Here is a 113829-nt window from a genome sequence, read left to right as displayed (position 1 = left end):
CATGGGAGAGGTAATGCAGCAGCTGAACGAGCTGACCTCCGGGGAGGCGATTGTAGTATCGGATGTGGGGCAGCACCAGATGGTGGCCTGCCGCTATGCCAAGCTGAACCATACCCGCAGCAATATCACCAGCGGTGGCCTGGGCACCATGGGCTTTGCCCTGCCGGCTGCCATTGGCGCCAAATTCGGCGCACCGGAAAGAACGGTGGTGGCTGTGATCGGCGATGGTGGTTTTCAGATGACCCTGCAGGAGCTGGGCACCATCATGCAGAGCGGTGCCGAGGTGAAGATCTTGATCCTCAACAACCGGTTCCTGGGCATGGTGCGGCAGTGGCAGGAGCTGTTTCACGAGCGCCGCTACTCTTTTGTAGACATCACCAGCCCGGACTTTGTAAAGGTGGCCAGCGGCTACGGCATCAGCGGCAAGAGCATCAACAGAAGAGAGGAGCTACGAACGGCGCTGCAGGAGATGCTGTCGCACAAGGGATCTTTCCTGTTAGAAGTGATGGTAACCAAGGAAAACAACGTGTTTCCGATGGTGCCGCAGGGCTGTAGTGTAAGCGAAATCAGGCTTAAATAGTAGCCGCATAAACAAGTATAAGTATGCGTAACGAGACCCAAACCGACAAGCAGGAGTTCAACATCACGGTTTACACCGAGAACCACATCGGGCTCCTGACCCGCGTTTCCATCATCTTCTCCCGGAGAAAAATCAACGTGGAAAGCCTCAACACCTCACCTTCCGAGATCGAAGGCATTCACCGCTTCAATATTGTGATCAATGAGACAGCTGAAGTGGTGCGTAAGATAGCCGGGCAGATAGAGAAGCAGGTGGGCGTGCTGAAAGTATACTTCAACACCAACCAGGACGTGATTTGGCAGGAGATGGCACTCTACAAAGTGCCTACCGATGTGATTGCCGAGCGTGCCGTCGTGGAGCGCCTGCTGCGGGAGAACGGTGCCCGCGCCGTGGTGATCCGCAAGGACTATACTGTCTTCGAGACCACCGGCCAGCGCGAAGAGACAGACAAGCTGATCAAAGTGCTGGAGCCTTACGGGCTGATCGAGTTTGTGCGCAGCGCCCGCATCGCTATCATCAAAGACAGCGACGGCTTCCACCGCAAACTGCAGGAGTTCGAGCAAAGCGAGCCTGGCGACGAGGTGGTGGAGAACGAGTACCTGAGCAGCCGCGAGAAAGTTTTTACCATGTAGTTTTTTAGACAATAGACAAAGGATTTTATGATAAAAGACAATACAATCGGGAAGTATAAAGCACCGGTCTCTACTAGTCTTTTGTCCTTTGTCAAGCAGTCTTTCATCAAAAGTATAAACCAACCTTAAAACAAATTAAACCAATGGCAACTATCAATTTTGGAGGAGTAGACGAAACCGTTATCACCCGCGACGAATTTCCGCTAGCAAAGGCACGCGAAGTGCTGAAAGACGAGGTGATCGCCGTGATCGGTTATGGCGTGCAGGGCCCGGGCCAGGCACTGAACCTGAGAGACAACGGCTTTAACGTGATTGTGGGCCAGCGCCAGGATTCGGCCTCCTGGGAGAAAGCAAAAAGCGACGGATGGGTAGAGGGCGAAACCCTTTTCTCGATCGAGGAAGCGGCTGAGCGCGGCACCATCATCGCCAACCTGCTGTCGGATGCCGGCCAGATTGCCGTGTGGCCAACCCTGAAGGAAAGGCTGAAGCCAGGCAAAGCGCTCTACTTCTCACACGGCTTCGGCATCACGTTTAAGGAGCACACGAGCATAGTGCCGCCTGCCGACGTGGATGTGATTCTGGCGGCCCCGAAAGGCAGCGGCACGAGCCTGCGCAGGCTATTCCTGAGCGGTGGCGGCCTTAACTCTTCTTTCGCTGTGTACCAGGATGCCACCGGCAAAGCCTATGAGAAGGCTGTGGCGATGGGCATCGGCATTGGTTCGGGTTACCTGTTCGAGACAGACTTTAAAAAAGAAGTATACAGCGACCTGACAGGCGAGCGTGGCGTGTTGATGGGTGCCCTGGCCGGTATCATTGAGGCACAGTACCAGGTGCTGCGTCAGCGTGGCCACTCGCCGTCAGAGGCTTTCAACGAAACCGTGGAAGAGCTAACCCAAAGCCTAGTGCCGCTGGTAGGCGAAAACGGCATGGACTGGATGTTCTCCAACTGCTCGGTAACGGCCCAGCGTGGTGCCCTGGATTGGAAAGGCAAGTTCAGAGAAGCCACACTGCCGGTGCTCAACGAGCTGTACGACAGCGTGGCCTCCGGCAAAGAGGCGGAGCGCACCATTCAGCGCGGCTCTACACCGGGATACCGCCAGGAACTGGAGGCAGAACTGGCAGAGATACGCGAATCAGAATTATGGCAAACAGGAGCAACGGTGCGTAAGCTCCGCTCCAAGTAATCAGTAGTATGGATAAAGATGTAGCTTTAGAGAATACCGTCGTAGCCCTGGAGAGGGTGCAGCGGGCGGCGATGAATTTGAGGGGGGTGATCTACAAGACGCCCCTGTTGCAGAACCACTGGCTTTCTCAGACCTATGGTGCCGACATTTACCTGAAACGCGAGGACCTGCAGATCGTGCGCTCCTACAAGATCAGGGGGGCATACAACAAGATTTCTACGCTTTCTGCCCAGCAGGTAGAGCGGGAGATAGTGTGCGCCAGCGCCGGCAACCATGCTCAGGGAGTGGCCTATGCCTGCCAGCTGCTCGGTATTAAAGGCTACATCTTTATGCCTGCCAACACACCCGCCCAAAAGGTGGGCAAGGTGCGGCTTTTCGGAAAGGATAAGGTGGAGGTGGTGCTTACCGGCAACACGTACGACGAGGCTTATGCCGCCGCCAAGGATTTATGCGATAGCCACGGCGCCACCTTTATTCACCCCTTCGACGACATGGCCATTGTAGAGGGGCAGGCAACGGTGGGCTTGGAGGTGCTGCAGGACGCTACCTTCGACATCGATTACTGCTTTGTGCCGATAGGCGGGGGCGGTTTGGCATCCGGAGTGGCCAGCGTGTTCAAGCAATTGAGCCCGAAAACAAAGATCGTGGGCGTGCAGCCCATGGGGGCGCCCTCCATGTATACCTCTATCCGGGAGGACAGGCGGCAGGCGCTGGAAAGCATAGATAGCTTCGTGGATGGGGCCGCGGTGAAATGCCCGGGTGAGCTGACCTATGAGCTGTGTCGGGAACTGCTGGACGACATTGTGCTGGTGCCGGAAGGTCAGGTTTGCGAAGACCTCCTGAAGATGTACAACGAGGAGGGAATCGTATTGGAGCCGGCGGGTACGCTTACGGTGTCGGTACTGAAAACGTATGCTGATAAAATCGCCGGAAAGAACGTGGTCTGCGTGATCAGTGGCAGCAACAACGATATCACCCGCATGGAGGATATCAAGGAGCGGGCCATGCAGCACCAGGGTTTGAAACACTACTTCATGGTGACCTTCAACCAGAAGCCCGGTGCCCTCCGTACATTCATGAACCAGGTGCTAGACCCTGGCGACGACATCATCCATTTCCAGTACATCAAGAAGAACAACAAGGAAAAAGGCCCTGTTTTTATCGGCATCGAGGTAAAACAGCCGCACGATGTGGAGAACATCAAGCACCGCATGGCCGAAGAGGGTTTTGCCTACGAATACCTGAACGGTAAGCAGGACTTCCTGAATCTGCTGGTGTAAACCAACCACTACCTGAAAATATAAGTCTCCGCCGGATGCATGTCGGGCGGGGATTTTTATTTTACAGGAGAAGGCATTGCCTTATTCGGAGAGAATATCTACTGAAAAAAGCCTAATCAACAACAGGAAGTATAACAGCTATACTTCAGAAAGCTAAACTGCCTGACCAGGAAAATTAGCCTCTTGGTCTTAAGCGCACCCAGTCCAGTTATGCAGCAAGTTGCTCGTAAGACTCAGGGTGAACCGCAACTACGGCAGCAAAAGCAAAAAGACACTCATTATGCCCACATCACCTATTATTCTTAGCCTCGACAGCATCACCGTTCGCTATTTAAACCAGCAGCTATTCCAAAACCTGAGCTTTGCGGTTAACAAAGGCGAGCATTGGGCCTTAACAGGGGAGGGGGCAACAGATTTGTTGCAAACCATTGCCGGTAAGTATAATGTAACACAGGGAAGCGTGCGGCAAGCGTATTACGAGGACTATCTGAAGGAGAATCCTCAACAGAAGTTGCCCTTCACATATTCCGATCTGGTGGCAGAGGTTATGCAGAAGCACAACTTCCGGAACCTATCATCTAATGCCACCGAGTTTTACTACCAGCAACGCTATCATGCCCGTGACTCCGAGGATGCCCCGCAAGTTAAAACGTATCTAGCGGAGATAAAGCCGGCCACCACTACTCCGGCTGTCTGGACCTACGACCAGGTTATTCATACCTTCAGGTTGGGAGATCTGCTGGAGAAAGAGTTGATCAAGCTGTCGAATGGGGAAACCAAGCGGTTACTTGTTGCTGCTGCACTGCTGCGGAACCCCAGCCTGCTGCTCCTCGACTATCCGCTAACGGGGCTGGATGTGGAGTCGCGCGCTTCTTTCAGCGACGTCATTAACCAAGTCATTGCCTCAGGTATAACAGTGGTCATGACAACTTCCGCAACGGAGATACCGGGAGGCATAACGCATGTGGCGGTGGTGGAAGAAAGGCAAATCGCGGCGGCTGTACTGCAAGAAGCCTACATGCCCCTGCAGGCAAAAATCTTTCCTGTAGTTACCATAGCCAAGCAGGAGCTGCAGGAGCTGTTTTCTCCCGATCCGTCCGTACAATGCGGTACAGTGGTGCAGCTGACAGATGTGTCGATCAAGTATGGCGATAAGCTGGTGTTGGATAGTATAAACTGGCGGATAAGGCAAGGCGACCGCTGGGCACTGCTGGGGCATAACGGCGCCGGTAAGTCTACGCTACTTAGCCTTATTACGGGTGATAACCCGCAGGCCTACGCTAAGAAAATCATACTATTCGACCGCCAAAGGGGTAGCGGTGAAAGCATCTGGGACATTAAGAAAAGAATTGGGTTTGTGTCTCCGGAGCTGTTCCAGTACTTTCCTGACAACTGTACGTGCCTGGAGGTGGTGGAGTCAGGCTTCTATGATACACTGGGCCTCGTTCGCCCGGGCGAGGCTGCTAATGCCGAAAAAGCCCGACGCTGGATGAAACTTTTGGGCATGGAGCAGGAATCAGACAAGCTCCTGAAACATGTTCCTGTGAGTGTGCAGCGGGTGTGCCTGCTGGCCAGGGCCCTTGTCAAAAATCCGCCGCTGCTGATTTTGGATGAGCCTTGCCAGGGGATGGACCAGCACCAGAAGTTATACTTTAAACAGCTGCTGGAGGCTATCTGCACGCACAGCAGCACAACACTGGTGTACGTCACCCACTACCAGGAAGAAATTCCTGAATCGGTGGACAAGGTGCTGCAGCTAAAAGAAGGGAAGATCATAAGCAAGGGAGTAGTGGAACCTGTGGAGGAGTGAGTTCAGAAGGTGTAAGGTGTCATTTGAGCACGACCTGTTCGAGGTTTGCACAGGGAGATTTTAAGAGAACCTCTAGCGCTGTTTGAGATAATACTTCATTCTTTTTCAAAACCTGAAGTATAAAGCTGATAAAACAACAAAGGCGGCACCCTGTATCAGGAGCCGCCTTTGTTTATACTTATACTTTTATGAACTGCACGACAGCATCGAGCAGCCGGCCTTCTGCGTAGCCCATCCCGGCCTTGTCTCAAAGAACTCGTCGAACTTATCGGAGTATGGCTCCCGAAGCGCTTGCTGCAGTTTCTCGAAGAGCGCCGTTTCGCCTTTCTCCAGCTCCTCTATGGCTTGGTGCAGCAGGTAGTTGCGAAGGATGAAGCGCGGGTTATTTTTGCGCATCAACTCCTGCGAGGCCTGGCGCGTGATCGCATTCGTGTTGAGGCGCTCCAGGTATTTCTCAATTAAAGTATACAGCGCCTGCTGCTGCTCTTCGCTAAGCTCATCGTAGAGGCTCTCTTTAAAGTATGCCGCCACTTCCTGGGCACTGCCCATAAAGAGCGGCAGGTCTATGAGGAGTTGGAAGAAGATCGTCATGTCGGGTTTGAGGGCGGCTAGCGTCTGCTCAAACTGCGTGATCAGGTCCGTATCGCCGCTCTTAAGCTTATCCAGGCCCAGCTTGTTGCCCATCATGGCATAGTACTTCCGCCAATATACTTCCTTGTAGCTTTCCAGGGCGGGCAGCAGCTGATCTTTATCCACCAAAGGCAGCAACGCTGCCGCCAGGCAACCCAGGTTCCAGTAAGCGATGCTGGGCTGTTTGCCAAAGGCATACCTTCTGCCCGGCAGGTCGGTGGTGTTCGGGGTAAAGTCAGGGTCGTAATCGTCCAGGAAGGAGTAGGGGCCATAGTCTATCGTGAGGCCAAGTATGGACATGTTATCCGTGTTCATCACGCCATGCACAAAACCTACCCGCTGCCACTCCACCATCAGGCTGGCGGTGCGCTCCACTACCTCCTTAAACCAGGTAATCACCTTGTCCTCCCCCTGGATGTGGGGGTAATAGCGGCTGATGGTCCAGTCCACGAGCTGGCGCAGATGCTCGTGCTCCTTGCGGGCGTTCAGCAGCTCAAAGTTGCCGAAACGCAGAAAGCTCGGAGCCACGCGCAGCACGATGGCGCCGGGCTCGTAGGCGGCGTTGCCGTTGTAGAACATGTCGCGCAGCACGGGCTCGCCGGTAGCCACCAGGCTCAGGGCGCGGGTGGTCGGGATGCCCAGGTAGTGCATGGCTTCGCTCATCAGGTACTCGCGCACTGAAGAGCGCAGCACCGCCCGGCCATCGGCGCGGCGGGAGTAGGCCGTAGGGCCACCGCCTTTCAGTTGCAGCTCGAAGATCTTTCCTTCCGGGGCTTGCCATTCGCCCAGGGTAATGGCCCTGCCGTCGCCCAACTGTCCGGCCCAGCCGCCAAACTGGTGGCCGGCGTAGCAGGCGGCGTAGGGATACATGGCATCGGCCACATGGTTGCCGCCCAGTATATCCAGCTCCTGCTGCTCTTCCGGCTTCTTGATCCCCAGCTCTGCGGCCAATTCATCAGACCAGGCCAGCAGGGTTGCTTTCTCCACGGGCGTGGGGATGGCTTTGCTGTAGAGCACGCCCGGCGTCTGGCGGGGCGTCAGGTCGCCGCTCTCGTCGCCGGGAAAGGTAGTCACAAATTCTTTCTTATAGTTGTCGGAGCGGAGGCTCTTCATGCAGTATCGGTTTTTTGAGGTTTAATATTTTGCCCCCTATGAAAGCGCGGGGCTCTGAAGGTAACAAGTATAGGGCGGAATTAGTTAACTTTTGGTTGTTTAATTACGGGTAAGCGTAGGGCTTTGCCATTTGGCAGCGGTAGGAGCCGCTCCAAGCATATCTAATACACACCTGCTCCCGTATCTACTAGCAAACAGATAAAACAGCAACAAAACCATGGACAACTCTCTCTCAAATACCTCTCTGCGAAGCCTTGTACAGGACCCGTCTCAGCTGGCAGATATCATCAAAGACCCGACCAAAGGACTGGACTTCTACAAGGGGCTGTCGGTGAAAGAGCAGCAGTACCTTCTTTTTGCCGCCGCCGCCGGGCTGATCGGCTATGCTATTTACCTGGGCAGGAGTCACAAACCGGATACCACGGCATAACATCGCGTAAAATGCTGCGTATAAAGAGTATACATCTTTTTAATTCGACAGACAGGTGACAAGCCTGAATAAAGCTTGCAGAAGCTTTGCTTAGAAACTGTAACGTTTGTTCGAAAAGCAAAGAGAAAGGCCTGCCTTAAGTTTGATCTTAAGGCAGGCTCTTTTCTTTTGTCCCCGTTAAGCGGTAGCGGTGTGCTTTAAACTTGTCGCAGCCAGTTTTTGAACGGCACATGCCGGTGTTTCGTGGTATAGGTTGTAACTTAGAGGCACTAGCGGCTAGAGATGTGTTGCCGCTGAAATCTTACCTAACGTATGCCTATATCCATTATTAGCCAGGGGAGGAACATAAGCCCCTGGGTGAAAGCGCTTAAAGAAAACAGACCGGACCTGGACCTGCGCGTTTATCCGGAAGATCACCCCCGCGAAGAAATCACGTTTGCCTTGGCCTGGGGCCACCCGCCTGGGGTGTTGCAGGAGTACCCCAACCTGATCTGCGTCTCCTCGCTGGGTGCCGGCGTGGACCATATTCTGAAAGACCCGGATATTCCGGAGCAGGCGCAGGTAGTGCGCATCAAGGATGAAAATCTAACCAGTGACATGGCCAACTTCACCATGGCCCTGGTGCTGAACCACCTGCGTAACCTGCACCAGCATAAAGCCGCCGAGAGTACCCAAACCTGGCAACCCCTGAAGTATAAGCGAAACGAAGAAGTGACGGTGGGCGTGATGGGGATTGGTGCGCTGGGCCTTGCAGTGGCGCAGCGCCTGAACAGCATTGGCCTTCGGGTAACAGGCTGGGCCAACTCCTCCAAGCAACTGGAGAACATACAGGTGCATGCAGGTCCTGAGGAACTGGACGCTTTCCTGGCCACCGCCGAAGTTCTGATCTGCCTGCTGCCCCTAACTCCGGAAACGGCTAACATCCTGAACAAGGAAAACCTGCTGAAGCTGCCGCAGGGTGCCTACGTGATTAACGTGGCGCGGGGCGAGCACCTGGTGGAGGAGGACCTGCTGGAGCTGCTGGATAACGGCCACCTGTCCGGGGCCAGCCTGGATGTGTTCCGGGAGGAGCCACTGCCGGAGGGGCATCCGTTCTGGTCCCATCCGAAGATCAACGTGACACCGCACATTGCCAGTGTCACCAACCCGGCGTCGGCGGTAGGGCTGATCCTTGAAAACTACGACCGGCTCCAGAACGGCGAACCGCTTCTCAACCTTGTTTCACGAACCAAAGGATACTAAACATGAACCCATTTCACTACGCTTTCAAAATAAAAGACATCGCCTCCACCCGTAAATTTTACGTGGACATCCTGGGTTGCCAGGAGGGGCGCAGCACCGAGCACTGGATCGACTTCGACTTCTTCGGCCATCAGCTCTCCGGCCACGTAAGTGCCAACATTCCGGAGCTGGACTATTGCGGCAAGGTGGACGGCGTTAGCGTGCCGGTGCCGCACTTTGGCTGCATCATCACCTACGAGCAGTTCGATCAGCTGCAGGAGAGGCTGCAGCAGCACGACATTAAGTTTGTGGTGAAGGCGCACACGCGTTACGAGGGGCAGGTGGGGGAGCAGCGCACCATGTTCGTGCTCGACCTGAGCGGCAACCCGTTGGAGTTTAAGGCTTTCAAGAACCCGGAAGAGGTATTTGCTTCTTAACCCGGAGTACAAAGTATAAAAACAGCCCCTGCCCCGGCTATCAAGTATGATCGGTGCAGAGGCTGTTCTTTTTAGAAACAAAGGTTAAATTACCGGCCCTTCTTGCCACGCCCTTTCTGCTGCTGTTTCTTCTGCTTGATGTGCGCCGCCTTCAGCTCCTTAAACTCCTCATTCGATACTGTCACGGTATAGTATAAGGAGGAAAGGATCGTCACATCCGCGTCAAAATCATACTCTATACTTAAAGATAGCTGTTTATCGGGGTTGAGCGTGTACTCTTCGCCTTCCTTGTCATACACCTCGAACTCATACTCGCCTTCCGCCAGCAGCTTGTTCTGGATGCGGACCAGGCGGTCACCAGTGATGATCACAGGCTCGTCCAGCTCCACCTCCAGGTCGAAGGGCTGGAAAAAGCGCCCGTCCTTTTTATGCGTAATGTACTCCACCCTGCTGATGTGCAGGGCGATATCCTGGTTCTTGTTCTCGCGGGTATACTTTATATCGTTGATGTTTCCGATCAGCTTCATAGGCTCTAGTGTTGGGCAGGTACAAAGGTAGTAAATCGCAGGCTCATAGTTCTCCTGCCTCTAGTTTCAAAACGTAACAACCTCCACAGCAAGGCAGCAGAGTCACTCTGTTTTGCCGGGGTGAGCCAGTGCACCACAAGTTTCCCCGCCTCCTACGTCAACAATAACAAAAGCGGGAGCGTAAACCCTAGTCTGTGCTGAAAAGCGCGCACCTGTACCCAATAATTACGCCTTCAAGATCTTTAATCATACTTGTACCCATGGAAAACAACGGCTCTGCCTTACCCCCCAAACAACCCGTCACGCTCCGCATCAATGGTGCTGAAAAGCAGCTGGAGCTGGCGCCCTGGACCTCCCTGCTCGACGCGCTGCGGGAGCACCTGCACCTAACCGGCACTAAAAAAGGCTGCGACCACGGCCAGTGCGGCGCCTGCACCGTGCTGGTGGACGGGAAGCGCATCAACTCCTGCCTGACCCTGGCTGTGATGCAGGAAGAAAAGGAAATCACCACCATCGAAGGGTTGGCCAAAGACGGGGAGCTGCACCCGGTGCAGCAGGCCTTCATCGACCACGATGCTTTCCAGTGCGGCTACTGTACGCCGGGGCAGATCTGTTCGGTGATCGGACTGGTGAACGAGGGGAAAGCCAAAACGCTGGATGATATCCGGGACCTGATGAGCGGGAACATCTGCCGCTGCGGAGCCTATGTAAACATTGTAAAAGTAGTGCAGGAAGCACTGGAAAGGAGCGAAGCCCGATGAGACCATTTACCTATACCCGGGCCACGGACGTGCGTAGCGCTGTGACAGAGGTTACCTCCCATACAAAGGCGAAGTTCGTTGCCGGTGGCACCAACCTGCTCGACCTGATGAAGATCGACGTAATGGCGCCGCAGCACCTGGTGGACATCACCCGCATCGCCCTCAAAACTGTAGAGGAGACCGAAGACGGCGGCCTGCGGCTGGGGGCGCTGGTGACCAACGCCGATACCGCCTACCACGAGCAGGTGGAGCAGCGCTACCCACTGCTCTCGCATGCCATACTGGCGGGGGCAACCGGTCAGTTGCGCAACATGGCCACCGACGGAGGCAACCTGCTGCAACGCACCCGCTGCTACTACTTCTACGACACCGACACACCCTGCAACAAGCGCGAACCCGGCTCCGGCTGCTCCGCCATCAAAGGCTATAACCGCGACCTGGCCATACTGGGAACCAGCGAGTATTGTATCGCCACCCACCCATCGGACATGTGCGTGGCCCTGGCGGCGCTGGATGCGAAGGTGAACGTAACAGGCAAGGACGGCGACCGCACGATACCTTTTGCAGATTTCCACCGGCTGCCGGGCGATACCCCGCACATCGACACCAACCTAAAGGAGGATGAAATTATCACCTCCATCGACCTGCCTGCCAATGGCTTTGCCAACCATTATACGTACCTGAAGCTCCGCGACCGCGCCTCCTATGCCTTTGCCTTGGTATCAGTGGCGGCGGCACTGGAGCTGGACGGCGGCACGATCAAAGAGGCGCGCATTGCCTTGGGTGGCGTGGCGCACAAGCCTTGGCGTAAGCCGGAAGCCGAAGCCCTGCTGCAGGGGCAGCAGCCCAACCGGGAAAACTTTCAGAAAGTGGCAGAGGCCTACCTGGAGGGTGCCAAAGGGTACGGCGACAATGATTTCAAAATAGAGCTGGCCAAGCGTGCCATTGTGCGGGCGCTGGAGCAGGCTTATAAAATGGAGGCAGCAGCATGAAAACTGAACAGATAGGAAAAGCGACCAACCGCGTGGACGGCCGCAAAAAGGTAACAGGCGAGGCAAAGTATGCTGCCGAGTTCCAGGCACCGAACCTGGCCTACGGTTTTGTGGTGAGCAGCGCCATCGCCAGGGGCAAGATCAAAAGCATTGACACCAGCCGTGCATTGGCGCTGGAGGGGGTGCTGCAGGTTTTTACCCACGAGAACAGGCCCGGCTATGTATGGGGAGACAAGAACTACCAGGACCAGGACTCACCCCCGGGTTCCCCGTTCCGCCCGCTGTACAAGGGCGAGGTGCAGTTCAGCATGCAGCCTATCGCACTGGTGGTAGCCGAAACCTTTGAGCTGGCCCGCTACGCCGCCATGCTGGTGGAGGTGACGTATGAGCCGGCTGATTTTGAAACTGATTTTGAGGCGAACCAGGAGCAGGCCTACGAACCGAAGGAGTATAAATCCACAGAACCGCCAAAGCCGTGGGGCAAGCCGGAGGAGGCGCTCGAGAAGGCCGCCCTGAAAGTGGAGACGGAGTACACTCACCCCAGTGAGCACCACAACCCCATGGAGATGCACGCCTCCACAGCCGTTTGGGAAGCGGGGGGGAGCATTACGGTGTACGACAAAATCCAGGGGGTGCAGAACAGCCAAAAGTACATCGCCAACGCCTTCGGCATGTCGAAGGAGGAGGTACGGGTGATCTCTCCGTTTGTGGGCGGCGCCTTCGGCTCGGGCCTGCGGCCGCAGTACCAGCTGTTTCTGGCAGTACTGGCGGCGCGGGAGCTGCAGCGGTCGGTGCGGGTGGTGCTGACGCGGCAACAGATGTTCTCCTTCGGCCACCGTCCTAAAACCCTGCAACGCTTTGCCGTAGGGGCCACGGCAGACGGAAAGGTTGAGGCCATAAAGCAGGATGTTTTTGCGGAGACTTCAAAGTTCGAAGACTACACCGAGGACGTCATCATCTGGTCGGGCGTGCTCTATAACAGCGAGCATGCCAGGCTGAGCCACAAACTGGTGAGCCTGGACGTGTACACGCCGCTCGACATGCGCGCGCCCGGAGGCACCACGGGAATCTATGCCTTGGAGTGCACCATGGACGAGCTGGCGTATAAGGCAGGTATGGATCCCCTGGAGTTCAGGCGGAAGAACTACTCAGAGAAGGACCAGATCCAGGACAAGCCTTTTTCGAGCAAAGAGCTGAAAGAATGCTACCGGCAAGGTGCTGAGAAGTTTGGCTGGAGCAAACGCAACCCCGAGCCACGTTCGATGAAGGAAGGCTACAACCTGATAGGCTGGGGAATGGCGCAGGGGGCCTGGGAGGCCACGCAAAAGGAGGCATCTGCCAAGGCGGTGCTAAGCCCTGACGGCAAGTTGACGGTGAGTTCGGCCACGGCCGATATCGGCACGGGTACTTATACCGTGATGACCCAGATCGCGGCCGAAACGGTGGGGCTGCCGTTGGAGGACGTTACGTTCCTGCTCGGGGACTCCTCCCTGCCAAAGTCGCCACTGGAAGGTGGCTCCTGGACGGTTTCCTCCATTGGTTCTGCCGTTAAGGCTGTCTGCGACAAGGTACGCCAGAAACTGCTGGAGCTGGCGCAGCAGGTTTCGGGCTCGCCGCTCATGGGTGCTACCTTAGAGGATGTGGTTTTCTCTGATGGGAAGATCAGCCTGAAAAGCGACGCCTCCAAAAGTATAACCATAGCCGCAGCCTTGGAACAAAACCAGGGCGAAGCGATAGAGGAGGAGGTGACAAACAAGCCCGATAAGAAGCAGCAGGACTATGCCCCTTATGCCCATTCTGCCACGTTTGTGGAGGTGAAGGTGGATGAGGACCTGGGAACGGTAAAAGTAACCCGCGTGGTGAGCGCCATTGCCGGCGGCCGGATCATCAACCCGAAAACAGCCAGAAGCCAGATTCTGGGCGGCATGGTTTGGGGCATCGGCGCAGCTCTGGAGGAGCACACGGTGATGGATAATAACCTGGGCCGCTTCATGAACCACGATCTGGATAAGTACCACGTGCCCGTAAATGCGGATGTGCATGAGATGGAGGTGATCTTTGTGGAGGAGAAAGATGACATCGTCAACCCGATCGGCGCGAAAGGTTTAGGGGAGATAGGCATTGTGAGCGTGGCACCCGCCATTGTTAATGCCATTTACCATGCTACCGGCAAGCGGGTACGGGAGCTGCCGATTACCCTGGATAAGCTGCTGTAACTAGAATAAAAGGAACAGGTGAATAACCCCGGATGAAGTGGAGGATTTCATCTGGGGTTCTGTTTTTGTAACTTGTACCCATCAAAAGCTAAAACGCTTTAAGTAAACTCTCATGAAAGAACTGCGGGATATTGTGCAGGCTTACGAACTGGCGCAACAAAAAGGGCAGCAGGCGGCGCTGGCGACAGTGGTGCAGGTGCAGGGGTCTTCTTACCGGAGGCCGGGCGCACGCATGCTGGTGACGGCGGATGGGCAGCTGACCGGTGCTATCAGCGGCGGCTGCCTGGAAGGTGACGCCCTGCGCAAGGCGCGCCTGGTGATGCTGGAGCAGAAGGCCATGCTCATCACCTATGACACCACTGACGAAGACGATACGCAACTGGGGGTTGGCCTGGGCTGCAACGGCATTATTCAGATACTCATTGAGCCTATTAACCCGGATGACTCCGCAAACCCGATCACTTTTTTCCAGTCTTTTTTGAGCAGCCGCCAAGCGGGGGTGGTCGTGACCCTTTTTTCGCTTGAGAATAGAAAAGCGCAGCAGCCGGGTACCTGCTTTTTCCTGCCAGAAAATGGGGCCAGCCTGGGTGCTTGTCCGTATGCCGCGGTACAGGATGCCATCCTGGCGGATGCGCAGCAGGTGCTCCGATCTGGCACTTCCAATACCCGTACTTATACTTCAACGGAAGGTGAGTTAACAGGCTTTGTGGAGTTGTTGCATCCTGCCGTATCGCTGGTGATAGCAGGCGCCGGAAACGATGCCCTTCCGCTGACACAGATGGCCGCACTGCTGGGCTGGCAGGTGACGGTGGTGGACGGACGTGGCAACTATGCTACGGCGGCACGCTTTCCTGCCGCGCAGCAGGTGCTTGTGGCAAAGCCGGAGCAGGCCTTGGCCCAGCTGACACCCGACTCCCGCACGGTGTTCGTGCTCATGACGCACAACTATAATTACGATCTGGCCATGCTGCGGCAGCTGTTGCCTTTGCCGCTACCTTACATTGGCTCGCTTGGGCCTAAGAAAAAGCTGGAGCGCATGCTGGGCGAGCTGCGCTCGGAAGGCATGGCCATCACCGATGAGATGCTGCAGCGGGTGTATGGGCCTACCGGGCTGGACATCGGCGCAGAAACATCCGAAGAGATCGCTCTTTCCATAGTTGCGGAGATCAAGGCGGTGCTGATGGGCAAGCCAGGCACATCGCTGCGCGAGAAGAGCGGGACCATACATGCACGTGCGGAAGAAAGCGCGGAAATCGGGCATCAGGTGCGTGTTTCGGGCTGTTCCCTATGACGGCGGGCCTTGTTATACTTGCGGCGGGCGCTTCCTCCCGGCTGGGGGAGCCCAAGCAGCAGCTGCAGTTCCAGGGCCAAAGCCTGCTGCAGCGGGCCGTACAGGCGGGGCTGGAGGCTGGTTTCGCTCCCCTTGTGGTGGTGCTGGGGGCAAATGCCGCAAAGTTTTTGCCGGAGCTAAGGGAGGCCGAAGTTACGGTTGTCCGGAATCCGGAGTGGCAGGAGGGGATGAGTGCCTCCATCCGTTGCGGGCTGGAGGAGTTGCTCCGCCTGCACCCAGAAACCTCAGGGGCTGTCTTTATGGTATGCGATCAGCCTTATGCCACTGCTGCCGTCCTAAAGGGGCTGCTGCAGGCAAAGCAGGGGAAGCGCGGCGACATTGTAGCCAGCGCCTACCAAAACACGCTGGGCACCCCTGTATTGTTCGATAAAGCATACTTCCCGGAGCTGCTGGCGCTGCGGGGGCAGGAGGGAGCCAAAAAAGTCATTCTCAAACATAAGGAAGCCGTAATTGCCTACCCCTTCCCGGCAGGGGCGATCGATATTGACACAGCGGCAGATTACGCGGCCTTGCTTCGGGCTGGCCTTACCGGTTAAATTAAGGATCACCTATACTTATACTTGTTCTAGGAACGGGATTATTTCTTAACTTGGAGTGTAAACTTATTTAAGGAGAAAGATGGCAACATACAAGCTGCAAATCAACGGCCGAAGCTATGAGGTCGATGTAGAGCCGGATACCCCGCTGCTGTGGGTGCTGCGCGACAACCTGGGACTGGTAGGCACCAAGTATGGCTGCGGCATTGCGCAGTGCGGCGCCTGTACCGTGCACGTGAACGGCAACGCCATGCGCTCTTGTGTATACCCTGTTTCAGCCGCCGCCAATGCCAGGGTCACCACCATAGAAGGCCTGTCGGAGGCAGGCGACCATCCGGTGCAGCTGGCCTGGGACGAAGTGGATGTGGCACAGTGCGGCTACTGCCAGGCCGGCCAGATCATGACGGCCACGGCGCTGCTGAACAAGAACCCCAAGCCAAGCGCCGAGGACATCGACAATGCCATGAACGGGAATATTTGCCGTTGCGGTACCTACCACCGCATCCGCGAAGCAGTTGCATTAGCCGCCACTAAACTCAAATAAGCCATGCCGAACAAGACACAGGAAAGCAGACGCAGTTTTATGAAGCTGTTCGCGGTGGCGGGCGGTGGCCTTGTGCTGGGCTTTAACTCCACCAGCTCCGTCGCGTCGGCGCTGGGCCTGATCGATGCGTCGAACCTTTCGGCGGCAGCCATCGATTTCAACAGCTACCTCTCCATATCGCCGGAAAATATCATCACCATTCTTTCGCCTAACCCGGAGCTGGGGCAGAACATCAAAACCTCTTTCCCGATGATCGTGGCAGAGGAGCTGGATGCCGACTGGACCAAGGTGAAAGTGGTGCAGGCGCCACTGGATACCACTAAGTTTGAACGCCAGGTGACCGGCGGCAGTGGTGCCGTGCCGCACTCCTGGGAACGCCTGCGCAAGGCAGGTGCCACGGCCCGCCAAATGCTGCTGGAGGCTGCAGCCAAGCGTTGGAATGTAGCAGAAAGCTCCCTCACGACGGAAAACGGCATGGTGGTGCATATGGCTAGCGGCCGCAAGCTGAGCTACGGCGAGTTGGCTACCGAGGCCTCCAAACTGCCTGTGCCAACGGAGGTGAAGCTGAAGGAGACCAAAGACTTCAGGCTGATTGGAACCGCCGTGCGTAACGTGGATAACCACGAGATGATCACCGGTAAGCCGCTGTACGGCCTGGACCTTTACAAAGAAGGGATGCTGTTTGCCATGATTCAGCGGCCGGAGGCGTTCGGCATGAAGCTGAAGTCGGTGGACGCGGCCGCTGCCAAGGCCATGCCGGGTATCGTGGATGTGGTTACGTTCAAGAACAATGTAGCCGTGGTGGGCAAATCAACCTGGCAGGTGATGAAAGCCCGCAAGGCACTGAAGATAGCCTATGAAAAGGACGGCGCACTGGAAAGCACTGCCGACCATGACCGCCTGTTCAAGGAGTTGCTGGATAGCCCGGAGGCCAACGTGCGCCGCAAGGATGGGGATGTGGAGGCCGCTTTTAAGAAGGCTGCGAAAGTCATTAAAAGCGAATACCAGTGCCCGTTCCTGTCGCACAGCCCAATGGAGCCGATGAACTTCTTTGCGCATGTGCGCCCGGATGGCGTGGAACTGGCGGGACCTACTCAGACACCGGAAAGGGCCCGCGACCAGGTAGCGAAGCTGCTGGATATTGCCCCCGAAAAGATCACGCTGGAGCTCACGCGCCTGGGTGGAGGCTTCGGACGCCGGCTGAGCAACGATTATGCGTTGGAGGCGGCAGAGCTGTCGAACATCGTTAAGGCACCGGTAAAAGTGATCTGGAGCCGCGAAGACGACATGACCGGCGGCACGTACCGCCCGGCCGTGCGTTACCGTTTTGAGGCGGCCCTGGATGCCAAAGGCAATATGATCGGCTATAAGCTGCGTGGCGTGGGCATCAACTCCGGTAACCCGACCAGAGAAGACAACTTCCCATCCGGCGCGGTAGAAAACCTGTTGATCGACTCGGTAGAGCATAAATCCCCCATCACGACGGGGCCTTGGCGTGCGCCAATCACCAATTTCCTGGCCTTCGCGGAGCAGGCCTTTCTGGACGAGGTGGCGCAGGCGGCGAAGAAAGACCCGGTGCAGTTCCGCCTGGAGCTGCTGGAGAAAGCCAAGAAAGCCCCTGTAGGGGAGATCAAGTATGACATCGACCGTATGCGGGGGGTGATCGAGCTGGCGGCCGAAAAATCAAACTGGGGCAAGAAGAAAGGCGTGCACCAAGGCTTCAGCGTATACTTCTCCCACCGCTCTTATGTGGCCCAGGTGGCAGAGGTGAAAGTCAAAAGCTCGGTACCGGTAGTGGAAAAAATATACGCTGCCGCCGACTGTGGCATAGTGGTGAACCTAAGCGGCGCTTACCAGCAGGTGCGCGGCGGCATTGTGGATGGCCTGGGCCACGCCATGTACAGCAAGCTCTCCTTTAAAGATGGCGCAGCCGAGCAAAAGAACTTTAACAACTACCGCCTGATCCGCCTGAAAGAGGTGCCGGAAATCGACGTGCACTTTGTGAACAACGGCATTGACCCGACCGGCTTGGGCGAGCCGGCGCTGCCGCCAACGGGTGGGGCCGTAGCAAATGCTATCTTCAAGGCTACGGGCAAGCGCCTGCGCAACCAGCCTTTTATGGAACAGGCGGAGCTGAAGAACGTAATAGGGTAATCTGATGGGGCGGGCAAGAGTGCCCGCCCCATCAGATATAAAGCAGGTATAGTATAAGCTACCTGCAGTATGAAACAGAGGCGCATGTTGGTAGACAGACACGGAAGGAGAATCAATTATTTGCGACTGGCGGTAACCGACAGGTGCAACCTGCGCTGCTTTTACTGTATGCCCGAAGAGGGGCTCGACTGGCTCTCCCGAAGCGAGGTGATGACCTACGAGGAGATGCTGCACATCAGCTCGGTGCTCCTAAAGATGGGGATAGAGAAAATCCGTATCACCGGCGGAGAGCCCTTTGTGCGCAAAGACTTCATGCCCTTTCTCACCAGGCTCTCACAACTGCAGGGGCTGCAGCAGCTAACCCTAACCACTAACGGGGTGCTTACGGCACCTTTTGTGCCCGAACTTAAAAAGATCGGCGTAGCTGCCGTTAACCTCAGCCTGGACACCCTCGATCCTGACCGCTTTCTGGCCATCACCCGGCGTAACGTGCTCCCGAGTGTGCTGGAAACCTTGGATGCTTTGCTGAAGCACGGAATTGAGGTAAAAATCAATGCCGTGGTGATGGAGGGGAAGAACACAGCCGATATCCTACCGCTGGTGGCGCTCACTAAGGAGGCACCTGTTAGCGTGCGCTTTATTGAGGAGATGCCTTTTAACGGGGCAGGAGGCCATTCTGCTAGCTTGAACTGGGACCACTGGCGCATCCTGGAGGCCATCAAAGCAAAGTATTCAAACATTCAGAAGGTGGTGGACCCGCCGCATTCCACGTCCTACAACTACCGAATTCCCGGCCACAAAGGCAGTGTGGGCATCATTGCCGCCTATACACGCTCATTCTGCGGCACCTGCAACCGCATCAGGCTCACGCCGCAGGGCGATCTGAAGACCTGCCTTTACGGCAACAGCATGCTGAATGTAAAGGACCTTCTGCGGGCCAGTGTGCCGGAGCAGGGTTTGCAGGAAGCGCTTCTGGGAGCCATCAGCCGGAAGGAGAAAGACGGCTGGGAGGCAGAAAAGAACAGTACCTTATACACCCTCCACGCCTCTATGGCCACGATAGGGGGCTAACCATCAAAATAACCACAGCATGATCCGGGTTGAGGAAGCCGAAGCGATTGTACAGGTACAGGTAAGAGACTTTGGTGCTGCGCGGGTGCCGTTTGAGGAGGCGCTGGGAAGGGTTCTGGCCACAGACCTACGGACAGACAGAGACTTGCCGCCCTTTAACCGCGTCGCCATGGACGGTATCGCGATCAGGTATGCTGACTTCGCCGCCGGTACCCGCACCTTCCAGATCAGGGGAACCCAGGCGGCCGGGGAGCCTGCCGTGGAGACAATGGCTGCAGGTGAATGCGTAGAGATCATGACCGGGGCGGCTTTGCCTGCCTCCACCGACACCATTATCCGCTACGAAGACCTGGACTTACAGGAAGGCTTGGCGACCGTGAAATTAGATGCTGTGCAGCCAGGGCAAAACATCCACCCACAAGGCAAAGACCGAAAGGAGGGGGATGTGGTAGCCGCCGCAAACCAGGTGGTGACAGCTACCTTGGTGGGCATGGCGGCAGCGGTAGGGGCTACCGAACTGGAAGTGAGAAAGCTGCCCCGCACGGTGGTCATCTCAACCGGCAATGAACTGGTGGGGGTGGAGGAGACCCCGCTGCCGTACCAGATCAGGCGCTCGAACAGCTACATGGTAAAAGCGGCGTTGCAGCAGTATGATTTACAGGCCGACCTGTTGCACCTGCCGGATGAAGTGGCGCAGACAAAGGAGCAGCTCATGCGCTGCCTGCACGTTTACGATGTGATCATACTTAGCGGAGGCATCTCCATGGGCAAGTATGATTTTGTGCCGCAGGTGCTGGAGGAGCTGGCTGTGGAGAAGCTTTTTCACAAGGTGCAGCAGCGTCCCGGAAAACCATTCTGGTTTGGAGTTCATCCACAGGGAGCCGTTGTCTTTGCTTTACCGGGCAACCCGGCCTCCACCTTTATGTGCCTGCACCGCTACTTCCTCCCTTGGCTTAGGGCCAGCCTGGGGGTAAATCCGCAGCCTGCCCTTTATGCAGCTTTGCATGCAGATATTATCTTTCAGCCACAGCTACAGTACTTCCTGCAGGTAAAACTAAGTATAAGCGAGAGCGGACAGCTGCTGGCTACGCCGCTGCAGGGCAACGGCTCCGGCGACTTTGCCAACCTGGTGGAGGCAGATGCCTTCCTGGAGCTCCCGTTGGAAAGAAGCACCTTTAAGGCTGGCGAAGTATACCGCGTGTGGCCGTTTAATTAAGCCGCAGGGTTAGCCGCCGATCAAGTGCGCGATGTCTTCGGCACATCCCCAGGCTAAAGTAAAGCCACTGCCCCCATGCCCGTAGTTGTGGATGATGTTCTGCCCCGGCTCCTGCTCTAACCGGATTATTTTTCGAAAGGGCCTCAGGCCAGCCCAGCTTCCAACCATAGGCTGCTCAGACAGCTCCGGAAATAGCCTTACTGCTTGCTGGTAGAGGCGCTGGAGCGTGGCCGGCTCTGGTGTGGTGTCCCATACATTTTCCTCAAAAGTGCCGCCGACCACGGTGGCATCCTGCCTGGGAACGATGTAAAACGGCTGCTCCTCGTACAAAAAAATCGGCATGCCTTGCTGGGGAGGCAGCAGCACGACCTGCCCTCTAATGGGGTAAATCTCCTGATCGTGGCACAGTACTCTGGAACCCAGGCCGGTGCAGTTGATCACCCATTCATGGGAAGCTGTAAGCTCACCCAGGGCTTTTACCTCACGCCTGATGAATTGCACACCCTTACGACTCAGATCGTCCAGTAGCCAGGGGAGGAAGCGTTGCGTCTCCACCAGGGGCACCTGCAGGGCATACCCTTCCTGAAAATCTGCCGGAAAGGCTGTTACCTTCAGGGTGCTGCACGAGTTTGCCGGAATAAAGTCTTTCCAATAGTTAGCGGGGGCATCGGTGCTTTTCGAGACTTTGTGCAGCTGCCGCATGCTTATACCTGTAGCCGTGTCATCCATCAGGGCAACGTACCGCTGGTAGCTCGCCTGGCTCCAGCGGATGCACCGCAGGTCGTTTTCGATGTGGTAAGGAAACCAGAACGCCGCGGCTCTGTTAGAAGTTGTTTCGGGCGGGAAATTCTTGGCGTATACTGTCACATGATGCCCTCTTTCCACCAACGTATAAGCCGTCGCTAAACCACAGATTCCTGAACCTACAATCGCAATGTTTTTCATGATGTTGCGTAAGTGTTATACCCACCTGCAAAGTGTGCCGTTTACTAGAGGTTTTCCGGCATCTGAAAGATAAGCAAAAGTGGGTTTGCATGAGCGGGTTACAAAAGCTTCTCCCTGATTTGACAAGTATAAAAGGTAAAACCGGCAGGCCGGGGAGGAATTTGAGTTGCGCCCATTTAGCCTTACATTTGAAGTAAGACACAGCAAGAAGTAGAACACATGAGCGATTTTTCACACCTGAATGACAAAGGACAGGCCACCATGGTGGACGTTAGCGGGAAGCAGGCTACCCACCGCACCGCCACAGCGAGGAGCATTGTGGCCTTGCCGCCGGCGGTGCTGGAGAAATTTGCTGCAGACGACATTCAGACCAAAAAAGGATCAGTGTTTCAGACAGCCATCATAGCGGGCATCATGGCGGCCAAGAAAACCGGAGAGTTGATTCCGCTTTGCCACCCGATCGGGATGGACAACTGTAACATTACTATACAGCTTAATGAGCAGCAGGAGGTGGTGATCGAATGCACAGCCAGCATCACGGCCAAAACAGGGATAGAAATGGAGGCACTCGTAGGCGCCTCCGTTGCCGCCCTGACGGTGTACGATATGTGCAAGGCGCTGAGCCATGATATTGTGATAAAGGAAACCAGGCTGATCGAAAAGACAGGAGGAAAGCGTGACTTTAAAAGAGCATAAAAAACACAGCCTGATTGCCAGGCCCGCCTATGGCAATTTCGGGCGCAACGAGTGGGCGATAGTGGGCACACCCTGCGGCGCCATCAAAGCCTTGGCGGATGCAGTGGTAAAAGCCCTGTCTGCCAAGTATAGATGTGCCTACATAGATGCCTCTCATGCACAGGCAGACGCCGAAGAACCGTTGCCGGGCCGCTTGGCGGCAGGTGCCGTGGTGGAGTATACCGATCAGATACACTACCATCAGCTGGAGCTTAACAAGGAGCTGAACCCGTTTCAGTTCCGGGAGCTGCTGTCAGATATGGACCTGGTACTGGTAAACGGCAACCACGAGCAGGCAAAGGCGCAGGTGGTGGTGATCGATCCTGCTAAAAAAGCCTCGCTGCAGAAGAGGCTGCCGCAGCTCACGCAGGTGTCGCTGTTCCTGCTGACCAACGATGCGGAGGAGGTGTTTGACTTTGTGCAGGAGGCCATCCCAGACTGGCGCACGATTCCTGTTTATCGTTTGGGCGAAACAGAAAAGATCATCGCTTTTTTCAGAGAGCAGCTGCAGCAGGCAACGCCGAAGCTGAACGGCCTGGTGCTGGCAGGTGGGCAGAGCCTGCGCATGGGACAGGACAAGGGCGCGATGAACTGGCACGGGAAGGAGCAGCGGTACCATGCTGCCGATCTGCTGAAAACGCTGTGCCAGGAGGTGTTTATCTCCTGCCGGCCGGAGCAGCAGGCAGCGCTGGACAGCACCTATAGCGCCTTGCCTGATACCTTCACCGGCTTAGGGCCTTACGGTGCTATTTTATCTGCCTTTCGGGAGCAGCCGGACGCTGCCTGGCTGGTACTTGCCTGCGACCTGCCTCTGCTTGATCTTGCCACACTCCGGCACCTGAAGGAAAACCGGAACAGCGCCTGCCTGGCAACCACCTTTGCGAGTCCGCACGATGGGTTCCCAGAGCCGCTAATCACGATCTGGGAGCCGAAAAGCTATCCTGTGCTGCTGTCATTTCTGGCGCAGGGGTACACTTGCCCGCGCAAAGTGCTGCGCAACAGCGATACTCACCTGCTGGCGCCGCCACGAGCCGAGGCGCTCCTGAACGTGAACACGCCGGAGGAATCGGAGAAAGTAAAGAAAATCTTATACCAGAGAACCACCACCTGATGCAACAGCCAGAGAACTTGCGTTACACTTGCCAAATTACCTTGCCGGGCTTCGGGGAAGTCGGCCAGGAAAAACTGCAAAAGGCGCGTGTGCTCATAGTTGGTGCCGGCGGCCTGGGCTGCCCTGCCGCCCAATACCTGGCGGCGGCGGGTGTCGGCACGTTAGGCATCGCTGATTTTGATACTGTGTCTATAGGCAACTTGCACCGGCAAGTGCTGTTTACGCCGGAGGAGGTAGGGCAGAAGAAAGCCGCGGTGGCTTGCGGCAAGCTGCAGCAGCAGAACCCAGGTGTACGGCTGGTGGTGCATGAGGTAAAGGTAACCGATGCCAATGTGTTGGACCTGCTGCAGAACTACGATATGGTGTTGGATGGCAGCGACAATTTCGACACTAAGTACCTGCTGAATGATGCCTGCGTGCTGGCCGGAAAACCGCTGGTGTATGGCGCCATTTACCAGTACGAGGGGCAGGTGGCCGTATGGAATGTGCTGAACGGGGACGGTAGCCGGAGCCCCCATTACCGGGACGTGTTCCCCGAAGTGGACGCCTCGCAGGTACCCAACTGCGCCGAAGGGGGCGTGATCCCGACGCTGGCCGGCATGATCGGCTGCATGCAGGCGAACGAGGTACTCAAGCTGATCACACAGACGGGGGAGGTACTGGCCGGAAAGCTGCTGCTGCTGGATGCGCTCTCCATGCAAAGCCGGATCATCAAAATAGGTAAGGTCTCGAAAGTAAGGGTGGAGAAGTTGCCGGTGGCAGAGGAAGTGCCGGAAATAAAGGTGCCTGAACTAAAGCAAGGGATGGCGGAGGGCAGCTATGAGTTGATAGACGTCAGAAGTGCCGAGGAGCGCGCCGTCTTCCACATAGGCGGAAAGCACGTGCCGCTCGACCAAATAGGGCTGGAGGACTTACTACAGCAGGCTGATAGGGCGCTTGTGGTTTACTGCGCCTCTGGCAAGCGGAGCGGAGAGGCGGTGAAGCGTATCCGGAAGCAGTACCCGCACCTGCAGGTGTACTCCCTGGAAGGAGGGCTGAAAGCCTGGAAGGAGCAGCCATAGCTAAGGGTGCGCCGCCACCCATACTTCCCCGTCTTCAAAAATCTCTTTTTTCCAGATCGGCACTGTCTGCTTCAGCGTATCGATGATGTAGCGGCAGGCATCAAAAGCAGCGGCGCGATGCGCGGCAGCAACGGCTATCACCACCGGTACTTCGCCAACCTCCAGCACCCCGGTCCGGTGGTGCACGAGTACTTTCTGCACAGGCCACTGCGCCAGTGCCTGCTCCGCAATTTTCCGCATTTCCTTCAGGGCCATACTTTGGTAGGCTTCAAACTCCAGCCGCAGCACCGTTTTGCCCTTGGTGGCGTTGCGCACTGTCCCGATAAACACGTCAATGCCACCGCATTGCGGCGACATCACCCAATCGATGCAGGCCGGTATATTCAGCGGAGCTTCTGAAAGCTGTATATCTATCATGCATTTTATACTTAGCCTCCGCTTACGGGAGGGATAAGGGCTATTTCATCGTGCTGTTGCACTGTATCGCCGGGCGTTGTGTAGGTGTCATTCACTGCGACCATGTAGGATGCCAATTGCTTTAAGCGCGGGTACTGCTCCTCCAGCTCCGCGCGCAGGTTGGCCACGGTGGCCTCACCAGGCAGCTCCACCGCTACGGAAGAGCCGCCCACGATCTCTTTGGCAATACCGAATGCCAGAACATTTACTTTCATAAGCTATATTAATTGAACCAGGGAAGGTGCTTATAAAGTACCTCCAGCCCTGCTACAAAAATAAGAACTGCCGTTATCCGACGGATGACCATGGGGTTGAACCGGGCGATCGCGATGCGGGAGCCCAATTGCCCACCGGCCAGCACGGCCACAGCCAGCAGTAGTATACGGGTAAAGTTAACAGAGGAAGGAAGCTGCGCCAACTGCCCTGCTATACCTGCCACGGAGTTTACGAGTATGAAGAGGCTGGCCGTAGCAGCGATCCGCTTCGCATTGTCCCACTTCATGAGGTTGAGCAGGGGAGAAAGAAAAATGCCCCCGCCTATGCCTACCATGCCCGAGAGTAGGCCCAAGCTGCCGCCCAACAATCCGTCGCGGGTGTAGTTAGGCTGGTAAACGATGCTTTCCTTCTTCAGTGCTGCAGATCGCTTTTGCGCCCACAGCAGCACAGCCGCTCCCAGCAGGCTAACGCCGAGGAGCACGTAGAAAGTATCCTGCTCAAGCCTCAGGCTGGCGCCCAGATAAGCCATGGGCACACTGACCAGGATAAGCGGAACGATTTTCTTCCAGATCACCTGCCCGTTCCGGACGAACAGGATCGTACCCCCTGTCACGACCACGATGTTACACAGCAGGGCGATCAACCGAATCTCCTGAAAAGCCAGCGGGTAAAGTGCCAGCACCGCCAGGTAACTGGAGCCCCCGCCGAAGCCCACCGAAGCATACACAAAGGCAATAACAAAAAAGAAAAACAGTAACTCCCAGTGCTGCATGCCGGTGTAATCGGTTGTTAGGGTGAAGGTGTACATCCGCTACGCCTCGCCTGAGCGCAAAGCGCAGGACCGGAGGCTGAAGAAGGAAAAGGTTATCCTCCTGCTCCATTCGCACCAAGACCACAAGCCTAAGTATAGCCTCTGATTCGGCGGAGAAGTTTCGCGTACCTGAGTTACTTCTTTCGCTCCGCCTTTACTTGGGCAGGCGTAACGGCTTTGGCTTTGTTGCCCCAGCTGTTCTGGATATAGTTCAGCACGTCAGCTACTTCCTGGTCTGTCAGGTAGTCCATCGCTGGCATATCCATGTTGTATTGCGCCCCGTTTACCGTTATCTCGCCGCTAACGCCATGGAGGATCGTGCCTACGGCTCTTTTCTGATCTTTCAGCAGGTAGTCAGATTTTGCGAGTGGCGGAAATGTGCCGGGGATACCTTCTCCCTCCGGCATATGGCAGCTCTGGCAATTAGCGGCGTAAACCTTTTCGCCCCGAAGCATACTTTCCTTCAGCACATCGGCTTTTTTTGTGTCAGCAGGCTGGTCCGTAGGTAGCGCGGTCCAGAGACCTGTGGTGAGTAAAGCAGCAGCTAGTAAGCTTTTAAACATGTTTCAGAATTTTAGAAGACCAATATAGGCATTAATCTTTTTACCTGAGGCATGAACGGCATATTGACCGCGTGGGATACGGCCGGCACCCTGTTTTTGCCCTTCTTACTTGTCGTGTACCAGGTGTTTTAGAGAGTCCTGTCAGGAAGGTTGGACGCTGAAAAATTGCGAAAGCGAAGGACAAAGGCCGTTCCCTCTCCCTCCGCCGACTGCACCTGGATGGAACCGTTGTGGAGCATGACGATCTGCTTGCACAGGCTCAGGCCGATGCCGGTGCCGTTCTTGCGGGTGCTGAAAAAAGGTATAAAGATCTTCTCCTGCACCTCCCGCGACATCCCAATGCCATTGTCTGCCACCTTGATGAACGTACTCTCACCCGATGTGTAAGCTGACAACACAATGGCCGGCTCCGGCTGTACTTTTACCGCCTCCATGGCATTCACCAGCAGGTTGATGAGCACCTGGTCGAGCAGGTTTTTATCGGCCTGCAGGCGCAGGGAAGGGTCCTCTAAGGATATATCCAGTGCAATGTTTTTCTGGGCCATGGTCGGCTGCATCAGGTGCTTTAGGTTGGCGAACACCTCTTTTACGGCCACTTCCGCCAGGTTCAGCTTCGTGATGCGGTTCAGGTTGCGGTATACTTCGGCAAAGCGCAGCAGGCCGACACTCCGGTTCTTTATGGTGCTCACGCTCAGCTCAAAGTCCTCCAGGTCGTGCGGCGATGGGCCGGTGGTGGCGGTTTCGTGCAGGCGGGTCTTCAGCGTATCGGCCAGGGAGGCGATAGGCGCCACCGAGTTCATGATCTCGTGCGTCATCACGTTCAGCAGCTTCTGCCAAGCCCGGGACTCCGTCTCATCCAGGGCCTCGCTCACGTTCTGAAAGGCCACCAGTTTAAAGGTGTGCCCCTCGCTCCGGAATGCTGTGGCCGAGAGCAGTACTTTCAGAGTGCTTTTCTCGAAATTGGAAGTATAGGCCGTGGCGATTTTGGAGCGCCCGGGCTGCAGCTCCTGCACCGCCTGGTATAGCTCCTGGTCCCGCTTCTCCAGGTGGTGGATCGTCTTCATGAAAGGCAGGTGCAGCAGCTTCTTCAGCGAGTCGTTCATCAGCACCACCTCACCGCTTTCGGTGTCGTAGGAGAGGATGCCGGTCTCGACCAGCTCCATGATCTTCTGCAGGTGCAGGTGCTGGCTTTCCTTTTCCTTGTTTATACTTTTAAGGGTGGAGTTGATCTCGTTAAAACCCTTGTGCAGCAGTTGCAGCCGGGCGCTGGGGTACTCCTCATTGTAATACCGGGAGAAATCGCGGTAATGGACCGACTCGATAAACTGATTCAGCTCATCCTGAGACTTCCTTACAAACCGGATCAGGTCGGCCACCTGGTAGGCTATAACCGGAAGTATAAACACAAGTGCCTCCGACCAGCCGTTTAGGATGGCGATTGCCGGTGTGCTCAGGGTGAGGAGAAGAAAAAGCACCCGCAGCAGCACATCCCATTCAAAATTTTTATAGCCCATACTTGCCTAATCTTCTGTACAGGGCGGTGCGGGTAATACCCAGTTCTTTGGAGGCCCTGGTCAGGTTGCCGCCATGCTTTTGCAGCACCCGGTTGATGGTGGTCCGCTCCAACTCCTCCAGGTTGCTTTCCTCTGTCAGCTTTTCCTCCATGGGCGCCGCTTCAATGGGAGAGAAGAGGATGTCGTCGGCTTGCAGCACGGGGCTATCCGCCATGATGACGGCGCGCTCTATGGCATATTGCAGTTCCCGCACGTTGCCTGGGTAGTGGTACTGCAGCAGCTTTTCCAGGGCGGGTTTGCTGATCTCGGGGGCTGGCTTCATGTATTTATCGGCATACACAGCGGCAAAATGTCTGGCCAGCAGTAGGATGTCATTGCCTCTTTTCCGCAAGGGCGGAATAGTGATCTCCACGGTGTTAATGCGGTAGATCAGGTCTTTACGGAAGCGGGATTCATTCGCCAGCTCGGCCAGGGGCACGTTGGTGGCGCAAAGCAGGCGCACGTCAACATGCACCGGCTCGTTGGCGCCCAGGCGGATAACCTGACGGTTCTGCAGCACGCTGAGCAGCTTGGCCTGCTGGTGCAGCGAGATGTTGCCGATCTCATCCAGGAAGATCGTGCCGCCGTTGGCTGCCTCGAACCTGCCGGCGCGGTCTTCGCGGGCATCGGTGAAGGCGCCTTTTTTGTGGCCAAACAGCTCGCTCTCGAACAGCGATTCGGTCAGGGCGCCCACATCCACTTTCACATAGGGCTTCGTTGCCCGTAGGGAATAATGGTGTATCGCTTTGGCCACCAACTCCTTGCCGGTGCCGTTCTCACCCAGTATCAGGATATTGGCATCGGTGGGAGCTACTTTTCGGATCTTCAGGAAGATGTCCTGCATGGCCTCCGATGTTCCCAAAAGCTCTGTGCCAAAGAAGTCCTGGGTGTCGCTGTCGGCCGCACTGGTAGTGGTACCTTTGCTTTTCTTGCCCACAGCATCGGCCAGAATCGTGAGCAGCTTATCGTTATGCCATGGCTTTACCACAAAATCTGCCGCGCCTTCTTTCAGAGAGCGTATCGCCAGGTCAATGTCGCCATAAGCGGTGATCATGATCACAGCCACCTCTGGCCTCAGTTCCTTTACTTTCCGGAGCCAAAACAAACCTTCGTTGCCTGTGTTCAGGGCACTCTTGAAATTCATGTCCAGCAGGATCAGGTCGAAGGGTTGTTGCCGGAGCAGGGCGGGAAGCGCATCCGGGTTTTTCTCCACGGTGATGTCGCGCACGTGTGGCCGAAGCAACAGTCGCACCGCGGTCAGCACATCAGTGTCATCATCTACTACCAGTACGGAGGCCTTTTTTAACTGCATACACTTACATTTACAGCACCTAAAGAAACTATAATTATGCCATTGATACAACTGCCTCAACCAGAGCCCCTAGGGCAATGGTAGCCAGGGAGTGAGCGTGCGAATTCGCACACCTGCTGCGCGATACTGCACGCTCTAAAAGTATACATACGCGGTAATGGCCTGATAAACAGGGGTATTTTGTTTTGGCACTGCGTGTGCAAGCCAGCTTTGTGGCAGATGGGCGCAAACAGGCCGCGCTTACACTGCTGTTACAGTCAAAGCTCTTATTTCGTAAAACTATGCTAAGGAACTACCTCAAAACCGCCTACCGAAACCTTGTACGGCACAAGGCCTTTTCCATGATCAACATTGCCGGCCTGGCCCTGGGGCTTACCACCTGCCTGCTCATCGGGCTGTTTGTGTACGATGAACTGCAGTATGATAAGTTCCTGCCAGAAGGGGATAGGGTGTACCGTATCTATAACGACATGTCGGCAAGAGAGGCTGGCTCCACGGTTGCCCCGGTGCCCCCCATGTTCGGCACCACCCTGGAGCAGGAGTTCCCGCAGGTAGAGCAGGTAGCCCGTATCCTGATGCTGCAGTTTGACGCCAACAACCTGGTGGAGGTAGGGGAGAAGCACCTGTACGAAAATGGCCGAACCTTTACCGATCCTACCTTTTTTGAGGTGTTCCAGCTGCCCTTCAAGTATGGCTCGCCTGAAAAGGCCCTGGCCGACCCATCTTCCATTGTGCTGTCGGATAAGATGGCCGCGCGCGTGTTTGGCGACAGAGACCCGGTGGGGGAGAAGATAAGCGTGAACAAGGAGCCCTACATTGTGCGGGGCGTGTTTTACAGCAACGACCGCTTTCACCTGCCCGTGAACTTTATTCAGCCGATGGAGGCTGCCGAGATTCCGGCCGAGCGCATGAAGAAGTGGAGCTGGCAGCAGTTTTATACCTATGTGAAGTTGCGTCAAGGGACTGATGTGCAGGGAGTAGAGGCGCAGTTTCGGGATATTGTGGGCAAGCAGATCGACCCCGATCAGAACAGGCCGTATGATTACGTGCCCCACTTTCAGCCGCTGCACGACGTCTACCTACACTCTGCCGATTTTAAGTATGACCAGGCTATAAGAGGAAACATCACCTACGTGAAGGCCCTTAGCATTGTGGCTGTATTTATACTGCTGATCGCCTGCTTTAACTTTGTGAACCTGGCAACGGCTAAATCGGTGCAGCGGGCCAAAGAGGTGGGCGTGAGAAAAGCCGTGGGCGCCAGCCGCAGCCAGTTGGTGGTGCAGTTCATTGCCGAAACCCTGCTGCTCACGCTCATCAGCGTTATTTTTGCTGCCGCGCTTACCTCGTTGCTGCTGCCTTCGCTCAACGCCTTCACCGGCAAACAAATGGCTTTTAACATCTTTGCCAATCCCTGGCTGCTCCTGTTGCTGCTCGGCTTAACCGTGGTGGTAGGCGTTTTGGCAGGCTTTTATCCGGCCCTTGTCTTATCCGGTTTTCAGCCGGTAAAAGTCCTGAAGAGCGCCGTGGTGGTAGATAGCAGGGTAGGCCGGATACAGTGGCTGCGCCATGGGTTGATCGTGGTACAGTTCGCGTTGTCCATTTTTCTGATCATCAGCGCCTTTGTGGTATACCGGCAGGTGTCTTACCTGCACGACAAAGACTTGGGCTTTAACAGGGAACAGGTGATGTTCTTCCAGATGCGGGGGGAGCAGATGTTTGAAAACTATGAGACGTTTAAGAACGAGCTGAAGAAAGTACCCGGTATCAAAAATGTGTCGATAGGCTACGGGTTTCCGGGCGACGCAACGGCTGGCGATGGGATCACCACAATCAAGGACGGGGAGCAAACGAACCACAGCGTGACCCAACTCATGGTGGACTATGATTACGTGAATACCCTGGACGTGAAACTGCGGGCGGGCAGGGCCTTTTCGAAAGAGTTCCGGACAGATGCCGATCAGGCGTTCATGATCAACGAGACAGCGGTAAGGGAACTGGGCTTCGGCACTCCGGAGAAAGCCATTGGCCAGCCGCTGCGCTGGAACATCTGGAACGATGTAAACGCGGACTCTGTCAAAGAAGGAAAGATCATCGGGGTGGTAAAAGACTTTCACTTCAAGAGCCTCTACGAGCGGGTGGAGCCGACGGTGCTCCAGATCTTCCCGAGCGCTTACTGGAAAGTGGCCGTAAAGATGGATGCGGCAGATGTGGCCGGCACGATAGAGCAGGTAAAGCAAGTATGGAGCAAGTTCTCGCCGGATTACCCGATCGAGTACGTGTTCATGGATGAGAACTTTGCCAAAATGTACAAGGCCGAGGACAAGCTGAAAACACTGCTCTGGATCTTCACCGGGATAGCCATTTTTGTGGCCTGCCTGGGCTTATTTGGCCTGGCAGCCTATGCCGCGGAGCGCCGGAAAAAGGAAATCGGCATCCGGAAAGTACTGGGAGCAGAGAACGCAACCATTGTGGCGCTGCTCTCCAAGGAGTTCCTGGCGCTCATTATCGTGGCCGCGCTTATCGCCTTCCCGCTGGCTTGGTTTGCCATGAGCGTGTGGCTGCAGAACTTTGCTTACCGCATTGATATCCCGGTGTGGGCGTTCTTTGCGGCAGGAATAACCGCAGCGCTGGTGGCCTTCCTGACGGTGAGTTACCAGGCGCTGAAAGCCGCTTCTACCAACCCTGTCGCCAACCTCCGGTTTGACTGATCATAGCCGCCGTGCCGATTGCCAGAAAGGCAACTGGCACGGCGGCTATATTTCTTTTATAGTTGCAGTCCCGCCAAAAATAAATCGCTCCGGCAGCTGTAACCTTTCCGAAAACCAAAGTTTACCTAATTGAGCACCGGCCAGGCTGGTAAGTATACCCTTGCGGTGCAGCAACCCTTAGCGTCTTTAGCGGTGCCTGACGAGGTACTTTGAAGATGCCGGCAGCCAGTTTGGAGCAAGCAGTTGTTGCCAGGCTGCATCTGTTGGATTTGGCAACATAGATTAAATTTTAAAGGAATTCTGGTGGGCATGCAACTGTAGCTTACAGCTTTTGTCTTTACGCTATACCTGAACCAAGTTATCACCTTCACACCTTAACTACTGAACTATGAAAAAAAGAAGACGCTTCTTGCTGGGATACCTATGCCTTTTCCTCAGCCTGCTTAGCTTCTCGGGCCTGGCACAGGATGGTGCGCAGCAAGCTGGGGCTAACGGCACTATTACCGGCACTTTAACCGACTCGCTTACCGGCAAACCCCTGGAGTATGCCACCGTGGCTTTGCTGCAGCAAGGTTCTGCACAGGCGGTGGGGGGTACCCTTACCGATGGGAAAGGGCAATTTAAGCTCGAAAATATCGGTTTTGGAACGTATGACCTTGCCTTTAGCTTTATCGGCTATTCTTCTAAAACTATACGGCAGGTGCGTGTAACGGCGGACAGGCCGCAGGTAAGCATAGGCAAGGTTGCTCTGGGCACCTCCTCGGCCACCACCCTGCAGGAGGTGCAAGTACAGGCGCTGCGGCCCACCATTACGCAGGAGGCAGACCGCTTGGTGGTAAGTATAGAGGGTACTGCCTTGGCCGCCGGTAAAACGGCCTATGATGTGCTGGCTACCTCTCCGGGTGTGTTTGTGGACCAGGAAGGCAACATACAACTAAACGGCAGGAGCGGGGTCACTGTGATGCTGGACGGCAAGCTTACCTATCTCTCGGCCCGCGACCTGCGCTCCTTGCTGGAAGGCATGCCGGCAGAGAACATCCGCAACATCGAGATCATCACCAACCCCTCCGCCAAGTATGACGCCCAGGGATCCTCCGGCATCCTTAACATCAACTTGAAAAAGAATACCCAGCAGGGCGTGAACGGCAGCGTGTACGCCGGAACCATCTATAACGGCAAGCAGGTGGGGTATTCAGGCGGTGCCACGGTCAACTATAAAACGGGTAACTGGAACTCTTTCCTGAACCTGGACGCGGCCCGCCGTGTGGGAGGCCGCGACGCTACGTTCAACCGGGTGTTCAGGGGAGCGGAAGAATCTGTATACTTTGACCAGGAGGCGACCGAGGACTATGAGGTACAGGGGCCGCCAGCAGTGCGCCTGGGCACCGACTATTCCTTAAACGACCGCCACAGCGTGGGGGTGATGGGCTACTTTGTGACGAACAAGTTCAATGCCGACTTCCTGACAGAGACTTACCTGGGCAATGCGCCGGGCCAGCCAACGCAGTTTATAGATGCCGATAACTTCAGGGAGAACCGCTTCACGAACTACACCGGCAACCTGCACTACGTGGGCAAGTTCGACACGCTGGGTACGCAGCTGAGCGCGGACCTGGACCTGGTAAAGATCCGAAACAAGGGAGACGCCAACTTTTATAACTACTTCTACGACCTGACGGGGGAGGGGGCCGACAGGCAGGATTTCCTCTATACCAACACGCCTTCGGGCTTTGATATTTACTCGGGAAAAGTAGACTTCACCAAAGCGCTCTCCAGGGGCCGAAAATTGGAGCTAGGCGTGAAGGCCAGCCGGGTTTCCTCGGACGCGGACTCCCGCTTCTACTTTAACAACAGTGCAGTGCTCGTGCCGGACCTTTCGCGCACCAACCACTTCCTCTACGACGAAGACATCTATGCGGCTTACGTGAACTGGAACAGCAAACTTGGGGAGCGCTTTAGCCTGCAGGCGGGCCTTCGGGCAGAGCAGACCGTATCCAAGGGGGAGTCGCTGACCACGGGGCAGGTAACCGAGCGTGATTACCTGGATTTTTTTCCGAGCCTTTTCCTGAAGCAAGAGGTGAGCGATGATTATGAGCTGAACTACAACTACAGCCGCCGCATTTACCGGCCAAACTACGGCTCGCTCAACCCCTTCTTCTCCTACCGCGACCCGTACACCTACTGGCTCGGAAACCCGTACCTACGGCCGCAATACACCCATTCCTTCGGCATCACGCAGACCTATAAGAAAAACTACAGCCTGGCGCTCAGCTACCAGCTCCAGCAGGACGTAATCGCCGAAATTCCGATGATAGATGCCGAAACCTCCACAACCATTTATACTATTGGCAACGTGGACGACGCCATTAACCTGAGCATGACAGCGGTGGTGCCTGTGCAGATCATGAAGAAGTGGGATACGAGCAACACCCTGCTGGTGGCCTACAACGAGTTTAGCACCATCGTGGATAGGCAGCAGGTAACGAATGACCAGGTCTTTTTCATGCTACAGTCCAACCACACCATCCTGCTGCCCTGGAAGCTGAAGGCCGAGATCAATGGCACCTACCAGGGGGCCGGCGCCTATGCGCTGTATCGGGTGGATCCGCGCTGGTGGCTGAACGTGGGGCTGAAGCGAAGCTTTCTGGATGACAAGCTGGACGTGACCGTCAACGCCAACGATATTTTCCATACCCAGCACCTCATCATCGGGGCCAATGTGGGCGAAGGCAATGTGAGTGATTGGGACCAGTATTTCCGGCAGCGCAACATAGGGTTTACGCTGCGCTACAAGTTCAGCAGGGGCGCCAAGCTGGAGGAGCGCAAGCGCAACAACCTGGAGGAGCTGAACCGCACCGGCGGATGATAGGACATTGTGTTTTTAGTTTAAGATACAAGCGGGACTTTCTGAGTCCCGCTTGCATTTACAGCTACCGGGTAGTTGCCGGGTAATCTTCCCGAAAAAAAGCGGCAGAAAACCTGTAACTTTTCCCAAAACCGCAGTTTCCATTATAGAAGACCAAACCAAACCTGATCAGTTGGACATATTTACAGACAACGCTTTGATGCTCAAGGTAAAGGCCGGTGACCTGGACAAGCTCGGCCTGCTCTTCCAGCGGTACGGTAAAAGCCTGTACGGCTTCTACTTCCGCATGACCCGGAACGCGGAGCTGAGCGAGGACCTGGTGCAGGATGTGTTTGAGCGTGTGCTGAAGTACCGCCACACGTTCCGGGGCGACGGCAAGTTCAGCACCTGGCTTTACCACCTGGCCCGCAACGTGCTGGCCGATCACCTGAAGAAGACCAAACGTGCGGGCATCAGCACAGACATTGACCAGAAGCAGGACAAGCTGCCGGACCTGTCGGTGCCGGAGGAGGCCAAGCAGAAGGAAGAGCACCTGCAGCTCATGGAGCTGGCGCTGGACCAGCTGAGCGAGGACAAGAAGGAGCTGCTGCTGCTCACCAAGCTACAGGGACTCAAGTACAAGGACATCGCCACGCTGCACAACTGCACCGAGACGAATGTGAAAGTAAAGGTTTTCCGGGCGGTAAACGACCTGCGGGAGGTCTTCCTAAAACTACAAGCGAAGGGTATAAACATATGAGAGACGAGAGACAACAGGTGCTGATCCTGGATTACCTGGAGGGAAACCTGGACGAGGCGCAACAAAAGGAGTTCGAGGCGCTGGTGCAGGCCGGGGAGATACGTGAGGAGGAGCTACAGGCGCTGCAGGCTACCTTCACAAGTATGAGCGCGCTGCCGGACCCGCAGCCAGGCCCCGGCCTGCAGGCGAAGTTCAACCGTATGCTGGCTGCCAAAATAGAGCAGGCGGAGCTGGCAAAGCCACAGTATACCTGGGCTGATTTGTGGCGAAGTATGCAGACCCTGCTGAGCCCTGTGCGGCTGGCTTATACGCTGGTGGTATTCGCCTTCGGCTTCTTTGCCGCCTGGCTGGCTTTCTCGCCAAGCCAGCAACAGCAGCCAAACACAGACACCCAGATGCTGGCCATGGAACTGAGCCAGGTAAGGCAGATGCTGTTTGCCACCCTCATAGAGCAGCCGGCCGCGGTAGACCGACTGCGGGCGGTAAACATCTCCAACGAGATAGTGGATGCCGACGAGAAAGTAATCGGTGCCCTGTTTAACTCCCTCAACAATGACCCCAACGTGAACGTGCGCTTAGCCGCCGTAGAGGCCCTGAAAAAGCACACCGCCAACCCTCAGGTGCGCGAGCAGCTCATCCTGTCGATCAACAAGCAGGAGTCGCCGATGGTGCAGATTGCGCTGGCCGACCTGATGCAGGACCTGCAGGAGCGAAACGCGGTGCCGCAACTGAAACAGCTGCTGCAGGATGAGAACACCAACGAACAGGTGAAAGATAAAATCAAGGAAAGTATAAACGTCTTAATCTAAAGAACTATGGAACATATGAAGTCTTTGATCATGCTGCTGGTATTCCTGCTGAACGGGCTGGGGCTGGTGGCGCAGAACCACACCGAGAAGATCGTACGGGAGCTAAGCTTTGCCCGTAAGTCGGCGGCCAATGTGCTGAAGGTGGAGAACATAGACGGCTTTGTGCACGTGGAGCCCTACAACGGTGATAAGGTGCTGTTTGAGGTGGAGCGCATCATCCGGCCCAAAGCCGCAAACGGGCTGGAGAAGGCCAAGGAGCTAAGCGTGGAGTTTAAGGTAAGCGGCGACAGCATCATCAGTTACCTGAAGGCGCCCTACATCCAATCCCACCGAACAAACACAAAAGGCAACCGGGGAATCAACATCGACCGGGAGCTGGAGTACGGCTTTACCCACAACTACACCATTAAGGTGCCGCAGCACACGAACCTCTCCCTGATCACGATCAACAACGGGGACATCAAGATCCGGAACATCTCCACGGACTACATTGAGGCCTCTAACATTAACGGGGCGATCCTGCTGGAGAACATTGCCGCGGAAGTGGACGCCAAAACCATCAACGGGAATGTGGTGGTGAGTTACCGCGAGAACCCAAAAAAGCAGGCGAGGCTGGAAACGCTGAACGGCAACATTGAGCTGCTGTACCAGAAAGCGCTTTCAGCCACCATCGACTTCAGCTCCTTTAACGGCGACTTCTATACCGACCTGGAGGACCTGCAAAAGCTCTCGCCCAAGGTGGAGAAGGTCAGCAGCTCCGACGGATCGAGTACTACTTATAGACTGGGGCAGGCGGCATCCTTCAAAACAGGTGCGGGCGCAGCCAGGCTGGAGCTGAAAACCTTTAACGGAAAAGTGATCGTGAAGGCGAGAGGCTAATTTATTACCCTGAATCATATTCAACCAACACAACAAACAGCATAATGAAACGCAGCATACTTGTATTACTACTTTTGGTTATGAGCACATACGGCTTTGCCCAAAGTAGTACAACCGAAGAAATTGTAGTGCCCCTGACTAAGCCCAACGAAGCCGGCACCCTGGAAGTAGGGCTTATTTCCGGCGCGATCCGGGTGACGGGCACGAAGGCCAAAGAGGTGGTGATCAAAGCCAGCCTGGGGGAAAGAGACGCCAGGCGGCAGGGGCGAGAAAGGGCAAGTGAGGAGGTAGGCGGCCTGAGGAGAATTGCCAACACCAGCCTGGGCATTACGGTGGAAGAGCATAACAACAACGTGGAGGTATTATCGGAGGCGATGAACCGCATTGTGAACCTGGAGATACAGGTGCCGCAGAACTTCAGCCTGAAACTCTCGACCGTGAACAATGGCGAGATTCTGGTGCGCAACGTGAACGGCAATTTTGAGCTGGACAACGTGAACGGACCGATCACGCTGGAGAACGTGTCGGGCAACGCGCTGGCCAACACCACCAACGGCAAAGTAAAGGCTAACTTCCTGAAGTGGGATAACAAGTCGCCCATGGCCTTCTCTACCCTGAACGGCGACGTGGACGTTACCATGCCGGCGGGTTCAAAATTCACTGCCAAGTTGAATTCCGACAGAGGGGAGATATACACGGATTTCGACCTCACGAAAGACACCAAGCCGGCACAGGTAAAGTCCGGCGCCAGAACAGAGGGAGGCGTATACCGGGTGAGCACGGCCAACTTCGTGACGGGCAAGGTGAACGGCGGCGGTGCCGAGATCATGGTGAAAAGTATGAACGGCAACATCTACATCCGGAAGAGCGGCAAGTAAAAACCCGGCCGCAGCCTTTACGGTACTTTAGGAAGTATAACAAGTGCGGTGTGAGGAGATAAGCTCATGAGGGTAAAGCCTCATGAGCTTATTTTTTGCCACTGCTTCTGCTTATCTTGCGGCATGCAAACACCGAAACTCTTTATGCTGATGCTGGGCTGCACGCCCGCCGGCAGAAACACCGAGCAGCACGACATCTTCTTCAGCGTGGCCGAAACGGTAAAAGACCTGGTACCGGAGATCAAGGCTTTCTGGCCTGAGGCAAAGGGCGACATACACGTAGATGCCTGGCGCGAGGTAACGCACGTAAACGGCTATCGCATCACGGTAGTGCCCAAGCAGGAGGCCGCCGAAGCGGCGGAAAAGCTTTTTTTTCTGAACCTGGGCGGGTATAAGCCGAACGAGTTCGACGAGTTCCACTACAAGATGCTGGCCGTGGCCGAAGATACCGCCGGTGCCGTGAAGCAGGCCAAGCAAACTGCTTTTTACAAGCACACCGGCTTTAAAGGCGCCACCTCGCACATCGATGATAAGTTTGGCGTGGATGTGGATGACCTCTATAAAGTGGAGGATATCCTGCCGGAGGCCGTGAAGCAAAAGTATAGCCTGCAGGTTTCTAAAACAGACAACGCGGCAGAAGACGAAATGCATCTGGGCTACTTCCAGTTGCACAAGCTCTAGCGCCAAAGTATAAACTTGGCTGGAGAAGGGGAGACCGTGTTAAAGGAACAAGTATCCGCTCGCTGCGTTATTAGGGGAAGTATACAACCTAAAATGAACTGACGCTATGAACAGATACGATGAAAACAACAACCGCCAACGCAAGAACCATTACGCTGATTTTGACGAGCATGGCAACCCGCTGACCGGCAACCGGAACAGCCTCTCGCGCTACAATGCCGAAGGAAGCTACGGCAGCGACAGGCAGGCGCGTGACGAGCGCCGCCGCGGAGAATACACCTCCAACTCGGCCCGCGCCTACGGTGACATGAGCCACGGCACCCGCTACGGCGAAGGCGGAAGCTACGAGGGCGGAGGCTCTGCTTACGGCCACTCCTACTACGGCTTGTCTGGCCAGGAAGGGCCACACTTTACACAGCACGACAGAAACAACTGGTCCGACAGCAGGCAGTACGATGCCTACGGCGACTCGGAACATTACCGCAACCGCGACCAGCGCTTCAGCGACAGCTTTGGCCGCACCAGCGACGGCGGCTACATTAACGAGAACAGAAACCGCGATAACCGCGGCTATCAGCGCCGCTACGACGACAGCTACCAGGGCAACCAGGGCTATGGCAATGAGCGCCGCGAAAACTACGGCTACGACCGCGGCTACCGCGACTTTGGCGGCACAGGCTACGGCGCTACCGGCTACAACAACCGCGACGAAGACCGCATGCGCAGCGCCTACGGTAACCGTGGTTACCGCGAGGAGGAAGGCCGCCGCTACAACGAGCGCAACAGCAACCGGCACCAGAACTGGTAAGCCAAGAATTAGGAGTAGCCAAGCCTGATTTGTCATTTAAGGCTTAGGCCGATTTTCACTGGCATTTATACTTTAGCGTATGAATCTGAACAGCCGCCTGCCATAAAACAGGCGGCTGTTTTTGTTTTAGCGTGGCTTATGGAGCTAAATCAGAGGGAGGGGTAGGTATAAATCCGCTAAAATGCTTACTTTTTGGCTATGAAAACCTTTACACCTAAAGCCATACTTGTGCTGGCCTGTCTGTTGCTCCAAACCGTTGCCTGGTCGCAGACGGTGCCGCAAAAACTGGCGGCCGCCTACAGTAAATTTGAGCAGGACCCGCAGCTGCAAAATGCTATTGCCTCCCTCTACATCACAGACGCTAAAACCGGCGAGGTGGTCTTCGACCGCAACAGCCGGATCGGGTTGGCGCCTGCCTCCACCCAAAAGGTCATCACCAGCATCAGCGCTTATGAGCTATTGGGCAAGGATTTCAGGTATGAGACACAGCTTGCCTACCGCAAAAACAAGGGCAACAACGAGCTCGTCATACTTCCTTCCGGCGATCCTACCTTTGGCAGCTGGCGCTGGGCCGAAACCAAAGAAGACCGTGTGCTGGCCGGAGTTACTAAATCCCTGCAGCGGACAGGTATAAAATCCTTTAAACAGGTAACGGTGGCCAACCATAGCTGGAACGATGAGACCGTGCCGGACGGCTGGATGTGGCAGGATATCGCCAACTATTACGGCGCCGGTTCGGCCAAACTGAACTGGCGTGAAAACCAATACGACGTTATCCTTAAATCGGGCCCAAGTATAGGCGACCCGGTGGCGATCGTGAAGACAGTGCCGGAACTGAATGGCTATGGCCTGCGCTCTGAGCTGACTTCGGCCGCGGCCGGCACCGGCGACAATGCCTACATCTACTTTCCGTTGAGTGCGCCATCGGCCACCATACGGGGCACTATCCCGGTAAACGAGAGCAGCTTCAAAATTTCGGGCGCCATGCCCTCTGCGGCACGGCAGTTTGTGAGCACCCTGTCCGATACCTTGCAGACGCTGGGTATCAAGCTGCCGAAGCAGCCGGTAGAGCACAATGCCCCGTTGCCTTCTGGCTATACTGTTTTCCATACCGTTACCTCCCCGCCGCTGGATAGCATCATCTACTGGTTCAACCGCAAGAGCATCAACCTCTACGGCGAAGCGCTGGTGAAAACCATTGCCTACAAGCATACCTCCGACAGCCAGACGGGTAACGGCCTGCAGGAGATCCGTGCTTTCTGGAAACAGCGCGGCCTGCCGGAAACAGAGTTGAGCATGGTGGACGGCTCGGGGCTGTCGCCGCTGAACCGCGTAACCACCCATGCGCAGGTGCAGCTGCTGCAGCACGCCCAGGCACAGCCCTGGTATAAAAGTTTTTATACTTCGCTGCCCGTGTTTAACGGCATGAAAATGAAAAGCGGCACCATACGCGGCGTCAAAGGCTTCTGCGGCTATCATAAAGGCAAGGACGGCAAGGAGTATGTCTTTTCCTTTATCGTGAACAACTACAACGGCTCGGCCTCCGCGCTTGTCAAGAAGATGTACCTGGTGCTGGATGAGCTCAAGTAGCCCTTTCGGTAAAGGATACTATAAAAGCAAAAGGCCCGGATTTACCGGGCCTTCGCTGTTTCATGTGAAGTATGAAGCTATTTCTTCTTCTTGATATCTGCACTGCTTTTGTGGCTCTTGAGGGTGCTGGAGTTAGGCTGGTCGTTGCGGAACTCCTTATCTGTGCTGTCGGCGCCACGGGAGGTCGTGGTCAGGTTCGCGTGCGGGTCCTGTGGCGTTACCTCGTCTCTTCTGCCATCCGTATTTTTGCCCTTCTTGGCACCGCCGCTGCTGCCTTCATGGCTTGGCTTGTTCTCGCCGCGCGTATTGTCGGCACCGCCAGCCACAGGGCCAGTCTGTTTGCCTTTGCCTAATCCGCTCACGCCTTCACCTTTTCTTGAATTCGGGTCTTCCGAGATATTTCTGTTGTTGCTGCTCATCGTTTGTTTCCTTTTAGATTTAAATTGAATCTTCTCCTCCTAATTTACCGGAGGTACTTAGGTTTACGGAGGAAACCAGCGGTTGGGTTAGCAAAGGAGTACAATTTCTGCCTGCTGTAAATGTGTTGCTTGCCCCTACACAGGTAAAACAGGAGCCGGGCCAACAGCTTTCGGCACAACGTGGTCCTCGCCCTGCGTTAAGGTTGTAGCCGTAGAACTTTCTGCTGAAAAGTGAGTTTAAGGAAGAGCTAAGGGAGGATTTTCTTCCGTAGAGCTTTCGCTTGCAAGCTATGAGAACGCACCCTTTCCTCAAATTCCTCCTGCTGATTTCGGGACTGTTCCTTTTACTGGTTCTGGCAGCCTTGCTGCTGCTGCCGCCGCTTTTCCAGGAGAAAGCCCCCGCGTACCTTAGGGCAAAGGTTACCCAAGAGTCAAACTTGGTCCTTGCTCCCTTCCAGACGCAGCTCTCCGGTTGGAAGAACTTTCCCTACCTAACTGTTTCTCTCCGGAACATTTCGTTGGTGGATACCTCCAGCACCCAACCGTTAGAGGTGTTAAGTATAAAACACACAGAGGTGCTGCTGCCGGTGCTGCAGTTGCCTTTCAACAGTATCCGTATCAGCAAAATATACCTGGAGGGCCTTTCTTTTCATCAGCGCGTTGACTCGGTCGGAAACAAAGCCAGCCTTACTTTCAGGAAAAATAAAAAGAAAAGCGCCGGTTCTGGCGACCTAACCCTTACTGTCGGGCAGGTGCAGGTAAAGAATGCACGGGTACTGAGTGAGAATCACTTTAAGCAAAGCGCCTTCTCCCTGCAGGTGCTCGATGCGGAGCTGACTGCGGAGGTAAAAGGCAACGTCCTGCGCCTGAAGGGGAACTTAGAAGGCAAGATCGACCACATTGCCAGCCGGGACCTGCGCCTGTTCCGCGACCGAGCGTTTACTGCGGACGCATCCTATACCTATGATCTCAGTAAAAAGCAGGGCCGCATCCAGAACAGCCGGGCCATTCTTAACGGAAACGAGGTGCTGATTTCAGGGACGCATCAGAAACTGGCTTCCGGGCTGGGCTCTGAGTTGGACCTGCACTTTCAAGGGTACCAGCCGTTCCTGTTTTTGCTTAACCAAATGGCCTCTGTCAGGTCTATCCCTTTGCTGAAACAGGTGGAGAGCGAGGGGCGTGTAAAATTGCACTACCAGATTGCCGGCCACTCCAGCCCAACGCAACGCCCCAGAAGCAAGCTATACTTCGACCTGCAGGACGGCAAACTCTACTGGCCCAACAGCCGTTTCGCCTTGTCGCAGCTGCAGCTAAAAGGGGAGCTGGACAACGGCCCGCAGCATACACCCGAGTCCAGTTCCTTTACATTGCACCGGCTGCTAGCCCGCACCGGAAACGACAGTATACTGCTGAAAGCCAGGATCACCGATTTCACCAAGCCTTTTCTCGATGCTCAAATCAGTGGCCGCTATACCCTGGACAGCCTCGGGAGGGTGCTGCCGCCTACCTACATCTCGCTACCTCGGGGCACGCTGGCGGGGCAGGTGGTGGTAAAAGGGAACCTGCATGCGCAACAGGACCGCCGAAAGGAGCAGGATCTGCAGTGGCAGGGGGCCATACGCCTGCAGCAGGTGGGGTTTAAACCGGCAAAGCTGGCGGTGGCCTGTACCGATGTGAATGGAACCGCCCGGTTTACAGGCAATGAGCTACGGCTGCAGCACCTAAGCGGCAAGGTGGGCGGGAAGCCCTTTTCTGTGGAAGGCTCTGCCAGGGATGTCATGAATTACCTGCTGGGCCAGCGCAGCACAGTCACCGTAAATGGTGCGGTCAGGTTACGTCAGCTTGACACGGACTGGTTAAAATTAGAGACCGGAGGAGAGCCTGGAAAGGCCGTCGCTACGACAGAGAAAAACAGTGCAGTTATACTTCCCGCTTTCCTGCGCGTCAACATGCGCCTGCAGTGTCAGCAGCTGAACTTACCTACGGTCTCTATGCGAGAAGTGAGCACTCGGCTGAGGAGCAACGGGAGGCTGCTTACGCTGTCTGACATTGGGCTGACGACACAGGGGATAACCGTAAACGGGAGCGTATCGGTGCCCAACGACAGCAGGCGGCTGGATGCGGCAAACCTGCAGCTCTCGGCAAAAATGGATTCGCTGGACCTGACTACCATGGAGCAGGTGAACTCCATGGCCAGCGCAACCGGCCCCAAACGATCTGCCGGAGACGAAAAAAGCAAAGGCCTGGATTACTTGCTGCCGATTCAGAAGGCGCAGCTCTCTTTGCAGGTCAAACACATCGACCTGCCCGGGGAGGAGGACGTCGAGAATCTCTTTGTACGCATGCGTAAAAACAAGAACCAGGTCTTGATGCGGGACATGCGCTTCCGTACCTCGAAGGGCGGGGCAGCCGCCGCTTACGGCGGTTTCCTGTTCCTCAACGCCAAAGTAAGCAGACCCTACCTGGATGTAACGATGCAGTACGACTTTCTGGACCTGCAGGCGTTCATGCAGAATTTTGCAGCGCTGAAAACGCTCCTTCCCCCGGAAGCGCCGGAGGCCTCTTCCGGGGAGGCAACCGAAAAAGGCAAGCTCCGGGAAAAGGTTTACGACCTGGGGCTGAACATCAAGGCGCAGGAACTGCAGTACGAGTACCTGCATGGGGCTAACCTGGAAGTGGATGCCCAGATGAACCGGGAGCAGGCGCAGCTGGCCAAGCTCTACCTGAACGCCTTCGGCGGCACGATCTTCTCACACGGCACCATGTACCTGAACGAGCCGTCGGATACCATTCCGGTAAGGCTAAAGGCACAGATGCAGAATGTAGACTTGAAGCAATTATTTGCGGTGGCGGATCAGATGGAGCTGGACGTGCTGGGCAGCCGCAACATAGAAGGAACGGCAGACTGTAAGGTAGCCGTCTTTACCAAGCTGGACCAAACCTTTACGCCGAGCTTCGACCGCACGGTGGCTTACTCCCGGGCCACTTTCCGTAACATGGAGCTGATCGATGTAAAGCCCATACAGGAGGCCCTTGGGTTCATGCGGAAAGAGCGCACGGAGCACCTGTTCTTTGAGGACGTGGAGGCAGATTTTGTGCTGTATAAAAACAAATTTATTGCCCCTGGCTTTAGCCTGAACAACAACCTGTCTGCCCTTGATCTACGGGGATCCTATACGATGAAGGGCAGTGCAAACCTTAGCCTGGACATCAACGTGCTTAATGTGCTGTTCGGCAACAACGAGCGTCGTGTAGAGCAGATACAGGAGGACTCCTTGGCCTTGAAGAACACCAACATGAAGCAGCACTTCCTGCTGGTGCGGGAGCAGGACAAGTATAAGGTAAAGCTCAGCAACCGCAAGGAGCGGGAAGACATATCGCTGGTGCTGCGCAATGAATTTGAGGATGTGCTGAACCATTACCAGATCGATACAGCCTTCTCCGAGGTAAAATAGCCTTAGCGCATCTGCTGGCCTGTATTTACATCAACAGCTCAACCTCTTTTCGGCCCAAATCCTGCACGCAGACGAGGTCGTCCCGTGCTTTCCTAACTTAATCTTTTAAGAAGACGTTTACGTGTTTAAGTATTTGTGCAACAATAATTTGTGGTTGGTACGCATACTTTGGAGGAACTAAACGAGAAACACTATGGAAAGATTTTTAGGTACCTACAGCCCGCACCTTTATGCCCTTTTGCGTATCGTCGCCGGCCTACTGTTTGCCATGCACGGCACCCAGAAGCTATTTGGCTGGCCTGGGGGTGGTGACACCGTGGAACTGGCATCGCAGATGGGGATAGCCGGCATCATAGAGCTTGTGGGCGGGCTGCTGATCGCCTTTGGCTTCTTGACCAGCTGGGCGGCGTTTATAGCAAGCGGTGAGATGGCGGCCGCTTATTTTATAGCACATGCCCCACAGGCAGCATGGCCCATTGAAAACCAGGGTGAGATGGCGGTGGTCTATTGTTTCCTGTTTCTGTACATGGCTGCGCGGGGAGCGGGCATCTGGAGTGTGGACGCTGCCCTGCACAGAGGGCCGCAGGCTGATGTAACGGCCACCCATCGGGTGACATAACATACGTTGGCTACCACATCCACTTTACCGCTTCCGTTGAACAATGTGGCAAATCCTGAGGGCAGCGGGAAAGAGGCCGGTAAAGAACTTTAGAGGCGGTTAGCATCGTTAGCGGAAAGGGTACATTGTATGCCTTTGAAACTATGCTTCGCTGGAAAGATATTATTTACTACGCCAAATACAGTAATCCGGAGCCTGCCAGAAGGGTGGAGAAAACGGAGGAGGAGTGGCGGCAGCTGCTGGAGCCGTCACGGTACCGCATTCTGCGGAAAAAGGAAACGGAGCCCCCTTACCGAAATGCCTATTGCCGGTCGTACGAGCCCGGGCAGTATACTTGCGCCGGGTGCGGGAGCCTTTTGTTCAATGCCAGCGAAAAGTACCACGCTATTTCCGGCTGGCCTAGCTTCACCCAGCCTGCCACCCGGGGAGCCGCCAAGTATGCCTTCGACAACAGCCACAACATGGAGCGCATAGAAGTGCTCTGCAATGTGTGCGACGGGCACTTGGGCCATGTGTTTCCGGACGGGCCCCAGCCGGCTGGGGTGCGCTACTGCATCAACTCCGAAAGCCTGATCCACCTGAAAGTATAAATTACTAATATGGTTAGCAATTAAGAGTTTGTTTTGGTAATATTATAACCTATAGGTCTGTTTTTGCGTAAAATATTAGCAAAAACAGAAAGTTATGAAGTTGAAGATAGATGAAAAGCCATTTCTGCCGGAGGGCCGGCACGTGGTGAAAATAACGGAAGTAGAAGAAGGCAGAAGTGAAAACAAGGACATTCCATTCATTAACTGCCGCTTAGAAAATGAAGACGGTTTCGTGAACCAGCGCTTTTACCTGAGCGAGCCGGGGCAGCCGATACTGGCTTCTTTTCTGAAGGCGCTCGGCATTCACAAGCAGGAGGTAGACTCGAAGGAGCTGAAGGGAAAGAGCCTCTCTGTGGAAGTGGAGGAACGCACTTATGAAGATGCTGAAGGTAAAGAAAAGACGATCCGGCAGGCCACGCATTTTGAGGCGGTAGGCAAAGCCGACACCTCGGACAGATTCTAAATCCATTCGATACATGAAAAAAGGAGCCTGGTGCTCCTTTTTTGCTTTTAGCCCTGCTGGGGGTGCATGTTCAGGCAAATACAGCGTATGACAAAAGGTATTTATATTTTTTATGGAGTGGATGGTATGGTAGCAACAAGGCATAACTATAAGACAGGAAGGCTAACCTCAAGGCCGGGAACTCCCGCTGCCAGCGGGCCGAAACCGGCAGGTGTGCAGCCGCTTTCTGTACAAGAGCAGCAGGCGGGCTTGCTCTATGTTCCCAAAGGGTATGACAGCAGCCGGCCAGCGGCCCTGGCGGTGATGCTGCATGGCGCCGGTGGCCGGGCAGAACAAGGCCTGTCCTTGCTGCAGAGTCAGGCAGACAAGCTTAACCTCATCCTGCTGGCCCCTCCTCCAGGTCCTACTCCTGGGATATCATTGCCTCCAGGCATTTCGGGCCAGACGCGGCTCTCTTAGACCAGGCCCTGGCATACGTGTTTCAAAACTATGCCGTTGATCCGGCGCGCATCGCCATCGGCGGCTTCTCAGACGGTGCGTCCTATGCGCTGTGCCTGGGACTTACGAACGGAGACCTCTTCACCCACATCATAGCCTTTTCTCCCGGCTTTGCCACTTCCCTGGAAAGGAACGGAAGTCCGGCTGTCTTTCTCTCGCATGGCATACATGACCCTGTGTTACCCATAGACCCATGCGGCAGGCGCATTGTGCCACAACTGCAGCGGTCGGGCGTGCAGGTGGTTTACAAAGAGTTTGATGGGAAGCACGAAGTACCGCAAGCTATAGCCCAGGAGGCAGCAGCCTGGCTTGTTGCCTGAGCGTTAAGTACAAGTATGATGAAAGAGCTGCCTGCTGAGAAGAGGACGTTTCGCTTCAACAAGGAGGCCCATGGCACCTGGTACATCGACCTGCCTGACTATCCTGGGCCGAAGGGGGACCTGGCTATGGTGGCCGGTGCCGACGACATGCTAGACTACCTGGCAAAAGGAGGGAAGCATGTAGAGGTGGAGATGAGCCAGCTTCCCTTTGAGGGCGCACTGGAGCTGGAGCTTGTAAAGCTGGGCGAGCCCGGAGGCGGCGCATACTACAGGCCTGCCAACCACAGCATCCAATCCGTGTGGCTTTGCGACGTAACGCTGTTTGTACTGCAGAAATTCCCCGAAAAGATTTACTTCCGGGCTGTAGCTTAGCAACTCTACACGCCCATAGGTTATGCAGGCCCTCGTCCCCTGCTTTTAGTTTGTTTTTGTTAACACCTTTGCCAATTCGCGCTGAAAGTCGGGGTTCTCGTTCATGCCGTTGTGGCGCTGGCCCTTCAGAATAATGATTTTGTCGGTCGGTTTCAGGTGGGCCTTCAGTTTTTTTGAGGAGCCGTGGTAAATGATCTCGTCCTGATCGCCATGGAAGAGTACGATCGGAGTCATGGTGCCTTCCACAAAGCGGAAAGTCTCGAACTTATACTTTAGCATAAACACAGGAAGGAAGGGGTAGAGGGTGCGCACCAGGTCGGAAAGGCTGTAGTATGGGGCCTGCAGCAGCAGCAACCTGGGGCTGTTATGGGCGGCCAGCATGGCTGCGGCGGCAGAGCCAATGGAGTAGCCTGCCACCACTATGGTGCTCTCCTGGTACTTTGCCTTCAGGTGGTCATAAGCAGCCTGCACATCTTCGTAGAACTGCCTTTCATTGCTTATCTGGCCGCCGCTTTTGCCGTAGCCCCGGTAGTCCAGCATAAAAATATCATAGCCCAGGCGGGTGTAGGTGGGGGCAATGGAGCCCCAGGAGGCTACGCAGCCAGCGTTGCCGTGCAGGTAAAACACCAGTCCTTTGGGGGCGTTTGCCTTAAACAGAAGGCCGTGTAGCTGAACACCATCCTTGGCGGATATAAATACTTCCTCATGCTCCAGCCCGAAATCAAACTGATGCCCCTGGGGCAGCTTCTCCGGAAAGAAGATAAAGCTCTCCTGCTGTAAGAATCCTAGGCCCATGAGAAACAGGTAAAGCGTTAGAGGTATGGCTGCTATATAGATTATACTACGCAAGGGGTGGCTGGGGTGGCGGAGAGTTTTCTAAAATATTATAAGAATAATTCAACTGTTCTCGGTTTGCTCTTTCAATAGGTTTTCTGCTTCTTTTTCAGGCTTTGCCAAGGCTTCCTGCATGTCAGTCTCCTCTATCTGCTGGTTTACCAGCCTTGCCTTCTGCACCAGTCCCTGAAACAGGCGTCGGTGCGTTTTGTACTGTGGCAGGTACTCCGGGTGCCACTGCACCCCCAGCATGTAGCGCAGCCCCGTGTGCTCAATGCCCTGCACCACCTGGTTCGGCTCCCGGGCCACAATGGCGATGCCTTCACCGGGAGCTTTAACGGCTTGGTTGTGCAGGGCATTTACCTGCAGGTGCTGCACGCCCAGCACCTGCGCCAGCCTGCTGCCGGCCTGTATGGCTACTGTCTTCACCGGAAAGATGCTCGAAGGGTTGGGGTGTTCCACGTAAAAGGCGCGGATGCTCTGGAATAGCGTACCGCGAAAGTACACGTTCATGAGCTGGGCTCCGCGGCAAATGCCCATCACCGGCAGGTTCTTTTTGGCGGCTTGGTCCAGCAGTTGCAGTTCCAGGTTGTCGCGGGCCTTGTCCAGCCCAAAGGTGAGCTTACGGCTGAGCATTTTGCGCACAAAGAACAGCGCCGGGAAGTACAGCCAACGGGTAAAGCGGCCTATGCGTTGAAAAATGTTTTTATTGGGCTGGCGGATCGTGCGCTGCAGGTAACTGTCCAGCACGTGCTCCTGCTCATAGGTGCTGGGGTCCACGTCGGCGCCGCCTCCGATGATCAGGCCTTGCAACCCGTCGGCGGTGCGGGGGCGGGAGGGCGTAATGTGCACAGGCTTTCCACCGGCCAGCAGCACCGACAGGGCCGTAAACAGCCAGGCAGCCTCGCCACCCTTGTCCGGTCCGGTGATGCCGATGGTTGGCCTGGTGCGGTTTATCTGGTTTCTATGTTTCAGGAAAATAGCCACAGTTCCGTTCGCTTTGCCCATTTACCCTCAAAACCCATCAGCGTGTGCTCTTTCAGGGATAGATACTCCTGGCTCATATGGTAGATCTTGTCGCGGTCGCTGGCCAGTTCCTCCACCATCACCCAGTTGTTCCACTCCTGGGCCAGTGTCCATCCGGGCTGGCCAATAGAGCTGTTCGGCAGCCGGTAATGGAACGTGTTGCGCGCCTTCACCTTGCCTAGTCCGTGAAACTGCTTAAGCAGGTCCTCCTGCAGAAAGGCGAACAGCGGGTACAAGTCCAGGGGGCGGTTACGGTCGGGGTTATACTTATGATAATCGGAGATCAGCCCCTTTTGATCGGGCTGGTACGCTGCGTGGAGCACCATGTCTGCATAAACAGTGGGGTAGGGGGCTATAAACGGGCTGATCTTGCGCGCCAGATCGGTGTGGCCTGCCTCCAGCAGCCAGGGGTAGAGCAGCAGAAAAGCCCGGAGGTACGCCAGCAACGTATCAGTATCGGTGGCCGGGGCCTCTGTGTTGATGTGGGTGCCAAACGCGTTGGTGAGGAAAGACTTCGTGCCCTCGGCATGGTGACGGTATAGCGCCTCCCGCAGCGTCTCCAGCGGCTCTAGTTGGGTGCAGGGAACGGGGGGGCAGGCGATCTCATAAGGGAAGACCTTGGCCACCACACTTTCCAATGCCGTTTCCACCTCGCTCTCCAGGGTGTGGCGCCCGCCCAGCTTTATCTCCTCGGGCCTGATGTTGAGTAGCTCAAAGGCCTTTTTATACTTCTTCTCGGTTAGCAGCGTCAGGTCGAACTCCACGGTAAAGTCGCCCAAGGAGGTGTGTTGCACCTGCCACTTAAAGCGGTTCTCCTGCTGCTGCTGCCCTCCGAAAAGCCCCTGAATAATACGTACTGCATCCTCTATGCTTACATTGGCATATTCCAGCTCAAATCCGACCTTTCGAACGTCGCCTTGCTCGTTATGCAGTACCGGAGGTTGTTTAAACGCCATAGGCTGTGATATCTGTTGTTTAGATAAGAACGGCAAGCAGCAGATTCTGTTCCGTCACCTGCCTCAGGCAACCGGCAAGGGGGCAGGAAATAGTAGGTGGAAGTGTTTGTTCCAGCCTCAGTTTACAACCTACAGGCCCGCGAATGGGTACAGTCTTTATCAAAAAGCAGAACCTAAGACAATACCCGTGCTAATCCGAAAGATCACCTTCTTTTTTGTAGTTATACTTTTAACAGGCTGCGGCGGCAGAGATGTATACGAGCGGGGGCTGGTTACCGATAAAGCCATGGTGGTGACGGCGCACCCACTTGCCTCAGAGGTGGGGGCAGAGATCATGAGAAGGGGCGGCAATGCGGCGGATGCAGCCATTGCGGTGCAGTTTGCGCTGGCGGTGGTGTACCCCGATGCCGGCAATATTGGCGGGGGCGGCTTTCTGGTGCTGCGGCAGCAGGATGGCAGCATAGATGCCCTGGATTACCGCGAAAAAGCCCCGCAGGCTGCGCACCGCGACATGTACCTGAACAAGGAGGGGGAGGTGGAAGAGAACCTGAGCTCGAAAGGCCATCTGGCAGCGGGAGTGCCCGGCACTGTGGATGGCATGGTGAAACTGCACCGGAAGTATGGCAGCATGCCCTGGCGGGAGCTGGTGCAGCCGGCCATAGAACTGGCCGCCCGCGGGTTCCCGCTTACGAAGAAGGAAGCCCGCAAACTGAACAGGCAACGCCAGGACTTTATCCGGTACAACACCAAAAGGCCCGGTTTTATACTTAGGGGGCGCTGGCGGCAGGGCGATACGCTGCGCCTGCAGGACCTGGCCCAAACCCTGGAGCGGATCCGAGACGAAGGCAGGGTGGGCTTTTACGAAGGCGCCACCGCGGACCTGCTCGTGGCGGAGATGGCGCGGGGCGGAGGCATCATCAGCAAAGAAGACCTGGCCGCCTATACTTCGGAATGGCGCACTCCGGTAACCGGAGAGGCAAACGGTTACCGCATCATTTCCATGCCGCCACCATCCAGCGGGGGCATTGCGCTAATACAGCTGCTTACCCTGGCAGAGGATTACCCGCTGCAGGAGTGGGGCTACAAAACGGCAGAAAGAGCTCATTTCATGATCGAGGCGGAGCGCAGGGTATATGCCGACCGGGCCATGCACCTGGGCGACCCGGACTTTTACAAAGTGCCGGTGCAGGGGCTGTTGCAGCCTGCCTACATCAAAAGCAGGATGAAAGGTTTTGACCCAGAGGAGGCCACCGACAGCGAAGAGGTGGGCGCCGGCACGCCAGCGCCGCCTGAGAGTCCCAACACCACCCACTACTCTATTGTGGATGCCGCAGGCAATGCCATCTCCGTTACCACCACGCTCAACAGCAGCTTCGGGGCCAAAGTGTTTGTGGCGGGGGCGGGTTTCCTCCTAAACAACGAGATGGACGATTTCAGCGTGAAGCCGGGCATCCCGAACAACTATGGCCTGGTAGGCGGCGAGGCCAACGCCATAGCTCCCGGCAAGCGCATGCTCAGCTCCATGACCCCCACCATCCTGGAGAAGGATGGGGAGTTATACATAGTGGTGGGAAGTATGGGCGGCTCTACCATCATCACCACTGTGTTCCAAATCATCCTGAACGTGACGGTGCATGGGCACACCATGCAGGGGGCCGTTAACGCGGGGCGCTTCCACCACCAGTGGGTGCCAGACTGGGTGCTGTCGGAGTGGGGAGCGATTGGGTTCTGGCCCGGGCTGAGGCTGTGGTTCATGGGCCATAAGATAGTGCCGCGCACGGGCGGAATCGGGCGCGCTGCCGGTATCCTGGTGCTGCCCGGCGGCAGGCTGGAGGGCGGGGCAGACCCACGGGGCGATGATGCCGCCGCCGGGTTCTAACCAAGTATAAAGGGTAGGTGTTATACTTGGTGCAGGCACACAAAAACGTATAATATCATGTTTTCATACCTGAGTTTCTGCTACATTTGAGCGGGTTCAGGGCTTTACCCAGCTCATCTACTTCAGAAGCCCGAAAAACAACAGGGGTAGCAAAATGAGGAACCGCATGAAGCCATACTTACTTCCCATCCTGGGCCTGCTTCTACTTGCCGCGTGTGGCGAGAAGCAGGAGAAGACGCAGCCTACAGTGGAGGATATCACAGAGTCTGTCTATGCCTCGGGTGTAGTGAAGAGCCAGAACCAGCACCAGGTGTTCCCGACTGTAAGCGGGGTGATACAGCAGATATTGGTGACAGAAGGAGACGTGGTGAAGAAAGGCGACCCACTGATGAGGCTGGACAACGAAACCGCGCGCCTGAACACCGAAAATGCCCGCATCGCGGCAGAGTATAACCGGGTGGGGGCCAACACTGAAAAACTAAAGGAGGCGCAGGAGGCGATAGAGTTGGCACGGAGCAAAATGAAAACAGACTCGCTGCTGCTGGCCCGTCAGCGCAACCTCTGGGCTAACCAGATCGGCACGAAGGTAGAACTGGAGCAGCGGGAGCTTAGCTACCAGAACTCCCTTACCGCCTACAAGTCTGCCGCGCTCCGCTACAACGACCTTAAAAAGCAGCTGGAGTTTGCCGCGCGCCAGTCGCAAAAGAGCTTGGAGATAAGCCGCACCCTGACGGAGGACTACACGGTGAAAAGCGAGACAAACGGCAAAGTATACGACGTGCTGCGGGAGCAGGGCGAACTGGTGAGCCCGCAGACGCCGGTGGCCGTGGTGGGCAGCGCCGGGGACTTTATCCTGGAGCTGCAGGTGGATGAGTATGACATCGCGCGGGTGAAGCCAGGGCAAAAGGTCCTGCTGAACCTGGATAGCTACAAAGGGCAGGTGTTTGAGGGCAAGGTATCCAAGATAAACCCGGCCATGAACGAGCGCACCCGCTCCTTTACCGTGGAGGCTACTTTCGTTACCGCGCCGCCTGCCCTTTACCCGAACCTCACCACCGAGGCCAACATCATCATACAGGCCAAAAAGAACGCGCTCACCATACCGCGCGAGTACCTGGTGGACGGGGGGTATGTGCTGACGGAAGAGCAGGAGAAGGTACCTGTTGAAACCGGGTTGATGGATTACCAGAAGGTGGAGATACTGAAGGGGGTAAGCGAGGGGGAGGTGCTACTAAAACCAGGACGATGAACAGCAGACTCATCTTCGGCATAGCCAAATCGCTGCTGCTGGCCCGCTGGCGGCAGACGCTGGTGGCTGCCGTCGGGGTAACGTTCAGTATCGCCATGTTCATCACGCTGCTGGGCTTTATGAACGGCCTCAACGATTTGCTGGACGGTCTCATCCTTAACCGGACGCCGCACATCCGGCTCTACAACGAGATTAAGCCCAGCGAAAACCAGCCTGTGCTGGCACACCCCGATTACAAGGACACCTACAACTTCATCAGCTCGGTAAAGTCGGGCGTCTCGCGGCAGGAGATCTACAACAGCGGCCCTATTATGCAGGCCGTCAGAAACGATGCGCGGGTGCTGGGGGTGGCACCAAAGCTTAATACGCAGGTTTTTTTCAATGAGGGCACCATTGATATCTCCGGCACCATCAGCGGCATTGAGGTGGAGGAGGAGATGCGGCTGTTCAACTTCGAGGACTATGTGACGGCGGGCAACGCGATAGACGTGAAGAATGTGGCTAACAGTATTATACTTGGCAAAGGCCTGGCCGAGATCCTGGTGGCGGATATAGGCGATGTGGTGCAGGTAACCACCCCGCAGGGCGAGCGCTTTTCACTCAAAGTGGTAGGCTATTTTCAGTCAGGGATACAGGAGATCGATAAGGTGCAGAGCTATGCCTCCATCAGCACCACGCAGAAACTGCTGGGCAAGCCGGCCAGCTACGTGACCGACATCCAGGTGAAGCTGCACGACCTTAGCCTGGCACCTGCCGTGGCGGCGGCCTACAGCGAGAAGTTTGGGGTAGACGCGGAGGATATCCAAACTGCCAACGCGCAGTTTGAGACGGGCAGCAACATCAGGTCGCTGATCTCCTACGCGGTGGGCATTGTGTTGCTCATCGTGGCGGGCTTCGGCATCTTCAATATCCTGAACATGATGATCTATGAGAAAATGGATTCCATTGCCATCCTGAAGGCCACCGGCTTCTCGGGGAGCGACGTGAACCGCGTGTTCCTGCTGATCGCCCTGAGCATCGGCTTCTTCGGCGGGGTGGTCGGCTTGGTCTTTGGCTTCATCTTTTCCCTCATCATCGACAGCATCCCTTTCAACACGGCAGCGCTCCCCACCATCAAAACATACCCGGTCAACTACAACCCGATTTACTATTTTATCGGCGGCTCCTTCTCGCTCATCACCACCTATTTTGCGGGTTTCTTCCCGGCCCGGAAAGCCAGCAAGGTAGATCCGGTGGAGATCATCAGGGGGAAATAAGCTGTTTGTGGGGCAGGCGGGGAAACAAATGTATACTTTACAACACCGAACAGCGCATAGCATGCACGACATCATTCTGGAGGCAAGGCACATCAACAAGCAGTTCCACGACCCGGTAACGGTGCAGGTGCTGTCGGATATTACCTTCTCGGTACGGAAAGGAGAGTTTGTGTCGGTGATCGGCAAGTCGGGGTGCGGCAAGTCCACGCTGCTGTACATCCTTTCCACCATGGACACCGATTACCAGGGCGAATTGCTGATAGACAATGAGCTGATGACCGGCAAGAGCGACGTGGAACTGGCGCGGGTGCGGAACGAGAAGATCGGCTTCGTGTTTCAGTTTCACTACCTGCTCAACGAGTTTACGGTGCTGCGCAACGTTATGCTGCCGGGCCTGAAGCTGGGCAAGTACAGTGAGCAGGAAGTGGAGCACCGGGCCATAGAGCGCCTCAAGATTCTGGGCATCGACCACCTGGCCACCAAAAATGCCTTTCGGATATCCGGGGGAGAAAAACAGCGGGTGGCCATTGCCCGCGCCCTTATCAACGACCCGCACATCATCATGGGCGACGAGCCCACCGGCAACCTGGATATGAAGAACAGCGACATGGTGTTCGACATCTTCAAGGAGCTGGCCCAGGAGCACAACCAGACCCTGCTCATCGTAACGCACGACCAAAGCTTTGCCGAGCGGAGCGGCCGCATCATCGAGATGGAGGACGGCCGGATTATCCGCCACTAGCGGCAAGCAGGCAAAGCTTAATCTACAGGCGACCCCATCCTGAGGCAGAGGCTGCTGTTCATCCTACCATTTTAGACCTCCTGGCCCCTGCTTTGTGCCTGCTTTATAGTATTTTTTAAATATAGAGCCACTGCACAAAATCACCCTTTCTGAAACTTTGGAGGTGCATATAAGTATGGATATATCCAAGGCGCTTGCCCTGTCTCTGCCCAGGAATCTAGGCCTGTGTGCAGGAAACGCACCTGAGATGAAATTTTGTAACGTAAACTGAAAACAAGCTTATGAAGGCCATGAACTATCGTGGGCCCAAAAGGGTCCGCATTGATGACAAACCCATGCCCGAGATATTGCATCCGGAAGATGCCATCGTCCGGGTGCTCCGCTCCTGTATCTGTGGCTCCGACCTCCACCTGTATAACGGCAACGTACCCGATACCCGCGTTGGCTCCACCTTTGGCCACGAGTTTGTGGGCGTAGTGGAAGAAATTGGGCCTGATGTGCAGAAACTGAAAGTGGGTGATAAGGTTATTGTGCCTTTCAACATCGCCTGTGGCCGGTGCGCCTTCTGCAAGCAGGAGCTGTACGGCAACTGCCATGAGGCTAATTCTCAGGCCACCGCTGTAGGGGGCATTTTCGGTTACTCCCATACGGCCGGGGGCTATAATGGCGGGCAGGCAGAGTATGTGCGTGTGCCTTATGCCGACGTGGGGCCAACCGTGATACCAGAAGGTATGGACCTGGACGACGCCGTGATGCTGACTGACGTGGTGCCAACGGGCTATCAGGCCGCCGAGATGGGAGGTATACAGAAAGGAGACACTGTGGTGGTTTTCGGGGCCGGGCCAATCGGGATTATGGCGGCCAAGTGCTCCTGGCTCTTCGGCGCCGGTCGCGTGATCGTGATCGACAAAGAGGATTACCGCCTGGAGTTTGCCCGCAACTACTCGCAGTGCGAGGCTTATAACTTCTTGGAGATGGACGACCCGGTGGTGTTCGTGAAAAAGACCACCGATTGGATGGGGGCAGACGTCTGTATCGACGCGGTTGGCGCAGAGGCGGCCGGTAACGTGCTGCAAACCATTACCGGGCGCAAGCTATTGCTACAGGCAGGCTCAGCCACGGCCTTGCATTGGGCCATCAACGCCGTGAAGAAAGGAGGTATTGTATCGATAGTGGGCGTGTATGGGCCAACTGATAACCTGGTGCCGATCGGTAACGTGCTGAATAAAGGCATTACTATCCGCGCCAACCAAGCCTCCGTGAAGCGCCTGCTGCCGCGCTTGATCGATCACGTGCAGAACGGGGTGATTAAACCAAAGCAGCTGATCACGCACCGCGTGCCGCTGGAGGAGGTAGCAGATGCCTACCGTATCTTCGCAGAGAAGCTCGACAACTGCATTAAGCCAGTTCTTATTCCACCATCAGCAAACATGTAAACCAAGAACTATGGACGAAGTAAAAGATTATTCGCATATAAATGGCTGGGGTATTGACGCAGATCCGAAAAACGATCCGACTTATCCCATAAAGCACCGCACCGACGAGGAGCAGAAAGGCTACTCCTGGGAGCGGCCACCGCAGCAGCCTATCAACATGGAGGTGCTGCATTCTATCGAGAGGCCAAATGTCACGGCTGTGTTCGGAACGGCCGCCCCGCCCAGTGGGCTGAGCGGCATGATCCGCAGGTTTGCCTTCAAGTACAGCGAGAACAGCTACCTGCACTGGCTTCCGCTGCTGATAGCTGACCGCGTGAACGTGGTAGAGGGGCTTGTAGAGGATATGAAGGATGGTAAAGCGCCAAATATCTTTGCCGAGAAAGGTTATGGAGCCCAATGGAAGCATGACCCAGCCGGAATGATAACGCGTGTGGCCGTTGGCGCTGCCGTAGTGGGCGGCATCGTGCTGATGTTTGCCGGAGAGAAGAAACGCAAAAAGTGGTTCTACAAACTAATGGAGCGTTAAGCCAGCAAATAGACTGAAAGCAGCGAAAGCCCCAGGTACTGTTACTGTGCCTGGGGCTTTTCTTTACCTGAGTGGCTACCTCTTGCTGTCTGCAGGGGCGGGTTTGCGGCTAGCCAGTTTAAAACGGATATACTTTTCGGTAGAAACGATGGCAAGCAGCGCTACGCCGGCCCCGAAAACACGCAGCACCTGCCACACCCCCAGTGGGCTGGAGCCGAATAAGGTGTTCATGAGCGGCGTGTAGATGAACAGTGCCTGAAGAAAGAACATGATGGCGATGCCGTAGTACACCCACATGTTGGTGAAGAAACCGATCGTGCCCATTGGCCTAACCAAAGAGCGGCAGTTAAGCAGGTAAAAAGACTCCAGTACCACAAACACGGTGGTGGCCACGGTCTGCGCCTCCGGCCTTGAGGCCCCTTGGCTCACTTCGTACAGGTATAATCCATAGGACGCGATCAGTAGCAACACCCCCACCAGTAGGGTCCGCATGATCAGGTCAAAGGTAAGGATCGGCTCCTCTGATGGGCGCGGCGGCCTATCCATGATGCCGGGCTCTTTTGGCTCGAAGGCTAGGGTAAGTCCCAACAGGACGGAGGTGGTCATGTTGATCCACAGCAGTTGCACCGGCTGCAAGGGCAGCTGCGTGCCAAGTATAACGGCAGAGAGTATCGCCAACCCTTCGCCCAGGTTGGTCGGCAGTGTCCAGACGATGAACTTCGTGAGGTTGTCGAACACGCTGCGGCCCTCTTCCACGGCTCCTTCAATGGATGAGAAGTTGTCGTCGGTAAGCACCATGTCAGAGGCATCCTTGGCCACATCGGTACCCGTAATGCCCATGGCGATGCCGATGTTGGCCTGCTTTAGGGCCGGGCCGTCATTCACGCCATCGCCCGTCATGGCCACAATGTGGTCGCGGGCCTGCAGCGCCTTTACCAGGCGCAGTTTCTGGTCGGGCGCCACGCGTGCGAAAACCGCTACCTCCTCCGCCACCGTCTCCAGGGTTTTGTCATCTATCTGCTGCAGCTCCTTGCCCGTTATGGCTACCAGCTTCCCGTTCTCTTCGCGGCCTTTCAGGCCTATCTGGCTGGAGATGGCCGCGGCTGTTACGGCATGGTCGCCGGTAATCATCTTCACCTCTATGCCTGCCTGCTGGCATAGCTTTACAGCCTCCATTGCTTCCTTGCGCGGCGGATCTATCATACCCTGCACCCCCAGAAACACCATGCCTCTCCGGGTGCTGTCATGCGCAATGTGGGTTGTATCTGCAGGAGCCTTGCCCATGGCAAAAGCCAGTACGCGCAAGCCTTCCGCTGCCATTTGTTCCACCTGCCGGTTTATTGCCTCCCGGTCCAGGGCAGTTATTTCGCCGTCCGGCAGCATCATTTCAGCGCTGCGTTCCAGTATGGCCTCAACAGATCCCTTCAGGTAGATGACGGGCCCAGACCCGCCGTGGAGGGTGGCCATGTACTGGTACTCCGATTCAAACGGGATAGCGTCTTTGCGCGGGTGCTCCTTCTCCAGCTTGCCCGCCTCCAACTTAGCTTTTTTAGCAGCCACGATCAGGGCGCCCTCGGTTGGGTCGCCCTCTATGGCCCATTGGCCTTCCTTCTCGCGCAGGGTGCTGTCGTTGCAGAGCAGGCCGGCTTTCAGGCACTGCTCCAGTGCCGCGTTTATACTTAGGTCGGCAGGCTTGTCCTCTTCCAGCACTTCGCCATCTGGCCTGTACCCCAGGCCGGACACACTATACTTTTTGCCCCCGGCCATTACCTGCTGCACCGTCATTTGGTTCTCCGTGAGTGTCCCCGTTTTGTCAGAGCAGATCACGTTGGTGCTGCCCAGGGTTTCCACGGCTACCAGCTTGCGGATAATGGCGCGGCGCCTGGCCATTTTGGATACCCCCAACGCCAGCATGATGGTAACGGCTACCGGCAAGCCCTCCGGAATAGCGCCCACGGCCAGGGCCACAGCCACCATAAACGTTTCGCCTGCCGGCGCGCCCCGGAGGTACTCTACGGCAAAAAGGGCGGCCGACAAGCCCAGGATAACCCATAGCAGCAGGCTGCTGAATTCCTTTATTTTGCGGGTAAGCGGCGTTTCCATGTCCTGGGCTGCAGAAATAGAGGTTTGTATCTTCCCCACCTCCGTGTGGTCGCCGGTGGCGGTTACAACGCCTTTGCCTTGCCCATAGGTAACCACGGTAGAGGAGAAGCCCATGCCCACACGGTCGCCCAGCACATCATCAGCGGCTACAGGGGCATCCTCCTTCTCCACGGCCACAGACTCCCCGGTCAGTGCCGATTCATCTACCTTCAGGTCGCGGGTTCGTACCAGGCGCACATCGGCCGGAAACTTGTCGCCGGACTGCACCAGCACGATATCGCCGGGTACCAGCTCCTGTGCCTCCATGTGCTGTTTTTTGCCGTTCCGGATCACCTGTGCCCGGGCCGTCATGCTTTTTGCCAGTGCATCAATGGCCTCCAGCGCCTTCGACTCCTGCACATAGCCGATAATGGCGTTCACAAACACGACCGCAAAAATGACGATCGCATCGATGTACTCCTCCAGAAACAGGGTAACCACCGTGGCAGCCAGCAGAATATAAATAAGCGGCTGATGAAACTGCAGCAGGAACCTTGTCCAGGCGCTTTGTTGCTTTTTAGGCGTCATGAGGTTGAGCCCGAACTGCTCTTTACGCTGTTCCACTTCTTCATCGCTAAGCCCTTCATCAGGGGAGGTTTGCAGGAGGCGGAGCACTTCTGCAGACTCCAGGCTATGCCACGGATGCTGCCTGTCCAGCTTCAGGGCCTGTTGGCTAGGTTTTCTGTCCTCGGTTACTTGCATGGGTAAGGTGTCGCTCGTTTTACTTAGAAATTGTTACAGCTTACTTTCTTGTTAAGCTGTGATAGTATTCCTGAGTATGATTTATTATATTTTTTATTTATAAAAGGCAACAAAAGTAATGCGTTCCGTATAGGAAGAGCTGTCAGTGTCAGCTGTGCCTTGCCTTTCGGGAAGCACAGAACAGATCGCAATCAACTACTTGCTTGCCAGCCAAAACACCCTGGTTACCTGCCTCTTGTAACCGCTGGCCTTTGTTAGTTCAGCCTCTTCGTTACGCATGCCTTGCTTCTTCCAGAATGGAGGGAAGCAGGCTGTAGGTGCTTGTATGTCTGTGTGTTTTAAGTATAATTCTATTCTCTACTATGGTTACACGTAAAAATTACTTTCAAATTTTCAGGAATTTGATGCTCTTGGCTCTGCCGCTGCTCTTTTCTGGCTGCGACCCCGGGGCAGACGAGGCGCCGGCTCCAGCAGAACTGGCAAGCGAGAGCCGGCAGGAAGCTACAGGGCCGGATCTGTCAGCTGCTGTGATGCAGGTGAGGCTGGAGGCCCAGATCAGGCGCGCAACAGCTCGTTACCACCGGGTGGAGGCCGCTGAGGCCGACGGTTATGTGCTGTCCAGCGAGTGTGTTGCCACCCCGCTCGGCGGCATGGGGCATCACTATGTAAAAGGTGCGCTGGTTGACGGGGTAGTGGACCCCACCATGCCAGAGACACTTGTTTACGAGCCACAGAAAAACGGCCGCATGCAGCTTGTGGCCGCTGAATATGTGGTCGTAGCCGCTGCCTGGGACCCTTTGCACGACAGCCCGCCTATGTTAGGCAGCGTAGCGTTTGATGATCACCGTGCCCCGGGCTCTGGCGGACCTCCTTTCCCGCATTACCAGCTACATGCCTGGGTGTGGAAGCACAATCCTTCCGGTATGTACGCTCCCTTTAATCCCACTGTAAGCTGTGCGTACGCGACAGTAGAGTAACCTTTCCTGATCCGTCACAGCCGCTTGTAAGGTAACTGCGGCAGCCCAAGGCAGGGGCTGTGCAAAGGCACAGCGCCAGGAAAAAGAAATATAGGCCAGGCAGAGAGTAGCTCTACACCTGCCTGGCCTATATTTTATACCTCACTGCGCCAGGTAAGCGCCGTCCACGGTATAGTAGGCACCGGTTACGAAGGAGGCTTTGTCTGAACTCAGCCAGATGACCAGCTCCGATACCTCTTCTGCCTCGCCCAGCCGCCCGATGGGATGCATTTTGGTGAGCATCTGCAGCACATCCTCGCCCATGTCTGCTATCAAAGGGGTGCGGATAAAGGCTGGGCCTACGGCGTTGACGCGTACGCCCTTGGCAGAGTACTCCAGCGCGGCGTTTTGGGTGAGGCCCACCACGCCATGCTTGGCCGCGACATAGGCCGCCGAGTTGGCAAAGCCCACCTGCCCCAGGATGGAGGAGTTGTTCACAATGGCCCCGCCACCATTTTGCAGCATTTGGCGGATCTGGTAGTGCATGCAGTAAAACACGCTGCTCAGGTTAACTGCAATTACTTTGTTCCAGCCTTCGATGCTCATCTCGCCCACGGGGTTCTGCTCACCACCAATGCCGGCGTTGTTGAAGGCAATGTCCAGGCGGCCAAACTCCTTTACCGTTTGCTGCACCAACTGCTCGCAATCCTCCGGCCGGGCAACATCCGCCGTCACGAAGATGGCATCACCGCCAGCCTGCTTTATCTCCTCCACCACCTGCTGGCCCCTGTCTTGGGTAATGTCTGACACCACTACACGGGCACCCTCGCGCGCATACTGCAAGGCTGCCGCCTTGCCTATACCCGAGGAGGCCCCTGTTACCAGGGCCACTTTACCCGCAAATTGTCTTGCTGTGCTTCCTTCCATAGTTTATTGATTTAAGTTGATCTTCCGATATGGTTCCGCAAAGGTCTAGAACAGGGTATACGTGACCGATGACAAAGCTCAGGTGAAAGAATGCTTCTGATCAGTATTTTACAGGAAGGCGGTGCAGGTTTTACGGTATGCAGGCACAGTGCAAGGCATTTCTTAAAAGAAGCTGAAACCGAGGTGGTATTATACTTTGAATCATCAGTATAATTTATACTTTCGTAGGTATAACCAGCCTCCATCCAAGATGCGTATACTTGTGAGACAGCTCCTGAAGCCGATCGGGATTTACCCGCTGGTATACTTCCGTATACTTTTCGGGCTGCTGATGTTTTGTGAGGGGGTAGGGGCCGTGCTTATCGACTGGGTGCAGGAGCATTACGTGGAGCCAACCTTCCACTTTGGCTACATCGGGCTGGAGTGGATAAAGCCGCTGCCGGGCAATGGCATGGTGTACGTATACTTGCTGATGGCGCTGCTGGGCCTCCTGATCCTGGTGGGCTGGCATTACAAACTGGCTTCTTTCCTGTTCTTTCTGCTGTTCAGTTACAGCTTCTTCTCCGAGAAGACGCATTACCTCAACCACCACTATCTTATCATGCTCGTGAGCGGGCTCATGGTGCTGCTGCCGGCACACCGCAAGCTGTCCTGGGACGTACGGCGGCGGCCGGAGCTGGAAAGCGAGGTGGCCCCGCAATGGACGCTTTGGCTTTTCCGCCTGCAGCTGCTGTTGGTATACTTCTACGCCGGCGTGGCCAAGGTGCAGCCCGATTGGTTGGCGGCTAAGTCGATGAGCATCTGGATGGGAGCCAAAACGCACTTCTACGTGATCGGGCCCTACCTGAACACGCCTGCCATGATACAGCTGGTGGTGTGGGGCGGTGTGATGTTTGATTTCCTGATCGGCTTTGCGCTACTGTGGCCCCGCACGCGCATGGCGGCTTTTTGGGTAGCCTTTGGTTTCCACATCTTCAACTCCGCAGTCTTTCATGTGGGCGTGTTCCCCTACTTCATGATCGCGGCCAACGTGCTATTCTTTACACCGGAGCAGATAGCCCGCTGGTTTTTCAGAAAGGAGACGGACCCACGGCTGCTGGAGCGCCTGCCCCTGCAGCAACCACGCTGGCAGCTGCGGCTGGGGGTGCAGTTCTTTATACTTTATCTGGGCTGGCAACTGCTGTTCCCGCTGCGGCACTTCTTTATCCCGGGCGATGTGAACTGGACCGAGGAGGGGCACCGTTTTTCGTGGCGCATGATGCTGCGCACCAAGCAAGGCTCCGTGTACTACAGGGTGAAAGACGCCGCCACCGGGCATCAGGAAACCGTTTTCCCCAGGAGGTATCTTGTGAAGGAGCAGCTAAAAGAGCTGCCGAAGCACCCCGACATGATCTGGCAGTTCGCGCAGTTTCTGAAAGCCGAGTACAAACGGCAGGGCATGCAGGAGCCGGAGGTGTATGCCATCTCCCAGCTCAGCCTCAACGGCTACCGACGCCACCCGATCGTAGACCCTGAAGTGAACCTGGCCGCTGTGCCCTATGCCTGGGGTGCCAAAAGCTGGGTAACACCACGCCCGCAGGCTGACGGCTGGCCCTGGGCCAAAAAGGCACCAGCTAAGGCAGAAGGAGAGAACCCACCTATACACCGCTAAAACACGCATAGGATATTTCTGGTGTTGTATCACTATGGCAAAGTATAATTCGTGGCGCACCATAAGTATAAATTATCATCACGCGTTGCGAGTACCTGCTAGTATCAGGGCCAATCGTTCCGGTTTACATACGGAGCCTATGAAAACGCTCGCATGCTGCGATGTCGGCTTCGGCTGCGGAGGTGATTAAAAGGAAAACCGAGCAGGAGGTGTTGGCGCAGGCCGGCAAGCATGCCCAGGAGGTGTAGTGAAAGTGATCCTGAAAATGGCCGAGCAGCTAAAAGTCAGGATCCAAGACAATGGGGTGCCGTAAGCGCCGTACTTCAGGCCGCATGGTCACTCCCTAACTCCTTACCACTCCGTTATATCATCCTCTTCCTCGTCAAGGTAGATTTCATCCTCGTCAACGAAGTCCTCATCCCATTCCGTCCCGCCATCCGGGTAAGTTTCCTCTGGTATTGCCATTGCCTCGGCGGAGATCCCGGCGCTTAGCAGCAGTTTTTCAGCCATTGCCTGCTGCGCATCGCCGTAAATCAGTTCGCCGCGTTGCAGAAAGCGGTTAGCGTCCAGCAGCACCTCATAAATGGGGGGGTGGATGTGCCTGGGGATCTTGAAGAGGCGCGGGTCGTGCTTGTCGAATGGAGTGGCTACCTTGGAATTGTAGAGGTAGGGGAGCAGTGTTTTAGAGCAGCTGATAGCAATCCGGTGCACTTCGTGCTCTTCAAAATACTCCTGCAGCCTGCCGTTTATGTTTTCGAAGAACTCTGCCGTTTCCCCCAGCCGCACCCGCGAGCCTGCCCTGGACTTGCCTTTAGTCTTGAGGTACTTGATCTGGCTTTTGCCCTGCTTCTTACGCACCATGTACGAGCGCCATACCTTGTGGTCCAGGTTTACGCCATCCCTGAAAAAGCCCATGGCGCAGTTGCCGGACTGTATGAGCAGGATCACGTAGTTTACCAGTCGCCCCGTCTCCGGGAAGGGCAGCGTGATCGGCAACCGGAAATGCGCCAGCACATCCCTTGTCTCGCTAAGGAGCGCCAGTCGGTGCTTCTCTGGCTCATACTCGGTGGGGATGCCGGACGAGAGCAGGTGCTGCAACAGGTCTGCTGCCTGTGTTCTGGAGAGGAAACGGTTCATGGGGTAAAGATACGGACAATAGCAGTATTTGGCAGCCTGCAAAGCCGTGGCTAGAGCCGCATCATCTTTATCTCTTCTTCGATGGCCGGGCTCAGCACCATGATCAGGTGCTCGGCAAAGGCGGCTTTGTCAATCTGCTTGGTGTCCATCAGCGCAACCAGGCCTATAGGCTCGTTATCCTCGGAGAGAAGCATGCTGCCCAGGTAACTCTCGATCTGCAGGTCCTCCAGATCCTTGTCCTCCGGAAAACAGGGGGCCACGCCAAACGGGTAGTAGCAGAAGCGCTGCAACAATGTCTGGTCGCAGGGGGTGCCTTTAAGGGAGTACGTGTAATTTTCCATCGCCTTGCCGTCCTCCATGAAAACCAGCGTGTGGATGTGCTGCAAGTCGTCAGACAAGCGTCCTATCAGTAGAAATTTTACCCCTGTCTGCTCTGTTATGAAGGAGGCTATCTCAGAGAGCAGCGCGTCATGCCGCCCTTTCTGGCATAGCGACAAGGCCCTCTCCAGCACCACCTCCTCTGCGTCGCCCGGTTCATATTGCCAATAGTGAACGTGTCTGTACTCCATATGGGAATCTGTGTGTTACAGAAAAGCCAAATGTATTAAATTTAAGGCAGGTGCAGCACACTTTTGAGTACAAGTAGCATGGGTGCAGGCGAAAGTATCGCAACGAAGGGTGAAATGTATATAAGGGGATGAGGTTGCCCTTCTGACAGCAGGTGCTCCACAAGGCATGCTGCTGCTCCAGTCCTAAGCAAAACGGCAGGCAGCAGGCATTTGGCAAGCAGTTGGGAAGCATGCAGGAAACGGAAAGCAGCGCCATGGCGCTGCGGCGGCGGCATAATAAAGAAGTATAAAAATATAGCGTGTGGCGTATACTCTCGTATAAGAACTCTGGCTGCAGCTCTCACCGGCCATACTCAGGGCAAGGGGCACACGGTCGCATTCGTTACACATCCATCGAGTAGCCGTAAACCGGCAAGGGTACCGCAATATGAGGCACACGTTTATACTACTTTTGCTGCTGCTCCTGGGTTCCTGCGCTACCCAGCGCCAGGCCGAGAAGTTCTTCGAGGAGAACCCGGAGAAGCTGGCGGAGTACGTGGATAAAAACGAGGCGTACACCCGGGAGTACGGCAAAGCCTATGCAGCCAAACACTTCCCGCCCCGGCTCTACCCACCGGCCATTTACGCACCGCCTGCCCTTCGCCCCGATCGGTTGCAACTTGGCCCCCTTCTTGCCGACCTGCCCCGCGACCAATCTGCCGTGAGGAGCGCTCCCTGCCCCGCGTGCACGGCCACTTACATCACCCAGACCATTTACCTGCCCGACACCGTGCAGCTGGACTCCCTGAGCCGTGAGCTTCGGATCGAGCGCATGGCCAACGGCGTGATACGACAACGCCTGCAGGAGACAGAGGCCGACCGCGACTACTGGCGCGACCTGAACCGTAAGAAGCGCTGGGCGCTGGTGGCCATGGCTGTTTTTGCGGTGCTCTACATCCTGTTTAAGCTATTGGCCGCCCGGGTGCGGGATACAGAAGCGTGAGCCCTGGCTTTTGGGGCAGTAAAGCGGGAGAGGCAAGCGAATGAACCTGGTTTAAACCGATGGGCCACATCCTCGTTTAAAGGGAAGTGAATTTATGTGTAACCTATATTAAAAGCTATGAACAGACACGAAAGAGAGCGTTACGAATCCGATTACAGTGGTTACGGAGATTATAGAAACGATGAGCATTACCACAGTGCCAGAAACCTGACGAATGATTTTGAGCGCCACTACCAGCGCGAAAGGGGCCATTGGGACAACGACCGCAGCCAGCCCCACCGCAGCTACCACGAGGGCGACATGGGCAATGCCTATGAGCGCCTTAGCCGGGAGGGCCGCGGCTACAGCAACAGTGGCGAGAACCGCTGGAGCGACCACGGCCGGGGCAGCACCTATCCGGATAGCTACAACCGCGACCGCGACAGGTACAGCAATTACCAGGACGACTACCGCAGCTACCAAGGTAAGGAAAACAGGGGCTGGGGCAGCAGCAGCGACCGTGACCTGCGCGGCAACATCCGGCAAGGCTACGGCATTTCCAGCTACGCCGGCACCTCTGACCGTTACAACACCCTGAACAGCGACCGGAACAGAGGAGGGGCTGGAGATAATCAGTCCTACTACGGCGGTGGCGCCACAGGCGGATATGGACGCGGCGGCAGCATGGGAGACTCCTTCCCGGGCTCTAACCGCGGGGTGCCGGATACCACCTACGGCATGCGCAACTATAGCGATAGCTACGGCACTGGCAGCTCCTACGGGGGCAGCAATTATGGCGGCGGCACCGGCTACTCGGGCGGCCACCGCGGCGGTGCGTTCGGAAACGAGGTCTACGGCTCTTCTTCAGGAAACTACGGTGGCACCAGCTCCATGGGAGGCGGCACCTACGGGGGGCGCAGCAACAGCGGCAGGGAAGGCACCTCGCACAATACCGACAGAGGCACCAGGGAATTTGGTGGATTCTAACGGAAAGTAAATAGAACTTAGCAAAAGCAGCCGCTGCCCTCAGGGCAGCGGCTGCTTTGTTTTACAAGAGGTAGGTGTCTCGTTACTGTTGCTTTAAAGCAAGCCCGTCAGCAGATCCGCACGTGTCTTACAGCTGCGCTAGCATCCATGTACTTTCTTAACTATTCACAGCTGGTGCCCGCGCTCAGCACAAGGCAAACCTTGCCGGGTGGCAGGGGAAACAAGCCAGTTTACAGGGGGAGGACACCCTTCCGGTAAGAGGAGAAAGCGCAGGGGAACCTAGCAGTTGTCTTGCTGTTTTGCCTGCCAAAGTATAAAGTTGCTCACAAGCCTTCTTCAACCCAGAGCTTGCGTGCAATGCCCACGCCTATGCGTGTTCCTTGGCCGCCGCCCCTTAGCAGGATCGCTACGTTCTGGCCCTGGTGCAGTTCACTGACACTGATCGGCTGACCGTCGACGCCGAGCATCTGCGCAGTGGGTTGTACCAGTACATAAGCCCGGTCGTAGCGTGAGTTGACGGAAGGCATGAAATTCTCTACCTCCAGTACCACCTGCCCCTCGCTGTAACGGCTCGATACAACGCTTCCTCTGATATCCACCCGCTGAGGAGCCATGCTTCCTGGTACGGTTCCATCGGCAGGTGCCGTTACTGTGCGGCAGCCGGTAAGCCAGCATGCGCTGAGCAAGGCCAGCGATAACAGGAGATGTTTTATGTGTTTTACTCTCATGGCTTTAGGAGTTGTGCTTTCTCTTACTAACGGTAACAAAAAGCTGCAGGATGTCTTTAGCCTGTTACGCCGTTTTTAAAGTATAAACAGTAAGAGTTACGATGATGAAGGCGGAAGGGAAGGATGGAAGAGGGCAAGGGGGCAGCAGCATGCTGGTCCTGATCAAGGTGGTGCATACCCTGATCTGGGTCTTTTTCAATGTCGTGATATTTTACCTGCTGTATGCCGTGCTAACGAACAGAATTAACAGGTGGGTGTGGATTTGCCTCGGCCTGATTGCGCTGGAGGGACTTGTGTTGCTGGCTTTCAGGAACATGTGCCCCATTACGGTCGTAGCCCGCAGGTATTCTGCCTCTACCCGGGATAACTTTGACATATACCTCCCCAACTGGCTGGCCAGGTACAACAAGCAGATCTATACTTCTATCGTGCTTCTTAGCGTGCTGATCCTGCTGTACCGCCTGGCTAGGGGATAAGGCACGGGCATCAAAAAGGCACGGGTTTAATGCCCGTGCCTTTAAAGTATTTGCTGTCGGTTAAGACCTTACTGCTTTCGAACAAATTTCCAGGTATAAACACCACGGCGGGAGGTCGTCTTCTCCTCGTCCGGAACCTCCTCCGGATAACCCGCCCAGTCTATCTCGTCTACCCAGATCATCTCGTTGCCTGACATGCTGGTGATGATGTAATCCGTGGTGGCGGTGTCTCGTTGCAGGCGGATATAGGTGGAGTCGTTGGGGTCCGGGAAGCTGTATTTCCATACATCCTTGTCAGAGCTGCCGGGCAGTGTCACCGTCATTTTCTGACCGTCGAAATGGAAGTTTGCCTGGCGCTTTGAGGTATCGGCATACATTACCTCGTCACTGGTAGAGTAGTATACCCGCTCTACCGCCGTGTTTGTCCAGTCGCCTCTCATATCAGCATCCAGCTCCGAAACCACTGGTATCACAGCCTCTTCCTCATCGTTACAAGAGGTAAAAAACAGGGAAAAGCATAAAGGTATAATAAAAAGCTTTTTCATAGAATAATACAATAAGGGTGAAAAATGGCAATTAGAGGAGAGGTGTTTCGATAGTGAATTAGCTGATGTTTTAAACCTTTTTGCAACCATAGTACGTGTTGCCTAAGACAAGGTTCATCGGAAATTTTATAAAAGTATGCAGGAGGTGCAGAAGTGGCTGTAAGTCATGGCTATAGGTGGTGAGAAAAAGGAGCGGCCATCGGTAACCGAGCCACAGCTATTGCAGGCCAAGGGCTTGAGGTAGGGAATGCCCTGGAAGGGTGTGGGCGTTGGCAGAAACTGAGAAGATAAGGAGCAGGGAACGGTTTTAAAGAAGCTCGCCGGGGAAGCAGCAGGGAGGGCTTATTCAATCGTAAAGTCCGGGTTGCCAAATAGCTTACAGGGAGGGCAAAAATAACTACCTTTATACTTGCTATTACCTCGATACCCATGCCAAAATCAAAGAAACTTCAGAACGTTAGCGTCGCGCAGGTCTTCAAAACCATTATCTGGCCCCGCAGGAAGTACCTGTTCATCGGGCTGGTACTGATCGTCATCAGCAGGATAGCGGGGCTGGTGTTGCCGGGGGCAAGCAAGTACCTGGTAGATGAGGTGATCCCGAACAACGACAGCACCATGCTGTGGTGGCTCATCGGGGCGGTGGTGGCGGCAATCGTGGTCCAGTCGGTTACCTCCTTTGCGCTTACGCAGATCCTGAGCGTGGAGGCGCAGCACCTGATCTCACAGCTACGGGCTAAGGTACAGCGGCACATCATCCAGCTGCCCATCCGCTTTTTTGACAACACCAGGACCGGCGAGCTGGTGTCGCGCATCATGACGGACGTGGAAGGGGTGCGGAACCTGGTGGGCACCGGCTTTGCCCAAATGGTAGGCGGGGTGCTGACCTCCCTCATCTGCCTTGTGCTGCTCATTTACATCAGTCCTTTGATGACCGGTTTTGCGTTGATACCGGTAGCGATATTCGGGCTGATCTCTCTAAAGGCCTTTGGCAAGATTCGGCCTATCTTTCGGGAGCGCGGGGTGATCAACGCAGAGGTAACCGGCCGCCTGACCGAAACCTTGGGTGGGGTGCGCGTGATCAAAGGTTTTAACGCTGAGGAGCAGGAGATCAGGACTTTTGAGGATGGCGTGACGCGGCTGTTCCTGAACGTGAAGAAGAGCCTGATCACCACCAGTATGGTCACTTCGGCCGCGACGCTTTTGCTGGGCCTGGCCTCGGCGGGCATCATGGGCATCGGCGGTTACCTGATCATGAACGGGGAGCTGACCTTCGGCGATTTCCTGGCCTTTACGCTGTACCTGGGTTTCATGATTGCGCCTATCCTGCAGATGAGCAACATCGGAAGCCAGTTTACCGAGGCTTTTGCCGGCCTCGACCGCACGCAGGAGATCCTGAACTCGCCGCTGGAGGATGCCACCGGCCATCGAACCCTGCAGCTCGATTCCATTCATGGCGACATCGTGTTTGACAACGTCTCTTTTGCCTATGAAACCGGGAAGGACGTGGTGAAGGAAATCAGCTTCCGGGCACCGGCCGGTTCTGTTACGGCTTTGGTAGGCACCTCCGGCTCTGGCAAAACCACGATTGCGGGACTGGCGGCTTCTTTCCTGAACCCTGACAGCGGCACGATTACGGTGGACGGGCACGACCTGCAGACCGTTAGCCTCCAGAGCTACCGCAGCCAGCTGGGTGTAGTGCTGCAGGACGATTTTCTGTTTGAGGGCACGATCCGGGAGAACATCCTGTTCCCACGGCCTAATGCCTCGGAAGCGCAGCTGATGCAGGCCGTGCAGGCAGCGCACGTGCAGGAGTTTACCAGCCGCTTCCCCGAGGGGCTGGACACGCGCATCGGGGAGCGTGGCGTGAAGCTCTCGGGCGGGCAGCGGCAGCGCATTGCCATCGCCCGGGCCATACTTGCCGACCCGCGCATACTTATTCTCGATGAAGCTACCTCTAACCTCGACACCGAGAGCGAGAGCCTGATACAGGCCAGCCTCAAAACCCTGATGCAGGGGCGCACTACCTTCGTTATCGCCCACCGCCTCAGCACCATCCGGCAGGCCGACCAGATCCTGGTGATTGAGCAGGGGCGCATTGCAGAGCAGGGGAGGCACGAAGCACTACTGGAGAGGCAGGGGAGGTATTACCAGCTGTACACGTACCAGGCACGGATCTAGCCCCGGCACCATAGGCCGTTTCGCCAGGTCTCTTCCCGCGCGTAGAAAGGCACCAGTACGAAGTTGCGGAGGCAAGGAAATATACTTTTCAGGATGTGTGGAAAATATAACGATTAGCGCTATACTTGAAAAGCTATATAAACAAACTTATATGAAGAAAACATGCTTTATCCTGCTTTCCTGTTTCCTTTTCACAAGCTGCGATAAGGAGGACGCTTCCCCCGGTATAACATACCCGGCCACCTACAAGAGCGAGACGATCTACAACACCACGCCTGTCTACATGTTCACCAGTGTCGGGGAGGTAAAAGACCAGGCTGTGATTCATGCTTTTGCCAAAAAGAGGGGCGAGAGGTACTTTCTGGAGAACAAGGAGGAGCCCGTAAGCGCCACACAACTCCTGACCCTACTCTCTGCGGGAGAGGCAGAGGTCACGAACTCAGACGGGACTACAGATGCCTTGGATGTGCAGCAGGAAGGAAAAGTGTTGCTGTTTACGAGTAAAGAGGAGGGCAGCGTAATGGTGCCTGCAAGCCAGGTATACCTCAGCGACTTACTGGAGGGCCTATCCAAGTATAAACCTATCAGAACCGAGAAACAGGAGCTGGCACCCGCAACGGGCTATGCCTATACCTACAAAACAAGAAGCCGGTTTTACGGCGAGTTCAAAGATAAGGGGCTGCACATGCACCGCATGTTCATCACCCTTAAAAGGCCGAACGGAGCGACGGTAACAGTGGGTACCTCTAACGCCTTTGACCCCGAGGGTCTGAACCTGCTGCAGACAGGCGATACCCTGCTTGTGCAGTCGTTCATGATCGCTTCGGTGAAGCAGTAAACCAACCCAAACCTTATGCCTTCAGGTGGCACGCCACCTTTGCCCCGCAAGCGGAAAACTACGGCAGGAGCCTTTATTTGCCGGGTGCTGCCGATACCGGCGGCTGCGCTGGCGGCACAACGTTTTTAATGGGCTTGGTGGATTTCAGGTACGTGTAGACGGCCCGCAGCTCTTCGTCCGTCATGTGCCGGAGCATCTCCCAGGGCATGGGCGGCAACAGCATGCGGCCGGATTCTAGGCCTTTGTGCTTGCCTTCGCGGATGGCTGTGAAGAAGTGCTTCTCAGTCCAGTTGCCGATGCCGGTGGGGTCGGAGGTGAGGTTGGCGGCATAGGAAATTCCCCAGGGCCCCACCCAGGAAGTTAATGTTTGGGTAACGGCAAGGCCTTTCTCCTCAACTTCCTTGCGGTTAACATCAGGCGGCGGCATCTGTGCCGGGTGCCCCGACAAGGCGCGGGAGAAGTCCATGACAGGTCCTTTGTCTGTCATTTTCTTGGGCGTGTGGCAGTCGTGGCAACCGGCGATCATCACCAGCCGCTCCCCATGTTTAATTAGTTCCTGATCTGACTGTAACTGAGGGGTAGAGCCAGCCGGTGCGGCCACGGTGGCAGGGCCACTGGAAAAGTGGGTAAATAGCGCAACGGCCACGAACACGGCCAGCGCGGTATAGAGCTGTTTGTTTTTCATAACCTCAAGTTTTAATGTGCAAATACTACCTGGCAGAACTTACTCAAGGTAAGCTCTCTTTAGGACAGAAAGTATAAGAAACTGAGATATATAGTGAACAGCTTGGCAGCAAGGGCTAAAGGAGCAGTTCAGGCAACGGAAGGCATAAGAAGGTGGGAGCTTGGGAGGAGGCCTTAAACCTGCACCGCGGCTCCCCCGCCAGTGCGGAGGAGCCGCGGTGCTTGCGGCCTGGCAGCTGCCCGGGCGCAAGCACCGCTTATTCAACCTATAGCTTGAAAAGCCGAAATGCCAGCAGCCTGTCACGCTTTCCTGAGAAAGAGTATTACTGCGTCACTTTTCCGCTGTCTACATCCTTTATAAAATCAACCAGGCCGTTAAAGTACGTTTTCTGGTCGTCGTAGAAGGACATGTGGCTGCCTTCGGGGCAGTACAGGTAGCGGCCGTTCGGAAACTGCGTGGCCATCCACTCCATGTGCTTGGGATCCATGGTATCGTACTGGCCCCCTATGGTTAGCGTAGGCACCTTGATGCGGGGCAGGTCCTTGGAGCGGTCCCAGTTAAGGAGCGAGGCATTCCCCCGGATACCGAACTCGCTCGGCCCCTGCATCTGCACGTACACCGTCTGGTTCATGTGGTCGAACATGCGCAGCACCGGGTCCGGCCATTGCTCCAGCGGCATGCGCAGGGCGTGCTGGGTATAAAAGTACGGCAGCAGCAGCTCCATGTAGCGCGGGTTCGCGAAATCGTTTTTAGCCTCTATCTGCTTTATCTCGGCCAGCACCTCAGCCGGCATCTGCGGCCCCAGCACCTGGTCGGCATACTGGTTGTAGCTCGGTATACTCGACACCATGTTCGAGATGATCAGGCCCTTGAGGTGCTGCTGGTACTTGAGTGCGTACTCGGTGGCCAGGATGCCGCCCCACGAGTGGCCCAGCAGGTAGAAATTACGCTCATCCAGGTTCAGGGCCTGTCGCACCTGCTCCACTTCTTCCACAAAACGGTCGATGTTCCAGAGGCTGGTGTCGTTGGGCTGATCGCTGTAGTGGGAGCCCAGCTGGTCGTAGTAATAATACTCTATGCCGGCTTTGGGTAAATAGCTGTCGAAACACTCGAAGGCCTCGTGGGTGCCGCCGGGGCCGCCGTGCAGCAACAGCACTTTCATGGTAGGATTGTTGCCCACCCGCTTCGTCCAGACGTAAAAATCGCCTTTCGGGGTGGTGATGGTGATCCTGCGGGCGCCGCCGCTGAGTTCAGTCTCTGTACCGGAGTAGTCCAGGTAAGTTGCCAGCTCGGGAGAGGCAGTCTGAGAAGTGGCGTTTTCAGAGGCAGCCTGGTCTGCTGATGGGGAACAAGCCTGCAGGAGCAGGACCAGCCCCAGGGCCAGCGTCGTGTAAAGGTTTTTCATGGTCGTTAGGTTAGGTGGGTTAGGTGTTGGAAGCACGTATAAATATAAGGATTTTACGATAGGAAGTACGCGGTTAGGCAGAAAAAGAAGCTAAGGAGGCAGAGTGGTAAAAGCGCCACTCACGCCTGGGTTCCGGGGCATTTACCGCCTGCCGCCTGAGCCTACCGGAGAGCCGGTAACATAGCCCTGCTGTGGCTCATTCCTCTTCTTCGGCAGCAGTTGCTTCTGCCTCTATGCCCTTATTAAAGGCCTTGATGAAAGCATGGCGCAGCAGGTTAAAGATCGTGGCGGAGACGTCGGTATCAGGCTGTTTCACATTGCCCCTGATCGGAACCTTGGTGGCGATCTGGTCCCGTGGCTGGTTCTCTGCCGCCTCAACAAACAAACCTGCAATGGCCTCCCAGGCTGTCTGTAAAAGACCTCCCTCTTTCTTGTCCTTTTCCCAGTTAAGCACCTTCACGTTTTCAAAAAAAGGCTTTATGTATCCGTCCAGCTGGCCGTCTTTAAGTTGCAGCTCGCTGTACACGTCCATACGGCCACGCTCCACATCAAACTTGCCGTGCGCTTTGATAAAATCGTTTATGCTGGTCAGGTTTACGTGGGTAAGCTGCATGTTCATGTCAAAATCGGGTATCTCCTTCAGCAGGTTGGCCTTCATGTCCCCCTTCAGGGCGCCACCGCCCACCGATTTTGCCGTTAGGTGTATTGTAGAGGGTAATTCGTTGGCGGCTTCCTCCACATTGGCCAGGTTCAAGGCCACCAGTTGTAGTTCAGACAGGTGCAGGTCTATCTGCTGTTTCTTGCTGAAGTCAAGGTAGGCCAACCGGCCGTTGTTCACCACAAAGCGGTTGATGGTCATCGGCATCAGGTCTTTTACCACCTCAGACCAATGCGCCCGGGTAGGTTCCTCTTTGGAGGCAGTGTCCGCGTTCGCCTCTACCAAGTTCACCTCGGGGCTTTCCATCACGACCTCCCCACGATGGAGAGGTCGGTTCGGGGAATTCTTAGAAAAGGGTGATCGGGATTGCCGCCCTCTTCTTCCAGCACCAGGCCGTCGATGGCATAGGCTCCGCGGTAAAGGTGCAGGTCAATATCCGCTACATGGCCCGTGTAGCCGGGCAGCCCCTCCAGGGTCCTGTTCACATAGTCCTTCACCAGGTAGGGCAGTGCCAGCCGAAGCGCGATCAGCAGGAGAACGGCAAAGGCTGCTAGCATATATGATTTCCTCAAGACCATGGCTGTTGCCCTGAAAAGAGATACAACAGTGTTAAATACGCATAAGCATCTCTTAGCGTGTCGTTTCCTGCCGATTTAAAGCCTTATGGCAGGCAGTTTAAAGAAAGGATTGCTTTGCTTCCGCTGATGGAAGGGTATTGGGTAGAATTAATAGCAGAAATTTGAGAAGGATTACGTATTATTACGTAGCGGTGCGTATTGATTCTCCGGCACAAGCCGGGATAGCGTTAGCGCTTTTTGTACCATTAACATAAATGCCGGCCGCCTTCGCCTAAGACGGTGCTGCCAGTGTGGAACCAGTATGCCAGGAATAAATCTTAAGGGTGAGACGGAAAAAAGTCTGATAGCTGCCATCCGGCAGGGGGATCAGGAAATGTTAGCCAAACTCTACGATGCCTATGCTCCCGTGATGATGGGCCTTATCAGCAGGATCGTAGAGGATGCCGATGTAGCCGAAGAAGTGCTGAAAAATAGTTTTGTGGCGATCTGGACGCGCATCGGGCGCTATGACGGCGCTAAAGAAAGGCTGCTCACCTGGAGCCTGGCCATCGCCCGGGAGGTGGCGCTCGAGACCTTAAAAGACAACACGCAAAACACCCAGGCAAAGCCGAACGCTTTGCAGGAAAATAAAAGTGTATCTTTGCAGCACAGCCCTATCAAAAAGGAGGACCTTTGTCGCCTTGCTCCGCTGGAAAAAGCAGTGCTGGAGCAGCTCTACCTGAAGGGCCGCACCTGCGCCGAGACAGCAGCGGAACTGGGTATAGCCGAAGCGGAAGTGAGAGTAGTTTTAAAAAGAGCATTTACCTATCTTAAAGCAGAGAAGCCAGTATGAACCCTATTACAGCGTTTATAGAATCCGGGGTTTTGGAACTGTATGTGATGGGTGTTGCCAGCCCGGAGGAGGTGCTTGCCGTTGAAGAAATGGCCGCCGCCCACCCTGAGGTGCAGCAGGAAATAGAGCAGACCCGGCTGGCAATGGAGCATTATGCACAGGCACATGCCGTAAAGCCGCGACGTACGGTTAAAACTCTGCTTTTAGCTACCATAGATTACCTGGAGCGCATGAAGCAGGGGGAGCTGCCAGAGTCGCCGCCCATTTTAACCCCCGACTCCCGCATTAGCGATTATGCGAAATGGCTGAACAGAGAAGATGCCGTAATGCCCGACGGTGCAGATAGCATGTATGCCAAGATTATTGGCTATACCCCAAAGTCCACAACAGCCATTCTGTGGGTAAAGGATAGGTCCGAAGAGGAGATCCACCATGATGAGTATGAGCGTTTCCTGATTCTGGAAGGGGCCTGCCGGTTCACGACGGGAGACACCGTCCACCACCTGGCCGCAGGAGACTTTCTGGAGGTGCCGCTGCACACGCCCCACCATGTAGTGGTTACCTCGGCAACACCATGTAAAGCCATTCTGCAACGCCTGAGCATAGTATAACCTACCCTATAAAGGGCAGCGCCCTTGCTTCATGCAAGGGCGCTGCCAGCCTTAAGTATAGTGTCCGAAACGCTTCTACCGCCTCAGGAAGTCGAGCAGGGCACTGTTCACCTCTTCCTTGTGCGTCAGGAACAGCCCGTGCGGGCCATCCTTCACAACAATGTATTTGTTATCCCGGATCTCTTTGGAAGACTGCTCGCTGCTGGTTTCGATGGGCACGATCTGGTCGGCATCGCCGTGTATGATAAGCGTGGGCACCCTCACGTTTTGTAACTCCCGGCGAAAATCAGTGTTTGCCCAGGCCTTGGCTGTTTCAATGGTCGCATGGGGCGATGCCGCAGAGGTAATGGCCCAGTCATACTTCAGGTTCTCTTCGCTCACCGTGTCTTTGTTGTCGCTGTAGTTGTAGAACTGCTTTGCGAACTCAGCCAGAAACGTGACCCGCTTCGTCTTCAGGGCCTCCATGATCTCGCTCAGTTTGTCTTCGGGAACTCCGTCCGGGTTATCGTCCGTCTTTTTCACGATAGGGATAATCGAGCTGATGAGCACAGCCTTGTCTACCCGGTCGTTGCCGAACATAGACAGGTAGCGCACTACCTCACCGCCGCCCATCGAGAAGCCCACCAGGATACAGTCCCGCAGGTCCAGCTGCTCTATCAGGGCGCGCAGGTCCTGGGCAAGAGAGGTGTAGTCGTAGTTGCGCCAGGGGCGGTCGGAGTCGCCGAAGCCGCGGCGGTCGTAGGCAATACAGCGGAAGCCGGCATTTACCAAGGCCTGTACCTGGTGTTCCCACATCTTGTGGCTGAGCGGCCATCCGTGTAACAGGATCACCGGCTGTCCATCGCCGTGGTCCTGGTAGTTGAGGTACACATTTTCGTTTCTCTGGACATCTTCCGTTTCAATAAATGGCATAATAAGTTTGTTTTTGGGTTGTGGATATACAGGTTGCGGTGCTTTGTGCACAGGTTTATACTTTAACTAGATAGAAGCTTAAAGGTTATGCGCGATGGCCGGCGTAACGGGCAGAGGCGGAGCAGTAGGGGAGAGCGCTTGCGGAACAGCTCTTTCCAATTATTATACTATATTTAATCACTGGTATCCTACGTCTCTTATGAAACTACGCTTCCTTTGCTTTTTCCTGGTAGCTTTCTCTGCTCCGGCACTAGCCCAAGACCTTACGCTCCGAAACCTGCAGAAGCTAAGAGAAATGGACGTTGCCGAGGCAGACAAAAAGCTTTCCAGAAAAGGCTGGAAGTTTATGTCTGACAGCAAACCAACGGATGAGCTGATGGGCAAGGCGGTATGGGCTTATAGCCCAAGTAAAACGGGTGAGGGAGCTACGGCCTGGTGTGTCCTTTACTACAACGATGCCAGCCCTTCGCGCATTTTATATAACGCTTACGCAGGCAACACTTTCCGAAAAATCCAGAAGACGTTTCGCCGGCGCAAAATGCGTCCTGTCTCCGAAGGAAGCACGTTAGAAGGGGTAGCGCAACTGGACTATTATGCCGATTATCCGGACGACAAACACATGTTTCGGTTGCTAAAGTATAAACAGCTCGGCTTTAGCGGAGTTAAGGTTTTCGATCAGGCTGACTATGAGCAAGCCAAAGAGAGCGGCCGGCTGTGACTAGACTTTCCTTTGGCTGGTGCCCGCTTTTTGCGCGCAACGTTGCTTGTGCTGAAGGTATAGCCAGTCGGAAAAAACTGGCGCGAGCTGCAGGCCCGCGCCAGTGGATGCCAGGTTATAGGTAAATCCGGCGTGTGATGTTAAGGCTGTGCCGGCGTATGTTCAGTTACTTTTCCTGTAGGCCAGAGAAATGAGTTTTAGCCGGGAGTAGGAGCAGCTGCTAGTTAAAATACATGCCGATTCTCCTCACTTGTTTCATTTCCTTTTTCTTCTTTGCCACTGGCGGCCTACAGTACCCTGAACTTACTCCTGCACCGGCTTTTCCACCATACGGATGGGCAGGTCTTGCTGGTAATCGTAAAGCTTGAGCTCCTGTATGTTAGCCGGAAGCCCGAAGCCGTTATCCAACAGGGCCTTTGTGACAGCCTGCATGATGCGGCCTTTCAGCAACACAACCCCTTTTTTGTAATCATCGGTTTCGGCCCAGAAAAATACCTTGATGTTCAACGTGCTCACGCCGAGTTCGTCAACGGTGGCGTAGGGCGGGTCTTCCCGTAAAACGCCTTCAACGCCCAAAGCTGTCTTTTCAATCAGGTCGATGGCCTCCTGAGCATCGTTGTTGTAATCAAGGCCTACTATAAAATCCATCCGGATGCGGCCGTTATGGGTCAGGTTGGTTACTTTGGAACTCAGGATCTTGGCATTCGGGATGTACACGTCGCGGCTGTCGAAGGTGAGGATGTGGGTGGTGCGCAGGTGCAGGTTTTGCACTTTCCCGGTCGTGTCTTCTACCTCTATGGTGTCGTTTATCTCGAAAGGGCGGTTAAAGGCAAGGATAAGGCCAGCCAGAAAGTTCTCGGCAATGTCCTTGAAGGCAAACCCGATCACAAAAGCAGATAAGCCTGCACTTGCCAGCAAGCCACCGGCCACGCCACTCAGGCCCAGCGCCTGCAAGCCCAGCAACAGGCCGATAAAGATAATGACCCACCGCGTAACCAGTGCGATGTACCTGCCGGTGATCTCATCGTGCGCTTTAGTCGTTAGCCTGCCCTCCAGCCAGTTCCTGATCTTCCCAGCCAGCCACACCGCCACAACAAAAATAACGATGGTAAGCAGAATGTTGGGGAGCAGGAACAGGAACTTCTCCCAGTAGTAGTTAAGGACCGTAAACAGATCAGTTGAAGAGTTGCGGATTTCTTCTTGCATATACCCGTTCTTTAGTGTTGCATGCAGGTACTACTGGGCCCTACAACTCAGTGGGTTTTGCTCGTGCCGCCGTACCTGTTGTCTCTAAACGATAGGCGGGTATTACAGTTGCAGGAGCTAGGCTGCGCCAGCGGGCGGTGCCGGTTATACCTAAGATTGAGCCAGAGAATTTATATTTTGCGGCACGGTTAACGTAAAGCTACTAAAGCATATCACAGAATTATGAATCTGACAGTAGGATGTAAAGTAGAGTGGACAGAGTCGGTGTACACGCCCTATGTGGCAGGGGAGACATCAGACTTTATCGGGGAGCGGACGATAACGGGCAGGATAACGGCAGAAGGGTACGCCAAGAAAACGAACTATCATTTCTTCACAATCCACGTGTATGGGGCGGAAGGGGTGAATGCGCATGAGATAGAAGCGAACAGCAAGATCGTGCGGCGGGGAGTAGTGCTTTACCCGAAGTGCAGGATACTCTCTACCCCAGCCAACTACGAGGAGCTGGTAAAGGAAAAGGCAGAGCGGAAGGAAAACAGCAGCCCCGTGTGCTATGCCCAGTCAAAAGAACTGCGGGAAGGCTTTGAAGATTGACCTAAAGCGATGATTTAGAAGGCATAAAAAAGCCCCTGCTTGAACAGGGGCTTCATGGTTTAACGTATCGGTACAGCTACTAACTCCCGCTCGAAGTATACCAGGTCCTTCTGCGAAGGATGATCTTTTACAGTACAGTAATAGATGCGTTTCAGGTATTGGCGAATGGTTAATACCAGATCCGGATTCACTTTTGCGAACACATCGGATCCAATGGGAAATTTATTCTCGGTCATACTATAGTGTACGGCTTTAGGGGGAATAGCAACGGATTACAGTAGTTTATATTCCAAAAGGTGCTAACGGGTGAGATCAGCAGCGGGGGCACAAAAGACTGCGCAGCGTCTGAATGCCCCGCGAGTGTCTATGGCGACATAGCGACAGCCACCGAACCCCTACTTCTTCAGTAGCTTAACCAGCTTCTTGTTTTTAAAGATACTGACAATGCTCTTGGTGGTCAGCAACAAGGCCAGGCTACCGATGGCTACTATTTTTACCACTGTTTGAGGGTCGCGTATAGTGCGAAACCGGGTAGTTCCGTCTTTGATTTCGATATAGCCTACCGGCGTTAAATGCATGCCACCGCCGCCGCCATAACCTTCTCCTTTTTTCTCTGTGCCACTACCTGCACCGCCCCCAAACCCATACGCAGCTTTTGCAACAGGAATAACCGTAACGCCATCCCGTTCCACCGGCTCACCATAAATAGTAGCGCTATTGGCTGCTGTGCCCAATCTTTCGGCCAGCCTTTCCACAAGGCTGCGTTCAGCAGCGCCAACCGACGTTTTATTCTCCTCCATATGCAGGTGTTTAATTTGGTTTAAACTGGAATATAATAGGTACGAAGGCCTGGTGCTGAAGTTAACGCATAACGGGACTGCACCCTAGGAAAGGAAGTATAGGCTGCGCCAGAAAGTATAACTGCGCGGAGAGGAAAAGGCACGAACTATAAGCTCGCGCCAGCTGGCAAAAACGGCAGTCTGGCATTGGGAGGGAAAGCAACTTCAGGGGCAAAGTTTTGGTACAAGTATAAACTGTTGCTGCTGTACTATGAAGAGCTACAACCTGTTCTTTCTCCTGTTGCTATTTGTTGGTAGTACTTCTACCGTATTGGCGCAGGAACAGGAAGAAGAGGAGCAGGGCTTCCATCAGCTTATCCAGGAGTTTTTGTTTTCAGAGGCAGTGTATCTGCAGGAGCGCCGTGAAGTGCAGGCAACCTTAAGTTATTACAGGACGGAGGCTGACATACAGGTGGGTAATTCGCTGAGCCTGGACCTGGAATATGGCCTAAGGGATTGGATACAGCTTTCGACGGAGTTAGAAAATAACCTTTTGCGAGGCTCTGACAGAGATTACACCTTGCGTCGCCTGGAATCGGGCATCATGATCCGAATTTTTAATTCTCCCCAACAGGCGGCCACGTTTGCCCTGGATGTAGAGTTTCCGCTTAACAAACCTGATACAGAAATAGCAGGAGCCGAAGAAGATGCCTTGTCTTATTCACCTGCATTGATCTATGCCCGGCAGTTTGGCCAAACACAACTGCACCTGAGTGGTGGCACGGAACTACAGGCAGGCGAAGCCAACTGGTTCTACAATGCGGCAGCCGTATATGGAGCCGGGTGCTGGCACCCGCTGCTGGAAGTAGCAGGCACCTACCAGGAAAAAGCAGACTGGTATGTGGGTACTGGTATTGACATCAACCATTTGAGTGGCTGGGAATTTATTGCAGGTGTACGTCGCAGTTTAAACCATCCCGACTGGGATGCTTCGGTCAGGGTGTTGTATGAGTTTACACTTGGCAAGGACTAACACTTGCGGTACTAGTTTCCTAGTTAATAGCTTATGGTAGCAATCGAATGTTGCTGGCCGTAGGTCATCAGTCCCCGCTGGCCCTACGCTGGCGCGAGCCTGCAGCCCGTGACTCCATTACGCCAGATCAATCTCCAGCATACCCTTGCCGCCACTAAAGTCTATCGCGCTGCTATACTTCCAATGGTGCGGCTCCGACACAAAGCCTGCTTCCACAGGGTTGTTGTGGATGTAGTCAATCTTCTGGTCTTTCACAGCAGCGCTCCATAGTTCGATAGGCTTGTTGTGCTGCTGCCAGAAAGCCGGTGCTTTACGTTGCTGTTCTTCGGGCCGGCCCGCTCCATCAGCCAGAGCTTCCACTCTTTCCGGCTCTCCTGGTTGTGCTCGGCAATACTTAGTTCCCCTTGGGGGTAGAGGCCCTCGATGAAGAAGGGGGTAGGGGGATGTTATTTGCTTGGAAGTATACGTTTTCAGCTCCTTCAGCAGCACGCCCGGGTTGTTGCCGTTGGCCCGGAAGAGAAGGTGCACGTGGCTAGGCATGATGCACCAGGTATAGAGCTCCATACCTTTGTTCTTCCGGCTTAATCCAGGCTATCGGTAAGCAGGGCAAAGTACTCCTCCCGTGTAAACACGTCTATCCAGTACACCACCGCAAAACTGACAAAGTATAGCCCTTCCTGGTTATGAAATTTATACTTCCTGCTCATGTTCCTGCTTATACTTAGAACTGATGCGTACAGGTTTTGGTATTATTACGCTAGTGATATTCAATGCCGGGTTATTCTATGCTAGTGCGAGTTTGTAGCACGTTCTGTTACTCGTGCTGAAGGTATAGCTGCGTGGAAAAGAAAAGGCACGAGCTGTAAGTTAGCGTCAAAGGGAGAAGATTTATAAAAGTAAAAACTGTATATTCAAAAATCAAAATATTATATTCGCTCGATCAATTGAACGCAAAAAACTAGTAATCTAATCATACCTATTGAAAACACAGCTTAAACTGCTTAAAGCATATCATGGTGACTGCATTCTGATTAAAACCTTTGATAGCTCTGGCAATGACTTTACAATCCTTATTGATGGAGGGACTGCTTCAACTTTTGACTATAGTTTAAGAAATGAGTTAAAACTTATTTCGAAAATTGATTTGCTCATTTTAACTCATATTGATTCAGATCATATCGCAGGTTTAATTAGGTTTTTCAAAAATTCTTTATTCGAAAAAATCAAGATCAATAATTATTGGATTAATGGAGCGAACTTATTTAAAATTTCTAGTGGGGAAAAAATAAGCTATAACCAAGGTAAATCTATTGAACAGCTCATTATCGATAATAAGGTAAATCAATCTACGATATTTTCTTTTGTTACAAATGAATTTTCTCCCTCCTTACCTAGTGGAATAGAAATAGAAGTTCTGTCACCTACTACTGCAATTCTTAATTCTCTATATACAGAGTGGCATACACTATCAAAAAGACTTGACACTACAAGTGTTAAAATTAAAGCATCTACTGGAACATCTTCTCAGATACCTAGAGGTGATTTAAAAGACCTTGCAAAAGAAGGTTTTAAGCCTTCTAAAAGCATAGAGAAAGATTTGTTTAATGCTTCATCCATAGCATTTATTCTTAAAACTCCTGATATGTCTTTCCTATTATTAGGAGATGCAAGACCTGAAGTGATACTGAAATCATTAAAAGATAAGGGCTACACAAAAGAAAATAAGTTATCAGTTGATTTTGTGAAAGTATCCCACCATGGAAGTATTAATAATACAAGTTGTGATTTATTAGATATAATTGAGTGTGAAAAATATGGGATATCAACTAATGGAGGAAATGCAAATCATAAACATCCTGATAGGGAGGTGATTGCTAGAATATTATTTCACCCTGAAAGAGATGAAGAAATTGAAAGATTAATTTACTTCAACTATCCTTTAAAAGATATCCAAAGTAAGAGTGGACTGTTAATTAATGACCATGACTTAAGCGTGGGGAACTGGAAATTCATTGATTCTATCACCGAAGTACCTTTATAGATATGCCAAGGAGAATTCAGCAATGTTGTGCTAGAACGTCTATCAAAATTTCTGATGATGAATATGCAAATCAAGGCAGTGGAGTAATAGTTTTAGATAGTGGATGTTTCTTTTTGATTACTGCTCATCATTGTGTTTTCGGAGAAGATAATGAGTACTGTGATATAACTGTAGATAATATTTGTGTAGAGATACAAAACGGTTATACAAGTGAATTTAGTAGAGTCAAGGTACTTGAAATTGTCAAGTTCTGTGATAATAATGATTGGGTTTTATTAAAAATTGAGGACCCATGTATTGAAGATTGCAGTTTTCTTGAAATTTATAGAGGAAAGAACTTCGTTGAAGAAGAACAAGTACATTTTTGTGGGTACCAAAACAAAAATCCTAATGAATATAGGCCTTGGAAGGCTAAAGTATTGACAATCTCTAAAAGCAAAGACCAGTTCAAAATAACCCTAGAAGATAAAACCTTTGATCAGGGTGGGGAAGAAGGTGTTTTACTAGCAAAAGGTTTGTCAGGTAGTGGAGTGTTTATTCTTAGAGGCAAAGAACTTTACCTGATTGGGATTCTAAAAAGTGTAGTAGGTGATAAAGCTTTGAATGATGATCTAGATTGTTGTTCAATAACAAATTTGTTGGATAGCTTAACTGACGATTATAAAAATTTAAGTGATCTAAATCTTTTAGAGCAATATGTAAAAGAAGTGGATCAAGCTAAGTCTGAAGAAGATGTTGAGAGATGGTCCGAGAATAATGTTGAGGATTTCGAGAATTTAATAAGAAAACATAGAGTACTCTACTCTGAAAAAAAAGCTGTTGAATTTACAAGTGATAGAATATTAGAATTCCTTTGTCAAAATGCTATTCTTGATAATATTAGAAAAGACAATGGTGACCTATTAGCTAAGTATGAAAGGACAGCAGTAACATTTGAAAAACGTGTCAAACAGGCTTATACACGTAACGTAACAGATAGAGATTTAGCTAAAGACTTGCTAGGAAAATTAGAATCAGATTTCGCTCTATTCATCAAGGATATTTTCAAAGATGACAGTAATTACTTAAATACAGAACTAGCGCGACATAAAGTTACTGAATGGTTAATGAATTGCTCATTTGATTTTCAAGAAGAAGAATAAAATGATAGAGGTAAAGTTGCAAGGTAAACCAATACCTGTACCGTTGATTTACCAACCAATATATAAACTTGTAGTTCTTCTAGCGATCTTAAGATACGGTACCAGTAAACCATACAAGGCACCACTACTTAGTCTACACGTATTTATGTGGGGGTTAAGATCAGAAGAGAACTACAAAGTAGTTAGTAGTATTGCTAATAAATCTAGGGACACTCTTGCTCCTTGGACCTTTGAGCCAGGATTAGATAAGACAATTATTCTTGGGGTAGTAAACAATTATTGTACTAGAGAAATTGTTTCAAAAAATTTAGAAATCAAGCTTACTAGGGCAGGAGAAGACTTTTTAAGACAGGTTGAAGAAATTGGTGTTTTCGAAGATGACATCAACAAATTAAAATCTCTGGGTATCATACCCAAATCTATTATAACCAAAGCGAGCACAAACTGGGCCTTAAATTATAAAGATGTTTAGACTAAACAGACTTAGATTAGAAATAAAAACTATTGAACAACCAAATGTAGACTCAGTATTTGGTTTCGATATACCATTTGAAAATGGTCTTAATATTGTTGCGGGGCATAACTCAAAAGGGAAAACTACTATCAGTTCGTGTATTTACTTTGGGTTAGGAATGGAAGAACTACTTGGGGGGCAAAATGATAAAGCTTTAGATAAATCACTAAAGTCCTCATTCAATATTTTTAATCCAAACGCACCAACTAAAAAAGTCAATACTTATACTATCTTAACATCAAAGGTTTTATTAGAAGTATCAAATTCAATTGGTAACACCGTCACAATTCAAAGATTTATTAATCAAGGTCCTAAGGATCAAGCGGATGAGGACAAATCAAAATTTGCTACAATTTTCGATAGCCCTCTTTCTAGTATATCCTCTTTAACTAAAACAAAAACATTATACCTAAGGGCACGAAACAATAATGAGAATGAATACGGTTTTTACAACTGGCTTGCTGAGTTTATTGGTCTAAATCTTCCCACCGTTACTAATTTGTCTAAAAAAAACGGCTATAGTCCACTTTATCTCCAAACAATTTTTCCTTCCTTGTTTATTGAGCAAACTAAAGGTTGGTCTGACTTTTTTGCAACAACACCTTATTTTGGGATACCAAAAGTTAAAGAAAAGGTAGTAGAATTTATCCTAGCTCTCAATGAATTAGAAGTATCGACCGAAAAAGATAAAATAACAAAAGAAAAGAAAGATTTAGAATCTGCTTGGAAATCAATATATAGTAAGATTGAACTTTTGGCTGCAGAGAGCGATGGTATATTAAAGGATATACCAGTTGCAATCACAGAAGATAAAAAATCTTTATCTATAAGTAATGTTTTGATACAAGAAGGTAAAGATAGCTTGCCTGTACCATTGGGAATTTTGATTGAACAAAAGAACACACTATTGAACTCCTTAAGAGTATTACCAATACTTAAGGTGGGCGATAATAAAATGCATCTGAAAGAAAAGATTGAAGAAAAAAAGAAAGAATATAAAGCCCTTCTGAATAAACTGAGAGAGTTTGACATAAAATTTGATTTGCAAAAGAATCAATTACAAACTCTTGAAAGACACGAAAAGGATATCCTTAAAGAGCTCTCGAAACATAAAGGAATTCAAAAAATATTTAATCAATCTCTTGTTAAGGAGGAGGTTTATAATCGATGTCCTACTTGTACCCAAGATGTATCAGTAGATTTGATGTCTACAAATAATATTCATATCGAAAAACTTAGTTTAGATGAGAATGTAGCATACCTTGAAGGACAGAGAAAACTCATACAAAGTTCTTTAGAATCACTAAGTAAGGTTGTAAAAGAGAAAGAAATACTTAGGAAGTATTATATAATACAACAAAGAGATTTAGAAGACGAAATTAAAGTAATTTCGAATGAGCTTATTGCTGATGACAGAGAGTTCTCAGAATTTGACGCCTTAAGTAGGGTTCGTCTTGAAAAACAGATAAGTGATTACACATATTTGAATTCTAAATTTATACAATATGTTAGCTCATTAGGAGAATTAGCGGATAGATTCTTCAACCTACTTCAAGACGAGGAAAAACTTGAAAGAAATTATGAAGAAGATAAAGCAAAATTAGATCGTTTTGAAAAGACTTATAAGAATAAGTATCTCAGAAAGTTTAAGTATGATAGTAACCCTCTTTGGAATATTTCAATTCAATTAAAAGATCCTTTTAGATATTTTCCTGTCTATAAATTTCATCAAGACGATAATCAACCTCAGTCAATTAGGGTCAACTCTTCTGCCTCCGATTTTGTAAGAAACTTATGGGCATATTCTATAGCCTTATTACAAGAAGGGGATAACCATCCAGGCCTAGTGATATTTGATGAACCAGGCCAGCATAGAATTGATAGCGAAAGTCTCAAGGCTCTATTTGAATCTTCAGCAGAAATTCGTGATAAACAAATTATTATTTTTACATCTGTTGATAAACAATTATCAGATGATGATAAAATTGATCTTACTATTTTACTCAAAGATTTAGTTGAAGAACAAGATTATTTCATTTATAAGCTTGATGAAGTAGGGAAAAGTATACATTTGCTTGAAAATTAATAATTTATCAATTAGATATTATTAAACTTTTACCCCCTTGCCCTTCAACCCATTTACCATAGACTTACCCGTTCGGGGAATTATACCTGCTGTTAGGGAGCACCTGGCGGCGCAGAATACGCTGATTGTAAACGCACCTCCCGGAGCCGGTAAAAGCACCTTGCTGCCGCTGGCTATACTCGATGAAGTATGGCTGAAAGATCAGAAAATTATAATGCTGGAGCCCCGGCGCCTGGCGGCCAAAACCATTGCCGAGCGCCTGGCGCAGCTGCTGGGCGAGGAGGTAGGTCAGACTGTCGGCTACCGCATCCGTTTTGAGAACCGCACCTCCGCTGCTACCCGCATCGAGGTCGTAACAGAAGGCATCCTCACCCGCATGATCCACAGCGACCGCTCGCTGACGGGCATCGGCATCGTGATCTTCGATGAGTTTCATGAGCGCAGCATCCATGCCGACGTGGCCATGGCTCTGAGCCGGGAGGCGCAACAGGCGCTTCGCCCGGACCTGCGCATTATGGTGATGTCGGCCACCCTGGATATGCCCCAGCTCACCAAACTGCTGCAGGCCCCGGTGGCCCAAAGTATGGGGCGGCAATACCCCATCAACACCATTTACACCGGCGACGCCGACGACCGCATGCTGCCCGAAATGACGGCCAAAGTGGTGCAGCAGGCAGCAAAGGAGCAGGAAGGCGATATCCTCGTGTTCCTGCCCGGCGAAAACGACATCCGGAAAGTAGAGATCATACTGCGCAAGCAAATGCGCGGCGTGCAGATACACCCGCTGTTCGGCATGCTGCCCTTCGGCAAGCAGTACGCCGCCATCATGCCCGACCGCCAGGGCAGGCGCAAAGTGGTACTCGCTACAAGTATAGCCGAGACCAGCTTAACCATAGAAGGCATTTCGGTGGTGGTGGATACAGGCTTTGGCAAAACCTCTCGCTTCGATCCGAAGTCAGGTTTGTCGCGCCTCGAAACAGTGCGCATCTCCAAAGACGCCGCCGACCAGCGCGCCGGTCGCGCCGGACGCTTGGGCCCCGGCACCGCTTACCGCATGTGGAGCAAAACCACGCAGGAGCGCATGGCCCCGCACCGCACCCCCGAGATCATGGAAGCAGACCTGGCAAACCTGGTGCTGGACATGGCGCAATGGGGCATTACGGATATCCGGGGCCTGACCTGGCTGAACCCGCCGCCACGTGCCGCCCTGCAATCGGCCACCGACATGCTGCACCAGCTGCAGGCGCTGGAGCATGGCCGCATCACGGAGCACGGCAAGCGCATGCACACGCTGCCTTGCCACCCGCGTATCGCGCACATGCTGCTCAAAGCCGAAGAAACAGAACAGGTGCCGCTGGCAAGTGATATTGCCGCCGTCCTGGAAGAGCGCGACCCGCTGGACCGCAACGCCGGCATCGACATTAACTTGAGAGTGGAAGCCCTGCGCAGGTATAGAAAAGAGCAGGGGCAGGGCAAGCGCTTTACCAGAATCGAGAAGATCGCCCGTTCGTACCGCCAGCTGTTCGAGGTGGAGCCTGATAACGGCACTTTCGATGAGTACGAAACCGGTGTGCTGCTGGCGCATTGCTACCCCGAGCGCATCGCCTACGCCCGCCCCGGCAACAACGCGCAGTTCCAGTTGGCCAGTGGCCAATATGCGGCTGCCGGTCATAGAGATGATTTGGCTCACGAGCCCTGGCTGGCTATCGCGCACCTGCACGCCGGCACCGGCGATAACCCCGGCCGCATTTTCCTGGCCTCACCGCTCAACCCCCGCGACCTGGCACCGCTCGTAAAGCAGCAGGAAACGTATACGTGGGACGTGAACGACGGCGAACTCACCGCCTCGCTGGACACCTGCATCGGAAGTATAGTTTTGCAAAGCAAGCCGCTACCACCACCCGACGAGAAGCACCGCGTACCCGCCATGTCCGAAGCCATCAAAGTGGAAGGCGAGCACCTGCTGGACTTCAACCACGAGCTTACCCAATGGCAAAACCGTGTGATGAGCCTCCGCAAATGGCGCCCCTCCGAGTTCTGGCCCGACGTGAGCACCAGTACCCTGCTCATGACCAACTGCGATTGGCTAAAGCCCTACCTGTACGACATCGAGCACCCCGACGAGCTGATGGAGCTGGAACTGTTGCCAATACTGGAAAAGAAGTACCTGAACGAAGAGCAGCGGGCAAGGCTGGAGGTACTGGCTCCGGCAAGTATAAATCTGCCGGATAGCTCACCTATAGAACTGGAGTATAAACCCGACGGCGCACAGCCAACACTGGAGATACGCCTGCAGGATATACTTGGCTGGGAGGAAAGCCCCAAGGTAGACGAAGGCGAGATGACGGTGGAGCTGGCCTTGCTTACCCCGGACCTGAAGTCGATCACCACGGTGTCGGACCTGGCGAGTTTCTGGAAAGGCAACTACCGCGTCATCAAACGGCAGCTGGAGGTGGTGTTCCCGGAGGTGAAGTGGGAGAGAGATTAGGAGTTTGAGAGTTAGAGAATTTAGGAGTTAGAGAGTTACTTAGACCTCGCAGCGTCCGGAGGTCCTGCGAGTGTCTGGGTGGAATAGCGTAGCTACGTAGCAAGCCCTAGACGCTCGCGGGGCTTGGAGACGCCGCGAGGTCTTTTTTGTCTAAGGCGGGATTTCAGGGCTTTGGTGACCAGTAGGATCGCTGTATGTCCGGTATCAGTTGCCCTCAACTCCTCAGCGTTACGCTCACTAGCCTCGAAATCCCCATCTCGGTAGTGCCAACGTGGGGGGAGGAGGCCCAGGTACTGATGCCCCTCAGGAGTAGCAACTCTTAAAAGCAAAAGGGGCCGCTCATCTTTTGGGCGTAGAACAACTTGCGGGAGAGGCAGCTTTGGATAGCTTATCCCTCACCCTGTGCAAAAAGAAAAGTGCCAGGGAAACGGACTGTTTCCCTGGCACTTCTTTACATTATTTATTCTGGTTCTGGAATTACTGCTGGTCTTCCTGCGGATCTACCGTTTCCGTTTCAGTTGTAACGGTTGTATCCACATCACGAACAGTACGCTCTACTTCCAGCTCCGAAACTGTTGTGTCGGTGTCGATCACTGTACCGTCTCCTTCTCCTGCTGTAGTGCCATCATTGCCACCACAAGCATAAAATCCAAAAGATGTAAATACAACGGCACCTGCTAAAAATAACTTTTTCATTATCGTAACTTTTTAGTTTAAAATTGATGAAGCGCTTTATTCCTATTGAAATGCGCATGAACTATTAGTATAGTATACTTGGCTTACGAGGTAATAGATTGTTAATGTTTCAATTTACCTTTTTCAGCCTCAGGGCCTATATACTTAAAGGCGGGGTTTTTTGTTCCTTATTTTATACTTGAGGCGGCTTTTCCCCGGTTAAGTCGGGCCTATATTGCTGGCCACAAAGCGTGCATTGCTGTCGCAGCAGTGTTACTGCCAGTCTCCCAGCAACCTCCTGAGCACCACCACCTCACCTGTATGATAGGCGTTATGCTCGGCCACCAGCAGTGCCTCGCGCAGCAGGGTTTGCCCGTTGCCCTGCGGAATAGGCCGGTATAAGTCGCTGGTTGACGTCTGAACCAGCTGTATCATTTCATCCCGGTGTGCCTGAATGGCGGCCACGCTCTTATCCACGGCGGCCTGGTTGGCAGGCGCTTTTTCCGAAGGCCAGTAATCGTCGGGCCAGTTGGGCTCTTTGTAATCCGGGTCACGGATAAAGTCCAGGATGTCCTGCAGCGTGAACCGCATGTGCTCCAGCAACTGCCAAATAGTATACGGTAGGCCGTCTACTGTTTTGCCTGCCACTTCGGCTGTTATTCCCTGCAGCAGTACCTCCAGAGGTTGGTAGGCCTGGCCACCCTGAAGCAGCTTTACCAGGTGCTCGCGTAGTGCATCGTTGTTCTCCATAAGCGGAAGGTTTTGATTTATCCCATTTAACGCAGAAAAGGCGGAATGGTAAAAGGGTGGAGCGGCACCGGCTGCATTTTGTGCTGCATAGCATCTGCACGTGTTATGAGGCGGCCACACTAGCTAGTCTAAAGCTCCCGTCTTTGCCGGCGCGCACCAACGGAAAGCGATCAGTGGCCCGGCTGTTTGGGTTATTCTTAACAGGCAGAAGTAGGAGTGGTAAGCCGGCTAGCATCCTTGGACCTCATATACTTTAACCCGGTTACTCCCACTGCAGGTATCGCCAAAGCTGATAGGTGATAGGTCGTAACTGCCTCCCGATTGGGCTGACTCGAAGGGTGAGAGCAACCAGACGGAGGCGTGGGAGGTGTTCGTCTGAGGGTGATAAGCCAAAAGCCCCCACAACTCCAGAGCTGTGGGGGCTTTTGAAAAGACTTGCTATACTTCTTAGAGTTTCTCGATGCCAAGAAGGCCCAGGTAGGTGCTGGCACCTACAAGTATGGAGGACACCACCACGCCGATCGTAATAGCCGCAAAGGCCCGCTTGCGCTCTATCTTAAAGATCTCTGCCGCGATAGCGCCCATATAAGCGCCCGTACCCGGAAGCGGTATCATCACGAATACCATCAGGCCCCAAAAGCCATACTTGTCTACGTTGCGGCCCACCATTTTCTTGGCCCTTTTGCAGAAGTACACCACGCCCCGCTTGTAGGCGCGGAGCGGCCAGAAGCGCTTGCTGAATTTGTCCACGAGCCACAGGAACATGGGGTATACCAGGATATTGCCCACAATGCCCACCAGAATAGCCCACACCAGGTGAACGTTGTTCAGGATTGCATAGGGAATACCAGCCCGTGCCTCCCCGAAAGGAGAAATGCTAAGTAAAAAAGTATGGATGAGTGTCTCCAACATAAACTATTTCAAAATAACCCGCCTAAATCCCCTATACTTAGGGGCAGGGACGGGTAAGATACCTTTTGCCCTACAAACCAACCCGTTATAGTCGTCGGTGCTACACAGAGGCTTAACAGGACCTTAACGATAAAAATTCAAATCTCGCATAAGTGAAGCAAAGTCTCTTTGCCGTTGTGCACTTACTCCATTTTAAACCACCATTTTAGTAAAAAAACAAGCTGCCGGGTGTCTGCTACACGCGCTGTGCCGGAGGGCTGTTATGTACTCCCGCAAAACCAGGATCTTGCTTCTGGTTTCTTTAAGGTGATTTTTTAGAAGCCCCGCCGCAGTGGCTGTAAAAGGTTAGCCTACTGATTCATACGAGCCCCGTAAATGTTGTAATTGCACTTTGTCTGGATTTTGTGACATGCAAACAACGACTTTGCCAGTGCTGCGCCATTTTGGGTGCAAATATAGGGAGCAGCGGCACTAAAAGTGCACGTTGGCAGAAGTATAACGTAAAATTTACCGCCCTCAGGCTGTGGCCTAAAAAGAAGCGGGGGCACCTGCTGGTGCCCCCGCCATACGTTGTCGTGCTGTTTACAAGCTGCTGTTACACGGCCTGCAGCTCTTTTTCTTCCTGAGCGGCTGTATCCCAGTACTCCGCATTTTCGATGCCGAGCTTACGCGGGGTGAACACCGGGTCGAGGCCGGCTTTGCGCTGTTCCTGGTAATCCCTCAGGGCACGCAGGGCAGGCTTCCGCAGCAACAGGATCGCCACCACGTTCAGCCAGGCCATCACACCCACACCCACATCGCCCAGCATCCAGGCAGACTCAGCCGTTTTAATGGAGCCGTAGAAGGTAGAGACGAGTATGAGCAGGCGCAGCGCCCAAATGGCCCAGGGGTTGCCCTTCCGGTTCAGGTAGCTCAGGTTGGTTTCGGCGATATAGTAGTAGGCCATAATGGTGGTAAAGGCAAAGAAGAACAGCGATACGGCAATAAAGCCGCTGCCCAGTGCCGGAAAGTGTGTGTTTACGGCCGATTGCGTATACTCCGGCCCAAACGGCACCCCCGGCAGGTTCTCCACAATAAAGCCGCCTTCCGGGCTAACCACGTTGTACTGCCCGGTAAACAGGATCATGAAGGCTGTGGCGGTGCAGACAAAGAGCGTATCTACATAAACGGAGAAGGCCTGTACCAGGCCCTGCTTGGCGGGGTGGCTCACGGCGGCAGCGGCGGCGGCGTGTGGTGCCGTGCCCTGTCCGGCCTCGTTGGAGTAGATGCCGCGCTTCACGCCCCACGAGATGGCCATGCCAAACACGCCCGCAAAGGCTGGCTCCACATCGAAGGCAGAGCGGATGATCAGGCTAAGTATGGCTGGCACCTCTGCCAGGTTCATAAAGATGATCACCACCGACATCAGGATGTAGGCAGCCGCCATAAACGGCACCACCACCTGGGCTACCTTGCCAATGCGCTTTACGCCACCAATGATGATGAGGCCCAGCAGGATAGTTACCAGGCCACCCGTGTACATGGGCTCTACCTGGAAGGCATTGCTGACACCGGAGGCGATGCTGTTGCTCTGCACGCCTGGCAGGAGGACAGCCATGCTGATGATGGTGGCCACGGCAAATACCACCGCGTACCATTTTACGCCCAGCCCCTTCTCGATGTAGTAGGCGGGGCCGCCCCGGTACTGCCCGTCCTTCACCTGCTTGTAAATCTGGCCCAGGGTTGCTTCCACAAAGGCAGAGGCGCTGCCCAGAAAGGCAATGGCCCACATCCAGAAAACGGCGCCCGGGCCGCCCATGGCAATGGCCGTGGCCACACCGGCGATGTTACCCGTTCCTACCCGCCCCGCAATGGCTACGGTAAAAGCCTGAAACGAGCTGATGCCCTTCTGCGACGACTGCCCGTTGAACAGCAGGCGCAGCATTTCGCGGAGATAGCGGATCTGTAAAAACTTGGTGACAAAGGAGAAATAGACCCCTGCCCCCAGGCAAAGTATAATCAGGGCGTTGCTCCAGACAATGTCGTTAATAAAACTGATGATGTTTTCCATGGTGATTCAGGCAGAGAATTGTAGGTTATAGTTTCGTTAGTTTTACCCGCTTTTGACAGGACGTAAGTATTCGGCAGCTTAAATTAAGGCTTTTTTATCAGAAATGCTGGAAAAGCTGCGGAAGCAGGCGAAAAGGAAAGTAAGAGCTGATGTGTAGAGCTTAAGCCTGAGAGGGAAAGGGAAGTGATGAGCAGAATATACCTGAAGAGATTCTGGCAAATGATACCGAAGGCATAAATATCAAGGGATAGCTGTTTATTTTTAAATCTCCCCCGTCCGTATCCGACTGCCATACAGTAGAAATAAATCGATTTCCTCCTGTCGTATAAGCTGTTGCCACTTTCCTGCAAGGAGCTAGCAGGAAAGTGGCAAACCTGATAGTGCTTAAAAATCCTCCCGAAGCAGGTAATCACACTTTCTAGGGGATACGCTATGAATAGACCGGTGTTTATACGTTACCCCGGCCTTTTCTTGGTTCCCCGGGTCGGCGGGGCGGCGAGCGGATCGTCGGGCCAGTGGTGTTTGGGGTAGCGGCCGCGCAGGTCTTTGCGCACCTCAAAGTAACCGTTGCTCCAGAAGCTGCGCAGGTCCTGCGTTACCTGCACGGGGCGCGAGGCAGGGGAGAGCAGGTGTAGGAGCAGGGGCACTTTGCCGCCACCGATGCGCGGGGTGTCCAGCAGGCCGAACACCTCCTGCAGGCGCACGGCCAGCACGGGGGCTGCTACATCCGCGTAATCCAGCGCGATGCGCGAGCCGCTGGGTACCTGCAGGTGCGACGGGGCCAGCCGGTCCATTTCCTGCCGTTGCTCCCAGCTCAGGTCCGAAAGCAGTATCTCCCCTAAATCCAGCCGGGCCACCTGGTCCAGGGAGCGGAGGCCGTACAGGTGCGGTGCCAGCCACAGGCCCATACTTTCTGCCAGCGCAGTATCCGACACGTCCGGCCAGTTTTCCGGAGCCAGGGCGTGCAGGAAAGCCAGGCGCTGCCGTATACTTACCGCCTCTTTAGACCAGGGCAGGCGGTCAATGCCTTTCTCCTGCAGTGCCTGCAGCAGTGCTTCCGATACTTGCTCCGGATTCGGTTTGGCGATAGCAGCTTCTTCCAGCACCAGCGCTCCCAGTTTGGTTATCTTTCGGGCTATTACCTGTTGCGTGCTCTCATTCCATAGCACTTCTTCCAGCGTCTCCAGTTGCTCCTCAAAGTGCTCCAGCAGGTCAGTTTTAGCCAATGGGGCAGCCAGAAGTACGCGCGGTTGTTTACCCAGGTCCAGGTGCGCCACGGCATAATAAGCTGCCTCCCCAAACAGCTCGGTAGGCAAGTTGGCCCGTTGCCCGGTTACCAGCCGCACTTTTCCCGAGGCCTCGCGCTGGGCCAGTCTGTCGGGGTAGGCGAGGGCGGTCAGGAGGCCGGCCAGCTCCGGGTTTATACTTGTGCCGGTTTCGCGGAGGCGTTGCCGCAGGTTTTGCGCCTGCTCCTTCACCCGGCGCAGGGCGTTCTCATCCAGCACAAAGCCAGGCGTGTGCGGGCGTTTGCCGGCCAGCAGCTCCAGGCGCAGGTGCAGGTCGGGCAGGCCCTCGCCCCACGAGAGCTGCACAGGCTTCAGCAGGTCGCGCTCTGAAAGTATGGCCGCCAGGGCGCAGGCAGTGGCGCCGTAGCCCAGCTCGTGCCCACGCATTACCAGGTGGCCCAGCCGCGGGTGCATGCCTAGCGAGGCAAGCGCTTTGCCGTGTGGCGTAGGGTTGCCGGCCTGGTCTATGGCTTGCAGGCGCAGGAGCAGGTCTTTGGCCAGCGACAAGGCAGCGGCGGGAGGCGTATCGAGCCACTGCAGGTCCGAAGCATTTTTCACCCCCCACAAGGCCAGCTCCAGCATCAGGCCCGACAGGTCCGCATCGAATAGCTCCGGGGCCTGCCGCTCCGGCAGCTGCAGTTGATCGGCAGCAGACCACAGGCGGTAACACACCCCCGGGCCCAACCTACCGGCACGGCCGCGGCGCTGGTCGGCCCCTGCCTTCGATACCGGCACCGTGTCCAGCGTGGTAAGGCCGGTGCGGGGAACGAACTTCGGCACGCGCGCAAAGCCGCCGTCCACCACAATCCGGACACCCTCTATGGTTAAGCTGGTCTCGGCGATACTAGTGGCCAACACTACTTTCCTGTTTTTATGGGGCGATGGCTGGATGGCAGCCACCTGTTTGGAGAGCGGCAGGTCGCCGTGCAGCAGGTGCAGCTCTACATTATCCGGCAGCCTTCCTTCCAGCTGCAGCGCCACCTTCCGGATCTCGCCCATGCCTGGCAGAAAGGTAAGGATATCCCCCTCCGCTTCCCGGGTAAGTGCGGTGCGGATGGCTTTGGGCACCAGTTCTGCCAGCCGTTGTGCGGGATAATTGCCGGCAGCAGCCACGTCGGCAGGGGAGAGGTAATGCGTTTCCACCGGGTACATGCGGCCTTCGCTGCGCACCACCGGGGCCTCCAGCCATTTGCCTATGGCGGCGGCATCAAGGGTGGCACTCATCACGAGCAGGCGCAGGTCGGGGCGCAGTACGGCCTGCGCATCCAGCGCCAGGGCCAGCCCCAGGTCTGCCTGCAGGTTGCGCTCGTGGTACTCATCAAAAATAATGGCGGCGATACCCTCCAGCGCCGGGTCCTCTTGTATGATGCGCGTCAGGATGCCTTCGGTAACCACCTCTACCCTGGTTTTAGAGGATACCTTATGATCCATCCTGACCCAGTAGCCCACGGTTTGGCCTACGGGCTCGCCGAGCAGGTCGGCCATGCGCTCGGCGGCGGCGCGGGTGGCCAGCCGGCGGGGCTCCAGCACTAGTATCTTGCCATCATTGCGCCAGCCAGCCTCCAGCAGCGCCAGGGGCACCAGCGTGGTTTTCCCGGCTCCCGGGGGCGCTTCCAGCACGGCACGGTTGTGGCTGCCCAAGGCATCCAGTAGCCGTGGCAGCGCTTCTTTTACAGGTAAATCGGGTAAGGTGATCTCAGGCATCGTAGCCCAAATTTCGGGATTGTTTTTGAGATTCGGGTAGCGTTCTTCCTAAATCATGGGGCTGTTATGGTTAAGCCTGGGGCGTAGAAGGCATCCGATAAAGCTACCTGGAGACAAGGCGCTATCACTTGGGTTGGCCGGAAGAACAGCAGGCGCTAAAGATCCTCTCTATACTTTATAAAGAGAAGGCCTTTAGCGCCTGCTGTGATATCCCAGGGGAGGGGGCTATTTTTCCACCAGGTACTGGTCTATCGCCCGGGCGGCCTTGCGCCCGTCTGCAATAGCCCATACTACCAGGGATTGGCCCCGGTAGGCGTCGCCGGCGGCAAAAATGCCCGGTATGTTGGTCTGCCAGTCCTGCAGCTTAAAGTTGCCGCGCGGGTCTGTCTCAAACGCAAAGCTGGCGCTAAAGGCATCGTGCTGGGGGCGTTCGTAGCCTATGGCGATAAGCGCCAGGTCGCAGGGCAGTGTCTGCTCGCTTCCCGGCTTCTCGATGTACTCCCGGCTGTTTTTCCACTCCAGCTCCACTACTTTCAGTCCCTTTACAAAGCCGTTCTCATCGGCAATGAATTCTTTGGTGAGCCAGCCCCAGCTGCGTTCGCAGCCCTCTTCATGCGAGCTGGACGCCGTGAAAGTCATCGGGGTTTCCGGCCACGGGTTGTCAGGGGAGCGCACCGTGGACGGCATCTGGCGGTACTGCAGCTGTGAGATGGACCGGGCAAACTGGCGGTTAGCCGTGCCTACGCAGTCGGAGCCGGTGTCGCCGCCGCCAATAACCAGCACGTGCTTGTCGGTGGCGACAATGTCCTCCCCGGCAGGTATACTTTCGCCTGCCACCCGCCGGTTGTGCCGCGTCAGGTAGTCCATGGCAAAGTGAATGCCTTTCAGGTGATTGCCCGGGATGCCCAACACGCGCGGTTTGCTGGAGCCGATGGTCAGCAGCACGGCGTCATACTTGCGGTGCAGCTTCTTGAGGGTCGTGTCCCTGCCGATCTCCTTGCTCAGGTGGAAATGAATGCCATCCGCCTCTAGTATGGTCAGGCGCCGGTCTATGGTCCACTTCTCCAGCTTAAAGTCAGGTATGCCATAGCGTAGCAAGCCCCCTGCTTTGTCGTCCTTCTCGTACACGTGCACCTCGTGGCCCGCCTGGTTCAGTTGGGCAGCGGCTGCCAGACCGGCAGGCCCGGAGCCAACAATTGCCACCCGCTTCCCGGTTCGGTGCGCCGGTGGCTGTGGTTTTACCAGGCCCAGTTCAAACGACTTCTCTGCAATGGTTTTCTCGACGTGCTCAATGGTTACCGCCGGTTTGTTAATAGAAAGCACGCAGCTCGACTCGCAGGGAGCGGGGCAGATGCGGCCGGTAAACTCCGGAAAGTTGTTGGTGCTGTACAGTATCTGCGCTGCGCGCTCCCACTCGCCATCATGCACCGCGTCGTTGAAGTCGGGTATCAGGTTGCCAAGCGGGCAGCCGTTGTGGCAGAAAGGTACGCCACAGTCCATGCAGCGTGCTGCCTGTTGCTTTGTTTTTTCATCCGGAAAGGGGGTATAAATCTCGTTGGAGTCGTTGATGCGTTCTTTCGGGTCGCGTGCTGCTGGCAGCTCGCGGTCATAAATCAAAAATCCGTCTGCTTTTCCCATCAGGCTGTTATTTTAAGGTTTTCACTTTCTTGTTGTTGCAGCGCCTTTTTCAGGTCGTGCGGCATGACCTTCTGGAAGAACTTCTGGTGCGCGTGCCATCCCTGCAGCAGCTCCAGCGCCTGGGTACTGCCGGTGTAGGCAGCATGCTCCTTCAGCTTTTGCTCGATCCAGGCAAGGTCGGCTTCGGTTGGCTGCTCCAGGGCCACCATCGCCAGGTTGCACTGTTCCGGGAAGGCGTTGGCAGGGTCATAGACGAAAGCCATGCCGCCGCTCATGCCTGCCGCGAAGTTTTTCCCCACGCTGCCCAGCACCAGCACCTTACCTCCCGTCATATACTCACAGCCATGGTCGCCGATGCCTTCCACCACCGCCTCGGCACCTGAGTTGCGCACGCAGAAGCGCTCGCCGGCCATGCCGTTTATGTAGGCGGTGCCGGAGGTGGCGCCATACAGGGCAACATTGCCGGTGATGATGTTCTCATGCGCCACATAAGAGGAGCCCTCGAAAGGCTGCAGGATCAGCTTGCCGCCGGACAGGCCTTTGCCCAGGTAGTCATTTGCCTCCCCGACCAGGTGGAACGTAAGGCCGGGGGCCAGGAAGCCGCCAAACGTCTGGCCGGCCGAACCGTGGAAGGTGGCGTAGAAGCTGTCCTCGGGCAAACCCTGTTTGCCATGCCGGGTGGACACCTCATAGGAAAGCATGGCTCCCACGGAGCGGTCCACGTTGATGATGCGGTACGGCTGGTCCGGCTTCTTGCCTTTATTGAGGTCGCGGATAAGCTTTCTGTCCAGCACGTGCTCGATGTCGTGTTCCTGGTGGATCTGGTTGTAGGTGCCCACATTGTTGGGGGCTGCCTCCTGGTGCAGGATAGGGTCGAAGCTCAGGTTCTTCAGTTTCCAGTGGTTCAGGTCGTTGCGCACCTTAAGTACCTGCGGCTGCCCCACCATCTCATTTATACTTCTGAAGCCAAGCGAGGCCATGATCTCACGCAGCTCCTCGGCCATAAACCGGAAGAGGTTGACCACATGCTCCGCCTCGCCGGTAAAGAGCTGGCGCAGCGCCGGGTTCTGCGTGGCAATGCCTACCGGGCAGGTGTTGAGGTGGCACTTGCGCATCATGATGCAGCCCTCGGCGATCAGCGCGGCCGTGGCTACGCCATACTCCTCAGCACCCAGCAAGGTAGCCACAGCCAGGTCGTAGCCTGTCATCAGCTTCCCGTCTGTCTGCAGCACCACACGGCTGCGCAGGTTATTCTTCACCAGGGTCTGGTGCGCCTCGGCCAAACCTATCTCCCAGGGCAGGCCGGTATGGCGGATGGAGCTCAGCGGACTGGCACCCGTACCCCCATCGGCACCGGAGATCATAATGGCGTCGGCCTTTGCCTTGGCCACGCCGGCGGCAATGGTGCCCACTCCCGCCTCCGCCACCAGCTTCACATTGATGCGGGCGTTCGGGTTAGCGTTTTTTAGGTCGTAGATCAGTTGCTTCAGGTCCTCGATAGAGTAAATGTCGTGGTGCGGAGGAGGCGATATGAGGCCAACGCCCGGTGTGGAGTGGCGCACGCGGGCAATCCAGTGGTCCACCTTATGGCCTGGCAGCTGGCCGCCCTCGCCGGGCTTTGCCCCCTGGGCTATCTTGATCTGTATCTCATCGGCGTTAGCCAGGTAGTGGCTCGTTACCCCAAAACGCCCCGAGGCTACCTGCTTGATGGCGGAGCGCTCAGAGTCGCCGTTCTCTTTTACAATGTAGCGGGCCTCGTCTTCGCCGCCCTCGCCGCTGTTGCTCTTGCCCCCGATGCGGTTCATGGCAATGGCCAGCGTGCTGTGCGCCTCATGCGAGAGGGAGCCGAAAGACATGGCCCCGGTGGCGAAGCGCTGCAGTATACTTTCCACAGGCTCTACCTCCTCCAGCGGCACCGGCTGGCGCTTCCGGAACTCGAACAGGTGGCGCAGGGTAATGGCCGACTGCTGGTGCTCGCGCAGGAGCCTGGTGTACTCCTTGTAGAGGCGGTAATCATTCAACTTGGTTGATTTCTGCAACAGGTGGATCACCTCCGGGCGCAACAGGTGCTCCTCACCAGTTTTTCTCCACTGGAAGAAACCACCAGTTTCCAGCAAGGGTTGCTCGCCCAGGTAGGCGGACTGGTGCTTGATCAGCGCCTCCTGCTCCAGGTCCTCGAAGTTCAGGCCCTCCAGGCGGCTGACCGTGCCTTTGAAGCATTTCTGGATCACCTCCTGCCCGAAACCAAGGCACTCAAATATCTGGGCGCCCTGGTAAGACTGCAGGGTGCTGATCCCCATTTTGGAAAGGATCTTCAGAAGGCCGTTTCCGACAGCATGTATGAAGTTGTCGGCGTAATAGGAGAATGGCTGCGTGGTGTCCAGCTTCTCCTGCTCCATCAGGTGCTGTATGGTATCATATACCATATAAGGGTACACACAGCTTGCCCCATAGCCAATGATGGTGGCAAAATGATGCGTCTCCCAGGCATCGCCGGCCTCTACCACCAGGCCGGTTTTTGTGCGGATGCGCTTGTGGATGAGGTGATGGTGTATGGCGCCCACGGCCAGCAGAGATGGTATGGCTGCACGCGTGGCTTCCACCGCGCGGTTCGAGATAATGAGTATCTTTTTTCCTGCTGCCACGGCTGCCTCGGCCTCGGCACAGATGTCGTTCAGGGCCTGCTGCAGCGCTCCTTTTTGGGTAGTAGGGAACGTGGCATTGATCGTATGGTGCGCAAAGCCCTCTGACTTCAGGTTAATGATCTTGTTGAAGTCGCTGTGGCTCAGAACGGGGTGGGAGATGTGCACCTGCCGGGTGTGGGCCGGTGTCTCATCCAGCACATTCAGCGATTCGCCGAGGCGGGTGAACAGGGACATCACCAGCCGCTCCCGGATGGGGTCGATCGGCGGGTTGCTTACCTGCGCGAAGTGCTGCTTAAAGTAGTTGGCCACATGCTGGCTCTGCCGCGACAGCACCGCCAGCGGGGCGTCCGAGCCCATACTTCCCAGAGGCTCTTTCCCGGAGGTAGCCATCGGCTGTACGATCAGCTTGAGGTCCTCTGAAGTATAGCCATAGGCTTTCTGCTTCAGGCGCAGCTCTTCCGGCGATACCGTGTGCAGGCAGAAGGAAGGATCGGGGCGCTGGTGCAGTTTGATACGGTTCTGCTGAATCCACTCAAAGTATGGCTTGTCGTTGCAAACCAGCCGCTTTATCTCGTCATCCTCATAGATTTTGTTTTCCTCCAGGTTTGCCAGCAGCATCTTGCCCGGCTGCAGGCGGCCACGGCGCACCACGTCTTTCGGGTTAACGGGCAGGGCGCCTGCCTCAGAGGCCATCACCAGCCTGCCCTGTTTGGTGAGGCAGAAGCGCACCGGGCGCAGGCCGTTCCGGTCCAGGGTGGCGCCGATCTGCTTGCCATCCGTAAAGAAGAGGGCGGCGGGGCCATCCCAGGGCTCCATCAGGGCGGCGTGGTACTTGTAGAACGCCTTCCGGTAAGGGTCCATGAACGGGTTGTCCTGCCAGGCCTCCGGCACCAGCATCATCATCACGTGGGGCAGGGGGCGCCCCGCCAGCGTCAGTAGCTCCACCATGGCGTCCAGGTTGGCCGAGTCGGAGTTGGCCGGGTTGGTGACAGGCAGCAGCCACTTCAGCTCCTCTTCCGTGAACAGCGGTGAGTGCATCAGCGCCTCTTTTGACTTCATTTTGGTGACGTTGCCCCGGATGGTGTTTATCTCGCCATTGTGCGCAATAAACCGGAATGGCTGGGCCAGCTTCCAGTTGGGGAAGGTGTTGGTGGAGAAGCGGGAGTGCACCACCGCCAGCGCCGACTTAAACTCCGGGTGCCGCAGGTCGTGGTAGTATTTTTCTACCTGGTCTGTTTTCAGCTGCCCTTTATAGATAATAGTACGGGACGAGAAGCTGGCGATGTAGAAGGTGCCGTTCTCGCCGCGCACGTTCTTGCTGATCTCGTGCGTGATCAGGCTTCGGAGCACGAACAGCTTCCGCTCCAGTTCATCCTCTTTTATACTTGCATCAGATGGCTGCACAAACACCTGCTCTATATAAGGCTCCACAGCTTTGGCCTCATGCCCCGGCACGCGCCCGTTTACCGGCACCAGTCGGTAGCCCAGCAGCGTAAAGCCCATCTTCCGGATGCATTGGTTTATCGTCTGCCTGCACTTGTCCCTCACCTCATAAACCGTCGGAAAAAACACCATGCCTACCCCGTACCCACCTTCCTTTGGCAGCTTGATGGCAAACTCGCCGAGTTGCTTCTTCAGGAAACTGTGGGGGAGCTGCACCAAAATGCCGGCGCCGTCTCCGGTTTCCGGGTCGCTGCCCGTGGCACCACGGTGCTCCATGTTCGTAAGCATGATCAGGGCGTCCTTCACGATGCCGTGCGACTTTTTCCCGTTCAGGTTTACGACACATCCAACACCACAAGCGTCGTGTTCGAACTCGGTTCTGTACAATCCATGGGGCAGGCTTTTTTGCTGGGTCATTACACGAAATCTATTAGTCATACATGGTTTTAAGGAGGAGAGAATTCATAAATTATAATTTAAATATTTACTATGCAAATTTTACGAATTGTAATTTTGTTAACATGCGAGATTTTAGGTTGTAAAACATTAATGAAAATGCTTAAAAATTGGTAAAGTTTGATCAAATCAAACGTTTGTTTAATGCGGTGATAGATGGATGTGAATTTGTGTCTTGTTGGTGACTCGTAAACCTCGAGGCAGGAGGTAGTAGTGGAGAGGCAATCTAGGAAAGTGAGTCGTTACTTAATGGTATTTGAAAAGTTATAAATCAGCCTGTGTTGTGGCGAAAATCCTGCTTTCAGTAGGACAGAGGAAGGCACGTGGGGGCGTAAGGAATTATGCTGCCTTCTTTTCATTTGCTGGAAAGTATTAGTTATTTCAGACTCTCGTTTTAGGCATTATTAGAATAAGATATGAACCCTTTTGTATTAGGAGTGGACATTGGCGGCACTCACATTACGGCGGCAACAGTGGCCATGGAATTGAGGACACTGCTGCCCCAGACACAGGTGCGGGAACATTTGAATGCGGGTGGCTCTGTGGAAGAAATAACGGCAGCCTGGGCAGGCGCGATGGCGGCGGCTATGGCGTCATGCAACGAGCCGGTAAGCAAAATCGGAATAGCCATGCCTGGGCCTTTTGATTATGCCAACGGTATAGCGCTGATGCAGGGGCAGGGAAAGTATGATGCGCTCTATGGTGTGGATGTGATTGCCTTGGTGGCGGACAAGCTCGGACTAGCCAAATCTGACATCCGGACTCTGAACGATGCGGCCTGTTTTCTGCAGGGAGAGGTGTTTGGCGGGGCTGCCAAAGGTTACAGCAGGGCCATTGGCATGACCCTTGGCACGGGTTTGGGCACTGCCAGATATAAAAATGGCTTGGCTGAGGACGCTGACTTGTGGGATACTCCTTTCGGGGAAAGTATTGCCGAGGAGTACCTAAGCTCAAGATGGTTTGTGAGACGCTACAGCGAGCTGACAGGGAATCAGGTGTTACATGTAAAAGCGATGGTAGACCGCTTGCCGCAGGAGCCGGTGGTGGGGGAGATCTTCCGCGAGTTTGGTGAGAACCTGGCGAAGTTCCTGGTGCCCTTCATCCAGGAGGCAACGCCGGAGGTGCTGGTGCTGGGGGGCAACATCAGCAAGGCCTATGAGCTTTTCGAACCCGCATTGCGGCAGGGGCTAGAGCAGCAACGTTGCCTCATCCCTGTTAAAACGGCTGTACTTGGAGAAGAGGCCGCGCTGCTGGGCGCAGCCAGTTTGTGGGCGGAATAAATTTGCCCGCTCTTTCCCTTAGAAGCAGGAAATAGTAAGCCTGTAATTGCCATAGTTAAACTATAAGCATTTGTAGCAGCTGGTCTCAGATGGGGCATGTCCTGGCCTTAAAAGCTTGAGCTCACGCAGCACCGGGTCCAACCACCCCTGCTCCTTATACTAAATCCATAGTAAAGGCAGCAGCTATCGAAAGGATCCCAGTCTTTGGGTTGAGCGCCTATGCGAGTTTTTCCGGTGCCGAAGGCATTGCGACGTCAGGAGCAAAGGAAAAGCTCCCAGCGCGATGCCCGAAGACGAGGCCTCCCGGCCTAGAGGGAGCCAAAGCAGGAGATGCAACGATAGGCTTGTGGGGCTGGAGGATGAACGGCAGCTAGTAAGGATAACTTGGCTCAAATTGTAGAAAGCAACGGCTCGTAGAAGGCACAAGCGGACGCTTGCGCCAGAGAAGTATGAAGTATAGCTAAAGTATGAGGTATGGCTTTTCAAGCCAGTTGAGTCAGAGACTCAACATTATTGGGAAGTCACAAATCTGAAGATTTGCGCCAGGAAAGTTAGGACAGAGGCAGGTATAAAGTATGGCTTCCGCGGATTGGTAAGTCCGCAGCAGAGGGGGAAAGGATGTCCGGAACAGCGAGACAAGGCTCGGGCTGCAAGCCCACGGCAGCAACGGATGAGAAATAGCGGCAGGCAAAGGCACGAGCGGAAGCAATCGCCAGGAAACACCTGTGATAGTAACCCAAGCAAGTTACCTAGCCAGGCCCTAAAAAAGTATAAAAGGAGAGGCTGTTGCGGCTTTATTCACAACAGCCTCTTCTCCTTATCTGTACATCGAGCCGATCAGCTCCCCATACTTCTCCATAATCACTTTCCGCTTGAGTTTCAGGGTGGGCGTGAGTTCTCCGCTGCTGATGGTCCAGTAGTGGGGCAGCAGCACGAAACGCTTCACCTGCTCTACGGGGTTGAAGTGCTGGTTGTACTGGTTTATGGCCTCTTTGATCAGCGCGCGCACCTGCTTGTCCTCAGCCACGGCCTCATCGCCAGGGTACGTCAACCCCTGCTTCTCAAACCAGTCCTTCAGGGCGTGGAAGGCAGGTACAATAACGGCGCCCACATACTTCTGCAGCTCGCCCACTACCATGATCTGCTCTATCCAGGTGCTCTCCACCATCTTGTTCTCGATAGGCTGCGGAGCCACGTACTTGCCCCCGCTGGTCTTAAACAGCTCTTTCTTGCGGTCGGTGATTTTCAGGAATTTGCCATCGACCATGGTGCCGATGTCGCCGGTGCGCAGCCACTCGCCATCCATCACTTCGGCTGTCAAGTCAGGGCGCTTGTAGTAGCCCATCATCACGTTAGGGCCTTTGCACAGGATCTCTCCATCATCGGCTATCTTTACTTCTACGTTCTCCAGCAGCGGACCCACGGTACCAAACATGCGGTTCTTTTCGCTGTAGCGGTTGCCGCTGATGATAGGGGAAGCCTCCGTCAGCCCGTAGCCTTCCTGGATAACGATGCCGGCGGCGGTAAACACCTTGAGCAGGCGCACCTGACAGGCGGCCGCCCCGGTGATCACGGCTTTCAGTTCTCCGCCCAGCGCCTCGCGCCATTTGCTGAAGATGAGCCTGTCGGCCAGGGCCAGCTGCAGACGGTAGCTAAGGGGCAGGGGCTTGTTGATCTCAAACTGCTCGGCCAGCCCCAGCGCCCAGAAAAACAGCTTCTTCTTGGTGCCCGTTAGCGCGTTGCCTTTGGCCACGATGCTCTCATACACTTTCTCGAGCAGGCGCGGCACGGTGGTGAACAGCGTGGGTTTTACCTCGCGCAGGTTCTCACCGATCTTCTCCATTCCCTCGGCATAGTAAATGGATACACCGCAGTAGAAGTAGCAGTAGGTGGCCATGCGCTCAAACGCGTGGTTGAGGGGCAGGAAGCTAAGCGCCCTTTTGCCGCGCACCCCAATCTCCTCGATCACCTTGGCGCTGCCGAACACGTTATGGACGATGTTGTAATGCGAGAGCATCACGCCTTTCGGGGTGCCGGTGGTGCCGGAGGTATACAGTATGGTGGCCAGGTCGGTCTCCCGCACCGCCTCACGGCACTGGCTTACCAACTGCTCCGTCTCGGGCGTTAGCTCCGCCAGCAGCTCCGTCCAGCTTCTGGCGCCCGGCACGGGTTTAAAAGTATAAACAGTCTGCAGGTCGGGCAGGCCGCCGCTTATGTGCTGCAGCTTCTCATACAGACTTTCATCACCTACAAAAGCCACTTTTATTCCTGCATCCTGAAGTATAAACTGTAGTTCGCTGTCGTTGATGTTCGGGTAAACCGGCACCGACACCGCCCCGGTCTGTTGAATGGCCATATCCACCAGCATCCATTCCGGGCAGTTAGGGCTGATGATCGCGATCTTGTCACGCCCCTCGATGGAGCCATCATTGGCAGCTATGCCCAGGGCCAGCAGGCCGGCACTGAGCTGGTTTACCTTATCACCAACCTCCTGGGTACTGTACGCTCGCCACACGCCATCTTCCTTGGCGCACAGCATGTCCTGCAGCGGGGTGTTCTCCAACTGGTAGGCAAGGCAATCGAACAAACGCGTGGGCACTTTTACCTGGCCCGTTTTCTTATTTTGCATCCTGTGCTATACTTAAACAAACCACACTGCCTCCGGGACCAACACCACCTGCACCGCCTCACCTTCGCTGAAACGGTTATCCCATACTTTTGCTTTCACCACGTCCTGCGGTAGCTGCACCTGCACTTCGTAGAAGCTGCCGAAGTAAGCTATACTTTTTACTACGCCTGCCATGCCCTTGTTGCCCTTGGCTTCCAACTTCATGCGCTCCGGCCGCACCAGCATCCTTTTCCCGTCCGGTCGGAGGCCGTGGCTTGACGCCAGCGCCTGTGTTCCTGCTTCGCTCAGGAGGTTATAGCTCCCGAACAGGGCAGCGGTGTACTCGTTGGCCGGTTGCTTGTAAAGCTGCTCCGGCGTGCCCTTCTGCTGCAGCCGCCCGTCTTTCAGCACCACCATCTCATCGGCCCAGGAGAGGGTGTCGAGCGGATCGTGGGAGACAAGGGTGCAGGTGATGTCCAGTTCCTGGCTGATGTCGCGGATCACATCCTTAAGTATACTTTTATGGGCGGTGTCGAGGTTAGAGTAAGGTTCGTCGAGCAGCAGCAGGCGTGGGGCAGTGCTGAGCATGCGGGCCAGGGCGATGCGCTGGCGCTCGCCGCCGGAAAGCTGGTTGGTTTTGCGGGGCAGCAGGTGGCTTACGCGGCAGATGTCGTATAGTAGACCCGCTTCCTCGCTTGTAAGGGCGTTGGCATACCGCAATACCTGCTCCACGCGCAGCGAGTGCGGCAGCTCAAAGTGCTGCGAGAGGTAAGCGATGCCCGGATGCCCTGCCACCAGTTTCTCAGCCGGGCCAATCACTTGCTCTCCCTCAAAGTATACTTTACCCGCGGTTGGCTCCACCAGCCCCGCTATGGTTTTGAGCAAGGTACTTTTGCCTGAGCCGGTCTCGCCGGCAATCGCTATCTTCTGGAACTCCTGCTGTGCAAAGCTAATGTCGTGCAGCACGGTTTTGCTTGCTTCCTCCACCCGAATTCCGGCTACTTCTAAAAAACTCATGTACTTGGGAAAGGGGATATCGATATTAATTTAAGGGCTGCGTTCCCGGCCACAAGGTAAGCACCTTGCCTGATGCTGATCAGGAAAAGAGCGCCTATCCGTAACCGGTAGAGAGCCTGTGGCAAAGGTACTGCAAAGCGCCAAGCTTTCCCACTGGCTTAGAGGCCTGGAATCAGGTGCTAAGTTTGTGGACGCAGCTCCCTGCAGAAAGCCGGGGCGGAGAGTGAAACGGGGGGTGGGTATCAGATCAGGCATTAAGCCAAGCCATGGCTTCCTCAAGCGTGTAGAAGCCGCGCACTTCGAAGCGATCTTTTACGTGCTCTGCGGCTTTTTGAGCAGCCTTTTCCCGTGGGGGCTGTCCGGTGGTGAGCCTGGCGAATTTCTGGAGGCGCGTGCCACACAGTTCTTCTGCAAATTGTGCCACAATGGCCTCATACTCCTGTTCCGGCAGCGTAAGATCTGAATTTCTTGAGTCTGCCAGCACTTTCTTGATGTCGTAGTGCTTTATGGTGCTTACCAACTCCGTGAGGATAAACCGAAGCTCATAAACAGTATAATCATGGATGTTGGGCCATTCCAAGTAGAGCACATCCGTGGCAGGATCAAACTCCAGCTTGATGAATTGACAAGGTATGAGCATCAGGGTTGTTAAATTATGAGGAAACAAGTATAACTAAAAAAACTGTACTTTAGGCGCAGAGGGTCTTACAACTCCAAAAAAGCCCGATGCCACTGTTCCGGGTGCCTTGCAGGAGAAAACTAAATGCACATGGATGGCCTCCCTATACTTGCTCACCCTGTTCGTTTGCGTTCTGCTGGCGGGCAACCGCTTTCTTTACAGCCGGTGCCACTACGGTGCCCAGCAACTCTATGGCGTGCAGCATCTTTTTGTGCGGCAGCGTACCCACGCTAAACTGCAGCAGGAAACGGGTGTTTCCAAACAACTCATACTCATAGAGGATCTTGTCGATCACCTGTTGCGGGCTTCCCACCAGTAGCGAACCCTGCGGCTCCCGCATCATCTCGTAGTGCTCCCGGCTCATGGGCGACCAGCCCCGCTCGCGCCCTAGCTTGCTCATCACCTGGGCGTAAGGACCATAGAATTCATCGGCCGCCTTTTGGGAGTCTTCCGAAATATAGCCGTGCGAGTTGATGGCCAGCTGAAACTTGGCAGGGTCGTGGCCCGCGCTTTTATAGGTTTCTTTGTAGAGGTCGGTGAAGGGCACAAAGCGATCCGGCATGCCGCCGATGATAGCCAGGGCCATGGGCAAACCTTTACTGGCGGCGCGTACCACCGAGGCAGGCGTTCCCCCTACGGCAATCCAGACGGGCAGCTCCTTTTGGTAAGGCCTGGGGTATACCCCGCGGTTTTCTATGGCCGGCCGGTGCTTGCCACTCCAGCTGACGCGCTCCTGCCTGTTGATCTCCAGCAGCAGCTCCAGTTTCTCGGAGAAGAGGGTGTCGTAGTCCTGCAGGTCGTAGCCGAACAGAGGGAAAGACTCGATAAAGGAGCCCCTGCCGGCCATGATCTCGGCGCGGCCCTTGGAGAGCAGGTCTACGTGTGCAAAGTCCTGGAAAACCCGTACCGGATCATCGGAACTGAGCACCGTGACGGCACTCGTGAGCTTGATGCTTTTGGTGCGGACAGCGGCGGCGGCCAGCACCACGGCAGGAGAGGAAACCAGGTAGTCGGAGCGGTGGTGCTCCCCGATTCCAAATACGTCCAGCCCCAGCTGGTCTGCCAGTTCTATCTCCTCCAGGAGGTTACTCAGTCTTTCCTGCGGGCTCAGCAGGGTGCCGTTGGTGGGGTCCGGGGTATTTTCAACAAAAGTGGTGATGCCAATTTCCATGGTGCCTGTACTTGGTTTCGTTAGTGGGTAAGCGAGTAACCGATGCAACTGCAAATTACTGCATAGGGCTTTACCGCGTAATAGTGTATACTTTTACTTTTCCTCGTCAGTTATGTAGACAGGGTAAAAGAAGATAACAAGCATGAAGGGTCATCTGTTTGGTAGAATCAGGTACAAAACTGTCCGTGCTTCTGGCCGGCCGGTAGAGCGCCGCTGCTGGTATGGCGGGAGTGGCCGAGGGCCCTGCACCGTAGTTCGGCACTGCCTCTTGTTGGGCTTTGATGCAGAAGCGGCTTCCTTTAAGAAATCTTTTATGGCACCTGCCAAACTTACATGACGGCATTCCAAGATGTGTTTAGGCTGCAAAAGCTTCGCTGCAGCTCCTTTTGCGAGCCTGCTTCCTCGGAGTTCTACAGCATTCTGCTCCTGGAGGGGAGCGGTGAGGTAAGCCTGGACTTTACAGAGTATGCGTTTGATGGCAAGATCGCGCTTTTCACCTCGCCGTACCAGCACCTGAGCATCCGGGGCAACACGGATTTTGAGGTGGAGCGGCTCTCCTTCCACGGCGATTTTTACTGCATCGAGTACCACAAAAATGAAGTGGCCTGCAATGGCCTGCTGTTTAACAACCTCTACAGCCAGCCTTTTATTCCCTTAAAGGATAACGAACTGGACCAGGTTTTCGAGCAGCTGCGGGAAGAGATCCGGAGGAACCAGGCCTATTCGGAGCCGGTTCTGCGTACTTACCTGCAGTTACTGCTGGCTCTTTCAAGCAGGATCAAGCGGCTCGAGCAACTCGACACAGATGCCAGGGGCCACTCTTTGGAGAAGTTCAGGGCACTGCTCGAGCACCACTTCCTCACCCAGCGCAACATTACCTTCTACGCCCGCGAACTGGCCCTCTCTCCGGGCACCTTTGCCCGGAAATGCAGGCAATGCTTCGGTAAGTCGCCGTCTCAGCTGCTGCAGGAGCGGCTGGTGCTGGAGGCCAAAAAGCAGCTGCACCTCACGCACAAAAGCGTAAAAGAGGTGGCAGCGGCCCTGCACTTCGACGACGAGCACTACTTTAGCCGCTTCTTCAAGAAACATACCGGCGTGTCGCCAACCCTGTTCCGGGAGAAGGTGGGGATATCCGTGGTGGCGGATTTGTCCATGAGATAGAAAAATCTGTCCATGTTGCCGGGGCAAAGTATAAAGTAGGTTTGCAGCATGAAAGATCTCACACAAAACCTGCTTGTTCAGTTAGCGGATGCCCAGCGCTACTTCATTCATTTCATCCGCATTTCCATTTTCATCGTCATGGCCTGGATCGGGGGGCTAAAGGCCTTCCAGTACGAGGCGGACGGCATCGTGCCTTTTGTGGCCAACAGCCCGGTAATGAGTTTCTTCTACAGCAAAGAGGCTCCGGAGTATGCCAGGTATAAAAACAAGGAAGGAGAAGTGGTGCCCCAGAACATTGCCTGGCACCGGGAGAACAACACCTATGCTTTCTCTTACGCGCTGGGCGCGGTGATCATTGCCATCGGCACCTTAACGCTGCTGGGCATCTTCAACGCCAAGCTGGGCCTACTGGGCGGCCTGCTGACCTTCGGCATGTCGCTGGTCACGCTCTCGTTTCTGATCACGACCCCGGAAGTATACGTGCCTGACCTGGGCGGGCCGGAGCATGGTTTCCCCTATTTGTCGGGAGCAGGGCGCCTGGTGCTGAAGGACGTGATCATGATGGCCGGTGGCCTGATTGTCGCCTCGGATGCGGCCAGACGCATGCTTTCCCAGAAGCAAGGGCAGCCTATGGAAGTGCTGCACGCATAAGCTAGCTACACTGCTGTAGCAAAGCATCGAGTGCCGCCTGGCTAATGGAAGAACAGGTAGGCGATAAAGATAGCGGCGATCACTCCGGCAAAGTCTGCCAAAAGCCCGCAGGTTAGCGCGTAGCGGGACTTGCGCACGCCCACCGAGCCGAAGTAAACCGCCAGGATATAAAACGTGGTTTCGGTGGAGCCCTGGAAAACAGAGGCCATGCGTCCTACAAAGGAGTCAGCCCCATAGTTCGTCATCGCCTCTACCATCAGGCCTCTGGCGCCGCTGCCGCTCAAGGGCTTCATGAAGGCAACCGGCAAGGCCGGCACAAAGTCAGTGTTCATGCCTGTCAACCCGATCACGTAGGCGATGCCGTCCACCAGCATATCCAGGGCCCCGGAGGTACGGAACACACCTATGGCCACAAGTATAGCCACCAGGTATGGGATGATGGTGATGGCGACGGTGAAACCTTCTTTGGCACCCTCGATAAAGGCCTCGTACACGTTTACCTTCCGCACCAGCGCCAGCCCGATAAAGGAGATGATGATGGAGAAAAGGATGACGTTGCTGGCCACCGTGGAGATGAC

At 54.6% G+C, this 113829-nt stretch carries 103 protein-coding genes (2 of these 103 cut by a window edge); 62 read left to right on the top strand and 41 right to left on the bottom strand.

The annotated features are described in order from the left end of the window. The 5 genes from ilvB to PXG97_RS07745 all read left to right on the top strand — a co-directional run. Nucleotides 1-580 carry the end of a biosynthetic-type acetolactate synthase large subunit gene (gene ilvB / locus PXG97_RS07765; protein ID WP_276497183.1) on the top strand. 1154 nt of this gene lie to the left of the window's left edge, so the window shows 580 of its 1734 coding nt (coding positions 1155-1734); its start codon lies off the left edge, out of view; the stop codon is at nucleotides 578-580. Nucleotides 581-603: 23 nt separating this feature from the next. Beyond that, a complete protein-coding gene (gene ilvN, locus PXG97_RS07760) occupies nucleotides 604-1212 on the top strand; it encodes an acetolactate synthase small subunit (protein ID WP_276497182.1) in 609 nt (202 codons plus the stop codon). A 143-nt stretch (nucleotides 1213-1355) separates the two neighbouring features. Then, nucleotides 1356-2396 (top strand): ketol-acid reductoisomerase, encoded by a 1041-nt coding sequence (gene ilvC, locus PXG97_RS07755; RefSeq protein WP_276497181.1) that lies wholly within the window; start codon nucleotides 1356-1358, stop codon nucleotides 2394-2396. Nucleotides 2397-2404: 8 nt separating this feature from the next. Further along, a complete protein-coding gene (gene ilvA / locus PXG97_RS07750) occupies nucleotides 2405-3676 on the top strand; it encodes a threonine ammonia-lyase IlvA (RefSeq protein ID WP_276497180.1) in 1272 nt (423 codons plus the stop codon). A gap of 280 nt (nucleotides 3677-3956) precedes the next feature. Next, a complete protein-coding gene (locus PXG97_RS07745; RefSeq protein ID WP_276497179.1) occupies nucleotides 3957-5486 on the top strand; it encodes an ATP-binding cassette domain-containing protein in 1530 nt (509 codons plus the stop codon). Nucleotides 5487-5672: 186 nt separating this feature from the next. On the opposite strand, the gene PXG97_RS07740 is transcribed toward PXG97_RS07745, so the two are convergent. Next, nucleotides 5673-7229, bottom strand: coding sequence for a protein adenylyltransferase SelO (locus tag PXG97_RS07740; RefSeq protein ID WP_276497178.1), 1557 nt, complete (start codon nucleotides 7227-7229; stop codon nucleotides 5673-5675). Between the two features lie 217 nt (nucleotides 7230-7446). Here PXG97_RS07740 and PXG97_RS07735 point away from each other — a divergent pair, with 217 nt between their 5' ends. The 3 genes from PXG97_RS07735 (at nucleotide 7447) to PXG97_RS07725 (ending at nucleotide 9317) form a co-directional block, all read left to right on the top strand. Then, nucleotides 7447-7659 carry a hypothetical protein gene (locus PXG97_RS07735; protein WP_276497177.1) on the top strand — a complete coding sequence of 71 codons (213 nt, stop codon included), beginning with the start codon at nucleotides 7447-7449 and terminating at the stop codon, nucleotides 7657-7659. A 312-nt stretch (nucleotides 7660-7971) separates the two neighbouring features. Further along, on the top strand, nucleotides 7972-8901 hold the full coding sequence (locus PXG97_RS07730; protein ID WP_276497176.1) for a 2-hydroxyacid dehydrogenase: 930 nt from the start codon (nucleotides 7972-7974) through the stop codon (nucleotides 8899-8901). Between the two features lie 2 nt (nucleotides 8902-8903). Then, a complete protein-coding gene (locus tag PXG97_RS07725; RefSeq protein ID WP_276497175.1) occupies nucleotides 8904-9317 on the top strand; it encodes a VOC family protein in 414 nt (137 codons plus the stop codon). Nucleotides 9318-9406: 89 nt separating this feature from the next. Here the strand turns inward: PXG97_RS07725 and PXG97_RS07720 are convergent, their stop codons facing one another. Further along, nucleotides 9407-9844, bottom strand: a complete 438-nt coding sequence (locus PXG97_RS07720) for a hypothetical protein (RefSeq protein ID WP_276497174.1) — start codon at nucleotides 9842-9844, stop codon at nucleotides 9407-9409. A gap of 260 nt (nucleotides 9845-10104) precedes the next feature. Here PXG97_RS07720 and PXG97_RS07715 point away from each other — a divergent pair, with 260 nt between their 5' ends. From PXG97_RS07715 to PXG97_RS07675, 9 genes are all read left to right on the top strand, one after another. Further along, on the top strand, nucleotides 10105-10605 hold the full coding sequence (locus PXG97_RS07715; RefSeq protein WP_276497173.1) for a (2Fe-2S)-binding protein: 501 nt from the start codon (nucleotides 10105-10107) through the stop codon (nucleotides 10603-10605). Continuing rightward, complete coding sequence (locus tag PXG97_RS07710) at nucleotides 10602-11597, top strand: FAD binding domain-containing protein (protein ID WP_276497172.1); 996 nt, start codon at nucleotides 10602-10604, stop codon at nucleotides 11595-11597. Before PXG97_RS07715 ends, PXG97_RS07710 begins: the two co-directional genes overlap by 4 nt. Next, on the top strand, nucleotides 11594-13813 hold the full coding sequence (locus PXG97_RS07705) for a xanthine dehydrogenase family protein molybdopterin-binding subunit (protein WP_276497171.1): 2220 nt from the start codon (nucleotides 11594-11596) through the stop codon (nucleotides 13811-13813). Before PXG97_RS07710 ends, PXG97_RS07705 begins: the two co-directional genes overlap by 4 nt. A gap of 112 nt (nucleotides 13814-13925) precedes the next feature. Next, nucleotides 13926-15104, top strand: a complete 1179-nt coding sequence (locus PXG97_RS07700) for an XdhC family protein (RefSeq protein ID WP_276497170.1) — start codon at nucleotides 13926-13928, stop codon at nucleotides 15102-15104. Then, nucleotides 15101-15700: a nucleotidyltransferase family protein gene (locus tag PXG97_RS07695; RefSeq protein WP_276497169.1), complete on the top strand. Its 600-nt coding sequence runs from the start codon at nucleotides 15101-15103 to the stop codon at nucleotides 15698-15700. The genes PXG97_RS07700 and PXG97_RS07695 overlap by 4 nt, the downstream gene beginning before the upstream one ends. Nucleotides 15701-15782: 82 nt before the next feature. Further along, entirely contained in the window at nucleotides 15783-16244 is a 462-nt protein-coding gene (locus PXG97_RS07690) for a (2Fe-2S)-binding protein (protein WP_276497168.1), read from the top strand. Nucleotides 16245-16247: 3 nt separating this feature from the next. Then, nucleotides 16248-18398, top strand: a complete 2151-nt coding sequence (locus PXG97_RS07685) for a xanthine dehydrogenase family protein molybdopterin-binding subunit (protein WP_276497167.1) — start codon at nucleotides 16248-16250, stop codon at nucleotides 18396-18398. A gap of 84 nt (nucleotides 18399-18482) precedes the next feature. After that, nucleotides 18483-19469 carry a GTP 3',8-cyclase MoaA gene (gene moaA / locus PXG97_RS07680; protein WP_276497577.1) on the top strand — a complete coding sequence of 329 codons (987 nt, stop codon included), beginning with the start codon at nucleotides 18483-18485 and terminating at the stop codon, nucleotides 19467-19469. A gap of 19 nt (nucleotides 19470-19488) precedes the next feature. Then, nucleotides 19489-20685 (top strand): molybdopterin molybdotransferase MoeA, encoded by a 1197-nt coding sequence (locus PXG97_RS07675; protein WP_276497166.1) that lies wholly within the window; start codon nucleotides 19489-19491, stop codon nucleotides 20683-20685. A 9-nt stretch (nucleotides 20686-20694) separates the two neighbouring features. Here PXG97_RS07675 and PXG97_RS07670 read toward each other — a convergent pair whose 3' ends face one another. Beyond that, nucleotides 20695-21630, bottom strand: a complete 936-nt coding sequence (locus PXG97_RS07670) for an FAD-dependent oxidoreductase (protein ID WP_276497165.1) — start codon at nucleotides 21628-21630, stop codon at nucleotides 20695-20697. A gap of 219 nt (nucleotides 21631-21849) precedes the next feature. On the opposite strand from PXG97_RS07670, the gene moaC reads away from it, so the two are divergent. From moaC to moeB, 3 genes are read left to right on the top strand one after another with little or no spacing between them, the layout of a single operon-like run. Next, nucleotides 21850-22326, top strand: a complete 477-nt coding sequence (moaC, locus tag PXG97_RS07665; protein WP_276497164.1) for a cyclic pyranopterin monophosphate synthase MoaC — start codon at nucleotides 21850-21852, stop codon at nucleotides 22324-22326. Next, complete coding sequence (locus PXG97_RS07660; RefSeq protein ID WP_276497163.1) at nucleotides 22307-23476, top strand: NTP transferase domain-containing protein; 1170 nt, start codon at nucleotides 22307-22309, stop codon at nucleotides 23474-23476. The genes moaC and PXG97_RS07660 overlap by 20 nt, the downstream gene beginning before the upstream one ends. Next, nucleotides 23476-24537: a HesA/MoeB/ThiF family protein gene (moeB, locus tag PXG97_RS07655; protein WP_276497162.1), complete on the top strand. Its 1062-nt coding sequence runs from the start codon at nucleotides 23476-23478 to the stop codon at nucleotides 24535-24537. Before PXG97_RS07660 ends, moeB begins: the two co-directional genes overlap by 1 nt. On the opposite strand, the gene PXG97_RS07650 is transcribed toward moeB, so the two are convergent. The 6 genes from PXG97_RS07650 to PXG97_RS07625 form a co-directional block, all read right to left on the bottom strand. Next, entirely contained in the window at nucleotides 24538-24954 is a 417-nt protein-coding gene (locus PXG97_RS07650; RefSeq protein WP_276497161.1) for a molybdenum cofactor biosynthesis protein MoaE, read from the bottom strand. An 11-nt stretch (nucleotides 24955-24965) separates the two neighbouring features. Then, nucleotides 24966-25208 (bottom strand): molybdopterin converting factor subunit 1, encoded by a 243-nt coding sequence (gene moaD, locus PXG97_RS07645; RefSeq protein WP_276497160.1) that lies wholly within the window; start codon nucleotides 25206-25208, stop codon nucleotides 24966-24968. Nucleotides 25209-25216: 8 nt separating this feature from the next. Then, complete coding sequence (locus tag PXG97_RS07640; protein ID WP_276497159.1) at nucleotides 25217-26017, bottom strand: sulfite exporter TauE/SafE family protein; 801 nt, start codon at nucleotides 26015-26017, stop codon at nucleotides 25217-25219. 137 nt (nucleotides 26018-26154) lie between these two features. Continuing rightward, nucleotides 26155-26583, bottom strand: coding sequence for a c-type cytochrome (locus tag PXG97_RS07635; RefSeq protein ID WP_276497158.1), 429 nt, complete (start codon nucleotides 26581-26583; stop codon nucleotides 26155-26157). A 128-nt stretch (nucleotides 26584-26711) separates the two neighbouring features. Further along, nucleotides 26712-28097: a sensor histidine kinase gene (locus tag PXG97_RS07630; RefSeq protein WP_276497157.1), complete on the bottom strand. Its 1386-nt coding sequence runs from the start codon at nucleotides 28095-28097 to the stop codon at nucleotides 26712-26714. Next, on the bottom strand, nucleotides 28087-29448 hold the full coding sequence (locus tag PXG97_RS07625) for a sigma-54-dependent transcriptional regulator (protein ID WP_276497156.1): 1362 nt from the start codon (nucleotides 29446-29448) through the stop codon (nucleotides 28087-28089). The genes PXG97_RS07630 and PXG97_RS07625 overlap by 11 nt, the downstream gene beginning before the upstream one ends. A gap of 281 nt (nucleotides 29449-29729) precedes the next feature. On the opposite strand from PXG97_RS07625, the gene PXG97_RS07620 reads away from it, so the two are divergent. The 9 genes from PXG97_RS07620 to dacB all read left to right on the top strand — a co-directional run bounded on the left by PXG97_RS07620 (nucleotide 29730) and on the right by dacB (nucleotide 41406). After that, entirely contained in the window at nucleotides 29730-32156 is a 2427-nt protein-coding gene (locus PXG97_RS07620) for an ABC transporter permease (protein ID WP_276497155.1), read from the top strand. 388 nt (nucleotides 32157-32544) lie between these two features. Beyond that, nucleotides 32545-35022: an outer membrane beta-barrel family protein gene (locus PXG97_RS07615; protein ID WP_276497154.1), complete on the top strand. Its 2478-nt coding sequence runs from the start codon at nucleotides 32545-32547 to the stop codon at nucleotides 35020-35022. A gap of 172 nt (nucleotides 35023-35194) precedes the next feature. Beyond that, nucleotides 35195-35761: an RNA polymerase sigma factor gene (locus tag PXG97_RS07610; protein WP_276497153.1), complete on the top strand. Its 567-nt coding sequence runs from the start codon at nucleotides 35195-35197 to the stop codon at nucleotides 35759-35761. Next, nucleotides 35758-36570, top strand: coding sequence for a HEAT repeat domain-containing protein (locus PXG97_RS07605; RefSeq protein ID WP_276497152.1), 813 nt, complete (start codon nucleotides 35758-35760; stop codon nucleotides 36568-36570). Before PXG97_RS07610 ends, PXG97_RS07605 begins: the two co-directional genes overlap by 4 nt. A 6-nt stretch (nucleotides 36571-36576) precedes the next feature. Then, nucleotides 36577-37449: a DUF4097 family beta strand repeat-containing protein gene (locus tag PXG97_RS07600; RefSeq protein WP_276497151.1), complete on the top strand. Its 873-nt coding sequence runs from the start codon at nucleotides 36577-36579 to the stop codon at nucleotides 37447-37449. An 80-nt stretch (nucleotides 37450-37529) separates the two neighbouring features. Continuing rightward, entirely contained in the window at nucleotides 37530-38327 is a 798-nt protein-coding gene (locus tag PXG97_RS07595; RefSeq protein ID WP_276497150.1) for a DUF4097 family beta strand repeat-containing protein, read from the top strand. Between the two features lie 123 nt (nucleotides 38328-38450). Then, a complete protein-coding gene (locus tag PXG97_RS07590) occupies nucleotides 38451-39008 on the top strand; it encodes a DUF1543 domain-containing protein (protein ID WP_276497149.1) in 558 nt (185 codons plus the stop codon). Between the two features lie 106 nt (nucleotides 39009-39114). Further along, nucleotides 39115-39816, top strand: a complete 702-nt coding sequence (locus PXG97_RS07585) for a hypothetical protein (protein ID WP_276497148.1) — start codon at nucleotides 39115-39117, stop codon at nucleotides 39814-39816. A gap of 198 nt (nucleotides 39817-40014) precedes the next feature. Further along, complete coding sequence (gene dacB / locus PXG97_RS07580; RefSeq protein WP_276497147.1) at nucleotides 40015-41406, top strand: D-alanyl-D-alanine carboxypeptidase/D-alanyl-D-alanine endopeptidase; 1392 nt, start codon at nucleotides 40015-40017, stop codon at nucleotides 41404-41406. A 77-nt stretch (nucleotides 41407-41483) separates the two neighbouring features. Here the strand turns inward: dacB and PXG97_RS07575 are convergent, their stop codons facing one another. Further along, nucleotides 41484-41825 (bottom strand): hypothetical protein, encoded by a 342-nt coding sequence (locus tag PXG97_RS07575; protein ID WP_266204924.1) that lies wholly within the window; start codon nucleotides 41823-41825, stop codon nucleotides 41484-41486. 290 nt (nucleotides 41826-42115) lie between these two features. Between PXG97_RS07575 and PXG97_RS07570 the strand changes: the two genes are divergently transcribed. The 7 genes from PXG97_RS07570 (at nucleotide 42116) to PXG97_RS07540 (ending at nucleotide 48142) form a co-directional block, all read left to right on the top strand. Further along, nucleotides 42116-45280, top strand: coding sequence for an AsmA family protein (locus tag PXG97_RS07570; RefSeq protein WP_276497146.1), 3165 nt, complete (start codon nucleotides 42116-42118; stop codon nucleotides 45278-45280). 193 nt (nucleotides 45281-45473) lie between these two features. Continuing rightward, a complete protein-coding gene (locus PXG97_RS07565; RefSeq protein WP_276497145.1) occupies nucleotides 45474-45899 on the top strand; it encodes a DoxX family protein in 426 nt (141 codons plus the stop codon). A 143-nt stretch (nucleotides 45900-46042) separates the two neighbouring features. After that, a complete protein-coding gene (gene msrB / locus PXG97_RS07560; protein ID WP_276497144.1) occupies nucleotides 46043-46489 on the top strand; it encodes a peptide-methionine (R)-S-oxide reductase MsrB in 447 nt (148 codons plus the stop codon). 94 nt (nucleotides 46490-46583) lie between these two features. Further along, nucleotides 46584-46952 carry a hypothetical protein gene (locus PXG97_RS07555; RefSeq protein WP_276497143.1) on the top strand — a complete coding sequence of 123 codons (369 nt, stop codon included), beginning with the start codon at nucleotides 46584-46586 and terminating at the stop codon, nucleotides 46950-46952. A 126-nt stretch (nucleotides 46953-47078) separates the two neighbouring features. Next, complete coding sequence (locus PXG97_RS07550) at nucleotides 47079-47411, top strand: hypothetical protein (RefSeq protein ID WP_276497142.1); 333 nt, start codon at nucleotides 47079-47081, stop codon at nucleotides 47409-47411. Between the two features lie 17 nt (nucleotides 47412-47428). Further along, the gene (locus PXG97_RS07545; protein ID WP_276497141.1) at nucleotides 47429-47770 is read left to right on the top strand and encodes an alpha/beta hydrolase; all 342 of its coding nucleotides are present in this window, start codon (nucleotides 47429-47431) and stop codon (nucleotides 47768-47770) included. Between the two features lie 15 nt (nucleotides 47771-47785). Then, a complete protein-coding gene (locus tag PXG97_RS07540) occupies nucleotides 47786-48142 on the top strand; it encodes a DUF6717 family protein (RefSeq protein WP_276497140.1) in 357 nt (118 codons plus the stop codon). A 45-nt stretch (nucleotides 48143-48187) separates the two neighbouring features. Here PXG97_RS07540 and PXG97_RS07535 read toward each other — a convergent pair whose 3' ends face one another. From PXG97_RS07535 to PXG97_RS07525, 3 genes are all read right to left on the bottom strand, one after another. Continuing rightward, nucleotides 48188-48937, bottom strand: coding sequence for an alpha/beta hydrolase (locus tag PXG97_RS07535; RefSeq protein ID WP_276497139.1), 750 nt, complete (start codon nucleotides 48935-48937; stop codon nucleotides 48188-48190). 102 nt (nucleotides 48938-49039) lie between these two features. After that, nucleotides 49040-49963 carry a gamma-glutamyl-gamma-aminobutyrate hydrolase family protein gene (locus tag PXG97_RS07530; RefSeq protein ID WP_276497138.1) on the bottom strand — a complete coding sequence of 308 codons (924 nt, stop codon included), beginning with the start codon at nucleotides 49961-49963 and terminating at the stop codon, nucleotides 49040-49042. Then, nucleotides 49948-50958, bottom strand: coding sequence for an amidoligase family protein (locus tag PXG97_RS07525; protein ID WP_276497137.1), 1011 nt, complete (start codon nucleotides 50956-50958; stop codon nucleotides 49948-49950). Before PXG97_RS07525 ends, PXG97_RS07530 begins: the two co-directional genes overlap by 16 nt. Nucleotides 50959-51244: 286 nt before the next feature. Between PXG97_RS07525 and ggt the strand changes: the two genes are divergently transcribed. The 6 genes from ggt (at nucleotide 51245) to PXG97_RS07495 (ending at nucleotide 58046) form a co-directional block, all read left to right on the top strand. After that, nucleotides 51245-52837 (top strand): gamma-glutamyltransferase, encoded by a 1593-nt coding sequence (ggt, locus tag PXG97_RS07520; protein ID WP_338088604.1) that lies wholly within the window; start codon nucleotides 51245-51247, stop codon nucleotides 52835-52837. A gap of 166 nt (nucleotides 52838-53003) precedes the next feature. Further along, nucleotides 53004-54086, top strand: a complete 1083-nt coding sequence (locus tag PXG97_RS07515) for an efflux RND transporter periplasmic adaptor subunit (protein WP_276497135.1) — start codon at nucleotides 53004-53006, stop codon at nucleotides 54084-54086. Next, nucleotides 54083-55342, top strand: a complete 1260-nt coding sequence (locus PXG97_RS07510) for an ABC transporter permease (protein ID WP_276497134.1) — start codon at nucleotides 54083-54085, stop codon at nucleotides 55340-55342. Before PXG97_RS07515 ends, PXG97_RS07510 begins: the two co-directional genes overlap by 4 nt. 61 nt (nucleotides 55343-55403) lie before the next feature. Further along, a complete protein-coding gene (locus PXG97_RS07505; RefSeq protein ID WP_276497133.1) occupies nucleotides 55404-56084 on the top strand; it encodes an ABC transporter ATP-binding protein in 681 nt (226 codons plus the stop codon). A gap of 281 nt (nucleotides 56085-56365) precedes the next feature. Then, nucleotides 56366-57520, top strand: a complete 1155-nt coding sequence (locus PXG97_RS07500) for a zinc-dependent alcohol dehydrogenase (RefSeq protein WP_276497132.1) — start codon at nucleotides 56366-56368, stop codon at nucleotides 57518-57520. A 10-nt stretch (nucleotides 57521-57530) separates the two neighbouring features. Further along, on the top strand, nucleotides 57531-58046 hold the full coding sequence (locus PXG97_RS07495) for a hypothetical protein (RefSeq protein WP_276497131.1): 516 nt from the start codon (nucleotides 57531-57533) through the stop codon (nucleotides 58044-58046). Nucleotides 58047-58121: 75 nt separating this feature from the next. Here the strand turns inward: PXG97_RS07495 and PXG97_RS07490 are convergent, their stop codons facing one another. After that, complete coding sequence (locus tag PXG97_RS07490) at nucleotides 58122-60890, bottom strand: cation-transporting P-type ATPase (protein WP_276497130.1); 2769 nt, start codon at nucleotides 60888-60890, stop codon at nucleotides 58122-58124. Nucleotides 60891-61252: 362 nt separating this feature from the next. Between PXG97_RS07490 and PXG97_RS07485 the strand changes: the two genes are divergently transcribed. Beyond that, on the top strand, nucleotides 61253-61867 hold the full coding sequence (locus tag PXG97_RS07485; protein WP_276497129.1) for a hypothetical protein: 615 nt from the start codon (nucleotides 61253-61255) through the stop codon (nucleotides 61865-61867). Between the two features lie 141 nt (nucleotides 61868-62008). On the opposite strand, the gene PXG97_RS07480 is transcribed toward PXG97_RS07485, so the two are convergent. Continuing rightward, entirely contained in the window at nucleotides 62009-62773 is a 765-nt protein-coding gene (locus PXG97_RS07480) for an SDR family NAD(P)-dependent oxidoreductase (RefSeq protein WP_276497128.1), read from the bottom strand. A gap of 262 nt (nucleotides 62774-63035) precedes the next feature. Between PXG97_RS07480 and PXG97_RS07475 the strand changes: the two genes are divergently transcribed. Further along, nucleotides 63036-64424, top strand: coding sequence for an HTTM domain-containing protein (locus tag PXG97_RS07475; RefSeq protein WP_276497127.1), 1389 nt, complete (start codon nucleotides 63036-63038; stop codon nucleotides 64422-64424). A 351-nt stretch (nucleotides 64425-64775) separates the two neighbouring features. On the opposite strand, the gene PXG97_RS07470 is transcribed toward PXG97_RS07475, so the two are convergent. Both PXG97_RS07470 and PXG97_RS07465 read right to left on the bottom strand, forming a co-directional pair. Further along, the gene (locus PXG97_RS07470) at nucleotides 64776-65561 is read right to left on the bottom strand and encodes a hypothetical protein (protein WP_276497126.1); all 786 of its coding nucleotides are present in this window, start codon (nucleotides 65559-65561) and stop codon (nucleotides 64776-64778) included. 50 nt (nucleotides 65562-65611) lie between these two features. Continuing rightward, nucleotides 65612-66130 carry a hypothetical protein gene (locus PXG97_RS07465; RefSeq protein WP_276497125.1) on the bottom strand — a complete coding sequence of 173 codons (519 nt, stop codon included), beginning with the start codon at nucleotides 66128-66130 and terminating at the stop codon, nucleotides 65612-65614. Nucleotides 66131-66557: 427 nt separating this feature from the next. Here PXG97_RS07465 and PXG97_RS07460 point away from each other — a divergent pair, with 427 nt between their 5' ends. Together PXG97_RS07460 and PXG97_RS07455 are read left to right on the top strand one after the other, a co-directional pair. Next, on the top strand, nucleotides 66558-67112 hold the full coding sequence (locus PXG97_RS07460; protein ID WP_276497124.1) for a hypothetical protein: 555 nt from the start codon (nucleotides 66558-66560) through the stop codon (nucleotides 67110-67112). A gap of 117 nt (nucleotides 67113-67229) precedes the next feature. After that, nucleotides 67230-68078 (top strand): hypothetical protein, encoded by an 849-nt coding sequence (locus PXG97_RS07455; protein ID WP_276497123.1) that lies wholly within the window; start codon nucleotides 67230-67232, stop codon nucleotides 68076-68078. A 323-nt stretch (nucleotides 68079-68401) separates the two neighbouring features. On the opposite strand, the gene PXG97_RS07450 is transcribed toward PXG97_RS07455, so the two are convergent. Continuing rightward, the gene (locus PXG97_RS07450; RefSeq protein ID WP_276497122.1) at nucleotides 68402-68806 is read right to left on the bottom strand and encodes a hypothetical protein; all 405 of its coding nucleotides are present in this window, start codon (nucleotides 68804-68806) and stop codon (nucleotides 68402-68404) included. Nucleotides 68807-68907: 101 nt separating this feature from the next. On the opposite strand from PXG97_RS07450, the gene PXG97_RS07445 reads away from it, so the two are divergent. Beyond that, nucleotides 68908-69282, top strand: a complete 375-nt coding sequence (locus PXG97_RS07445; protein WP_276497121.1) for a hypothetical protein — start codon at nucleotides 68908-68910, stop codon at nucleotides 69280-69282. Nucleotides 69283-69350: 68 nt separating this feature from the next. On the opposite strand, the gene PXG97_RS07440 is transcribed toward PXG97_RS07445, so the two are convergent. Further along, nucleotides 69351-69827 carry a hypothetical protein gene (locus PXG97_RS07440; RefSeq protein ID WP_276497120.1) on the bottom strand — a complete coding sequence of 159 codons (477 nt, stop codon included), beginning with the start codon at nucleotides 69825-69827 and terminating at the stop codon, nucleotides 69351-69353. Nucleotides 69828-70256: 429 nt separating this feature from the next. On the opposite strand from PXG97_RS07440, the gene PXG97_RS07435 reads away from it, so the two are divergent. Together PXG97_RS07435 and PXG97_RS07430 are read left to right on the top strand one after the other, a co-directional pair. After that, nucleotides 70257-72005 carry an ABC transporter ATP-binding protein gene (locus PXG97_RS07435; RefSeq protein ID WP_276497119.1) on the top strand — a complete coding sequence of 583 codons (1749 nt, stop codon included), beginning with the start codon at nucleotides 70257-70259 and terminating at the stop codon, nucleotides 72003-72005. 151 nt (nucleotides 72006-72156) lie between these two features. Further along, a complete protein-coding gene (locus tag PXG97_RS07430; protein WP_276497118.1) occupies nucleotides 72157-72843 on the top strand; it encodes a hypothetical protein in 687 nt (228 codons plus the stop codon). A 73-nt stretch (nucleotides 72844-72916) separates the two neighbouring features. Here PXG97_RS07430 and PXG97_RS07425 read toward each other — a convergent pair whose 3' ends face one another. The 4 genes from PXG97_RS07425 to PXG97_RS07410 form a co-directional block, all read right to left on the bottom strand. After that, nucleotides 72917-73528 (bottom strand): c-type cytochrome, encoded by a 612-nt coding sequence (locus PXG97_RS07425; protein WP_276497117.1) that lies wholly within the window; start codon nucleotides 73526-73528, stop codon nucleotides 72917-72919. 322 nt (nucleotides 73529-73850) lie between these two features. After that, entirely contained in the window at nucleotides 73851-74933 is a 1083-nt protein-coding gene (locus PXG97_RS07420) for a proline iminopeptidase-family hydrolase (RefSeq protein ID WP_276497116.1), read from the bottom strand. A 196-nt stretch (nucleotides 74934-75129) separates the two neighbouring features. Then, entirely contained in the window at nucleotides 75130-75897 is a 768-nt protein-coding gene (locus tag PXG97_RS07415; RefSeq protein ID WP_276497115.1) for a DUF748 domain-containing protein, read from the bottom strand. Beyond that, a complete protein-coding gene (locus tag PXG97_RS07410) occupies nucleotides 75897-76148 on the bottom strand; it encodes a hypothetical protein (protein ID WP_276497114.1) in 252 nt (83 codons plus the stop codon). The genes PXG97_RS07415 and PXG97_RS07410 overlap by 1 nt, the downstream gene beginning before the upstream one ends. Nucleotides 76149-76542: 394 nt before the next feature. Between PXG97_RS07410 and PXG97_RS07405 the strand changes: the two genes are divergently transcribed. Both PXG97_RS07405 and PXG97_RS07400 read left to right on the top strand, forming a co-directional pair. After that, the gene (locus tag PXG97_RS07405) at nucleotides 76543-77001 is read left to right on the top strand and encodes an RNA polymerase sigma factor (RefSeq protein WP_276497113.1); all 459 of its coding nucleotides are present in this window, start codon (nucleotides 76543-76545) and stop codon (nucleotides 76999-77001) included. Next, nucleotides 76998-77612, top strand: a complete 615-nt coding sequence (locus tag PXG97_RS07400) for a cupin domain-containing protein (RefSeq protein WP_276497112.1) — start codon at nucleotides 76998-77000, stop codon at nucleotides 77610-77612. The genes PXG97_RS07405 and PXG97_RS07400 overlap by 4 nt, the downstream gene beginning before the upstream one ends. 75 nt (nucleotides 77613-77687) lie before the next feature. Here the strand turns inward: PXG97_RS07400 and PXG97_RS07395 are convergent, their stop codons facing one another. After that, a complete protein-coding gene (locus PXG97_RS07395) occupies nucleotides 77688-78524 on the bottom strand; it encodes an alpha/beta fold hydrolase (protein WP_276497111.1) in 837 nt (278 codons plus the stop codon). Nucleotides 78525-78723: 199 nt separating this feature from the next. On the opposite strand from PXG97_RS07395, the gene PXG97_RS07390 reads away from it, so the two are divergent. Beyond that, nucleotides 78724-79242: a hypothetical protein gene (locus tag PXG97_RS07390; protein ID WP_276497110.1), complete on the top strand. Its 519-nt coding sequence runs from the start codon at nucleotides 78724-78726 to the stop codon at nucleotides 79240-79242. Between the two features lie 303 nt (nucleotides 79243-79545). Here the strand turns inward: PXG97_RS07390 and PXG97_RS07385 are convergent, their stop codons facing one another. Beyond that, nucleotides 79546-80448, bottom strand: coding sequence for a mechanosensitive ion channel family protein (locus tag PXG97_RS07385; RefSeq protein WP_276497109.1), 903 nt, complete (start codon nucleotides 80446-80448; stop codon nucleotides 79546-79548). 222 nt (nucleotides 80449-80670) lie between these two features. Between PXG97_RS07385 and PXG97_RS07380 the strand changes: the two genes are divergently transcribed. Continuing rightward, nucleotides 80671-81042 (top strand): hypothetical protein, encoded by a 372-nt coding sequence (locus PXG97_RS07380; protein WP_276497108.1) that lies wholly within the window; start codon nucleotides 80671-80673, stop codon nucleotides 81040-81042. A 59-nt stretch (nucleotides 81043-81101) separates the two neighbouring features. Here the strand turns inward: PXG97_RS07380 and PXG97_RS07375 are convergent, their stop codons facing one another. Continuing rightward, entirely contained in the window at nucleotides 81102-81278 is a 177-nt protein-coding gene (locus PXG97_RS07375; protein WP_276497107.1) for a hypothetical protein, read from the bottom strand. Between the two features lie 159 nt (nucleotides 81279-81437). Beyond that, nucleotides 81438-81842, bottom strand: coding sequence for a spore germination protein GerW family protein (locus PXG97_RS07370; RefSeq protein WP_276497106.1), 405 nt, complete (start codon nucleotides 81840-81842; stop codon nucleotides 81438-81440). A 250-nt stretch (nucleotides 81843-82092) separates the two neighbouring features. Here PXG97_RS07370 and PXG97_RS07365 point away from each other — a divergent pair, with 250 nt between their 5' ends. Continuing rightward, nucleotides 82093-82854, top strand: coding sequence for a hypothetical protein (locus tag PXG97_RS07365; RefSeq protein WP_276497105.1), 762 nt, complete (start codon nucleotides 82093-82095; stop codon nucleotides 82852-82854). Nucleotides 82855-82971: 117 nt separating this feature from the next. Here PXG97_RS07365 and PXG97_RS07360 read toward each other — a convergent pair whose 3' ends face one another. Together PXG97_RS07360 and PXG97_RS07355 are read right to left on the bottom strand one after the other, a co-directional pair. Beyond that, the gene (locus PXG97_RS07360; RefSeq protein ID WP_276497104.1) at nucleotides 82972-83418 is read right to left on the bottom strand and encodes a transposase; all 447 of its coding nucleotides are present in this window, start codon (nucleotides 83416-83418) and stop codon (nucleotides 82972-82974) included. A 17-nt stretch (nucleotides 83419-83435) separates the two neighbouring features. Further along, nucleotides 83436-83561, bottom strand: a complete 126-nt coding sequence (locus PXG97_RS07355) for a hypothetical protein (protein ID WP_276497103.1) — start codon at nucleotides 83559-83561, stop codon at nucleotides 83436-83438. 272 nt (nucleotides 83562-83833) lie between these two features. On the opposite strand from PXG97_RS07355, the gene PXG97_RS07350 reads away from it, so the two are divergent. The 5 genes from PXG97_RS07350 to hrpB (PXG97_RS07330) are packed head-to-tail and all read left to right on the top strand — an operon-like array spanning nucleotide 83834 to nucleotide 91125. Continuing rightward, nucleotides 83834-84895, top strand: a complete 1062-nt coding sequence (locus tag PXG97_RS07350; RefSeq protein ID WP_276497102.1) for a ComEC/Rec2 family competence protein — start codon at nucleotides 83834-83836, stop codon at nucleotides 84893-84895. Between the two features lie 2 nt (nucleotides 84896-84897). Continuing rightward, nucleotides 84898-86037 (top strand): trypsin-like serine protease, encoded by a 1140-nt coding sequence (locus PXG97_RS07345; protein ID WP_276497101.1) that lies wholly within the window; start codon nucleotides 84898-84900, stop codon nucleotides 86035-86037. Between the two features lies 1 nt (nucleotide 86038). Continuing rightward, complete coding sequence (locus tag PXG97_RS07340; protein WP_276497100.1) at nucleotides 86039-86509, top strand: hypothetical protein; 471 nt, start codon at nucleotides 86039-86041, stop codon at nucleotides 86507-86509. Then, nucleotides 86502-88637 (top strand): P-loop NTPase family protein, encoded by a 2136-nt coding sequence (locus tag PXG97_RS07335; RefSeq protein WP_276497099.1) that lies wholly within the window; start codon nucleotides 86502-86504, stop codon nucleotides 88635-88637. Before PXG97_RS07340 ends, PXG97_RS07335 begins: the two co-directional genes overlap by 8 nt. A gap of 37 nt (nucleotides 88638-88674) precedes the next feature. Next, the gene (gene hrpB, locus PXG97_RS07330) at nucleotides 88675-91125 is read left to right on the top strand and encodes an ATP-dependent helicase HrpB (RefSeq protein ID WP_276497098.1); all 2451 of its coding nucleotides are present in this window, start codon (nucleotides 88675-88677) and stop codon (nucleotides 91123-91125) included. A gap of 477 nt (nucleotides 91126-91602) precedes the next feature. Here the strand turns inward: hrpB (PXG97_RS07330) and PXG97_RS07325 are convergent, their stop codons facing one another. From PXG97_RS07325 to gltB, 7 genes are all read right to left on the bottom strand, one after another. Further along, entirely contained in the window at nucleotides 91603-91821 is a 219-nt protein-coding gene (locus PXG97_RS07325) for a hypothetical protein (RefSeq protein ID WP_276497097.1), read from the bottom strand. A 252-nt stretch (nucleotides 91822-92073) separates the two neighbouring features. Beyond that, a complete protein-coding gene (locus tag PXG97_RS07320; RefSeq protein ID WP_276497096.1) occupies nucleotides 92074-92550 on the bottom strand; it encodes a DinB family protein in 477 nt (158 codons plus the stop codon). Between the two features lie 447 nt (nucleotides 92551-92997). Beyond that, nucleotides 92998-93462, bottom strand: coding sequence for a COG2426 family protein (locus PXG97_RS07315; RefSeq protein WP_276497095.1), 465 nt, complete (start codon nucleotides 93460-93462; stop codon nucleotides 92998-93000). Nucleotides 93463-94057: 595 nt separating this feature from the next. Further along, nucleotides 94058-95512 carry an alanine/glycine:cation symporter family protein gene (locus tag PXG97_RS07310; protein WP_276497094.1) on the bottom strand — a complete coding sequence of 485 codons (1455 nt, stop codon included), beginning with the start codon at nucleotides 95510-95512 and terminating at the stop codon, nucleotides 94058-94060. 455 nt (nucleotides 95513-95967) lie between these two features. Beyond that, nucleotides 95968-98502 carry an ATP-dependent helicase HrpB gene (hrpB, locus tag PXG97_RS07305; protein ID WP_276497093.1) on the bottom strand — a complete coding sequence of 845 codons (2535 nt, stop codon included), beginning with the start codon at nucleotides 98500-98502 and terminating at the stop codon, nucleotides 95968-95970. A 225-nt stretch (nucleotides 98503-98727) separates the two neighbouring features. Next, complete coding sequence (locus tag PXG97_RS07300) at nucleotides 98728-100140, bottom strand: glutamate synthase subunit beta (RefSeq protein ID WP_276497092.1); 1413 nt, start codon at nucleotides 100138-100140, stop codon at nucleotides 98728-98730. Continuing rightward, nucleotides 100140-104666: a glutamate synthase large subunit gene (gene gltB, locus PXG97_RS07295; protein ID WP_276497091.1), complete on the bottom strand. Its 4527-nt coding sequence runs from the start codon at nucleotides 104664-104666 to the stop codon at nucleotides 100140-100142. The genes PXG97_RS07300 and gltB overlap by 1 nt, the downstream gene beginning before the upstream one ends. Before the next feature lie 434 nt (nucleotides 104667-105100). Between gltB and PXG97_RS07290 the strand changes: the two genes are divergently transcribed. Further along, a complete protein-coding gene (locus PXG97_RS07290; RefSeq protein ID WP_276497090.1) occupies nucleotides 105101-105964 on the top strand; it encodes an ROK family protein in 864 nt (287 codons plus the stop codon). Between the two features lie 817 nt (nucleotides 105965-106781). On the opposite strand, the gene PXG97_RS07285 is transcribed toward PXG97_RS07290, so the two are convergent. From PXG97_RS07285 to PXG97_RS07270, 4 genes are all read right to left on the bottom strand, one after another. Beyond that, a complete protein-coding gene (locus tag PXG97_RS07285; protein ID WP_276497089.1) occupies nucleotides 106782-108593 on the bottom strand; it encodes an AMP-dependent synthetase/ligase in 1812 nt (603 codons plus the stop codon). Nucleotides 108594-108605: 12 nt separating this feature from the next. Then, a complete protein-coding gene (locus PXG97_RS07280; RefSeq protein ID WP_276497088.1) occupies nucleotides 108606-109589 on the bottom strand; it encodes an ABC transporter ATP-binding protein in 984 nt (327 codons plus the stop codon). A gap of 247 nt (nucleotides 109590-109836) precedes the next feature. Further along, complete coding sequence (locus tag PXG97_RS07275) at nucleotides 109837-110229, bottom strand: hypothetical protein (RefSeq protein ID WP_276497087.1); 393 nt, start codon at nucleotides 110227-110229, stop codon at nucleotides 109837-109839. Nucleotides 110230-110371: 142 nt separating this feature from the next. After that, complete coding sequence (locus PXG97_RS07270) at nucleotides 110372-111439, bottom strand: LLM class flavin-dependent oxidoreductase (protein ID WP_276497086.1); 1068 nt, start codon at nucleotides 111437-111439, stop codon at nucleotides 110372-110374. A 333-nt stretch (nucleotides 111440-111772) separates the two neighbouring features. Here PXG97_RS07270 and PXG97_RS07265 point away from each other — a divergent pair, with 333 nt between their 5' ends. Continuing rightward, entirely contained in the window at nucleotides 111773-112600 is an 828-nt protein-coding gene (locus tag PXG97_RS07265; RefSeq protein WP_276497085.1) for a helix-turn-helix domain-containing protein, read from the top strand. 48 nt (nucleotides 112601-112648) lie between these two features. Continuing rightward, nucleotides 112649-113251: a reactive chlorine resistance membrane protein RclC gene (gene rclC / locus PXG97_RS07260; protein WP_276497084.1), complete on the top strand. Its 603-nt coding sequence runs from the start codon at nucleotides 112649-112651 to the stop codon at nucleotides 113249-113251. 41 nt (nucleotides 113252-113292) lie between these two features. On the opposite strand, the gene PXG97_RS07255 is transcribed toward rclC, so the two are convergent. Next, nucleotides 113293-113829 carry the 3' portion of a nucleoside recognition domain-containing protein gene (locus tag PXG97_RS07255; RefSeq protein WP_276497083.1) on the bottom strand. It continues 696 nt past the right edge of the window, so 537 of the gene's 1233 nt are visible here — the last part of the coding sequence; its start codon lies beyond the right edge, outside the window — the gene reads right to left on this strand; it ends in the stop codon at nucleotides 113293-113295.

The sequence above is a fragment of the Pontibacter litorisediminis genome (assembly GCF_029360645.1).
GTDB lineage: Bacteria > Bacteroidota > Bacteroidia > Cytophagales > Hymenobacteraceae > Pontibacter > Pontibacter litorisediminis.
The sequence above is the reverse complement of the archived record's forward strand: the minus strand, read 5'-3'. Positions and strand labels throughout refer to the sequence as shown.

What these genes read in the sequence shown, in the direction of transcription:
- PXG97_RS07345 (WP_276497101.1), top strand. Translation starts at nt 84,898, where the DNA reads ATGCCAAGGAGAATTCAGCAATGTTGTGCTAGAACGTCTATCAAAATT.
- PXG97_RS07430 (WP_276497118.1), top strand. Translation starts at nt 72,157, where the DNA reads ATGAAGAAAACATGCTTTATCCTGCTTTCCTGTTTCCTTTTCACAAGC.
- PXG97_RS07280 (WP_276497088.1), bottom strand. Translation starts at nt 109,589, where the DNA reads ATGAGTTTTTTAGAAGTAGCCGGAATTCGGGTGGAGGAAGCAAGCAAA.
- PXG97_RS07700 (WP_276497170.1), top strand. Translation starts at nt 13,926, where the DNA reads ATGAAAGAACTGCGGGATATTGTGCAGGCTTACGAACTGGCGCAACAA.
- PXG97_RS07335 (WP_276497099.1), top strand. Translation starts at nt 86,502, where the DNA reads ATGTTTAGACTAAACAGACTTAGATTAGAAATAAAAACTATTGAACAA.
- PXG97_RS07490 (WP_276497130.1), bottom strand. Translation starts at nt 60,890, where the DNA reads ATGCAAGTAACCGAGGACAGAAAACCTAGCCAACAGGCCCTGAAGCTG.
- PXG97_RS07690 (WP_276497168.1), top strand. Translation starts at nt 15,783, where the DNA reads ATGGCAACATACAAGCTGCAAATCAACGGCCGAAGCTATGAGGTCGAT.
- PXG97_RS07310 (WP_276497094.1), bottom strand. Translation starts at nt 95,512, where the DNA reads ATGGAAAACATCATCAGTTTTATTAACGACATTGTCTGGAGCAACGCC.
- PXG97_RS07440 (WP_276497120.1), bottom strand. Translation starts at nt 69,827, where the DNA reads ATGAAAAAGCTTTTTATTATACCTTTATGCTTTTCCCTGTTTTTTACC.
- moaD (WP_276497160.1), bottom strand. Translation starts at nt 25,208, where the DNA reads ATGAAAGTAAATGTTCTGGCATTCGGTATTGCCAAAGAGATCGTGGGC.
- PXG97_RS07605 (WP_276497152.1), top strand. Translation starts at nt 35,758, where the DNA reads ATGAGAGACGAGAGACAACAGGTGCTGATCCTGGATTACCTGGAGGGA.
- dacB (WP_276497147.1), top strand. Translation starts at nt 40,015, where the DNA reads ATGAAAACCTTTACACCTAAAGCCATACTTGTGCTGGCCTGTCTGTTG.
- PXG97_RS07670 (WP_276497165.1), bottom strand. Translation starts at nt 21,630, where the DNA reads ATGAAAAACATTGCGATTGTAGGTTCAGGAATCTGTGGTTTAGCGACG.
- PXG97_RS07485 (WP_276497129.1), top strand. Translation starts at nt 61,253, where the DNA reads ATGGTTACACGTAAAAATTACTTTCAAATTTTCAGGAATTTGATGCTC.
- PXG97_RS07595 (WP_276497150.1), top strand. Translation starts at nt 37,530, where the DNA reads ATGAGCACATACGGCTTTGCCCAAAGTAGTACAACCGAAGAAATTGTA.
- PXG97_RS07685 (WP_276497167.1), top strand. Translation starts at nt 16,248, where the DNA reads ATGCCGAACAAGACACAGGAAAGCAGACGCAGTTTTATGAAGCTGTTC.
- PXG97_RS07370 (WP_276497106.1), bottom strand. Translation starts at nt 81,842, where the DNA reads ATGGAGGAGAATAAAACGTCGGTTGGCGCTGCTGAACGCAGCCTTGTG.
- PXG97_RS07455 (WP_276497123.1), top strand. Translation starts at nt 67,230, where the DNA reads ATGAACAGACACGAAAGAGAGCGTTACGAATCCGATTACAGTGGTTAC.
- PXG97_RS07365 (WP_276497105.1), top strand. Translation starts at nt 82,093, where the DNA reads ATGAAGAGCTACAACCTGTTCTTTCTCCTGTTGCTATTTGTTGGTAGT.
- PXG97_RS07585 (WP_276497148.1), top strand. Translation starts at nt 39,115, where the DNA reads ATGAACAGATACGATGAAAACAACAACCGCCAACGCAAGAACCATTAC.
- PXG97_RS07565 (WP_276497145.1), top strand. Translation starts at nt 45,474, where the DNA reads ATGGAAAGATTTTTAGGTACCTACAGCCCGCACCTTTATGCCCTTTTG.
- PXG97_RS07445 (WP_276497121.1), top strand. Translation starts at nt 68,908, where the DNA reads ATGATGAAGGCGGAAGGGAAGGATGGAAGAGGGCAAGGGGGCAGCAGC.
- ilvN (WP_276497182.1), top strand. Translation starts at nt 604, where the DNA reads ATGCGTAACGAGACCCAAACCGACAAGCAGGAGTTCAACATCACGGTT.
- PXG97_RS07515 (WP_276497135.1), top strand. Translation starts at nt 53,004, where the DNA reads ATGAAGCCATACTTACTTCCCATCCTGGGCCTGCTTCTACTTGCCGCG.
- PXG97_RS07400 (WP_276497112.1), top strand. Translation starts at nt 76,998, where the DNA reads ATGAACCCTATTACAGCGTTTATAGAATCCGGGGTTTTGGAACTGTAT.
- PXG97_RS07390 (WP_276497110.1), top strand. Translation starts at nt 78,724, where the DNA reads ATGAAACTACGCTTCCTTTGCTTTTTCCTGGTAGCTTTCTCTGCTCCG.
- moeB (WP_276497162.1), top strand. Translation starts at nt 23,476, where the DNA reads ATGCAACAGCCAGAGAACTTGCGTTACACTTGCCAAATTACCTTGCCG.
- PXG97_RS07640 (WP_276497159.1), bottom strand. Translation starts at nt 26,017, where the DNA reads ATGTACACCTTCACCCTAACAACCGATTACACCGGCATGCAGCACTGG.
- PXG97_RS07740 (WP_276497178.1), bottom strand. Translation starts at nt 7,229, where the DNA reads ATGAAGAGCCTCCGCTCCGACAACTATAAGAAAGAATTTGTGACTACC.
- PXG97_RS07375 (WP_276497107.1), bottom strand. Translation starts at nt 81,278, where the DNA reads ATGACCGAGAATAAATTTCCCATTGGATCCGATGTGTTCGCAAAAGTG.
- PXG97_RS07435 (WP_276497119.1), top strand. Translation starts at nt 70,257, where the DNA reads ATGCCAAAATCAAAGAAACTTCAGAACGTTAGCGTCGCGCAGGTCTTC.
- PXG97_RS07590 (WP_276497149.1), top strand. Translation starts at nt 38,451, where the DNA reads ATGCAAACACCGAAACTCTTTATGCTGATGCTGGGCTGCACGCCCGCC.
- PXG97_RS07355 (WP_276497103.1), bottom strand. Translation starts at nt 83,561, where the DNA reads ATGAGCAGGAAGTATAAATTTCATAACCAGGAAGGGCTATACTTTGTC.
- PXG97_RS07395 (WP_276497111.1), bottom strand. Translation starts at nt 78,524, where the DNA reads ATGCCATTTATTGAAACGGAAGATGTCCAGAGAAACGAAAATGTGTAC.
- ilvC (WP_276497181.1), top strand. Translation starts at nt 1,356, where the DNA reads ATGGCAACTATCAATTTTGGAGGAGTAGACGAAACCGTTATCACCCGC.
- PXG97_RS07460 (WP_276497124.1), top strand. Translation starts at nt 66,558, where the DNA reads ATGAGGCACACGTTTATACTACTTTTGCTGCTGCTCCTGGGTTCCTGC.
- PXG97_RS07705 (WP_276497171.1), top strand. Translation starts at nt 11,594, where the DNA reads ATGAAAACTGAACAGATAGGAAAAGCGACCAACCGCGTGGACGGCCGC.
- PXG97_RS07735 (WP_276497177.1), top strand. Translation starts at nt 7,447, where the DNA reads ATGGACAACTCTCTCTCAAATACCTCTCTGCGAAGCCTTGTACAGGAC.
- ilvA (WP_276497180.1), top strand. Translation starts at nt 2,405, where the DNA reads ATGGATAAAGATGTAGCTTTAGAGAATACCGTCGTAGCCCTGGAGAGG.
- PXG97_RS07320 (WP_276497096.1), bottom strand. Translation starts at nt 92,550, where the DNA reads ATGGAGAACAACGATGCACTACGCGAGCACCTGGTAAAGCTGCTTCAG.
- ggt (WP_338088604.1), top strand. Translation starts at nt 51,245, where the DNA reads ATGGTGGTGACGGCGCACCCACTTGCCTCAGAGGTGGGGGCAGAGATC.
- PXG97_RS07405 (WP_276497113.1), top strand. Translation starts at nt 76,543, where the DNA reads ATGTTAGCCAAACTCTACGATGCCTATGCTCCCGTGATGATGGGCCTT.
- PXG97_RS07720 (WP_276497174.1), bottom strand. Translation starts at nt 9,844, where the DNA reads ATGAAGCTGATCGGAAACATCAACGATATAAAGTATACCCGCGAGAAC.
- PXG97_RS07420 (WP_276497116.1), bottom strand. Translation starts at nt 74,933, where the DNA reads ATGAAAAACCTTTACACGACGCTGGCCCTGGGGCTGGTCCTGCTCCTG.
- PXG97_RS07470 (WP_276497126.1), bottom strand. Translation starts at nt 65,561, where the DNA reads ATGAACCGTTTCCTCTCCAGAACACAGGCAGCAGACCTGTTGCAGCAC.
- PXG97_RS07480 (WP_276497128.1), bottom strand. Translation starts at nt 62,773, where the DNA reads ATGGAAGGAAGCACAGCAAGACAATTTGCGGGTAAAGTGGCCCTGGTA.
- PXG97_RS07525 (WP_276497137.1), bottom strand. Translation starts at nt 50,958, where the DNA reads ATGGCGTTTAAACAACCTCCGGTACTGCATAACGAGCAAGGCGACGTT.
- PXG97_RS07290 (WP_276497090.1), top strand. Translation starts at nt 105,101, where the DNA reads ATGAACCCTTTTGTATTAGGAGTGGACATTGGCGGCACTCACATTACG.
- msrB (WP_276497144.1), top strand. Translation starts at nt 46,043, where the DNA reads ATGCTTCGCTGGAAAGATATTATTTACTACGCCAAATACAGTAATCCG.
- PXG97_RS07495 (WP_276497131.1), top strand. Translation starts at nt 57,531, where the DNA reads ATGGACGAAGTAAAAGATTATTCGCATATAAATGGCTGGGGTATTGAC.
- gltB (WP_276497091.1), bottom strand. Translation starts at nt 104,666, where the DNA reads ATGACTAATAGATTTCGTGTAATGACCCAGCAAAAAAGCCTGCCCCAT.
- PXG97_RS07285 (WP_276497089.1), bottom strand. Translation starts at nt 108,593, where the DNA reads ATGCAAAATAAGAAAACGGGCCAGGTAAAAGTGCCCACGCGTTTGTTC.
- PXG97_RS07615 (WP_276497154.1), top strand. Translation starts at nt 32,545, where the DNA reads ATGAAAAAAAGAAGACGCTTCTTGCTGGGATACCTATGCCTTTTCCTC.
- PXG97_RS07385 (WP_276497109.1), bottom strand. Translation starts at nt 80,448, where the DNA reads ATGCAAGAAGAAATCCGCAACTCTTCAACTGATCTGTTTACGGTCCTT.
- PXG97_RS07710 (WP_276497172.1), top strand. Translation starts at nt 10,602, where the DNA reads ATGAGACCATTTACCTATACCCGGGCCACGGACGTGCGTAGCGCTGTG.
- PXG97_RS07650 (WP_276497161.1), bottom strand. Translation starts at nt 24,954, where the DNA reads ATGATAGATATACAGCTTTCAGAAGCTCCGCTGAATATACCGGCCTGC.
- PXG97_RS07540 (WP_276497140.1), top strand. Translation starts at nt 47,786, where the DNA reads ATGATGAAAGAGCTGCCTGCTGAGAAGAGGACGTTTCGCTTCAACAAG.
- PXG97_RS07715 (WP_276497173.1), top strand. Translation starts at nt 10,105, where the DNA reads ATGGAAAACAACGGCTCTGCCTTACCCCCCAAACAACCCGTCACGCTC.
- hrpB (WP_276497093.1), bottom strand. Translation starts at nt 98,502, where the DNA reads ATGCCTGAGATCACCTTACCCGATTTACCTGTAAAAGAAGCGCTGCCA.
- PXG97_RS07745 (WP_276497179.1), top strand. Translation starts at nt 3,957, where the DNA reads ATGCCCACATCACCTATTATTCTTAGCCTCGACAGCATCACCGTTCGC.
- PXG97_RS07555 (WP_276497143.1), top strand. Translation starts at nt 46,584, where the DNA reads ATGAAGTTGAAGATAGATGAAAAGCCATTTCTGCCGGAGGGCCGGCAC.
- PXG97_RS07300 (WP_276497092.1), bottom strand. Translation starts at nt 100,140, where the DNA reads ATGGGAAAAGCAGACGGATTTTTGATTTATGACCGCGAGCTGCCAGCA.
- PXG97_RS07450 (WP_276497122.1), bottom strand. Translation starts at nt 68,806, where the DNA reads ATGAGAGTAAAACACATAAAACATCTCCTGTTATCGCTGGCCTTGCTC.
- PXG97_RS07270 (WP_276497086.1), bottom strand. Translation starts at nt 111,439, where the DNA reads ATGGAAATTGGCATCACCACTTTTGTTGAAAATACCCCGGACCCCACC.
- PXG97_RS07340 (WP_276497100.1), top strand. Translation starts at nt 86,039, where the DNA reads ATGATAGAGGTAAAGTTGCAAGGTAAACCAATACCTGTACCGTTGATT.
- moaC (WP_276497164.1), top strand. Translation starts at nt 21,850, where the DNA reads ATGAGCGATTTTTCACACCTGAATGACAAAGGACAGGCCACCATGGTG.
- PXG97_RS07725 (WP_276497175.1), top strand. Translation starts at nt 8,904, where the DNA reads ATGAACCCATTTCACTACGCTTTCAAAATAAAAGACATCGCCTCCACC.
- PXG97_RS07600 (WP_276497151.1), top strand. Translation starts at nt 36,577, where the DNA reads ATGGAACATATGAAGTCTTTGATCATGCTGCTGGTATTCCTGCTGAAC.
- PXG97_RS07325 (WP_276497097.1), bottom strand. Translation starts at nt 91,821, where the DNA reads ATGAAAAAGTTATTTTTAGCAGGTGCCGTTGTATTTACATCTTTTGGA.
- PXG97_RS07535 (WP_276497139.1), bottom strand. Translation starts at nt 48,937, where the DNA reads ATGGGCCTAGGATTCTTACAGCAGGAGAGCTTTATCTTCTTTCCGGAG.
- PXG97_RS07730 (WP_276497176.1), top strand. Translation starts at nt 7,972, where the DNA reads ATGCCTATATCCATTATTAGCCAGGGGAGGAACATAAGCCCCTGGGTG.
- PXG97_RS07675 (WP_276497166.1), top strand. Translation starts at nt 19,489, where the DNA reads ATGATCCGGGTTGAGGAAGCCGAAGCGATTGTACAGGTACAGGTAAGA.
- PXG97_RS07625 (WP_276497156.1), bottom strand. Translation starts at nt 29,448, where the DNA reads ATGCAGTTAAAAAAGGCCTCCGTACTGGTAGTAGATGATGACACTGAT.
- PXG97_RS07265 (WP_276497085.1), top strand. Translation starts at nt 111,773, where the DNA reads ATGACGGCATTCCAAGATGTGTTTAGGCTGCAAAAGCTTCGCTGCAGC.
- PXG97_RS07550 (WP_276497142.1), top strand. Translation starts at nt 47,079, where the DNA reads ATGGTAGCAACAAGGCATAACTATAAGACAGGAAGGCTAACCTCAAGG.
- PXG97_RS07570 (WP_276497146.1), top strand. Translation starts at nt 42,116, where the DNA reads ATGAGAACGCACCCTTTCCTCAAATTCCTCCTGCTGATTTCGGGACTG.
- PXG97_RS07575 (WP_266204924.1), bottom strand. Translation starts at nt 41,825, where the DNA reads ATGAGCAGCAACAACAGAAATATCTCGGAAGACCCGAATTCAAGAAAA.
- PXG97_RS07275 (WP_276497087.1), bottom strand. Translation starts at nt 110,229, where the DNA reads ATGCTCATACCTTGTCAATTCATCAAGCTGGAGTTTGATCCTGCCACG.
- rclC (WP_276497084.1), top strand. Translation starts at nt 112,649, where the DNA reads ATGAAAGATCTCACACAAAACCTGCTTGTTCAGTTAGCGGATGCCCAG.
- PXG97_RS07410 (WP_276497114.1), bottom strand. Translation starts at nt 76,148, where the DNA reads ATGCTAGCAGCCTTTGCCGTTCTCCTGCTGATCGCGCTTCGGCTGGCA.
- PXG97_RS07465 (WP_276497125.1), bottom strand. Translation starts at nt 66,130, where the DNA reads ATGGAGTACAGACACGTTCACTATTGGCAATATGAACCGGGCGACGCA.
- PXG97_RS07315 (WP_276497095.1), bottom strand. Translation starts at nt 93,462, where the DNA reads ATGTTGGAGACACTCATCCATACTTTTTTACTTAGCATTTCTCCTTTC.
- PXG97_RS07620 (WP_276497155.1), top strand. Translation starts at nt 29,730, where the DNA reads ATGCTAAGGAACTACCTCAAAACCGCCTACCGAAACCTTGTACGGCAC.
- moaA (WP_276497577.1), top strand. Translation starts at nt 18,483, where the DNA reads ATGTTGGTAGACAGACACGGAAGGAGAATCAATTATTTGCGACTGGCG.
- PXG97_RS07695 (WP_276497169.1), top strand. Translation starts at nt 15,101, where the DNA reads ATGACGGCGGGCCTTGTTATACTTGCGGCGGGCGCTTCCTCCCGGCTG.
- PXG97_RS07635 (WP_276497158.1), bottom strand. Translation starts at nt 26,583, where the DNA reads ATGTTTAAAAGCTTACTAGCTGCTGCTTTACTCACCACAGGTCTCTGG.
- PXG97_RS07415 (WP_276497115.1), bottom strand. Translation starts at nt 75,897, where the DNA reads ATGGAAAGCCCCGAGGTGAACTTGGTAGAGGCGAACGCGGACACTGCC.
- PXG97_RS07630 (WP_276497157.1), bottom strand. Translation starts at nt 28,097, where the DNA reads ATGGGCTATAAAAATTTTGAATGGGATGTGCTGCTGCGGGTGCTTTTT.
- PXG97_RS07505 (WP_276497133.1), top strand. Translation starts at nt 55,404, where the DNA reads ATGCACGACATCATTCTGGAGGCAAGGCACATCAACAAGCAGTTCCAC.
- PXG97_RS07425 (WP_276497117.1), bottom strand. Translation starts at nt 73,528, where the DNA reads ATGAAAAACAAACAGCTCTATACCGCGCTGGCCGTGTTCGTGGCCGTT.
- PXG97_RS07510 (WP_276497134.1), top strand. Translation starts at nt 54,083, where the DNA reads ATGAACAGCAGACTCATCTTCGGCATAGCCAAATCGCTGCTGCTGGCC.
- PXG97_RS07380 (WP_276497108.1), top strand. Translation starts at nt 80,671, where the DNA reads ATGAATCTGACAGTAGGATGTAAAGTAGAGTGGACAGAGTCGGTGTAC.
- PXG97_RS07500 (WP_276497132.1), top strand. Translation starts at nt 56,366, where the DNA reads ATGAAGGCCATGAACTATCGTGGGCCCAAAAGGGTCCGCATTGATGAC.
- PXG97_RS07360 (WP_276497104.1), bottom strand. Translation starts at nt 83,418, where the DNA reads ATGGAGCTCTATACCTGGTGCATCATGCCTAGCCACGTGCACCTTCTC.